The sequence below is a fragment of the Streptomyces sp. NPDC052109 genome (assembly GCF_040680195.1).
GTDB lineage: Bacteria > Actinomycetota > Actinomycetes > Streptomycetales > Streptomycetaceae > Streptomyces.
Window position 1 is genome coordinate 112,185 of sequence record NZ_JBFAWF010000010.1, and the last position, 113,396, is coordinate 225,580.

The window sequence follows — 113,396 nt, forward strand, 5'->3', positions numbered from 1 at the left end:
CGACCCGGACTCCGGAGACGTCCTGCTGGACGGCGTCCCCCTGCGCGACTTCCCGCTGGCCCGCCTCCGTGCGTACGTGACCCTCCTGCCGCAGGAGACCCTCGTCCTGCACGACACGGTCCGCGCCAACATCGCCTGCGGCCGGCCCGGCGCCGGCGACCAGGCGATCGAGGAGGCGGCGAGGGCGGCCGACGCGCACGAGTTCATCTCGCGGTTGCCCGACGGCTACGACACCAGGGTCGACCCCCACTCGGCCCGCCTGTCGGGCGGTCAGCTCCAGCGCCTGGCCATCGCCCGAGCCATCCTGCGCGACGCGCCCGTGCTGGTCCTGGACGAGCCGACGACCGGTCTGGACGCGATGGCGGCCCGGCGCGTGGTCAAGCCCCTGCGCCGCCTGATGACCGGCCGTACGACGATCATGATCACCCACGATCTCAACCTCGCCCCCGACGCCGACCGCATCCTCGTGGTCGACGGCGGCCGCATCGTCGAGACCGGTCGCCACGACGAACTCCTCGCCCGTGGCGGCGCCTACTCCCGTCTGCACCGCTCGCAGAACAACGCGGTGATGGACACCGGGGAGCTGCGGATGCCGCTGTGGGAGGAGCCACAGGCGCCGGCTCCCGCGTACGAGTACGGCCAGGTGCAGGAGACGTACGCGTCCGCGGCGACCTGGGGCCGGCCCGGCCACGAGGCGACCTGGGTCCGGCCCGGCCACGAGGCGACCTGGGTCCGGCCCGGCCACGAGGCGACCTGGGGCCGGCCCGGCCACGAGGCGACCTGGGTCCGGCCCGGCGACGAGGCGTACGGAGCCCAGCCCGGCCACGAGGCGTACGGAAGCGTGCCCTGGTACCTCCCCGACGGCCGTCCCCTCTTCCGTGACGAGGGGGTCTGGCCCGGCGTCTGACCGGCATCCGGCCTTCGCCGGTCCCAGCATCCGGGACAGTGCCGTAAAGGGTTCACGCTCCTGTCCAAGTCCATTACCCTGGACCTGGTAGTACATCGCGATGGACGAACCCGATCGAGCACCAGGACCGCCCGTGACCGCCACCTCCAGCACCGCCACGCCGACCCCGGTCGCCCCTGCCCACGGACCACGCCGCTTCGGCTCGCTCGGCCCGGTGGGCCTGGTGCTGGCCGGCGGCGTCTCGGTCCAGTTCGGCGGCGCCCTCGCGGTGACCCTGATGCCCCGGGCCGGCGCACCCGGCGTCGTCACCCTCCGCCTCCTCGCGGCGGCGGTGGTCCTCCTCCTGTTCTGCCGCCCCCGGCTGCGCGGCCACTCGCGCACCGACTGGGGCACGGTGATCGCGTTCGGCATCGCCATGGGCGCGATGAACGGCCTCTTCTACGAGGCGGTGGCCCGCATCCCGCTGGGCCCCGCGGTCACCCTGGAGGTCCTGGGCCCGCTCTCCCTCTCCGTCCTGACCTCCCGCCGCGCGATCAACGCGCTGTGGGCGGGCCTGGCCCTGCTCGGCGTCTTTCTGCTCGGCGGCGGCGGCTTCGGCCGTCTCGACCCCGTGGGTGTCGCCTTCGCCCTGGGCGCCGGAGCCATGTGGGCGACCTACATCCTCTTCAGCGCCCGTACGGGCCGCCGCTTCCCCCAGGCGGACGGCCTGGCCCTGGCCATGGCGGTGGCGGCACTCCTCTTCCTCCCCATAGGCGTCGCCTCGGCGGGCACGCGCCTCCTGAACCCCACGACCATCGCCCTCGGCTCGGCGGTGGCCCTGCTCTCCTCGGTCCTGCCCTACACCCTCGAACTCCTGGCCCTGCGCCGCCTGCCCGCCTCCACGTTCGCCATCCTGATGAGCCTGGAACCGGCGCTCGCGGCCACGGCGGGCTTCCTCGTCCTGGGCCAGTCCCTGTCGTTGACGGAGGCCGGAGCCATCGCCCTGGTCATCGCGGCGAGCATCGGCGCGGTACGCACCCAGGTGGGCCGGGGCGGGCCCGCCGCGACGGCGGCACCGGAGGCCTGACGCCCACCCTCCCGGAGGCGGGACGCCCGCCCTTTTCCCGCGGGAGGGACGGGCTCCGGTGACCGGCGCCGGTGCGGACGCCCCCCATGACCTGGCTGACCGCGGGCGCGCGGAACGGACCGCCGGCGGCCGGGGTGGTCCCGCATCGCTCCCGAGTCTTCGAACGGGCAGCGCGCAACGGGCGGCGCACCCGGCCCTCCCCGCGCCCCGGACCACCCGGTCCGCCTCGTCACCCAGTGGGCCGACAGCCCCGACGGCAGCCCCGCACACGAGACCGGAGTGTGTGGAAAAGTGGATGCCGTGACCGGCAACAGCGCCCCCAGCCCCCGCCCGCTGAAGATCACCGCCCGTGGCCGTGCCGTACTCGCCGACCCCCGGATCAATCGCGGAACGGCGTTCACGGAGGCCGAGCGCCGGGCCCTGGACCTGGTCGGCCTGGTCCCGCCCCATGTGCTCACCCAGGACGAGCAGGCCGCGCGTGCCTACGCCCAGTACCGGGCACAGCCGAGCGACCTGGCCAAGAGCGTCAACCTCACCAATCTGCACGACCGCAACGAGACGCTGTTCTACCGGCTCGTCGGCGACCACCTCGAAGAGATGCTGCCCATCGTCTACACCCCCACCGTGGGCACGGCCATCGAGCGCTACAGCTACGAGTACCGCCGGCCGCGCGGCATCTACCTCTCCGTGGACGCCCCGGACGACATCGAGCGCTCCCTGCGAGCCAGCGGCCTCGGCGCCGACGACGTCGACCTCATCGTCGCCACCGACGGCGAGGGCATCCTCGGCATCGGCGACTGGGGCGTGGGCGGGATCGACATCGCCGTCGGCAAGCTCGCCGTCTACACGGCAGCCGCCGGCATCGACCCGCGCCGCACCCTCCCGGTCATGCTCGACGCCGGCACCAACCGCAAGGAACTCCTCGACAACCCCCTCTACCTGGGCAACCGTCACCCGCGTGCCGACCGGGAGGCGTACGACGCCTTCATCGACGCCTACGTCAGCACCGCGAGCAAACTCTTCCCGAACGCCCTGCTGCACTGGGAGGACTTCGGCACCGCCAACGCCCGCCGCATCCTGGAGCGCTACCGCGACCGGGTGTGCACCTTCAACGACGACATCCAGGGCACGGGCGCCGTGAACCTCGCCGCCGTCCTGTCCGGCGTACGCGCCGCCGGTGTGCCCCTGCCCGAGCACCGGATCGTCGTCTTCGGCGCGGGCACGGCCGGTATCGGCGTCGCCGACCAGCTCAGGGACGCCCTCGTCGCCGAGGGGTTGTCCGAGGCCGAGGCCACGGCCCGCTTCTGGTGCGTCGACCGCTACGGCCTGCTCACCAGCGACCAGGGCGACGAACTCCGTGACTTTCAGCGGTCGTACGCCCGTCCCGCCGGCGAGGTCGACGGCTGGCGGCGGGACGACGGCCTGCCCGGCATCCCGCTGGACGAGGTGGTCCGGCAGGTCCGTCCGACCGTCCTGATCGGCACCTCCGGCCAGGGCGGCGCCTTCACCGAGGACATCGCCCGCGAGATGGCGCGGCACATCGAGCGGCCCATCATCCTGCCCATGTCCAACCCCACCGACCTCGCCGAGGCCACCCCCGCCGACCTGCTCGACTGGACGGACGGGAAGGCGCTGGTGGCCACCGGCAGCCCCTTCGCACCGGTCGAGCGGGAGGGGACGACGTACGAGATCGGCCAGGCCAACAACGCCCTGGTCTTCCCGGGGCTCGGCCTCGGCGCGATCGTCGCGCGCGCCTCCCGCGTCACCGACCGCATGCTCCGCGCGGCGGCCGACGCCGTGGCCCGCCGGACCGACGGTGGGGAGGACGTCGACCGGCTGAACGCGCCCCTCCTCCCGCCGATCCGCGACCTGCGTGCCACGTCCGAGGCGGTCGCCGTGGCCGTGGCCCGCACGGCGGTGGCGGAGGGGGTGGCCCGGGCCGGCCTGGACGACGTCGAGGCGGCGGTGCGGGCGGCGCGCTGGGAGCCGGTGTACCCGCCGGTGGAGGCGGTCTGACCGACGGCGAGGGGGACCCCTCAGGTCGGTACCCCTGATCGTCGCCCCTGAATTCATGCAAGCATGCTTGATTGTTTCCGACGTCACTGCCATGCTCCCCCTCATGGCCGACCCGACGCCCGTCATCGACGACCTGCGTGCCGAGAGCGAGGAACTCGACCTGCTCACGGCCGAGTTGAGCCCCGCGCAGTGGGCACTGCCCACCCCCGCGCCCGGCTGGACCGTCGCCCACCAGATCGCCCACCTCGCCTGGACCGACCGCTCGGCCCTGCTCGCCGTCACCGACGCGGACGCCTTCCACGCACTGGTCGAGAAGGCGCTCGCCGCCCCCGGTTCGTTCGTGGACGAGGGCGCGGAGGAGGGTGCCCGGCTCGCGCCCGCCGAGCTGCTGTCGACCTGGCGCGAGGGGCGCACCGCCCTCGACCAGGCCCTGCGCAACGCCTCACCCGGCGCCCGTTTCCCCTGGTACGGCCCACCCATGTCGGCCGCCTCCATGGCCACGGCCCGTCTGATGGAGACCTGGGCGCACGGCCTGGACATCGCCGACGCCCTCGGTGTGGTCCGCACCCACACCGCCCGGCTCAGGCATGTGGCCCGCCTCGGGGTCCGCACCCGCGACTTCGCCCACACCGCGCATGGGCTCACTCCGCCCGCCGAGGAGTTCCGCGTGGAACTGACCGCGCCGTCCGGCGATGTGTGGACCTACGGTCCCGAGGACGCCCCGCAGCGCGTCACCGGCCCCGCCCTCGACTTCTGCCTCCTCGTCACCCAGCGCGCCCACCGCGCCGACCTCGCCCTGACCGCCGTCGGCCCGGACGCCGACCGCTGGCTGGACATCGCCCAGGCCTTCGCGGGTCCGCCCGGCACCGGCCGCCCGGCGAAGGGGGCCTCGGCGTGACATCGCTCCGGATCGGGAACTTCTCCGGCTTCTACGGCGACCGTTTCGACGCCCTGCGCGAGATGCTCGCGGGCGGCGAGCTCGACGTCCTCACCGGCGACTACCTCGCCGAACTCACCATGCTGATCCTTGCCCGTGACCGCCTGAAGGACCCCGGTGCCGGTTACGCCCGCACCTTCCCGCGCCAGCTGGAGGACTGCCTCGGCCTCGCCCACGAGCGCGGGGTGAAGATCGTCACCAACGCGGGCGGCCTCAACCCGGCCGGACTGGCGGACGCCGTACGGAAGGTGGCCGACCGCCTCGGCATCCCGGCCCGCATCGCGCACGTCGAGGGCGACGACCTCACCGCCGCCCACCCCGGCGCCCTCGCCGCGCACGCCTACCTCGGCGGCTTCGGCATAGCCGAGTGCCTGCGGGCCGGCGCGGACATCGTCGTGACCGGGCGGGTGACCGACGCCGCCCTGGTCACCGGGCCCGCCGCCGCCCACTTCGGGTGGGGTCCCACCGACTACGACCGGCTCGCGGGCGCCGTCGTCGCCGGGCATGTGCTGGAGTGCGGGACACAGGCCACCGGCGGGAACTACGCGTTCTTCCAGGAGGGGGACGTACGCCGGCCGGGCTTCCCGCTCGCCGAGATCCACGCCGACGGCAGCAGCGTCCTCACCAAACACCCCGGCACCGGCGGTCTGGTCGACGTCGGCACGGTCACCGCGCAGCTGTTGTACGAGACCGGCGGCGGGCGGTACGCCGGGCCCGATGTCACCGCCCGGCTGGACACCGTACGGCTGAGCCAGGACGGGCCGGACCGGGTGCGGATCGAGGGGGCCCGGGGCGAGGCGCCGCCGCCGACCCTGAAGGTCGGCCGCAACCGGCTCGGCGGCTTCCGCAACGAGGTCGTCTTCGTGCTCACCGGCCTCGACATCGAGGCCAAGGCGGACCTCGTGCGGGCCCAGCTGACCGATGCGCTGGCCAAGTCGCCGCCCGAAGAGGTGCGTTGGGAACTGGTCCGCACCGACCGGGCCGACGCCGACACCGAGGAGACCGCGAGCGCCCTGCTGCGACTCGTCGTACGGGACGCGGACGAGCGGGTCGTCGGCCGGGCGCTGAGCGGGGCCGCCGTGGAACTGGCCCTGGCCAGCTACCCCGGCTTCCATGTGCTGTCCCCACCCGGAAAGGGCGCGCCTTATGGGGTCTTCGAGGATGTGTACGTCCCCCATGACACCGTGGACCACACGGCCGTCCTGCACGACGGGCGCCGTGTCCGGGTGGCGCCGCCCCAGGACACCCGGCCTCTGGAGCCGATACCGGAACCAGCCCTTCCGGAGCCCCTTCCACCCGGTCCGACGCGGTGCGCCCCGCTCGGCCTGGTCGCCGGGGCCCGCAGCGGGGACAAGGGCGGCAACGCCAACGTCGGCGTCTGGGCCCGTACCGACGAGGCCTGGCGGTGGCTCGCGCACGAGCTGACCGCCGAAAGGTTCCGGCACCTGATTCCCGAGAGCCGGGACCTGCCGGTCACCCGGTATCCGCTGCCGAACCTCCGCGCGGTCAACTTCGTCGTCGAGGGCATCCTCGGCGCGGGGGTCGCCGCGCAGGCCCGCTTCGACCCGCAGGCCAAGGCCCTCGGCGAATGGCTGCGCTCCCGCCACCTGGACATCCCGGAGGCCCTGCTGTGACCGTCCTGACCTCGGCCCTGGACCCGGCCGGCCCCGACTACCGCGCGAACCGCGAGGCCATGCTCGCCAAGCTGGCCGAACTCGACGCCGAGCACGCGAAGGCGCTCGCGGGCGGTGGCGAGAAGTACGTCCAACGGCATCGCGAACGGGGCAAGTTGCTCGCCCGCGAGCGGATCGAGCTGCTTCTCGACCCGGACACGCCGTTCCTGGAGCTGTCCCCGCTGGCGGCCTGGGGGAGTGACTACACGGTCGGTGCCTCGCTCGTCACCGGCATCGGTGTGGTCGAGGGCGTGGAGTGCCTGATCACCGCCAACGACCCGACCGTGCGCGGCGGCGCGAGCAACCCGTGGAGCCTGAAGAAGGCCCTGCGCGCCAACGACATCGCACTCGCCAACCGGCTGCCCTGCATCTCCCTGGTGGAGTCGGGAGGCGCCGACCTGCCCTCCCAGAAGGAGATCTTCATCCCGGGCGGCGCCATCTTCCGTGACCTCACCCGGCTCTCCGCCGCCGGCATCCCGACCATCGCCGTCGTCTTCGGCAACTCCACCGCCGGCGGTGCCTACATCCCCGGCATGTCCGACCACGTGATCATGGTCAAGGAGCGGGCCAAGGTGTTCCTCGGCGGGCCGCCGCTGGTGAAGATGGCGACCGGTGAGGAGAGCGACGACGAGTCCCTGGGCGGCGCCGAGATGCACGCGCGCGTGTCGGGCCTCGCCGACTACTTCGCCGTGGACGAGCCGGACGCGCTGCGGCAGGCACGGCGGGTGGTCGCCCGGCTCAACCACCGCAAGGCGTACCCGGATCCCGGTCCGGCGGCCCCGCCCAAGTACGCCGAGGAGGAGCTGCTGGGCATCGTCCCGGGCGACCTGAAGATCCCCTTCGACCCCCGCGAGGTCATCGCCCGGATCGTCGACGGCTCCGACTTCGACGAGTTCAAGCCGCTGTACGGGACCAGTCTGGTGACCGGCTGGGCCGCCCTGCACGGCTATCCGGTGGGTGTGCTGGCCAACGCGCAGGGCGTCTTGTTCAGCGAGGAGTCCCAGAAGGCCGCCCAGTTCATCCAGCTCGCCAACCAGCGCGACATCCCGCTGCTCTTCCTGCACAACACCACCGGCTACATGGTCGGCAAGGAGTACGAGCAGGGCGGGATCATCAAGCACGGCTCGATGATGATCAACGCGGTCAGCAACAGCCGGGTGCCCCATCTGTCGGTGCTCATGGGGGCGTCGTACGGCGCCGGGCACTACGGGATGTGCGGGCGGGCGTACGATCCCCGCTTCCTGTTCGCCTGGCCCAGCGCCAAGTCGGCCGTCATGGGCCCGCAGCAGCTCGCGGGCGTGCTGTCGATCGTCGCCCGGCAGTCGGCGGCGGCGAAGGGCCGGCCGTACGACGAGGACGCGGACGCCGCCCTGCGCACGATGGTGGAGCAGCAGATCGAGTCCGAGTCGCTGCCGATGTTCCTGTCCGGGCGGTTGTACGACGACGGCGTCATCGACCCGCGCGACACCCGCACCGTCCTCGGCCTGTGCCTGTCCGCCCTCCACACCGCGCCCTACGAGGGTGCGCGGGGCGGCTTCGGCGTCTTCCGGATGTGAGGGACCACGTGATTTCGACTCTGCTCGTCGCCAATCGGGGCGAGATCGCCTGCCGGATCTTCCGCACCTGCCGTGAGCTGGGGATCCGGACGGTCGCCGTGCACTCGGACGCCGACGAGAACGCGCTCCACGCGCGCGTGGCCGACACGGCGGTACGACTGCCGGGCGCGGCGCCCGCCGAGACGTATCTGCGCGGGGACCTGATCGTGAAGGCGGCCCTCGCGGCCGGCGCGGACGCCGTGCACCCCGGCTACGGCTTCCTCTCCGAGAACCCCGACTTCGCCCGCGCCGTCCTCGACGCCGGCCTGACCTGGATCGGCCCCTCCCCGGAGGCCATCGAGGCGATGGCGTCCAAGACCCGCGCGAAGGAGCTGATGGGGATCGCCTCCCTCGCCGCGGCCGGCATCGCCGAGTCCGACCTGCCGGTCCTGGTGAAGGCGGCCGCCGGCGGCGGAGGGCGCGGGATGCGGATCGTGCGCCGACTGGAAGAGCTGAGCGCCGCACTGGAGGGCGCGAGCGCCGAGGCAGCGAGCGCCTTCGGGGACGGCGAGGTCTTCGTCGAGCCGTACCTGGAGCACGGGCGCCATGTCGAGGTGCAGATCCTCGCCGACACCCACGGCACGATCTGGCCGCTCGGCACCCGAGACTGCTCCCTCCAGCGCCGCCATCAGAAGGTCGTCGAGGAGGCCCCCGCGCCCGGGCTCTCCGTGGGGCTCACGGAGGAACTGCACGCGCTGGCGGTACAGGCCGCGCGCGCCGTCGCCTACGTGGGCGCCGGCACCGTCGAGTTCCTGGTCGCCGACGGCCGCGCGCACTTCCTGGAGATGAACACCCGCCTCCAGGTCGAACACCCCGTGACGGAGGAGGTGTTCGGCATCGACCTGGTCGCGGAGCAGATCCGGATCGCGGAGGGCGGGGCCCTCGAAAAGGAGCCGCCACGCGCGCGTGGCCACGCCGTCGAGGCCCGCCTGTACGCCGAGGACCCCGCCCACGACTGGGCCCCGCAGACCGGCGCCCTGCACCACCTCGCCGTGCCGGCCGGCGTCCGCCTGGACACCGGCTACACCGACGGCGACACCATCGGCGTCCACTACGACCCGATGCTCGCCAAGGTCGTCGCCCACGCGCCCACCCGCGCGGAGGCGCTGCGCCGGCTCGCCGGTGCCCTGGAGCGCGCGGAGATCCACGGCCCGGTCACCAACCGGGAGCTGCTGGTCCGCTCCCTGCGCCACGAGGAGTTCGCGGCCGCCCGTATGGACACGGGCTTCTACGACCGCCACCTCGCCGCCCTGACCGAGCCCGCCCCCGACCCGTACGCCCCCCTGGCCGCAGCCCTCGCCGCCGCCCACGGCCGCTCCCGCTTCGGCGGCTGGCGCAACGTTCCCTCACAGCCACAGGTGAAGCGGTACGCGGTGGCGGGGGAGGAGCACGAGGTCCACTACCGGCACACGCGGGACGGGCTGGCGGCGGACGGGGTGCGGGTCGTGCACGCCGACGCGCGCGCGGTCGTCCTCGAAGTGGACGGCGTGGAGCGCCGGTTCGCCGTCGTCGCGTACGGCGACGAGGTGTACGTCGACTCCACCCGCCTCACCGCCCTGCCCCGCTTCCCCGACCCGACCACCCAGCTGGCCCCGGGTTCCCTGGTGGCTCCGATGCCGGGAACGGTCGTACGGGTCGCCGAGGGCCTGGAGGAGGGGGCGAGCGTCGAGGCGGGCCAGCCCCTGATCTGGCTGGAGGCGATGAAGATGCAGCACCAGATCTCGGCGCCGGCGGCCGGCACGCTGACGGCCCTGCACGCCGAGCCCGGGCAGCAGGTGGAGCCCGGCCTGCTGCTGGCGGTGGTGCAGCCCACCTGAGGGACGCGGGGAACCGCGCGCCCAGCCACGGATCATCTGCAGCCCGAAGGAGTCCGATGACCACCCACATCGAATCCGAAGAACACAAAGCGCTGCGAGCGGCCGTAGCCGCCCTCGGCAAACGCTACGGCCGCGACTACCTCGTCCGGACCGTCGCCGCAGGCAGGCCCCCCACCGAGCTCTGGACCGAAGCCGGAAAGCTCGGCTACCTCGGCGTCAACCTCCCGGAGGAGCACGGCGGCGGAGGCGGCGGGATCACCGAACTCTCGATCGTCCTCGAAGAGCTGGGCGCGGCAGGCTCCCCCCTCCTCATGCTCGTCGTGTCCCCCGCCATCTGCGGCACCGTGATCTCCCGCTTCGGCACGGAAGCCCAGAAGCGGCAGTGGCTCCCCGGCATCGCGGACGGAACCCGGCTCATGGCCTTCGGCATCACCGAACCCGACGCCGGCTCCAACAGCCATCGCATCACCACCACCGCCCGCAAGGACGGCGCCGACTGGCTCCTCACGGGCCGCAAGGTCTTCATCTCCGGTGTCGACATGGCCGACGCCGTCCTGATCGTCGGCCGCACCGAGGACGCCCGCACCGGACGCCTCAAGCCCTGCCTGTTCATCGTCCCGACGGACGCCGGGGGCTTCCAGAAGCGGCCCATCGAGATGGAACTCAACGCCGCGGAGAAGCAGTTCGAGCTGGTCCTGGACGACGTACGGCTGCCCTCCGACGCACTCGTCGGCGACGAGGACGCGGGTCTGCTGCAGCTGTTCGCCGGACTCAACCCCGAGCGCATCATGACCGCGGCCTTCGCCATCGGCATGGGCAGGTACGCGCTCTCCAGGGCGGTCGAGTACGCCCGCGACCGCACCGTCTGGAAGGCCCCGATCGGCGCCCACCAGGCCATCGCCCACCCCCTGGCGCAGGCGCACATCGACCTGGAGCTGGCCCGGCTGATGATGCAGAAGGCCGCCCACCTCTACGACGCCGGTGACGACATCGGCGCGGGCGAGGCGGCCAACATGGCCAAGTACGCGGCCGGGGAGGCCTGCGTGAAGGCCGTCGACCAGGCCGTGCACACCCTCGGCGGCAACGGGCTCACGCGCGAGTTCGGGCTCGCCTCGTTGATAACGGCCGCGCGCGTGGCTCGTATTGCTCCGGTGAGCCGGGAGATGATTCTCAACTACGTCTCCCACCAGACCCTGGGCCTGCCGAAGTCTTACTAGGCGACCGCGACCGCACTGGAGGAACCGTGTTCCGCAGCGAGTACGCAGACGTTCCGCCCGTAGAACTCCCCATCCACGAGGCCGTTCTGGGCCACGCCGCCGGCTTCGGCGCGCGCCCCGCCCTGATCGACGGCACGGACGGCACCACCCTCACGTACGAGCAGGTGAACCGGTTCCACCGGCGCGTCGCGGCCGGGTTCGCCGACGCGGGCGTCACCAAGGGTGACGTCCTCGCCCTGCACAGCCCCAACACCATCGCCTTCCCGGTCGCCTTCTACGCGGCCACGCGCGCGGGTGCCTCCGTCACCACGGTGCACCCGCTCGCCACCCCCGAGGAGTTCGCCAAACAGCTCGGCGACAGCGGGGCGCGCTGGATCGTCACCGTCTCACCCCTGCTGGCGGCGGCCCGCCGTGCCGCCGAACTCGCGGGCGGGATACGGGAGATATTCGTCTGCGACAGCGCGCCCGGACACCGCTCACTGACCGACATGCCGGCCGGCACCGCGCCCGAGCCCCGGCTCGTCTTCGACCCGGCCGAGGACATCGCCGCCCTGCCGTACTCCTCCGGCACCACCGGCGTCCCCAAGGGCGTGATGCTCACCCACCGGCAGATCGCCACCAACCTCGCCCAGCTGGAACCCGCCGTCCCCACCGGGCCGGACGAGCGCATCCTCGCCGTCCTGCCGTTCTTCCACATCTACGGCCTCACCGCCCTGATGAACGCGCCCCTGAGGAAGGGCGCGACCGTCGTCGTCCTGCCCCGTTTCGAGCTGGAGACCTTCCTCGCCGCGATCGAGAACCACCGCATCACCGGCCTGTACGTCGCTCCCCCGATCGTCCTCGCCCTCGCCAAGCACCCGGCGGTCGCCCGCTACGACCTCTCCTCCCTGCGGTACGTCATCAGCGCCGCCGCCCCGCTGGACGCGCACCTCGCCCGCGCCTGCGCCGAACGGCTCGGCCTGCCCCCGATCGGCCAGGCCTACGGCATGACCGAACTGTCGCCCGGAACCCATGTCGTCCCCCTCGACCGGCTGCACGACGCCCCCGCCGGCACGGTCGGCAGGCTCATCGCCGGCACCGAGATGCGAATCGTGTCCCTGGACGACCCCGACAAGGACCTCGGCACCGGCGAGCCGGGCGAGATCCTGATCCGCGGCCCCCAGGTGATGAAGGGCTACCTCGGCCGCCCCGACGCCACCACCGCCATGATCGACGCCGACGGCTGGCTGCACACCGGGGACGTGGGGCACGTCGACGAGGGCGGCTGGCTCTTCGTGGTGGACCGGGTGAAGGAACTCATCAAGTACAAGGGCTTCCAGGTGGCCCCCGCCGAACTGGAGGCCCTGCTGCTCACCCACCCCGGCATCACCGACGCCGCCGTCATCGGCGCGTACAACGACGACGGCAACGAGGTCCCGCACGCCTTCGTCGTCCGCCGCGCCGACGCCGCCGAACAGCTGACCGAGAACGAGGTCATGCTGTACGTCGCCGAGCGGGTCGCGCCCTACAAACGCGTCCGCCGGGTCACCTTCATCCACACCGTCCCGCGCGCCGCCTCCGGGAAGATCCTGCGCCGGGAACTCCGGGAGCTGACATGACACTGATCAGCCGCACGCGCGCGCGTGCCGTGGAAGCGCTCAGCCTCGACTCCACGGGCACCCGCAACGCGCTCTCCGCGGCCCTCGTGTCCGACCTCGCGAGCGCCCTCACCGAATGCGGCAAGGACCCGGACGTACGTGCCGTCGTCCTCACCCACACCGGCACCACCTTCAGCGCCGGCGCCGACCTGCGCGACCCGCCGCACCCGGATGCCCTGGTCGGCCTGCTCCGGCAGATCGTCGAGCTGCCCAAACCGGTCGTCGCCCGGGTCACCGGGCACGTCCGCGCGGGCGGCCTCGGCCTCCTCGCCGCCTGCGACATCGCCGCCGCCTCCACCGCGGCCACCTTCGCCTTCACGGAGGTCCGCATCGGCGTCGCACCCGCGGTGATCTCCCTGCCGGTGATCCCGCGCACCGACCCCCGCGCCCTGGCCCGCCACTACCTCACCGGCGAACGCTTCGACTCGGTGGAAGCCGTACGCCTCGGCCTGCTCACGACGACGGCCGACGACGTGGACGAGGCGCTGGCCCCGGTCCTCGACGGTCTGCGCCGCTCCTCCCCGCAGGCCCTGGCCGAGACGAAACGGCTGCTCACGGTTAGGGTGCTGGAGACATTCGACCGGGACGCGGCGGACCTGACCGCCCTCTCGGCCCGGCTGTTCGCCTCCGACCAGGCCCGGGAGGGGATGACGGCCTTCCTGGAACGACGCGATGCGGCATGGGTGGTGTGACCACATGAGCACGACGGTGGAACGCGACCGCGTACCCAAGCAGGACCGCAGCCGGGCCACCCGGCAGCGGCTCCTGGAGGCCGCCGTGGCCTGCCTGGCCGAACACGGCTGGGCGGGCTCCACCGTCGCCGTCGTCGCCGAGCGCGCCGGCGTCTCCCGCGGCGCCGCCCAGCACCACTTCCCGACCCGCGAGGACCTGTTCACGGCCGCGGTCGAGTACGTGGCCGAGGAACGCTCCACCGCGCTCCGGGAGCTCTTCCCGGCCGGCCCCGCCGACCGCCGCGCCGTCGTCGGCGCCCTCGTCGACCTCTACACAGGCCCCCTCTTCCGCGCAGCCCTGCACCTGTGGGTCGCCGCCTCCAACGAGGACCAGCTGCGCACGCGCGTGACCGAGCTGGAGGCCCGCGTCGGCCGCGAGACCCACCGCATCGCCGTCGAACTCCTCGGCGCCGACGAGTCCCGCCCCGGCGTCCGCGAGACCGTCCAGGGCTTCCTCGACATGGCCCGCGGCCTCGGCCTCGCCAACCTCCTCACCGACGACACCGCCCGCCGCGAACGGGTCGTCACCCAGTGGGCCGACCTGCTGGCCCGGTCCCTGCGCTGAGCCGCGGCCAGTGGGGCCGGTGACCGTTCCCGCGCCCGGGAGACCGTGAGGCGGGCCACACCCGTGTCCGGGACGGGGCAGTACTCTTGGCCCATGCTTCCGATGCTCGTTCGCCGTCGCCACGTGGACTACGTGCGCGTCACGAGCACGGGCTGTCGGCCTTCGGCCTGATTCAGCCCCTTTTATCTTCCTCTTCTTACGGCATCCTGGGCGGCGCCGCCTCCATCCCCGGCGGGCCTGCCCGTGGCCCACACACCCCTGTGGACGCATCCATGACGACGCACACCGCGACGACCCCGTCGTACGACCAGCTCCCCCTCATCGACCTGTCGGCCGCCGACCGCGGCCCCCAGGCCCGCGCGCTCCTCCACGCCCAGCTGCACAGCGCCGCCCACGACGTCGGCTTCTTCCAGCTCGTCGGGCACGGCGTGACCCCGGCCGAGACCGACGCGCTGCTCACCGCCGTGCGCGCCTTCTTCGCCCTCCCCGAGGCCGACCGGCTCGCCCTCGACAACGTGAACTCCCCGCACTTCCGCGGCTACACCCGTACCGGCGACGAGCGCACCGCAGGCGCCCGCGACTGGCGCGACCAGCTCGACATCGGCGCCGAACGCCCGGCCCGGGTCCCCGCCCCCGGAGAGCCCCCGTACTGGTGGCTCCAGGGCCCCAACCAGTGGCCCGCGGCCCTCCCCGAGCTGCGCACGGCGGCCCTGGGCTGGATCGACAGGCTGAGCAAGGTCGCGGACCGCCTGCTGCACGAACTCCTCACCGCCATCGGCGCCCCGGCCGACTTCTACGACCCGATCTTCGGCGCGGGCGCCCACCCGCACCTCAAGCTCGTCCGCTACCCCGGCAGCGCGGGTGACGGCACCGACCAGGGCGTGGGCGCGCACAAGGACTACGGGTTCCTGACCCTGCTCCTCCAGGACACGGTCGGCGGCCTCCAGGTCCACCGCGAGGACGGCCTCTTCCACGACGTGCCGCCCGTCGAGGGCGCCTTCGTCGTCAACCTCGGCGAACTCCTGGAGGTCGCCACCAACGGCTACCTCGTCGCCACCAACCACCGTGTGGTGAGCCCGCCGGGAGCGACGGAACGCCTCTCCGTGCCCTTCTTCTACAACCCCCGCCTGGACGCGAGGATCGAGCCCGTGCCCTTCCCGCACGCGGCGAAGGCCCCGGGTGTCACGGCGGACCCGTCGAACCCGCTGTACGCGGAGTACGGCTACAACGAGTTGAAGGGCAAGCTGAGGGCCCACCCGCTGGTGGCGGAGAGGCACCACGGGAAGCTGCACACCGCCGCGTGAGACTCGGGGCCCGCAGGGCCCGACCCTCTCAGGGGCGCGGGGAACCGCGCGGGCAACCACGACGCACGCCGCGGCCGCCCACGCGCCCCAACCGCCCTGTCAGTGGGCGATATCCGCGTACCCGACGATGTCCTCCGGCCGGCGCGCCCCCGGCCCCACGTAGCGAGCAGAAGGCCGCACCAGCCGCCCCGTGCGCTTCTGCTCCAGAATGTGAGCCGACCAACCGGCGGTCCTCGCGCACGTGAACATCGACGTGAACATGTGCGCCGGCACCTCGGCGAAGTCGAGCACGATCGCGGCCCAGAACTCCACGTTGGTGGCGAGCACCCGGTCGGGCCGGCGGTTGTGAAGCTCCTCCAGCGCGGCCTTCTCCAGAGCCTCGGCGACCTCGAACCGCGGCGCTCCGAGCTCCCGCGCCGTACGCCGCAGCACGCGCGCCCGCGGGTCCTCGGCCCGGTACACCCGGTGCCCGAAGCCCATCAGCCGCTCACCGCGGTCCAGGGCCTGACGGACGTACGCCTCCGCGTCCCCCGTCCGCTCGATCTCCTCGATCATCCCGAGGACCCGCGAGGGCGCGCCGCCGTGCAGCGGCCCGGACATGGCGCCCACCGCACCCGACAGCGCGGCGGCGACATCCGCACCGGTGGAGGCGATGACCCGCGCCGTGAACGTGGACGCGTTCATGCCGTGCTCGGCGGCGGACGTCCAGTACGCGTCCACGGCCGCCACGTGCCTCGGGTCCGGCTCACCCCGCCAGCGGATCATGAACCGCTCCACGACCGACTTCGCCTTGTCGATCTCCCGCTGCGGCACCATCGGCAGCCCCTGGCCCCGCGCGGACTGGGCGACGTACGACAGCGCCATGACGGCGGCCCGCGCGAGGTCCTCCCGCGCCCGCCCCTCGTCGATGTCGAGCAGCGGCCTGAGCCCCCACACCGGGGCCAGCATGGCGAGCGCCGACTGCACGTCCACGCGGATGTCACCGGAGTGCACCGGGATCGGGAACGGCTCGGCGGGCGGCAGGCCGGGGTTGAAGGCCCCGTCGACCAGCAGCCCCCACACGTTCCCGAACGAGACGTGCCCGACCAGGTCCTCGATGTCGACGCCCCGGTAGCGCAGGGCGCCGCCCTCCTTGTCGGGCTCGGCGATCTCCGTCTCGAACGCGACGACTCCCTCGAGTCCGGGTACGAAATCGGACATCAGGCGGCTCCTCGTGATGTGGTCGGCGGCGGTCACCCCGGTGATGCCCCGATCGTCCAATGGTCATCCGGTGATCCCTGAAACCGCGGGGGAACCAGCACGATAACCCCCAGTGTCATCCTTGGGGAGTCCGTACGACACTGAGTGCCAGCGGCGTTCGATACGGCAGGATGACCGCGTGACCGACCGCGAACCCCTTCTGGACCCCGCCCTCGACCCTGCCGCCATGCGCAAGCAGTACCGGGCGGCGGGCCTCGCCGAACAGGACCTCGCCGCCCACCCCATGGACCAGTTCGCCCGCTGGTTCGAGGACGCCGCCCGGGCAGTCCTGCACGGCACGGTCTACGAACCCAACGCGATGGTCGTCTCCACGGCGGACGCGGCGGGCCGCCCCACCTCGCGCACGGTCCTGATGAAGCAGTTCGACACCGAGGGCTTCGTCTTCTACACCAACTACGGCTCCCGCAAGTCCCGCGACCTCGCGGAGAACCCGCACATCTGCCTGCTCTTCCCCTGGCACCCGCTGGCCCGCCAGGTGATCGTCACCGGCACCGCCCGCCGCACCGGCCGCGACGAGACGGCCGCCTACTTCCGCACCCGGCCGCACGGCTCCCAGCTGGGCGCCTGGGCCAGCGCCCAGTCCTCGGTGATCGCCTCCCGCACCGAACTGGACACCGCCTACGCCGAACTGGAGACGCGCTACCCCGAGGACGAGCGGGTCCCCGTCCCCCCGCACTGGGGCGGCTTCCGTGTCACCCCGGAAACCGTCGAGTTCTGGCAGGGCCGCGAGAACCGCCTCCACGACCGTCTGCGGTACGTCGCCCGGTCCGAGGGCGGCTGGCAGGTCGAGCGCCTCAGCCCGTGACCGGCCCGGAAAACGCAGACGACCCGCGGGCTGGGTTCCTCCGTGGAGGAGCCGGCCGGACGTACCGGCAGCCCGCGGGTCGGGTGACTGCTTGGGAATGGGGCCGGCTGCACGCGTCTGTCACGTGCTGGTCCGGCGCCGCACTGGATGTGGTGGCGGACCGCTAGCCCGCAGCCACCTCACGCGTCCGGTTGTCATACATCTGCCGAACCACCTCCCTTCTCGTGTACCCCACACCTTAGGAAGCCGAGGAAAAGCGCTCAAGCTCTTTTTTTCTCGGGAACATGATGTGGGCTGAGTCACGTTCCAGTTGAATGAGGGCCAGTGAGCGAACCGCGTGCCGCTGGCGCGCCGACGCAGCCTCCAGGGGGTCCAGGTGAGTGCTTCCCGGCGGAGTGGGATCACCGATGAGCTGGGGCCGGACGAGCCCGGTGAGTCCGGCGGATCCGATCTGCTCGCCGCGCTGCTCGACGGCATGGACGCGGCCCTGTGCGCGTTCGACGCCGACGGGGTCGTCACGCACTGGAACCGGGAGGCCGAGCGGATCCTCGGCTGGACGGCCGCCGAGGCGGTCGGGCGGCACGGGTTCGCCGGCTGGGCGGTGCGCAGCGCCGACGCCGAGGAGGTGCAGGCCCGGCTGATGTCGGCGATGCGCGCTCCCGGGCGGCAGGTGCACGAGTTCGCGCTGGTCACGAAGGACGGCGGGCGGGTGCTGGTGCGCACGCAGTCCGCCGCCGTGCGCGGGCCCGAGGGGAAGCCGGCGGGGGTGTACTGCGCGTTCAGCGAGGTGCACGCGCAGATCGACCTGGAGCGGTCGATCGCCCTGAGCGAGGCGCTGTTCGAGGACGCCGCCTGGGGCGTCGTCCTCATCGACGCCGACCTGCGGCCCGCCGTCGTCAACGCGCACGCGGCCCGTGCCCTCGGGATCGGGCGGACGTCCGCGCTGGGCAGGCCGCTCGGCGAGCTGCTCGCGCAGGGCGTGGAGGAGCTGGAGGCCGCGCTCACCCATGTGCTGGCCGAGGGCGCGCCGCCCGCGCCTGCCGAGATGTGGGTGACCCTGCGCACCTCGGGGGGCGAGAAGCGGCGCTGCTGGCGGAGCGGGTTCGTGCGGCTCGCCTCGCCCCTCGCGGAGGAGCCGGTGCCGCTCGGCGTCGGCTGGCTCTTCCAGGACGTCACCGAGACCCGCCAGACCGAGCAGGAGGCGGCCCTGCTGCGGTTCCGGACCAACCAGTTGCACCGTGCCGCGCGTGCCGCCGCCGAGTGCGAGGACCCGGCCGAGGCGGCCATCGTCCACCTCGACTTCGCCCTCGCCGGCTTCGCCGACCACGCGCTGATCGACCGTTGCGCGTCGTCCCCGCGCGCGGAGGGCGAGCAGGCGGCCCCACGGCTGGTACGGCTGGCCGCCACGCCCGCCGGCGCGCCCGGACCGAGCCTGCTCACCGGAGCGGCCGGCCTTCCCGTGCGCTACGAGCCGGGGCATCCCGCGCTGCAGTGCGTGGAGCGGGCCGGGGCCGTGCGCGCGGACGCCGGGCCGGTCCCGGCGGACCAGGCACGGGAGTGGGCGCTGGCCCGGCAGTGGCCCGGCGACGCCGTGCACGCCCTGTGCGCGGTGCTGCGCAGCCGGGGGCGCACACTGGGCGTGGTGACCTTTCTGCGCGGTGCCGGCCGCAACCGCTTCGAACGGTCCGACACCGCCTACGCGGAGGACGTGGCGGTCCGTATCGCCGCGGCACTGGACCTGGCGGACGCGGTGCGCGGCGCATAGCGGCGCCCACGGGACTCAGTGCCGGTAGAAGATCCGGTCGCCGTACTCCTTCATCACCCGGCCGTTCCACTCGTGGCCGCCGTCGACGTTGCCCGAACGCAGCAGCGGGGGTTCGATGCCCCGGTCGGCGAGGGCGGCGGCGGTGGTCGCCATGACGGCCTGCATCAGGGCGGTGGTGACGACCGTGGAGGCGGGGGCGAAGGGCGCCGGGATGGTGTCGAGGGTGAGTTCCGCGTCACCGACGGCGATCTTCGAGTCCAGGACGAGGTCGCAGTGGTCCTTCAGGAAGGTGCCGGAGGCGTGCCGGGACGTGGTCTGGGCGGCGTACGCGACCGAGGTGACGCCGATGACCTTCACGCCGAGGGCGCGGGCGCCCCGGGCCATCTCCACGGGCAGGGCGTTGCGGCCGGAGAGGGAGATGATCACCAATGCGTCACCGGTGCGGACCGGGGAGGTGTCGAGGACGGCGCTCGCGAGTCCGTCGACGCGTTCGAGGGCGGAGCCGAGGGTGGCCGGGGTGACGTCGACGCCGACGACGCCGGGGACGGCGAGCAGGTTCATCAGGGCGAGGCCGCCGGCGCGGTAGACGACGTCCTGGGCGGCCAGGGAGGAGTGCCCGGCGCCGAAGGCGAACAGGCGGCCGCCGGCGGCGACGGTGTCGGCGAGCAGGGTGCCGGCCGCTGCGATCGCCTCGGCCTCCTCCTCGCGCACCCGTTGCAGCAGGGTGATGGCGGCGTCGAAGAACAGGTCGGCAGGCGTGCCGTCGCTCATGCGGTGCCCCTTCGCAGCGTCTGTGTCGCGGATCACGGTGCGGTCTGGACCAGTGCGGTGTCAATACGGCCGGGTGGAAGCGCCCCGAAGGGGCGCGGGGCGGTATGGGCATGTGGCTCCGCCGCGTGGGCGCGACCGGCCCACCACGACCTGCACCCCGGCGGCGGTCCGTACCCCTCCGGCGGTCACCCGTTGCGGCCCGTTCCGCCGGAGGCCCCCGCTTGTCAGTGGGATCCGGCAGAATTGGTGCCAGGGCCAGCGCACGCGCCGGGCTGCCGGCAGAGGTAATCGAGGGGCACGTATGTCCGGACTGATCGACACCACGGAGATGTATCTCCGCACCATCCTCGAACTCGAAGAGGAAGGCGTCGTCCCCATGCGCGCCCGCATCGCGGAGCGGCTGGACCAGAGCGGGCCGACGGTGAGCCAGACGGTGGCGCGCATGGAGCGCGACGGCCTGGTGTCCGTGGCCAGCGACCGCCACCTGGAGCTGACGGACGAGGGACGCAGGCTGGCCACGCGCGTGATGCGCAAGCACCGGCTGGCCGAGTGTCTCCTCGTCGATGTGATCGGCCTGGAGTGGGAGCAGGTGCACGCGGAGGCCTGCCGCTGGGAGCACGTGATGAGCGAGGCCGTGGAGCGCCGTGTCCTGGAGCTGCTGCGGCACCCCACCGAGTCGCCGTACGGCAACCCGATCCCGGGCCTGGAGGAGCTCGGCGAGAAGGACGGCGCCAACCCGTTCCTGGACGAGGGCATGGTCTCGCTGGCCGACCTGGACCCGGGCACGGACGGCAAGACCGTCGTCGTACGCCGCATCGGTGAGCCGATCCAGACCGACGCCCAGCTGATGTACACGCTGCGGCGCGCGGGTGTGCAGCCCGGCTCCGTGGTGAGCGTGACGGAGTCGGCCGGCGGTGTCCTGGTGGGCAGTGGCGGCGAGGCGGCGGAGCTGGAGGCGGACGTCGCCTCCCACGTGTTCGTCGCCAAGCGCTGAGGGCAGGAATGAGCCCCGGCGCCTTGCGGCGCCGGGGCCTGTCCTCCCCTGTGCTGACCCGGAGCCCCGAGCTCTCAGGGTCATCCCCTCGGACCGTTTTCCCCGAGCGGTCCGCCCTCCCGCCAGAAAAGATCCCCTCGGCGGCGGCGATCATGCCTCGAGGGGTGTCACTCGAATGAGGGGTGTTGTCCGCAGAGGCGGATTTTTCGAATGGGCATTCGATAGTCTGCGGCGGCAGGACGAGCAGGACGGCGACAGCAGCGAGTACGAGCGAGTACGGCAGTACACCGGTACGAGGCAGGCGGAGCTGGGGGGTGCCAGGCCCATGGCGCGGCGCATCGACGTGACGGGAGCGGACGGGGTACGCCTGGCCGCCTGGGAGTTCGCCGACCCGCCCAAGACGGGACTCGACCCGACGGACGATCAGGCGGACGGCCGAGTGGACGGCCGGGCGGAGGCGGTGCCCGGAGCCCCGGGTGTGCTGTTACTCCACGGCCTGATGGGCCGCGCCTCCCACTGGGCCTCCACGGCCCGCTGGCTCGCCGCACGGCACCGCGCCGTCGCCCTCGACCAGCGCGCTCACGGCCAGAGCGAGAAGCCTCCACAGGCCGCCTACACCCGTGAGGCCTACGTCGAGGACGCCGAGGCCGCCCTTGAACAGCTCGGCCTCGCCCCCGCGCTCCTCATCGGCCATGCCATGGGCGCGCTGACCGCCTGGCAGCTCGCCGCGAAGCGCCCCGATCTGGTGCGGGGCCTGATCATCTGCGACATGCGGGCCTCCGCGCTGGGCGCCGCCTCGCAGCGGGAGTGGGCCGAGTGGTTCAAGGCCTGGCCCGTCCCCTTCGCCACGCTGGCCGACGTACGCAAGTGGTTCGGCGAGGACGACCCGTGGGTGGAGCGGCCGAATCCGAAGCGCGGGGATTTCTACGCCGAGGTGATGCACGAGTCGGCCGACGGCTGGCGGCCCGCGTTCGAGCCGGAGCAGATGCTCAGGTCCCGTGAGACATGGGTGTACGACGCGCACTGGGAGGAGCTGGCCCAGGTGCGGTGCCCGGCGCTGGTGGTGCGAGGGGTGGACGGGGAACTGGGGCGGGCGGAGGCGCAGGAGATGGTGCGGGTGCTGCCGGCCGGGGAGTACGCGGAGGTTTCCGACGCCGGGCACCTGGCGCATTACGACATGCCGGGGGCCTGGCGGGAGGCTGTCTCGCCGTTCCTCGATCGGGTGCTCGGGGACTGAGGCCGCTTGCCCGCCCGCCGGGTCGGGCGGGTGCCGGCGCGTGCGGGTGCGCGGGGGGTCTCGCGCCGGTTCCCCCGCCCCTCAGGGCCGTGGTTACCCGCGCCCCTGGGGCGCGGCAGAGCTCTATCCCTTGCTCACCGCCGTCAGGATCTCCGGCAGCCGCGCCGCCGTCCTCGGAGCCGCCAGGCGCAACCCCGCGGCGGTCAGCCCCGCGCCGTACGCCGCCCCCACCGGCAGCAGCAGCCACCTCCAGTCCTCCCCGTCCGCGCTCACGTGGAGCCAGATGGTGAGGACGATGACGGGGGAGCAGAGCAGGGCCGCCGAGACCATGCCGCCGAAGATCGAGATCCAGGCGAGGCCCGCCTGGCCCGGGGCGACGTTCTTGTGACCCTCCTGGGGGATGGAGTAGGGGAAGCGGGCCGAGGTCCAGGCGCCGGTGGCGAGCATCGCGCCGAGCAGGGCGAAGGACAGGCCCAGTACCTCCGGCAGCCGTGACCAGGCGCCCAGCAGGGCCGTGGTCACCGTGGTGACGAGCGCCGCGTAGGGCAGGGTGATCAGCAGCAGGGCCAGGGCACGGCCGCGCAGTTCGGCGTACGCGTCCCGGGGCGAGGAGATGGTCGTGGCCACCATCCAGAACGCGGAGGTGTCCTGCCCGAACTGGTTGTACATCTGGATGCCGAGCATCCCGGCGGCGAAGCACGCGAAGTAGACCGACCCGGTGCCCTGCACCGCGTTGAACACCGGCACGATCAGCCCGATCGCCAGCGAGGTCACCCAGGCGGCCTTGGTCTTCGGATCCCGCCAGACGTAGCGCAGGCTGCGCTCCATGACCGTGCCCGTGCGGTCCTGCGGCAGCAGCCGTCCGAGTCCGGCGGCCGAGCGGTTGCGGTCCCCGGCGTCGACGGGCTGCAGCGTGGACTGGTCGGGCGCGGTCATCAGCCGGGTCAGGCTGCGCGCCCACAGGACGATCAGTGCCGCCAACCCGATCGCCGTGACCGCGAGTTGGGCGGCAGCGAGGCCGTACGAACCCGCGCTCGCCGCGTGCACCGCCGCCACCGACGACGCCGGTGGCACCCAGGACAGCACGTCCGCGACCGGTTGCAGTCGCCCGAGTCCGGCCGAACCCAGCTGCCGCGCTCCGAAGTTGACCAGCTGCGCCCCGATCGCGATCACCAGCCCGCTCAGCACGGCCAGATCGCGGCCCTTCCTGCTGCTCAGCAGCCGCGCGTTGGCGGTGGCGACGGCCCGCGCCAGGGCCACGCAGACCAGCAGGGCGAGGGCGACGGCGAGCACCGCCACGACGCAGGCCGTGGCCCCGTGCGCGAGGGACAGTGCGCAGCCCACCAGCACCAGCAGCGTGAACAGCGGGCCGACGCCGACCAGGGAGGCCGCGAGCAGCGCCCGGACCAGCGGGCGGGGGCGCAGCGGAAGCATCACGAGCCGGGTCGGGTCCAGCGTCTCGTCGCCGGTCGGGAAGAACAGCGGCAGCACCGCCCAGCCCAGCGCGAGCACAGCCGTAGCCGGCACGGCGACCGTGTCGGCGTGGGCGTGCCCGCGCAGCAGAAGCAGTCCGAGCAGCTGGGACAGCGCGAACAGTACCGCGACGACGGCCGAGGCGACGAACGCGGCCCGGCGGCCCCCGGACTGCCGCAGCCCGTTCCGCAGCAGTGACAGTTTCAGCCGTACGACGGTGGAGGTGAGGCTCGTCATCGGGCCGCTCCGCCGCCCAGCCAGTCCAGATCCGCTCCGGCGTCCCGGCCGCTCGCCCCGACCAGCTCCAGGAACGCCCCCTGCAGTGTGGGATGCGGCCCGCGCACCTCGGCCAGCGGGCCGGTGGCTCGGATCCGCCCGGCCGCCATCACCGCCACCCAGTCGCACAGCGACTCGACCAGTTCCATCACGTGGGAGGAGAAGACGACGGTGGCACCGGAGGCCGTGTACCGCTCCAGGACGCCCCGGATGCCCTGCGCGGAGACCGGGTCGACGCCCTCGAACGGCTCGTCCAGGAAGAGCACCTCGGGGTTGTGCAGGAGCGCGGCCGCGAGCCCGATCTTCTTGCGCATGCCGGTCGAGTAGTCGACGACGAGCTTGTGCTGGGCTCCGGCCAGGTCGAGGACGTCCAGCAGCTGCGTGGCCCGCTTGTCGACCTCGGCGCCCGGCAGCCCGCGCAGCCGCCCGGCGTACCCGAGCAGTTCCCGCCCCGACAGCCGTTCGAACATCCGCAGTCCCTCGGGGAGCACGCCGATCCGCGCCTTCACGGCCACCGGATCCCGCCACACGTCGTGACCGACGACCTCGACGGTGCCGTCGTCGGGCCGCAGCAACCCGGTCACCATGGAGAGGGTGGTGGTCTTCCCGGCCCCGTTGGGCCCGACCAGTCCGATGAACTTCCCTGCGGGCAGATCGAGATCGATCCCGCCGACGGCAACCTGCTGCCCGAACTGCTTCCAGAGCCCGCGCACGCGTACTGCGACTTCGGTCATGCATGAAGGCTACGGCCACCGCCGTGCCCTGTAGGGGTGCGGGGAACCGCGCGACGGGCCACGACCCGCCCCCACTCGCCGACGCACCGCGGCGACGCGGACGGGACGGCTACCGATCCCGACCACAGGCATACGCCAGCGGCGAGATCAGCTCCTCCGCATCCGGCAACCACCGGTTCGCCGGGGTGGGCCGGCAAGCCCACTGCACGGCCCCACGCGAGCCGAACCGCGTGGGAGGAGCGGCCACATACGCCCCCTCACCCAGCGCCACCAGGTCGAGCGAGGCCGGCGACCACCCGAGCTTGCGCACCAGCTCCGGGACCTTCGCGGACCCGCCCGGCAGCACGAAGAACTGCATCCGCCGGTCGGGAGCCAACGTCACCGGCCCCAGCGTGAGCTCCATCCGCTCCATCCGGGCGAGCGCCAGGAACCCCGCGCTCTCCGGGACGGACAACGCGTCGAAGGTCCGACCCGTCGGCAGCAGGATCGACGCCGTGGGCTGCTTCTGCCACATCCGGCGTGCGACGGTCGCGCTGCCGGTCGCCTGCGTGGCCCAGTCGGGGCGCGCGGGATGCGCACCCGGCGCAGGGCAGGAAGCGTCGCCGCACGAGCAGCGCTGCCTTCCGTCGACCGCTTCCAGCCAGGTGCCCGGGAACACGTCCCAGTGGCGCTCCTCGGCGTAGCGTACGGCGGTCTCCAGCAGCGATTCCCCGCGCTGCTGCGGAATCTGACCGGCAATCTGAGTCTTTTCGGCGCCCGCGATCGTCTCTTCCACGCCCCTCTCAACTCCCGCACCCACCTGGAGTTACGGCTGTAGCGCGCGCGGGGGTGGAGCATCGGTTCCGCAGTCGGGGCGCATGGGTGCACGAGTGGGGGCGCGCGGGAGGAAGCGGGGCGTGAGCTGGGTAGCCAGGGGTGGGGATGGCATGCGCCTTTACCCCGGCAAACCACGCATGTCGCGCATTGACGGTATGTCAGCTGGGCAGTGATCTTCCTGACCTGGTCGTCTGTTCCAGGGGATCGCAACGCAGGGGGTAGCACATGGCCGCAAGGCCTCTCGTGGCGAGGCAGCCGAACGAACGGCTGCAGGCACTCATCCAGGAAGCGGGGTGCTCGAACGCCGGGCTGGCCCGGCGGGTCAACATGTGCGGCGCCGAGCACGGGCTCGACCTGCGCTACGACAAGACGTCCGTGGCCCGCTGGCTGCGCGGCCAGCAGCCACGGGGCCGGGCCCCGGCGATCATCGCGGAGGCGCTCGGGCGCAAGCTCGGCCGCACGGTCACGATCGACGAGATCGGCATGGCCAACGGCAAGAACCTCGCCTCGGGGGTCGGTCTCCAGTTCTCGCCGACGGTACTGGGGGCCATCGAGCAGGTCTGCGAGCTGTGGCGCAGCGACGTGGGCCGGCGGGACTTCCTGTCCGGCTCCTCCGTCGCCGCCTCCGCGCTGGTCGAGCCCAGCCGCGACTGGCTGATCTCCGCGCCGGACGCCCAGGTGGCCCGGCAGGCCGGCCCGCGCGTGGGACAGGCCGACGTGGCGGCCGTACGGTCCATGACGCAGGCGCTGACCGACCTGGACCACCAGTTCGGCAGCGGCCATGTGCGTCCGGTCGTCGTGCACTACCTCAACAGCGTCGTCTCCGGGCTGCTCGCGGGCTCGTACCGGGAGACGGCCGGGCGGGAACTCTTCGCCGCGGTGGCCCGGTTGACCGAACTCGCCGGGTACATGGCCGTGGACACCGGTCAACCGGGACTGGCCCAGCGGTACTACATCCAGTCGCTGCGGCTCGCGCAGGCCGCCGGCGACCGCGGGTACGGCGGTTACGTCCTGGCCGCGTCCATGAGCCACCTCGCCGCGCAGCTCGGAAACCCGCGCGAGATCGCCCAGTTGGCGCGGGCGGCGCAGGAGGGGGCACGCGGGCAGGTGACCCCGCGCGTGGAGGCGATGTTCCACGCGGCCGAGGCGCGCGGGCACGCTCTGCTCGGCGACGTGCGCGCGGCACAGGCCTGCACCGGGCGGGCGGTGACGGCGATGGAGCGGGCCGACGACTCCTCCGGCGACGACCCGGTGTGGATCCGGCACTTCGACGGGGCGTACCTGGCCGACGAGTTGGCGCACTGCGCCCGCGACCTCGGGCAGCCCGAGCAGGCGGCCCGGTACGCCGAGGAGTCGCTGGCCGGGCATCCGGAGTCGCGGGTCCGCCGGCGTGCCATCGGCTATGTACTGCTCGCCACCGCGCAGGTGCAGCAGCGGGAGGTCGAACAGGCCTGCAGCACCGGCCTGAAGGCGGTGGAGCTGCTGGAGACGCTCCGTTCCAACCGGGGCGCCGAGTACCTGGAGGACCTGCAGCAACGCCTGGAACCGTTCCGGGAGGAGGCGGTGGTACGGGAGTTCGGGGCGCGCCTCGATCTCCAGCAGGCCGCGTGAACACCGTCCCCGCGGCCGCGTGAACGCGCGGCGAACGGCACGCGGGGGCGCGGGTGCGCGCACGGGTGCCTCGTGAACAGCGCATCGCGGGACGGTTTGTGACTGCCGTCACAGGGAGCAAGATCGCGCCCTGAGCTGCGTGGCACCCGGCTCGGGGGACCCGGTAGCGTGAGCCCGATTCACAAGGTCCCCCATTAGTAGGAGTCCCGGTGACGCAGAGTGGACGGGGTGAGGAGCCCTCGGCGCGGCCCGCGCGCGAAGGCATCGTGCTGCCCTCCGACGGAGGCGAGCCCTTGCTGCCCGGCATGACCGGCGCGCCCGCCCCCGCCGCCCCGGCCGGCGGACAGGCCTGGGGCGGCTCGTGGGGGCCCGAGCAGCCGCCGGCCCTGCCGGACCAGGGCTGGCCCCCGGCGGCCGCCCAGCAGTGGCACACCCCGGACGTCCCGAACCAGCAGCCGCCCGCCGCGAACCCCGGCCCGCTGCCCCCGGAGGGCGCCCCGGCACCGGCCTACGGCCAGCCGTCCGCGTACGGCGGGCAGGGCGGCGGCTACGGCGCCGATCAGCAGCCCGGATACGGCGCGGCACCCGAGCCCTACCACCAGCAGCCGCAGCAGTACCAGCAGCCGCAGCAGTACCCGCAGCCGCCGGGCGCCGGCGCCCCGCTGCCCCCGGCCGCCGACCACGCTGCCCCGTACCTGCCGCCGGCCCCGGCCGACGAGGGCGCGACGCAGTACATCCCGCCGGTGCAGACGGCCCCCGCCGACGGCGCCACCCAGTACATCCCGCCGGTGCCGGCCGCCCCCGCCGACGAGGGCGCGACCCAGTACATTCCGCCGGTGGCGCCCGGCGCGCTGCCGCCCGAGTCGAGCGGCGAGCAGACCCGGTACCTCGGCCAAGCGCCCCGGCAGCAGGCGGCGCCCGTGCCGTCCGACGCGGAGGCGACGCAGTACATCCCGCCCTACGCCGCGCAGGCGCAGGGCGCGGACCGGCAGCCGCCGGCCGAGTTCGACAACCTCTTCCGTGGCGGCCCGGCGGGCGGTGGCGGCCCGGCCGGCTCCACCCAGCAGCTGCCGCGGATCCAGCAGCCGGACGCCTACCCCGGCCCGGCGCAGCCGTCGTACGGCGCGCAGCAGCCCTCCTACGGCGCGCCGCAGCCGTCGTACGCGCCCGCGCACGACGACGACCGGCCCCGCACCCGCTCCCGGGTGCCGCTGATCGCGGCCATCGGTGTGGGCATCGTCGTCATCGGTGTCGGCGCCGGCGCGCTGCTCAGCGGCGGGAGCGGCCAGGACAAGGGCACCGACGGCAAGACGGTCGCGGCCGCGTCCCCCGCCCCGGGGTCCTCCTCGCCGGGTGCCGACCCGGCCCGGCAGCAGGCGGTCGAGCTGGACAAGCTGCTCGCCGACAGCGGCGGCAGCCGCGCCTCGGTGATCAATGCGGTGGCCGACGTCAAGCAGTGCGACAACCTCGACGGGGCCGGCTCCGACCTGCGCACCGCGGCCAAGCAGCGCGCCGACCTGGTCACCCGGCTCGGCCGGCTGTCCGTGGACAAGCTGCCGAACAGCGGCGACCTCACCGCCGCGCTGACCAAGGCCTGGCAGGCGTCCGCCGCGGCCGACAGCCACTACGCGGCCTGGGCCGACCAGGCCAAGGACCGCAAGGTCTGCCGCAAGGGCCACGCCCGCACCACGGGCGAGACCCAGGCCGGCAACCGGGCGAGCGGCACCGCCAGCGCGCAGAAGGCGAAGGCGGCGGGGCTGTGGAACGCGATCGCACAGAAGTACGGTCTGACCCAGCGCCAGCCCACCCAGCTGTGAGGGACGCGCCGGCGGGCGTCACTGCACGTCGGCGTTCTCCAGCGTCTGCGTCATGTCGGTGGTCCCGTCGAGGCCCCCGATGCCCTTGGCCGCCACCAGCCTGCCGTCCTGGACCACCTGGAGGGTGACGTCGGCGTTGACCATCCGCGGGAAGCCGACCGCGGCGAGCTTGCCCGCGTAGGTCCAGTGCAGGGTCGGGGTGAGGCCGCCGGTGGAGACCCGCAGGCCGCCGTCGAGGGTGCGGCGCACGCTGTCGGCGCTCACCTGGCCGTCCCCGATCTTGTCCAGGACGGCCTTCAGCACGGTGTAGGCGATCCAGGTGGTCTGCACTCCGGCGTCCGCGGCGTCGATGCGGTTGTCGCCGAAGGCCTCCTCGTCGATCACCTTCTTCATCGGGTCCCAGCGCGTGTCGGACGCCGGCGGATACCAGCCGGTGATGTACGCGCCCTCGTACGGACCGGACGCACCGCCCGTGGCGTTGATCACGGTCTGGTCGACACTGCCGAGCACGGTCCCGAGCCGTACCGCGGGGAACTTCGACCGGGCCCGCCGGAAGGAGTCCATGAAGGTGTCCGTGCGGTCCCCGAGCGCGGGCACCACACAGCCCTTCCTGAGCGCGTTCCCGGTGGCGTATCCGAGCGCCTTGTCGGCCTGGTCGCCGTACTCGGTGGAGTCCTCCTCGGCGAGCTGGTCGCCCGCCTTCTCGTGCTTGCCCGTCTGCAGACCCGAGTCGAGCAGGACGGGCAGCTCGTCGCCCGCGATGGTGTCGGGGCGGACCAGGGCGATGTTGCCGCAGTTGGCGGCGAGGGCCTTGCCGAGGCCGGCCAGCAGGGCGGGCTGGCCGCCGTTGACCGGGTACGACATCTGGCCGGTGAACTCGTCGTTGGTGACGCCGTAGCCGCCTATGTAGGGGATGCCGGCGCCTTCCAGCGGGGCGGAGTAGGAGTCGGTGAACTGGCTGTAGGAGCCGACGACCGCGACCACGTCCTCATCGGCCGCGTACCGGGCGCACTTGGCGGCGCCCACGCTGTCGTTGTGGTCGTTGCAGGTCAGGACCTTGAGCTTGCGTCCGTTGATGCCGCCGTTGGAGTTGATCCACTTGGCGTAGGCGAGGGCCATCGCGGGCATGCCGGGCTTGTTGGTGGCGTCGGTGTCCTGCGGGGCCCAGGTCATGACCTTGATCGGGTCGTCCCCGGCGCCCCCCGTGGCACCGGGGACGACCCCGCATCCGGCGGTGAGCGACGCACAGAGGGCCACGGCGCCCGCGGTCAGGGCGGCTGCTCTGCCGGGGCGGAGGGAGGAGTCGAGGAAAGTGCTCGTGGTGCGTCGCCTGCCGGTCATGGACACGCACGATTCCCTCACACGACTAACCGTCGAGTGACCCTGAGTCAATGAAGGGTGACGGCGAGGTGAATTACAGGGGCCGGTGAGGCTGGTGTGGCGAGGAACGTACGATCGATGACCGTGCAAGGTTCGGAGAACTCTTCCCGTCGCGGCCGTCGCTCCTCCACCATGGGCGGCATGCCCCTAAGCGACATGCCGTGGTGGCGCTGGCGCAGCAATGTGCGCTCGGCGCTGCACATGCTCTCCGACCCGGCGTTCCAGCGGAACGTCTGGCTGGCCGGCGTGGACGGGTACGGCGACGTCACCGACGCCGTCTACCGGCTGGTGGAGGACACCTGGCTGGACAACTGGTCCGCGGAGAAATACGTCGGCACGATATTCCGGGACTCGCAGGAGGCGGCGCTGGTCGACACCGCCGTGCTGCGGGTACTGCGGATCATGCACCAGGTCGGCCCGGACGCGCCGGTCGCCGCGTACCTCGACCACCAGGGGTGGCCGGACGCGGTACGGGCGGCGCGGGACGCGCACGTACGCCTCGCGGCGAGCGACGGCGACGATCCCGACTCGCCGCCGCGGAGTCTGGAAGTGCTGCGGATCATGACGAGGACCGCGTAGGCGGGACGGGCTCCCTCGCAGCGGCGCCCGGTGCCGCCGGGTGTACCCGCCGTCCCGACCCGCGGGACGACGGCCCGCCGCGGGCGGCCGGTGTGGGAACCTGTAGTGCATGAAGGAGCCCTCCGCGCCCGCCGCCGCGTCGTCCGACCAGTACGTCCTCACGCTCTCCTGCCCGGACAAGAAGGGCATCGTGCACGCCGTGTCGAGCTACCTCTTCATGACCGGCTGCAACATCGAGGACAGCCAGCAGTTCGGCGACCACGACACCGGTCTGTTCTTCATGCGCGTCCACTTCTCGGCGGAGGCGCCGGTGACGGTGGAGAAGCTGCGGGCGAGCTTCGCGGCGGTCGGTGACTCCTTCCACATGGACTGGCAGATCAACCGGGCCGACGAGAGGATGCGCATCCTTCTGATGGTCAGCAAGTTCGGGCACTGCCTGAACGACCTGCTGTTCCGGGCCCGGATCGGCGCGCTGCCGGTGGAGATCGTCGGCGTGGTCTCGAACCACACCGACTTCGAGGAGCTGGTGGGCTCCTACAACATTCCCTTCCACCACATCCCGGTGACGAAGGACACGAAGGCGGAGTCCGAGGCGAAGCTGCTGGAGATCGTGCGCGAGCAGGGCGTCGAACTGGTCATCCTCGCCCGTTACATGCAGGTCCTCTCCGACGACCTGTGCAAGCAGCTCAGCGGCCGGATCATCAACATCCACCACTCCTTCCTGCCGAGCTTCAAGGGCGCGAAGCCGTACCACCAGGCGCACGTCAGAGGCGTCAAGCTCATCGGGGCGACCGCGCACTACGTGACCGCCGACCTGGACGAGGGGCCGATCATCGAGCAGGAGGTCGAGCGTGTCCGCCACGACGTCACGCCCGACCAGCTGGTCGCGATCGGGCGCGACGTGGAGTGCCAGGCGCTGGCGCGGGCGGTGAAATGGCATGCGGAGCGCCGCATTCTGCTCAACGGCCGCCGCACGGTGGTGTTCGCCTGACTCGCCTGACGGCTCGGGGCGTTCGGCCGTCGATCGGCTGCGTGACAAGCCGCCGATGGCCCGCGGCGGTCCACGAGACCGCCGCGCCCCCTACATCCGGCTCAACCCCGCCGTGGCGAACAGCACGTCCCTGATCGCCTCCCGGTCGCCCACCTGTCCCACGGCGGCGTCCTCCGGTGAAACGTGGCCCGCGGCCAGACGGCAGAACTCCACGCCGTCCAGCGCCACATGGGCCACCTCGAGGTCCGCGGAGGCCACCGCCGCCGGTGAGTCCAGCGGGATCAGCCACTCGCCGCCCGCCACGCCCTCGATCTCCAGCCGCAGGCTGCGGCCGGGCTCGCCGGCCAGGCTGAGGTGGCGGCCGTGGGTCGATGAGATCAGCCCGGTCCGTCGGCGTCTGGCCAGCGCAGCGGGAAGCATGCGGGCCGCGAGGTCGATCATCTTGTTCAGGTGGCGCGGCGCGGGCGGCGGGTACGGATAGTCCACCGCGTCCGCGATGTCCTCGGCGTGGACCCAGCACTCGAAGGCGCGGTCCAGCAACGCGTCGTGCAGCGGCAGCTCGAAGTCGCCGTACGACACCGCGAGTCCGCCCGCGTGCCCGCCGGTGAAGGACACCGTCCGCACCAGGCTGTGGCTCTGCTCCCGCCAGGGCCCCCGCACCGAGCGGGTCGGCGGGAAGTGGGAGGTCCGCCAGAACGCCTCGGTGCGCCCGGACGGGCCCACCGCGTGCTGCTCCGCCGCCCCGATGACGTCGGTCAGCGGGTCCTCCAGGCCGAGTGCGACCGCGATCAGCCCGTCCACGGACAGCAGGTGCGCGATCACCCCGGCCACGGTCGTACGCCGACTCCGCGGTGTGTCGGCCTCGAACCACCGCAACCGCACCGGAGCATGCCACTCCGCGTCCCCGAAGTCCTGCAGCAGGGCGTCCAGTCGCGCGGTCTCCGCGTCGTACGCCGCCGCCCATTCCGGCACCGGGACGCGGGGTGGTCGGCGCTCCAGGCAGCTCTCCAGGACGCGGGTGCGCAGCCCCGGGTCCAGATCCAGGCTCTCCGGCTGGTGCAGCAGTCCGACCGCCTCGCGCAGCCGGCGCGCCTCGTCGGCGCAGCCTCCGCAGGAGCCCAGGTGGTCCTCGACGGCCGCCGTCTCCGCGGCCGAGCAGGCGGCCAGCGCCCAGGCGCCGAGGAGCGATTTCAGGACGTCGTGCGGCAGGTCGAGCGGCGCCGGCGCGAGGTCCCCCAGGTCGGCGAGGCGGGGCAGGGGAAGCCCGCTGTCCTCGACGGAGGCGCGGGGCGTGGGTATGCGAGGCGGACGGTCCGGCTCGGCGCCGTCGACTCCGCCGGGGCCCTGACCGGAGCCGCCGCCGGCGCCCCCGTACCCCTCGCGACCCTCGTCCCGCCGCCCCTCGCGGCCCTCTTCTCCCTCGTGCTCGTCCCCATACTGGTCCCCGTGCTCGTCGGGTGCCTCGAACCGTCCCGCTCCGCTCACAGCGCACCTCCGTGTCCCGGCGGTGTCCCGGCGTCGTGGGCGGTGGAGAGCAGTTGCAGGCCGAGGCGGAGCCGGCGGCGGGCCTCGTCCTCGGTGACGCCGAGGTCGACGGCGGTCTGGCGGTAGTCGCGGCGCTGGAAGTAGGCCAGGTCGAGGGCGGCGCGCAGCGGGGCGGGCATGGAGTGGACGATGTAGTCGGCGCGGGCGGCGACCGAGGCGCGGCGCACCTTGCGCTCCAGCTCCGCCACGGAGCCGCCGCCCCGCGGCAGCGCGGCGGTCTCGCTGTCCCGCAGCCGCTCCACGGCCAGCCGGTGCGTCACCCCGGCGACCCAGGTGCGCAGGGGACCCTTCTTCGGGTCGTAGGTCTCGGGGTGCTCCCAGAGGTGGGCGAAGACCTCGCGGGTGAGGGTGTCGGCGGCCTTCTCGTCACCGAGGACGCGGTGGGCCAGGCCGTGTACCAGCGAGGCGAAGCGGTCGTACAGCTCGCCCAGGGCGGCCGCCTCTCCGCGGGCGAGCCGCTGCTGCATCTTGCGGTCCCAGCGGGGCGGTACGTCCTTCCTGGCCATGCGGTCCCCTCCCCTCACCCGTGTCCGGCCCGTCCAGCGTGTCTGCTCCGTCATCTCGAATGTAGTCGGCACCTCTGACAGCGCACGCCCCTTTGTGTCAATGTGCGCCCCCGGAGGCGCCGCAGGTGATAGTGCCCTCTTCACATAACCTTCACACAAGTTGCGTGCGTCTCTGATCGAACAGGATCGATAGTGACCGAAACAACCCCCTTGTCGATCACGTCTAGTTTGTTGCTCCACGTTTCAGGGAACGGCCGCTGGGCAGCCGCGCGGAAGCAAGCGTAGGAACTGCTTCCGTTTCCGGGCGGTTCCGGGAGTTCCCGCGAACGGAGGGGCATGGCCGTGGCTTTCGATGTGACCGACGCCGAACAGGGCGAGTGGGCCGTGCTCCGGGTGGCCGGGGAGCTGGACCTGATGACATCACCGATATTGCGCCAACGTGTGCACGACGCCGTCGCCGAGGGGCATCACAGCCTCGTCGTGGACCTCTCCGAGGTGTTCTTCTGCGACTCCAGCGGGGTCGGCGTGCTCGTCGCCGCCCGTCGGCTGATCCGCTCCTGCCAGGGCCGGCTCCGGCTCATCCTGCCCGACCGGGGGGCCGACGACGGCTCGCACGTCAACCGGGTCCTCGGTGCGCTCGGCGTGCGCCGTCTCTTCGACGTGCGCCCCGACGTCGAGTCCGCGACGGCGGAAGAAGCGGGCCCGCTCTCCGCCTGAACGACGCCGCGCCTTCGCGACAAGGCCACACGGTTGTCGCAGAATTCCCCCGGTCTTGGCACAAACGCCGGATTTCCGTCACCCGACGGCCACCCGCGTCATACGCTCCCTGCCAGGTCAGTCACGCATGTACGACGCACAGGTAAGGCGGCACGAACAGACATGGTCAGCACCGAGTACGAGCGCAGGATCGCCGCCCGGTTCGCCGGCTTCGACCAGGACGGCAACGGCTGGATCGACCGCGCGGACTTCAACGCGGCGGCCCAGGCCCTCCTCGCCGAGTTCGCCGTGACGGCGCGCTCCGACAAGGGGCAGGCGCTGTACGCCGGCGCCGAGGCGTTCTGGCAGGGCATGGCCGGGATCGCCGACCGGGACGGCGACCAGCGGATCACCCGCGAGGAGTTCGTCACCGGCGCGGTCAAGCGACTGCGCGACAACCCCGAACGCTTCGCCGAGATCGCCCGCCCCTTCCTGCACGCGGCCCTCGCGGTGGCGGACCCGGACGCGGACGGCCGTGTCACGGTGACCGACGCCGCGCGCGCACTGCGCGTCCTGCACGTGCCGGCCGGCATCGCCGACGCCACCGCCGCGGCCCTCGACGCCGATGGCGACGGCACCGTCACCGAAACGGACGTCATCCAGGCCTTCGCCCGCTATTTCACGGTCGCGGAGTAGCGGGCGCGAGCGGCCGCGCGTACGGTGCCGCGGTCGCGGGGTCGTGAGCCCCGGTTCGCGGGGACCGGCGGCGAGCGGTGTCACACCGAGCCGAGCAGGCCGTCGAGGATGCCCTTTTCCGCGAGATAGAAGGCGAACCCGCCCACGGGGGCGAGCACGGCGCACAGCCAGTAGCGGTCCGCTCCGGCGCGCGCCAGGTAGCCGGTCAGGAGCGCGGTGATCAGCGCGCCGGCGGCCAGGAACGCGGCGGCCTCTCCCCAGTGGTGCAGCGCCAGGCCCATCCAGAGCGCCTCTCCCAGTACGACCGTCGCGATGACCGCCCCGGCCACCGCCCTCAGGTGCGTCCGCCCGCGCCGCACCGTCCACCCGGCCCACCCGAGCAGCGGCCCCCCGGCAAGCCCGGCCGCCGACCACACGGCGGCGGTGCCGAGACCTCCGGCTCCGAAGGTGTGCCCGAGCGCGGACGCCGTGTAGTAGCCGACGCAGGTGGCTAGCATCATCGACGCACCGCCCCACACGGCGAGCGGCCGGGCACGGATCAGCGCACCGGCCGCCGCGGTCCAGATGATCCAGGTGGACACCGAGTTGGTCACCCGGTCCAGCAGAGGTGTCGTCCCGTGCAGGCCGTACGTCGCCCACCCGAGCAGCAGCCCGAAGGCCGCGGTCGCGGTGAGGACGGTGACGGGCTCGTCGCGACGGGACGCGGTCACGGCAGCCATGGCGCCGACTATACACGCGATGTATACGCGTGGTGTATATGAGCCGGGGCCGGCTCCCCGGAGGGGAGGGCGATGGTGCTAAGGGCGCGGTCTCGAAAACCGCTCTCGGAGCTTGTACTTGAGGACCTTGCGCAGCGTGTCGTTCCGGGGCAGGGCCGCCACCACCTCCAGCCGCTCCGGCAGTTTGTGGACGGACAGGCCCGCCGAGCGCAGGTACGAGCGGGTCTCCGGCAAGGTCAACTCGGCGGCACCGGACAGCCGTTCGACGACCGCGCAGACCAGTTCCCCGCGTTCGGCGTCCGGCAGCCCGATCACCGCGACGTCCGCGACCGCGGGATGCGCGGCCAGCAGGTCCTCGATCTCCTTGGCCGAGACGTTCTCGCCCTTACGGATGATCACGTCCTTCAGGCGGCCGGTGATGACCAGGTGGCCGGAGTCCGTCACCCGGCCCAGGTCGCCGGTGCGCAGGAACCCGTCGGCGTCGAAGGCGACGGCCGTCTGGGCGGGGTCCAGGTATCCCCGGCAGACGGCCTCGCCGCGCAGCCGTATCTCGCCTTCCACGATCCGGATCTCCATGCCGGCCGGCGGGCGCCCCTCGGTCGCGGCCAGGTTCTCCGGGGTGTCCCGCGGATCGCCCATGGTGATCATCGGGACCTCGGTCATGCCGTAGCCGTGGGTGAGCTGGACCTTCATTTCGCGGACCACCGAGTGGTAGACCTCGGGCGGCTTGGGCGCGCCCCCGCCCGCGAGCAGGCGCAGGGACGGGATCACCTTCCCGCCCGGGTGCTTGCGCTGCTCGGCCAGGAACAGCGAGTAGAAGGCCGTGGAGCCGCCGGCCACCGTGACCTTGTGCCGCCGGTACTCCGCCAGTGCCTCCGGTAGCGCGAAGTGCTCGAACATCACCGCCGGGAAGCCGTACAGCAGGAGCATCACCATGTAGTCGGGGCCGCCTATGTGGGCGTACGGGAAGGCGATCGAGCCGACGTCGTCCGGGGTCAGGCGCAGGGCGTGGGCCAGGCAGGCGCCGCCGGCGATCAGGGAGCGGTCGGTGTGCAGCACGCCCTTGGGGTCCGAGGTGGTGCCCGAGGTCCAGTAGATCCAGCGGACCGAGGTGCCCTCGGCGGGCGGCGCGGGGAGGACGGACGGGTCGCCCTCGGGCAGATCGTCGTACGCCTCGAAGACGCCCCTCGCGCCGAGCCGTCGGGCCATCTCCGTGTGGTCGTGGCCGCGCCACACGCCCGGCACCGCGAAGAACTCCGCCTTCGACTCGCGCAGGGCGAAGCCGACCTCGCGGTCCCGGTAGAAGGGGATCACAGGGGACTGCACGGCGCCCAGGCGGGCCAGCGCGAAGGACAGCACGGCGGTCTCGATGCGGGTGGGCAGCTGCCAGGCGACCACCGTGCCGGGGCGCACGCCCCTGTCGTACAGGCCGGCCGCCACCCGCTCGGCACGCGCGCACAGGCCGCCGAAGGTGAGCGTGCGGTCCCCCTGGAGGAGGACCGGCCGGTCGGGGGTGAGGGCGGCGCGGCGGGCGGCCAGATCCCACAGCGTGCCGGCGGAGCCCAGGGAGTGCGGGGTCTCGTTCACGTATGCCCCCTGACTGGCTTGGCTGACGAACCGTCAGGTGCCATGCTATCTGACGATCCATCAGATAAGCACTGTCCCGGTGGAGGGGAACGCGGAGGGGAACCATGACCGAACTGCCCCGCATCATCAGCGTCGACGACCATGTGATCGAGCCCGCCCACCTCTTCGAGACCTGGCTGCCCGCCAGGTACCGGGACCGGGGGCCCAAGCCGCTGACCGCCGGGATCGGCGAACTGGCGTACGTCGGCGGCAAGTACCAGATCACCATGGACCCGGCGGGCCAGCCCACGGACTGGTGGATCTACGAGGACCTGAAGTTCCCGTACAAGCGCAACATCGCCGCCGTCGGCTTCGACCGCGACGAGATGACGCTGGAGGGGATCACACGGGAGCAGATGCGCCCGGGGTGCTGGGACCCCGCCGAGCGCCTGAAGGACATGGACCTCAACCACGTCGAGGCCAGCCTCTGCTTCCCGACCTTCCCCCGTTTCTGCGGGCAGACCTTCGCCGAGGCGCACGACAAGGAGGTCGCCCTCGCCTGCGTGCGGGCCTACAACGACTGGATGGTGGAGGAGTGGTGCGGGGACAGCGGGGGCCGGCTCATCCCGCTGTGCCTGATCCCGCTGTGGGACGTCGAGCTGGCCGTCGCGGAGATCCGGCGCAACGCCGGGCGCGGGGTACGGGCGGTGACGTTCTCCGAGATCCCCACCCATCTCGGCCTGCCCTCCATCCACTCCGGCTACTGGGACCCGTTCTTCGCGGTCTGCCAGGAGACGGGCACGGTCGTCAACATGCACATCGGCAGCAGCTCGCAGATGCCCGCCGCCTCCCCGGACGCCCCGCCCGCCGTCCAGGCCTCGCTCAGTTTCAACAACGCGATGGCCTCGATGATGGACTACCTCTTCAGCGGCGTCCTGGTGAAGTTCCCGCGGCTCAGACTCGCCTACTCCGAGGGCCAGATGGGCTGGGTGCCGTACGCCCTGGAACGCGCCGACGACGTCTGGGAGGAGCACCGCGCCTGGGGCGGGGTCCGGGACCTGATCCCGGAGCCGCCGTCGACGTACTACTACCGGCAGATCTTCTGCTGCTTCTTCCGCGACAAGCACGGCGTCGCGTCGATCGACGTCGTCGGCCGCGACAACGCCACCTTCGAGACCGACTACCCGCACGTCGACTCGACCTTCCCGCACACCAAGGAGGTCGCCCTCGACCATGTGAAGGGCCTGGACGACGAGACCGTCCACAAGCTGATGCGGGGCAACGCCATCCGCATGCTCGGCCTGGACCTGGACCGCTAGTGGACCTGTCGTACACGCCGGCAGAGGACGAGTTCCGGGCCCGCCTGCGCGAGTGGCTCGCCAAGGTGCTGCCCACGCTGCCCCCGAAGCCGTCCGCCGACGACTGGCCCGGGCGCCGGGCGTACGACCTCGGCTGGCAGCAGATGCTGTACGACGCCGGGTACGCCGACGTCCACTGGGACGCCTCGCCGACGACCCGGCTGATCTTCCTGGAGGAGACCGAGCGCGCGGGGGCGCCCTATGTGGGGGCGAACTTCGTGGGCCTGCTGCACGCCGGCCCGACCGTCGCCGCCGAGGGCACTGCCGAACAGCGGGTGCGCTGGCTGCCGCCGATCCTGCGCGGGGAGGAGGTGTGGTGCCAGGGGTTCAGCGAACCGGGCGCCGGGTCCGACCTCGCCGCGCTGCGCACGCGTGCGTGGCGCGACGGCGACGACTACGTGGTCACCGGGTCCAAGATCTGGACCTCGCACGCCGAGGTCGCCGACTGGTGCGAACTGCTCGTCCGCACCGACCCGGAAGCGCCGAAGCACCGGGGCATCACCTGGCTCGCGATGCCCATGGACGCCGACGGCATCACCGTACGGCCCCTGCGCACGCTCGCCGGGTCGGCGGAGTTCGCCGAGGTGTTCCTGGACGAGGTCCGGGTGCCGGCCGCCCACCGGGTCGGGGCGGAGAACGACGGCTGGCGCGTGACCATGGTGACCCTGTCCTTCGAGCGTGGCACGGCGTTCGCCGGCGAGGTGGTGGCCTGCCGCCGGGTGCTCGGCGAACTGGCCCGCGCCGCACGGGAGAACGGCCGCTGGGACGATCCGGCGCTACGACGCCGGCTCGGCCGCCTGGAGGCGGAGCTCCGGGCCCTGTGGCGGCTGACCCAGTGGAACGTGAGCGAGGCGGAGGCGAGCGGCGGGGTGCCGGGCGTCGGCGGCTCGGTCTTCAAACTCCGCTACTCGCACGTCCGTCAGCAGCTGTACGACACCGCGGCCGACGTACTCGGCCCGGACAGCCTCGACCTGGACCGGCCGTGGGTCCTCGACCGACTGTCCTCCCTGTCGTACACGATCGCCGCCGGCACCTCGCAGATCCAGCGCAACATCGTGGCCGAACGCATCCTGGGCCTGCCGAAGGGGAGATGATCGTGCGTTTTCGACTCACCGACGACCAGCGGGCGTTGAAGGCGGGCGTACGCGAGCTGCTGGGCCGGCGGTTCGGACGGCAGGCGTTGCGGGCGGCCGTCGACGCGCCCGGCCGGCTGGACCGGGAGCTGTGGCGGGCGCTCGGGGACGCCGGGTTCTTCGCCCTGCGGCTGCCCGAGGCGCACGGCGGGGTCGGGCTGGGGCTGCCGGAGGCGGTGCTGGTCTTCGAGGAGGCGGGCCGGGCCCTGCTGCCCGGTCCGCTCGTCGCCTCCCACCTGGCGGCCGGGACCGTACCGGGCGCGGCCACCGGGGAGACGGTGGTGGCGGCCGTCGACGGGGATCTCGTGGAGTGGCTGGACGCGGCGGACGTGGTGCTCGGGGACGTATCGGGCGCCGCCCCCCTGCGCTCGCTGGACCCGCTCACGCCCCTGCACCGAGTGCCTGGTCCCGCCCCCATGGATGCCGAAGCCGCCCTCCTGACCGCCGCCGAACAGCTCGGCACCGCCCTACGGGTGCGGGAGCTGGCCGTGCAACACGCCCGGGCCCGGGAGCAGTTCGGGCAGCCCATCGGTGCCTTCCAGGCCGTCAAGCATCTGTGCGCGGACCTGCTGGTGCGGGCCGAGACCGCGCGCGTCGCCGTCTACGCGGCCGCCGTCACCGGTGACCCGTCCGACATCGCCGCCGCCCGGCTGCTCGCCGACGAGGCCGCCGTACACGGGGCCCGTGACTGTCTCCAGGTGCACGGCGGCATGGGGTTCACCTGGGAGGCGGATGTGCATCTGCACGTGAAACGGGCCTGGGTACGGGCCCGGCGGGGTGGCGGGCGCACGGAGAGTGAGGAACTGCTCGCCGCAGGACTGGCGGCCTGAACCACCGGCGGTGCTCTGGGCTGCGTCGGCGGAAAAGCATTGGCCCAGGATGTTGCGGATCGTGGCGCGCCGGTGTCACGGAGCGTCGATATCTGGTTGTGTCCTTCGCGGGACTCGTCACGGCCCGGAGTCGGGTGTCCCCTCCGGTACCTTGTGTGGGATGCGAGTGGCTGCGAGCACGAGCCGGGCCGGCGATGCCCCTGGGGCGGTGCCGGGCCGTGCGGTGCGCGTCGCTGCTCGCCAGGCGGTAAAGGCTTTGGCCGTCGCCTGTTCGACTCCCCGGCATGAGCGTCGCACAGTATGCCTTACGCGTACTCCTTCGCGCTGGAATATGCCCGAAGCGCTTGTTGGGGTGACTGTACGTCAACCATGCTGTCTCCCAAGGGAATCACGTTCCGTGACCCTTGCTCTGGCCGTTGTTCTGGCCATGCAGAAAATGGCTACGATCGTGGCCCTCGTGATCGTCGCCGCGGCCTCGGCAGCCGTGGTGGCCGGGTGGCGTGGGGTCATGTGTCCGCCGGTTCGGATGGTGTGAGCGGTGCAGGTGCTTCAAGTGCAGCTGGAGATCCGGCCCGATCCCACGGAGGTGGGGCGGGCGAGGAGGTGGGCCCGCTCGCGGCTCGCCGGTCTCGGGATAGCGGCCGACGAGCCGCTCGCCGAGACCCTGATCCTGCTCGTCTCCGAGCTCGTGACCAACGCGGTGGTGCACACCGGCCACGCGGCCGTGCTGCGGCTCTCCCTGCCGGGTGCGGCGGACGGCGTGGCCGAGGTGGCGGAGGCGCCCACGGCGGCCACGGTGCGCGTCGAGGTGGCCGACAGCAGTTCCCGCGCCCCCGTGCCGCGTTGCGCCGGTGGCGACGCCACGGGCGGCCGCGGCCTCGCTCTCGTGGACTGCCTGGCCGATCGCTGGGGCTGGAGCCCGGAAGGGGCCGGCAAGAGCATCTGGTGCGAACTGGACCGCTGTTCACAGCCCGGCCAGAGCGCGGCGATGGCGTACGGGAGCGGTCTGTCCGCGTACGAGGGCCTCGCCTTCGAGGCGGTGTAGCGCCCGGCGCGGTGGTGCGCCGGGGGTGCATCCGTGCGCGGGTGCCGCGAACAGGGCGTACGTAACAAATGCCCGTACCGGCGTTGACGACCCGTGACGTTCTGAACACGCTTGTGGGCGACGATTCGCCGCGAGGGGACGGCGAGGGCCCGGGTGACGGCGGCCCTCGCCGAGTGTGGGTCGCACAGGGCGGGCGGCGCGTGCGCGCGACGGTGGGGAGGCGCGCCGCCTGCCGGTCCGGTGCGGGCGTTCTCAGAGAACGGCCACGGGTGCCACGGGTGTCCCCGTCGCGCCGACGAAGGGCTCGGGCATCGCCGACAGCAGGAAGGCGTACCGCCCCTCTTGTCCACAGGCTGTGGACAACTCTTCGAGATTCCAGTTCTGGCCCTGCAGCATCCCCATCTCCACCAGGTCCAGGGCGTGCACGGGCAGCCACAGATCCTCCAACTCGGGCGGAAAGATCTCAAAAGTGAGCGTGTCGTTCGCGACCGCCGCCACATCGCGCGCGTGGAACCACTCCGGGGTACGGATGGACAGCCCCGGCGACGGATAGCCGTACCCGTGCTTGTCCCCCGCCAGATACACCTGCACCTGCCCGGTCCGCACCAGCACGATGTCGCCGGACCGGACCCGCACACCGCCGAACTCCTCGGCCCGCTCCAGGTCCTCCGGCGTCACCGCGTGGCCCCCCTCCAGCCGGTCGACGCCACGCGCGCGTGCCACGTCCAGCAGCACCCCGCGCGTGACGACGTGCCGCACCGTGTCGATCCCGCTGAACTCGGCACCGCCGTGCGCGGTGACCGTGTGCGCGGGGCGGCCGTTGTAGAGCTTCCCGGAGTGCGAGACATGGGTGAGCGCGTCCCAGTGCGTGCCCGCCTGCAGGCCCATGGTCACCGCGTCGTCGCTGCACGCCACCGCGCCCGGCCCGAACAGCTCCTGGTTGATCTGCACCATCGTGTGCAGCGGATTGACCCGGCCCGGGATCATCCCGGTCTGCACCCCGTCCTGGCGGAGCGGGAGGGCGAGCGGGACGCGGCGGCCGGTGCGGACCTCGGCGGCGGCCCGGCGCACGACATCGTCGGTGATCAGGTTCAGCGTGCCGATCTCGTCGTCGGCCCCCCAGCGCCCCCAGTTGTTCACGCGCTTGGCGATCTCGTGGAACTCCTCCGGCAGTGTCATCCGGTGCCTCCCCGGGGCTTGTGTCCGCGCGTCCGGCGCGCCATAAAATCTAACGGTCCGTCAGAAACCGCGGGAAGGGGCCGGGCGTGGGGAACTTCTTGGCAGGAAAGGTCGTCGCCGTGACGGGCGCCGGACGCGGTATCGGCCGTGCGGTCGCGCGGGCGGCCGCCGCCGAGGGGGCGAAGGTCGTCGTCAACGACTACGGCGTCGCCGTGGACGGCGCCTCGCCCACGAGCGAGGTCGCCGAGGCGGTGGTCAAGGAGATCGAGGCGGCGGGCGGGGAGGCGGTCGCGGTCGCCGACGACATCTCCACGATGGCGGGGGGCCGGCGGGTCGTCGACGTGGCGCTGTCGGCGTACGGCCGGCTCGACGGGGTCGTGTGCGTGGCCGGGATCCTGCGCGAACGCATGCTCTTCAACATGACCGAGGAGGAGTGGGACCCCGTGGTCGCCACCCACCTCAAGGGCACGTTCACCGTCTTCCGGGCGGCGTCCGCGGTGATGCGGGCCCAGCGCTCCGGCACCCTCATCGGCTTCACCAGCGGCAACCACCAGGGGTCGGTGTCCCAGGCCAACTACAGCGCCGCGAAGGGCGGGATCATCTCGCTCGTCCGCAGCGCGGCGCTCGGTCTGCACAAGTACGGCGTGACCGCCAACGCGGTGGCGCCGGTGGCACGCACGCGGATGTCGGCGAACGTCCCGATGGAGCTGACCGGGATCGGCGAGCCGGAGGACGTGGCCGCGCTGGTGGTGTACCTGCTGTCCGACGGGGCCGCGGAGCAGGGGATCACCGGGCAGGTGTACACCATCGCCGGGCCGAAGATCGCGGTGTGGGCGCAGCCGCGTGAGCTGCGCGCCGCGTTCGCCGAGTGCTCTTCCTGGACGCCGGAGCGGATCGCGGAGTTTCTGCCGGGGTCGGTGGGGGTCGATCCGATGCCGATGCTCGAGCAGTTGGCGGCGTCGGAGAAGGCGGCGCGAAGTGGGGCCAGGCCGAACGCCCGGTAGTCCGGGACGCGTCGGGGTCAGGCGACGGCGGGTGTCCGGTGGCTTGTCGCGCAGTTCCCCGCGCCCCTTTCGGGGCGCTCCAGTCGAGGGGGCTTCATGGATTTCGGGTTCAGTCAAGAGGACGAGGACTTCCGTGCCGAGGCCCGTGTCTGGCTGGATGCCAACGCCCGGCCGGGGACGCCCAGGCGTACGTGGGAGCGAGCACTCGGCCGGGCCGGCTGGATAGGGCTCGGCTGGCCGGCGTCGGGGTACGGCAATCGGACCGCCACCCTCACCCAGCAGGTCGTCTGGGCCGAGGAGTACGCGCGTTCGTCCGCCCCCCCGCGCTCCGGACACATCGGGGAGAACCTGCTCGCCCCCACCCTCGTCGCCCACGGCACCGAAGAGCAGAAGTCCCGCTTCCTGCCCCCGGTCGCGGCCGGTGAGGAACTGTGGTGCCAGGGCTACAGCGAGCCCGGTGCCGGGTCGGACCTGGCGGGAGTGCGGACGGCGGCCGTGCGGGACGGGAACGGCTACCGGATCAGCGGGCAGAAGATCTGGACCTCGCTCGCCCACGAGGCCGACTGGTGCTTCGTCCTGGCCCGCACCGACCCGGACTCCCGGCGCCACCACGGGCTCAGCTTCCTGCTCGTCCCCATGGACCAGCCCGGCCGCATCGAGGTGCGTCCCATCCGGCAGATGACCGGCACCAGCGACTTCAACGAGGTCTTCTTCGACGGCGCGCACGCGCGCGTGGAGCACGTCGTGGGCGGCGAGGGGCGGGGATGGCCGGTTGCCATGAGCCTGCTCGGCTTCGAGCGCGGGGTGTCGACCCTCGCCCAGCAGATCGGGTTCGTGGAGGAGCTGGCCGGCATCGTGCGGGTCGCCGTGAACACGGGGGCCGTGCGGGACCCCGTGGTGCGGGAACGGCTCGTACGGCAGTGGGCCGAGCTGCGGACCATGCGCCGGCACGCCCTGCGCACCCTCGGCGGCTCGGCCGGCCCCGGCGCGCCCAGCGTGGCCAAACTGCTCTGGGCCGGCTGGCACCAGCGGCTGGGCGAACTGGCGATGCAGGTCAGAGGCGCGGCGGCCACGGTGGGGCCGGAGGACTGGTCACCGGTGGCGCCGTACCGGCTCGACGCGGACCAGCACCTGTTCCTCTTCTCCCGGGCCGACACCGTCTACGGCGGCTCGGACCAGGTCCAGCGCACGATCATCGCCGAGCGCGTGCTCGGCCTGCCCAGAGAGCCCAAGGGGGCCGTGTGATGCGTGGAGTGGTGTTCGACGGCAAGCGGGTCGAGGTCGTGGACGACCTGGCGGTGCGCGAGCCGGGGCCCGGTGAGGTGCTGGTCGCGACCGCGGCGGCGGGACTGTGCCACAGCGACCTGTCCGTGGTGGACGGCACCATCCCCTTCCCGGTGCCGGTGGTGCTGGGACACGAGGGTGCCGGGGTCGTGGAGGCGGTCGGCGCGGGCGTCACCCATGTCGCGCCCGGCGACCACGTGGCGCTGTCCACGCTCGCCAACTGCGGCACCTGCGCCCAGTGCGACCGGGGCCGGCCGACCATGTGCCGGCAGGCGATCGGGCGCCCGGGAAAGCCGTTCACGCGGGGCGCGGAACCGGTCCACCAGTTCGCCTCCAACTCCGCCTTCGCGGAACGTACGGTCGTCAAGGCCGTCCAGGCGGTGCCGATCCCCAAGGACATCCCGCTCGAGTCCGCCGCGCTGATCGGGTGCGGCGTGCTCACGGGAGTGGGTGCCGTGCTGAACCGGGCCCGGGTGGACCGCGGGGACAGCGTCGTCGTCATCGGCACCGGCGGGGTCGGGCTGAACGTGCTGCAGGGCGCGCGGCTCGCGGGTGCGCTCAGGATCGTCGCCGTGGACGCCAATCCGGCCAAGGAGGACGCGGCCCGGCAGTTCGGCGCCACCGACTTCCTGACCTCGGCGGAGGGGGTGCAGGACATCCTGCCCACGGGCGCCGACCACGTCTTCGAGTGCGTCGGCCGGGTGGAGCTGATCCGCCAGGCGATCGACCTCCTCGACCGGCACGGCCAGGCGGTCCTCCTCGGTGTCCCCCCGGCCACGGCCGAGGCGTCCTTCCTCGTCTCCTCCCTCTACCTGGACAAGTCCATCCTGGGTTGCCGCTACGGCTCCTCGCGCCCCCAGCGGGACATCGCCCTGTACGCCGAGCTGTACCGCCAGCGCCGCCTGCTGCTGGACGAGTTGGTGACGGCCGTCCACCCGGTGGAGGACTTCGACAAGGCCCGCGCGGACGCGGAGGCGGGGCGGGTGGCGCGGGCGGTCCTCACCTTCTGAGTCTCCGAGGGGAGTTGTCCACAGGCCGCGGGAAATGCGGGCCCGAGTGTCGGCGGTGCCCCGTACCGTCGTCGCATGAGCTATCGCGATGTCGCCTCGAAGCAGGTGCTGACCTGGGCCTTCGTGGCCGTGGCCGCCCGCATGCCGGTGGCCATGGCCCCCTTGGCCCTCGTCTTCCTGGTGCGCGAGCGCCCCGGCGGCTACACCCTGGGCGCCGTGCTGGCCGCGGTCTACGTCATCGGCGAGATCCTCGGCGCCCCGGTGCTCGGCATGCGCCTGGACGCCCGCCGGGCGCGCCCCCATCTGGCGACGGGACTCGCGGCCGGCGCCGTGGGCTTCGCCGGCCTGGGCGTGCTCCCGGGCGCGCACCCCCTGCTCCTCGGGGCGTTCGCGTTCCTCGCCGGTGCCGCTCCCGCGGCGGCCTCGGGCGGTCTGCGCGCCCTGCTCACCTCACTGGTCCCCGGGCACGCGGCGGCGCAGGCCCTGTCGGTGGAGTCGATGCTGACGTCCGGCATCTGGGCGGTGTCCCCGGCGGCGGTGACCGGCCTCGCGCTGGGCGTCGCGCCCGCCGTGCCGCTGCTGCTCGCGGCCGCGCTCATGGGCCTGTCGGTGGCGGGCCTGTGGCTGCTCCCGGAGGGCTGGCAGGCGGAGCAGCGGACGGAGCGGGCCCACCGAGCCGTGCGGGTGCTGACGGCGGCCTGGCCGGCGTATGTCACGGGCGCGGCGGGCCTGTCCCTGCTCGCCCTCGCCGAACTGGTCCTGCCCGCCCTGCTGGAACAGCGCGGCATCGCGGTCGGCTGGGCCGGCCCCCTGCTCCTCGGCATGTCGGCGGCCGCGGGCGTGGGCGCGTTCTGCTACGGCCTGCGGGCCTGGCCGGGCCGGCTGCCCATGCGCGCCGTGCTGCTGCTGTGCGGGATGTCGGCCGCCGTCGTCCTGGTCGCGCTGCTGCCGGCCCTGCCGGGCATCGCCGCCGGACTCGCCGTGGCGGGCCTGTGCCAGTCGGGCGTCTCGCTCACCCGCAACCTGTCCCTGCGGGAGACGCTGCCGCCGAGCGCGCTGGCCGCGGGCTACTCCGTCATGTACGCGGCGGTGGGGGCCGGTTACGCGGCCACGGGTTCCCTCGCCGGGGCCCTGCTGCGGCTGGCGCCGCCCTCCACGGCGATCCTCGCGGGCGTCGGCCTGACCCTGACCCTCACCGGGATCGCCTGGTGGGGAGAGACGCGCAGAGATCGCCGCCCGACGGACGCCACGGCGGGGGAGGGCCGACGGGACGTGGTCAGGGGGCGCCCACCGGGCGTGGGTGCGGACAGCTGACGGGACGTGGCCGAGCGCAGGCTCACGAGTGCGGTTCCGGGGGACGGCGGACGACGCCCGAAGCCGGCCCCTCACCGGCCTACACCGACTGGCCGACCCCGGTCCGGAAGGTCCGCCGGTATGCCGTCGGCGTTACCCCGAGGGCCTGCTGGAGATGCTGGCGCATCGACTGGGCCGTGCCGAAGCCCGCCTCGCGGGCCACCTGGTCCATGGCCAGGTCGGTGGTCTCCAGCAGATGGCGGGCCCGCTCGACGCGCTGCTGGGTGAGCCACTGGCCGGGGCTGACCCCGACCTCCTCGCGGAACCGGCGGGTGAAGGTGCGCACCGACATGGCCTCCTGTTCGGCCATGTCCCGGAGCTGGATGGGCTCATGGAGACGGCCCAGCGCCCAGGCGCGGGCGGCGGTCGTCGTGGCCAGCTGCGGATCCGGGACCGGGCGGTGGATGTACTGTGCCTGGCCGCCGTCGCGGTGCGGCGGTACGACCGTGCGCCGGGCGACGTCGTTGGCGACCGCCGTACCGAAGTCGCGGCGCACCATGTGCAGGCACAGGTCGATCCCGGCGGCGACGCCGGCCGAGGTCAGCACGTCCCCGTCGTCGATGAACAGCACGTCCGCGTCCAGCTCGATCTGCGGGAACAGTTGCTGGAAGCGCTCGGCGTCGGCCCAGTGGGTGGTCGCGGGGCGGCCGTCGAGATATCCGGCGGCGGCGAGGACGTAGACGCCGGTGCAGATGGAGGCGAGCCGGGTGCCGGGGCGGATGCGGGCGAGGGCGGCGGCGAGTTCGTCGGTCAGCCGGCCCTCCTCGAAGACCGGGCCGAGCTCGTACGACGCCGGGACGATCACCGTGTCGGCCTCGGCCAGCGCCTCCGGGCCGTTGGGGACGTGCACGGCGAAGTCGGCGTCGGTCTCCACGGGGCCGGGCGGCCGTACGGAGCAGGTCACGACCTCGTACAGAGGCCGGCCGTGCTCGTCCTTCGGGCGGCCGAAGATGCGGTGCGGAATGCCCAACTCGAAGGGCAGCAGGCCGTCGAGGGCGAGGACGACGACCCGGTGCGGACGCGCACCCGGGGATCCCCCGGCGGCGGACATGGCCCGATCGACACGCATGGCCCGATCCTAGCGAATGCTGTCCTCCGGGCCACTCGATGCGCGGTAAAGAAAAGCGGATGCTCGGTGACGTGACTCAGACAAGCCCAGCCGCCGCCCCCGTCCAGGCCCCGCCCGCCCGGCGCCGCCGTGTGCACCGGGCGTGGTTCGTCGCCGCCGTCACCTTCGTCACGATCATCGGCGCGGCCGCCTTCCGTTCCCTGCCCGGTCTGCTCATCGATCCCCTGCACCAGGAGTTCGGCTGGTCGCGCGGCACGATCGGCGCGGCCGTCTCCATCAACCTCGCGCTGTACGGCCTCACCGCCCCCTTCGCCGCCGCGCTGATGGACCGCTTCGGCATCCGCCGGGTGGTCGCCGTCGCGCTGACCGTGATCGCGATCGGCTCCGGGCTGACCGTGTGGATGACGGCGGCCTGGCAGCTGTGGCTGTGCTGGGGCCTGCTGGTCGGCCTCGGCACGGGCTCGATGGCCCTGGCCTTCGCGGCGACGGTCACCAACCGCTGGTTCACCGAACGGCGCGGACTGGTCAGCGGCATCCTCACCGCCGCGTCCGCGTCCGGGCAGCTGATCTTCCTGCCGCTGCTGTCCTGGCTGGCCGAGCACCACGGCTGGCGCCCGGCGGCCGTGACGGTCGCCCTGTCCGCCCTCGCCGTGGTCCCCTTCGTCTGGATCCTGCTGCGCGACCACCCGGCCGACGTCGGACAGAAGCCGTACGGCGCCGCCGAGTTCGTTCCCAAGCCGCCCCCGATGACCGGGGCGGCCCGCCGCACCCTCTCGGTCCTGTCGACCTCCGTCCGCACGGGCACCTTCTGGCTGCTCGCCGGCACGTTCGCGATCTGCGGCGCCTCCACCAACGGCCTGATCCAGACCCACTTCGTGCCGGCCGAGCACGACCACGGCATGCCCGTCACGACGGCGGCCTCGCTGCTCGCGGTCATCGGCGTGTTCGACGTGGTCGGCACGATCGCCTCCGGCTGGTTCACCGACCGTCTCGAACCGCGCCGCCTGCTCGCGGTGTACTACGCCCTGCGCGGCATCTCCCTGGTCTTCCTGCCGATGCTGCTCGGCCCCGCCGTACACCCCCCGATGCTCTTCTTCATCGTCTTCTACGGCCTGGACTGGGTGGCCACCGTCCCGCCGACACTGGCGCTGTGCCGGGAGCAGTTCGGCGAGGACAGCGCCATCGTCTTCGGCTGGGTGCTCGCCTCCCACCAGGTCGGCGCGGCCCTCGTCGCCTACCTCGGCGGCCTCGCCCGGGACGTGTTCGGCTCCTACGACCTCGTCTGGTACGCCTCCGGCACGCTGTGCGCGGCGGCGGCCCTGATGTCCCTGGTGATCCGCCGCCCGGCGGCCCTCGTGCCCGCCGTGTCCTGAACTCACCGCTTCGGAGAGGGAGATCGATGACACTCGGCATGGTCCTCGGCGACGCGTTCCTCGTGCCCGCCCACGCAGGAAACCCCTCCCGAGGAGCATGCCGTGTCCCTGGTCCGCTGGACCGAGAGCGAACCCCGTTCCGCCCGCCGGCACTCTGAGAGCCGGCTCCCGCCGCCCCGGCGGCTGATCGTCGCCGACGACCGCGGCCCCGCCGCCACCGCGCACCGCCTCGCCGGCGAGGGCACCGGCCTGCTGTGGCGGGGCGACTGTCACGGCGCCCGCCAGTCGCCGGCCGCACTGTCCCGCCGTATCGACCGCAGGGCACCGGCCCCCGCGCCCTCCGCGGCCGAGACCTTTCACGGCCTGCGCCGCTTCCGCGCCCACCGGGCCCGGGTGCCGGGCACGGGCCGGCCCCACCGTCGTACCGCTCCGGGAGCTGCTGGGCGTGTTGGGCGCCCGCCAGTGGCGCGAGAAGGGCGTCGCCGTCCCGGACCTCGGAGACGCCCGCGTCCACCCCCACTACGGCGTCTTCGTCCCCGTACGCGGCGAGTACGTCGACCTCGTCGCCGGGGCCCCGCTGCCGACAGCCACTACGGCATCCGGCCCGGACGGGCCGCCCGCAGGCGGTGGGGCGTCCGACTCCGGCACCGGCCGGGGAGCGCTGCCCGCAGGCCGCACCGGACGAGGTGGCGGTACCGCCTTCGACCTGGGCGCCGGTACCGGTGTGCTGTCGGCCGTCCTGGCCCGGCGGGGAGTGCGGCGGGTCGTCGCGACCGACCTCGGCCCGAGGGCCCGTGCCCGCGACAACATCACCCGCCTCGGTCTCGCGGACCGGGTCACGGTCACCGGCCTGGAGCCGTACCCGCCCGGCCGGGCGGCGCTGGTCGTCTGCAACCCGCCCTGGCTCCCGGGCCGCCCCGCATCCCCCGTCGACCAGGGCGTGTACGACCCGGGCGGCGCCATGCTGCGGGCCTTCCTGGCGCGCCTGCCCGCGCATCCCGAACCCGGCGGCGAGGGCCGGCTGATCCTCTCCGACCTGGCCGAACACCTGGGCCTGCGCACGCGCGCGGAGCTGCTCGGGGCGATCGGGGGCGCCGGGCTCGAGGTGCCGGGCCGCACGGACACCCGCCCCCGCCACCCGCGCGCCGGCGATCCGCCCGATCCCCTCCACGCGGCCCGCGCGGCCGAGGTGACCTCACTGTGGCGGCTGGCACCCGGGTGAGCCGTGAAGGCCGCCGCTCAGGACCCGAGCCGGGCGAACCGCCCCCGGTGGAAGAGCAGCGGCTCGCCCGGTTCCGCCGCGCCGAGGGCGTCCACCCGGCCCACGACGATGAGGTGGTCGCCCCCGGTGTGCACGGCGTGGACGGTGCAGTCGATCCAGGCGGCGGCACCGGCCAGCCGCGGTGAGCCGGACACCGGCGCCGGGTCGTGGGCCACCCCCGCGAACTTGTCCGCGCCGCTGACCGCGAAGGCCCGGCACAGCGCGTCCTGGCCGGCACTGAGCACGTTGACGCAGAAGACGCCGGCGCGGGCGATGCGCGGCCAGGTGGTGGACGTACGGCCCACCATGAAGCAGACCAGGGGCGGTTGGAGGGAGAGGGAGGCGAAGGACTGGCAGGCGAAACCGGCGGGGCCGTGCTCCCCCTCGGCGGCCGGGGCCGTGATCACGGTGACGCCGCTCGCGAAGTTCCCCAGCACCCGCCGGAACTCGCCCGGGTCCAACGGAGCCCGCTCGTCCTCCCGCACACACCGCAACTCCGGCCGCGGCGACGGCTCCACGGCCCTCGGCCCCAGATACCGTACGGCGGCGGCCGCGGCCCCTGCGTGTCCCATCACGTCGTCCATTGAAGCTGACGGTATGTCAGATGGGAAGTCTGTCGACGGGCCGCCCTGCGCGGGCTTCGTAGACTGCGGCCATGGGGTGGGAAAAGAGACGGGAAAGACCGCGTGACGCGGAGGCGCGCAGGTCCTTGTGGCGGGACCTGGCCGCCGCGATCCCCGTCAACGCGGCGCAGCTGCCGGCGGCCGGGCTGCTGTGGTGGGTCTGGGCCACCGGCCAGGACCAGTACGGCACCGGCTACATCGGCGCCCTGGGGATCCTCTGTCTGCTGGTCTTCGCGCCGCTGCTGCTGCCGGTCCTGGGCCTGCTGCTCTCCGCCGTGCTGACGCTGCCCGCGCTCCTGCTGGCCCGGCCGCTGCTCAGGCGGTTCGGCGGGCCGGAGTGGGTCTGCCGCACGGCCGCGGCGGCGGTCACGGCCGTCGGATGGGCCGTGGTGGTGGCGGCTCTCCTCGGCCGGCCGTTCGCCACCACGGCCTCGGTCCTCACCGCCCTGGGCCTGCTGCCCGCGCTCGGCCTCGCCCGCGTCCGCGCGCGTTCCTGGTCGGTGTGGGGCGTGTGGTGGCGCTCGGCTCTGGCCTGCGCCGGCCTCTTCGTGCTGGCCTTCGGTGGCGCGCTCGCGGCCTCCGCGACCGGCCTGGTCCCGCAGTACGAGCCGCCCGAGCTGACCACCGCCCAGTTCGCCGGAGTCTGGCGCGGCGGGAACGGCGCCGAGCTGCGCCTCACGCCCGACGGCCGCGCCGAGGCCCGCAGACTCCCCACCGAACCCACCGACCAGGACTGGACGGCCCAGGACTACGAGGACTACGTGGTCTGCACGGGCTCCGGCACCTGGGACCCCGACAAGGACGACGCCGACCGCCCCGCCGTCCTCCTGCGCCTCGACGGCGGCTGCGGCCTCGACACCTACTGGTCCGTCAGCGGCACCGAGTCCGCCCCTCAGCTCTTCGTCCTCTTCGGCGACCCGGACGCGGGCACCCTGCGGACCCTGGACCGCGCCGGGGACTGAACCCCGGGCCCCGTCGCCGGCCGATCACCCCGCGACCCACCCCTTCCTCGGCGGCCCGGCGCCCTCACCGCCCGCGGAACTCGGGCGTCGCGCGCTCCGTGAAGGCCCGCAGGCCCTCCTGGGCGTCCTCGGTCGTCATGTTGAGCTCCTGCGCCCAGGCCTCCGCCGCGAACGCGGTGGCGCGGTCGGCGTCCAGGGAGGTGTTCACCAGGTGCTTGGTCAGGGCCAGGGACCGGGTGGGGCCCGCGGCCAGGCGGGCCGCCCACGCGCGGGCCGTCTTCTCCAGCTCGGCGTCGGGGACGACCCTGTTGACCAGGCCCAGACGTTCGGCGTCCGCCGCCGGGAGGGCGTCGCCGAAGAACATCAGCTCCTTCGCCCGCTGCGGGCCCAGCAGGCGGGGCAGGAGGTACGCCCCGCCGGCGTCCGGTACGAGCCCCCGCCGTACGAACACCTCGATGAAACGGGCCGACTCGGCGGCCAGGACCAGGTCGCAGGCGAGCGCCAGATGTGCGCCCAGCCCGGCCGCCGTGCCGTTCACGGCGGCGATCACCGGTTTCTCGCAGTCCAGGACGGCCGCGATCAGGCGTTGGGCGCCCCGGCGCAGCATCCGGGCCACGTCCCCGGTGATCCGGTCACCGCCGGCTCCGCCGCGCAGTTCGGCGCCCGCGCAGAAGCCCCGGCCGGTGCCGGTCAGGACCACCGCCCGGACGTCCGGGTCGGCCGACGCCTGCGCGAGCAGGTCGATCAGCCGGTCCCTCAGGGCCGGAGTGAGGGCGTTGAGGGACCCGGGGCGGTTCAGGGTGAGGTGGACGACCTGCTCGCTCCGCTCGGTCTCCAGCTCGCTCATCGGCACACCACCAGCGCGTCCAGCGCGACCGCGCCCTGCCCCCGCGGCAGCACCATCAACGGGTTGATGTCCAACTCGGCTATGTGCTCCCCGAGTTCCAGGGCCATGCGCTGCACCCGCAGGACCACCTCCACCAACGCCTCCCGGTCGGCCGGCGGGCGGCCCCTGACCCCGTCCAGCAGGGCCCGGCCGCGCAGTTCGGCGAGCATGGCCCGGGCCTGGTCCTCGCCGAACGGGGGGACGCGTACGGCGGCGTCGTGCAGGACCTCGACCAGGACCCCGCCGAGCCCCACCGTCACCGTCGGACCGAACAGGTCGTCGTGCGTGACCCCGACGACCATCTCCACGCCCTGCTCGACCATCTGGCACACCAGGATCCCGTCCAGCGCGACGCCCTCGTAGCGGGCGATGTCCATCAGCTCGCGGTAGGCGTCACGGACCTGGCTGGCGGAGGTCAACCCGATCTTCACCAGGCCCAGTTCGGTCTTGTGGGCGATCTGGGCGCCGGAGGCCTTCATGACCACCGGGTAGCCGACCTGGGCCGCCGCCCGTACGGCCGCCGCCGCGCTGGTCACCAGCTGCTCGCGCGGCACCCGGATGCCGTAGGCGCGCAGCAGCTGCTTGGCCGCGTGCTCGCTGAGCTGCCGGCCGGGGTGCATCAAGGCCTCGGCCTTGCGGAAGGAGGGGGACGGGACGCGCGGGGCCTCGTCGAACGGAGAGCGGTAGTCACCGACGAAGCGGTGGTGGTCCAGCCAGGCGCGGACGGCCGTCAGGCAGTTGCCCACCGTGCGGAAGGTGGCCACGCGGGAGGAGCCGAGCAGGACCTCGCGGTACGCCGCCTCCGTGCCGACCGGCGACCCCCACACCACGCACACCAGCTTGTCCGTCTCCTCGGCCGCCTCGACCAGGTCCGCGACCAGCTTGTCGCTCAGCGGCGGGAACGGGCCGGTGATCGGGCAGATCAGCACCCCGATCGACGGGTCGGCGAGGATCGCGTCGATGATCTTCCGGCCGCGCCGGTCGCCCACCGGGTGCCCGCCGTTGTCCACCGGGTTGGCCACGCTCAGGTACTCCGGTATCCACTGGTGCAGCTCGGCCTGCCTGGCCTCGGACAGGCGGGGGAGACGGAGGCCGGCCGCGGTGGCGAGGTCGGCGGCGTGGGCGCCGGTGCCCCCGGAGATCGAGTACACCGCGACCCCGTCCGCCAGCGGGGCCCGCGCCCGCGCCAGCAGGGCGGCGGTGTCCTGGAGTTCGTCGAGCCCGTCGACGCGTACGACCCCGAACTGGCGCATCGCCGCGTCCACCACGTCGTCGGCGCCGGTCAGCTTGCCGGTGTGGGAGGCGGCCGTACGGGCGCCGGTCTCGGTGCGGCCCACCTTCACCGCGATCACCGGCACCTTGCGGCGGGCGGCGCGGTCGGCGGCCAGCAGGAAGGCGCGGCCGTCCTTCAGGCCCTCCACGTAACAGGCGATGGCGCCGACCTCGGGCTGCTCGGCGAACCAGGAGAGGAAGTCGGCCGTCTCCAGGTCGGCCTCGTTGCCGGTGGGCGCCCAGTGGGAGAGCCGGATGCCCAGCTCCTGGAGGGCGAAGACGGGACGGCCCTGGTGTCCCGACTGGGTGATCAGGGCGATCGCCGGGCCGCTCAGGTCCTCCCGGAAGTGCTCGAAGGCGTTGAGGTTGGTGTTGGGGCCGAGGAGCCGGATCCCCTGGCGGCGTACGGCCTGCGTCAGCCGCTCCTGGGCCGCGGCGCCGGCCTCGCCCGTCTCGGCGAACCCGGAGGCGAAGGCGACCGCGAACCTCACCTTGGCGTCGCCCAGTTCCTCGATCACCGGCAGGGGATCCGCGACCAGCAGCACCGCGAGGTCGACCTGTTCGGGGAGGTCGGCGACCGAGGCGACACAGGGGGTGCCGAAGACGGACGGGCGGGTCGGATGCACCGGGTGCACCCGCGCGCCGACCCGCCCGGCCCAGCCCAGCAGCTGCCGGGTGATCCCGGTGTTCGGCCGCCCCTCCGTGTCCGAGGCGCCGATCACGGCGACCGACTGGGGCCGGAAGAAGCGGGTCAGGTCCGGCACGTCCGTGTACAGCGGCCGCCCGCTGACGTCGAGGTCGTCGACCTGGTCGCGGACGACCGGTCCGGGCCGCTGCTCGCCGCAGGCGATGACCCGGGCCCGGCGGGAGTCGGTGGTGAGGGTGCCGTGGGTTGATCCAAGCATCGGTCCGCCCGCTCCTGTGAGACAGCACAAGTAAACTGACGCACTGTCAGATTACTGAACTGACGCTATGTCAGGAACTGGTCGGCAGCGCAAAGTTACCGACGGGTGCCGAGGTGTCCGGCTGTCGCCTTCGCGATCCTTCCCGCGTCCAGCGCCAGCTCCCGCAGCATCCCGCTGATCGGGTTGGTGAACCCGGTGAAGTACAGGCCGGGCGCCCCGGCGGGCGTGCGGCCGCCGCGCACCACCGGCCTTCCGTTCCCGTCCAGCACCCCGAGATGCCCGACCAGGCCCTCCAGCGCCCGCGTGTACCCGGTGGCCGCGATCACCGCGTCCGGCTCGATGCGACCGCCGTCGGCGAGGACCACCTTGCCGCCCTCGAAGGACTCGACGGCGGCCACGATCTCCACCTCCCCCTTGCGCACGGCGTCGATCAGGCCGACGTCCTGCACCGGGATGGCCCCCTCCCTGACCCTGCTGTACAGCCCGGTGTCCGGGCGGGGCAGGCCCTGGGCGGACAGGTCCGGCACGGCGGCCTTCGCCTGGAGCCGGCACAGCAGGTCCACGAGCCCCACCGGCAGCCGCCGCACCAGGACGCCCGAGTACTGCGCGGGCCAGCCCAGCGTCGTACGGCGCACGAGGTGCGGGACGGTGCGGACGGCCAGCCGCACCCGCGACGCCCCGCCCGCCACCAGGTCCACGGCGATCTCGGCACCGGTGTTGCCGACGCCGACGACCAGGACGTCCCGGCCGGCGTACGGCCCGGCGTCGCGGTAGGCGCCGGCGTGCAGCAGCTCCCCGGCGTACCCCTCGCGGCCCGGCCAGTCGGGCAGGTGCGGGGTGTGGTTGTAGCCGGTGGCGACCACCACCGCGCTGCCGGTCAGCTCGCGCCCGCCGGAGGCGTGCAGCAGCCAGCCGGTGCCGTCCCCGGCCGGCTCGACGCGGGAGACCTCCACGCCGGTGACGATCTCCAGCTCGTGGTGTTCGGCGTACTTCTCCAGGTAGCGCACCACGTCGTCCCGGGAGACCCAACGCCCGTACTTACGGGGGATCTTCAGGCCCGGCAGCGCGGACAGCCGCCGCGTGGTGTGCAGCCGGAGGCGGTCGTAGTGGCCGCGCCAGGAGGCGCCCACGTGGTCGGCCTTCTCCAGCACCACGGCCCGTATGCCCCGTGCCCGCAGCGCGTGAGCGGCGGCCAGACCGCCCGGACCGGCGCCGATGACGTAGACGGGGCGGTCGGCGGGGGTGGACGAGAGCTGCACGGAAGCGGAACGGGAGTCGGCCATGCTCGGGAGCGTAATCACGCACCAGGTTGATGGGTCTCGGTCAAGACCGGAATTGGTTGCGGATTGATCACGCGTGTACGGAAAGCGGGCGCGACCAGTGAAGAAAAGCGCCGCCGGGTCCGGGTGCGCTCGGGCCCGACGGCGCTCGCTCCGCCGGGTCACCGCTGCTCGGCGCGGCGGCCGGTGACCTTGGCGATCCAGGTGACGAAGTCGCCCGCGCTTGACTGCCCTGTGCTTCACCTGTGCTGCCTCTCGTCCGGCGGGCCACTGACCTTGCGCCGGCGAACGTATTTGGGTGCCAACCAAATCGTCAACAATTCCTGTCCGATTCACCGGGGACCCACAGGCGCCGGGCGCCTGCGCGGCCGGTGCACAGCGAGCCGCTGTCGCACCTCTCGGCAGGAAAGCTCATCTGACGTACCGTCAGATCCATGGACTCGATATGGCTCGACGGCGCTCAGTGGCTGGCGGTGCTGCGGATCGGCCTCGGTCTGTGGTGGCTGGAGAGCTGGCGGCACAAGGACAAGAAGGCCTGGTTCGAGCGCGGCAGCGGCATCGCCTGGGCGGCGGACGTGGCGGCGAAGCACCGCTGGACGCCGGTGCGTACGGGATTCGACGCGCTCGTCACACCGCACCCACGGCTCATGGCGTACGTCGTCGCCTACGCAGAACTCTCCCTCGGCCTCGGCCTGGTCCTCGGCTTTCTGACCCCGGTGGCCCTGGTCGGCGGCCTGCTGCTGAACGCGCTCTACTTCGTCCTGATGATCCACGACTGGGCGGAACAGGGCCAGAACTCGATGATGGCGCTCATCTGCGTCGTCGGCTTCTTCGGCATGTCCTGGCAGACGTGGTCGCTGGACGCGTGGCTGGGGTGGTTCCGATGAGCGCGGTGCGCCACGACCTTCCCGAGCCCGACGCCTTCACGCGCTCCTACTGGGAGGCGGCCGCGGCGGGCCGGCTGCTGATCCGCCGCTGCGCGGCCTGCGGCCGGGCCCACCACTACCCCCGCGAGTTCTGCCCGCACTGCTGGAGCGAGGAGGTGACCTGGGAGGAGGCGAGCGGCCGGGCCACCCTCTACACCTGGTCCACGGTGCACCGCAACGACCTCCCACCCTTCGGCGAGCGCACCCCGTACGTGGCCGCGGTGGTCGATCTGGCGGAGGGTCCGCGCATGATGACGCAGGTGGTGGAGTGCGCGGCGGCGCAGCTGCGGGCCGGGCTGCCGCTGCGGGTGACGTTCGCGCAGGGCCTGCCGGTGTTCCGCCCGGAGGGCTGAGCCCGGGCGGAGAACCGGGGTTGCGCCCCGTGGGCCGAGCGGGAGCGAAAACCGGTGTGCCGCCCGGAAGTTCGTCCCGATCATGGGCCGTATGCGACCTGAGAACTGGCATCTCACCGAGGACCTGGACGAGTTCCTCTCCCGCGCCGGCGACTTCCTGCGCTCCCGGCCGGCCCTGCACACCGTGCCGTTGACGGTGGCGGACGCGCTGCGCCGCCGCGGACCGCATTTCTACAGCTCCGAGGCCCCGCTCTACGGCGTCCTGGACGACGGCACCGTCCGCGCGGCCCTGGTCCACACACCGCCGTTCCCCCCGCACGTCACCCGGCTCACCGCACCGGAGGCCGACGCCCTGGCCGCCCGGTTCGCCGGCCTGGACCGCCCGGTGCCTGGGGTCTCCGGCCCGCTGGAGACGGCAGCGGCCTTCGCGGCGGCCTGGCAGCGGCACACCGGCACGGCGGCCACCGTCCGCCTGCGTCAACGGCTCTACCGGCTGGCCGAGTTGACCGTACCGGAGCCGAGGCCGCAGGGGCGGGCGCGGATCGCCGGCCTCACGGACCGCGAACTGCTGCGCCGCTGGAAGACCGAGTTCGACGCGGACACCGGCCACGGCGTCGGCACGGACAGCGCCGCGTGGGCCGACGCCCGGATCGCCGAGGGGGGCCTGACCCTCTGGGAGGCGGCCGACGGCACTCCGGTCTCCCTGGCCGGAGCCACCCCGCAGACCGCCGGCCAGGTCCGCGTCGCCCCGGTCTACACCCCTGTCGCCCTGCGCGGACACGGATATGCGGGCGCGGTCACCGCGGAGGTCAGCCGGGCCGCGCGGGAGAAGGGGGCTGCGGAGATCGTCCTCTTCACCGACCTCGCCAATCCGACGAGCAACGGGCTGTACCAGCGGATCGGGTACCGGCCGGTGGCGGACTTCGCGGTGTACGAGTTCCGGGGCAGGGGGCTCCAGAAACAGAGTGCTCCAGAACCAAGGTGAGGGGTCATACGGCCGGCCTCGTGCCGGGGCGCGTGCGCGCTACGTGCAGGCGGAATTCCGGTTCGGGCGGGTTACGGCGGCGGTGCCGCGGCCCGTCGCTACGGCCACAGCAGCCCCCTGCTCCAGCCGAACTCGGTGCTCCGGTACTCGAGCCGTACGTGCCGTCGGTCCGGGTCGCCCTGGAAGAACTCCACGGTCTCCGGGCGCAGTCGGTAGAGCGTCCAGGTGGGGGACGGTTCCGTCGGGTTCTCGCGGGCCCGTTCCCAGGCGGCTTCCGACGCGCGCCGCAGCTCGTCCAGCGAGGACAGATCCTCGCTCTGGCGGCCGGTGAGGGCCGCCGCCAGCGCGCCCGTCGAGCGGGCGTGCAGATCGGCCTGGCTGTCCTGGGCCGGAGCGGCCGTCACCGGGCCGCGCATCCGCACCTGGCGGCCCAGCACCGGCCAGTAGAAGGCCAGGGCCGCGTACGGGTGGGTGGCGAGGGCGCGGCCCTTGCGGCTGGTGGCGTGGCTCGCGAACGACCAGCCCTCCGCGTCGGCCCCGTGCAGCATCACGATCCGCACGTCGGGCCTGCCCTCCTCGTCGGCCGTCGCGAGGGACATCGTGTGCGGCTCGGGCTGCCCGGCCGCCACCGCCTCCGCGAACCAGTTCGTGAACAGCAGCAGGGGCGTCGGCGGGGCGGTGCCCGGGTCGAAGGCGGGCAGGACCGTCGTCCCCGCGTCCCACACCCGCAGCGACCTCAGCAGCGCCGGCAGATCAATTCCCATGCCCCCATGCTCACACCTGGCCGAGATCCGACGACACCCACCGCTCCGGACGCATGTGGATCACCATCTGTTCCCCGTGGTTCTTCCAGGCGAAGTCCACGTAACCGTCGACCTTCTCGGCCGGCAGATAGCGCGCCGAGATCTCCCGCAGCGCCTCGATCGTCGCCGGAGCCGTCCTCACCACCGGGCCCTCCACCGACACGTACCTGATCGTCGGCTCCAGCCGGTCGATCATCAACGTGAACCGGCCGGCCGCGCTGATCAGGGAGTTCTTACGGGACTCCCGCCCTGTCATGATCCAGACGTCCCCGCCGGGCTCGTACCAGTACCAGATCGGCACGGTCAGCGGCGCCCGCCCCGTTCCCGCGTCCACCGCCAGCGCGGCGACGTGCGGCTCGGCCAGGAACGCCTCTCGCTCTTCGCGGGTCAACGCCATCTCGGCTCCTCCTGCGGCTCCTCCGGGGCCGGCGACAACACCGGCCGGCACGAGCCGTCTTCCCGCTCGGCCACCCGACCGATCAGTTCCGGCCGAGCACCACCGTCCCGGACGAACAGAACCACCCGCCGGTCCCGGACACCACACCCAGGCGCGGCAGGTCCCCGTCGCGTCGGCGCACCTGCCGCTCCCCGGCCTCCCCGCGCAGCTGCCGCACCGCCTCCACCAGCAGGAACAGCCCCCGCATACCCGGATGTTGGGCCGACAGCCCGCCACCGTCGGTGTTCACCGGCAGGTCGCCGCCCCGCACCAGCAGCCGCCCCTTCTCCACGAACGCCCCGCCCTCGCCCTTGGCGCAGAAGCCCAGGTCCTCCAGGGTCACCAGGGTCATGTAGGTGAAGGCGTCGTAGAGCTCCGCGAAGTCCATCTCCGACGGGCCCACCCCGGCCCGCCCGAAGGCCAGCCGGCCGCTCACCGCCGCCGGGGACACCGTGAAGTCCGGCCACTCGGACATCGCCGCGTGCGAGACGTGCTCCCCGGTGCCGAGGACCCAGACGGGGGCCGTACGGCAGTCCCGTACGTACTCCTCGGCCGCCAGCAGGACCGCCGCCCCGCCGTCCGAGCGCAGACAGCAGTGCAGCTTGGTGAAGGGGTCGGCGATCATCGGGCCCGCGAGGACGTCGTCGACCGTGATCGGGGCGCGGAACATCGCCTCCGGGTTCAGCGCCGCGTTGGCCCTGGCCTGGACCGCGATCCCGGCCAACTGCTCGACGGCCGTGCCGTGTTCGATCATGTGGCGGCGGGCCGCCATCGCGTACTTGGCGATCAGGGTGTGGCCGTAGGGGACCTCGAACTGCAGGGGGCCGCGGCTGCCGAAGGAGAGGTCGCCCGTCCTGCGGCCCGCCTTGATGTCCGCACGTGCCGTCGAGCCGTAGACGAGGAGGACGGCGTTCGCATGGCCCGCCGCTATCGCGTCCGCGGCGTGCGCCGCCATCACCTCCCAGGTCGAACCGCCGACCGAGGTGGAATCCACCCAGGTGGGGCGCAGGCCCAGATACTCGGCCACCTCCACCGGGGCCAGTGTGCCGAGGCCCGCCGAAGCGAGGCCGTCGACCCGGGTGCGGTCGAGCCCCGCGTCCGCGAGCGCGCGGCGGGCCGCCTGCGCGTGCAGGGTGTACGGGGTTGCGTCGTCCACGCGCCCGCAGTCGGAGAGGGCCACCCCGACCACGGCTGCCTTCCTGCTCCCAGCCGTCATGAATCTGACGGTACATCAGATGAGGCGACCCGCGGCAGGTGTCGTGACCCTGGGCATCCCCACACCGGCGGCCTAATATGACGCAGCGTCAGATCGGCTCGGGAGGATGAGGGACCCGCCATGGACACGCGCCTGACCGCCGAGCAGGACGAGATCCGCCGCACCTTGCGCGAGCTGCTGCACAAGCGGTGCGGTCCGCCGGAACTGCGGACCGCTGTCGACAGCCCGGCCGGTCACGACCCCCTCCTGTGGTCCGCCCTCGCCGACCAGCTCGGCCTGCCCGGGCTCGCCCTGCCCGAGCGGTACGGCGGCGTCGGCTGCTCGGTCACCGAGCTGGCCCTCGCCTGCGAGGAGACCGGCCGGGCGCTCGCCCCCTCCCCGCTGCTCGCCACCGCCGTGCTCACCGCCCCGCTGGTCCTCGCCCTCGGTACGGAGGCCCAGCGCGCCGCCCTGCTGCCCCGCCTGGCCGCCGGCACCCTCACCGCCGCCCTCGCCGTCCCCGGCCCCGACCTCACCACGGCCCTGGCCCTGACCGCCGACCCGGCGGGCTTCTCCGCCGGCGGTGGCCGGGCCGGCGGGGTCCAGGCCCGGCGCGCCGACGGCGACTGGCTGCTGTACGGGCAGGTCGACCAGGTGCTGGACGGGCACAGTGCCGCGCTGCTGCTCGTCGCCGCGCACACCGGCGGCTTCGCCCGGTCCCGGACCCGTCTGTTCGTGGTGGCGGGGGACGCGCCCGGAGTCGTACGGGCCCGGCAGACCGCGCTCGACGCCACCCGGCCGCAGGCGCGCGTGCAACTGCGTGACGTGCGGGCCGAGTTGCTCGGCGAGGAGGAGGCGGGGGACACGGCGGTGCTGGCCGCCCTCGCGGCCCTCGGGGACGGGGCCGCCGCGGTGCTCGCCTGTGAGGCGGTCGGGGCGGCGGACCGGGTGCTGGAGCGGACGGTGGAGTACGTCGGGCAGCGCGAGCAGTTCGGGCGGCCCGTGGGATCGTTCCAGGCGGTGAAGCACCGGCTGGCGGACGTGTACGTGGCGGTGCAGGCGGCACGGTCGGCGGCGTACCACGGGGCCTGGGCGGCGTCCGCACCCCTCTCGGCTTCGCCTTCGGCGGGAATGCCGGCCGCACCCGCGCGGCTCCCGTCGCCGGGGGCGGGCCGCCCTCGCGGGGCCGCCCCGCGGTCGGCGGCCGACGGCTCCTCCGTCGGCGGCCAGGGCGAACCGGGTGCGGGGCTCGCGCTCGCTCAGGCGCTGGAGGCCCTGCGGGCGGCCGCTGCCGAGGGGATCCAGTTGCACGGGGGGATCGGGTTCACCTGGGAGCACGACGCCCATCTGTACTTCAAGCGCGCCGCCGGGGACGAGCTGCTGTTCGGGCCCGTGCACCGGCTGCGGGACCGCGCCGCCGAGGTCGCCGGTCTCTTCGCGGGCGGAGAGGTGGCCGTCTGATGGCCGGGCCCGGCGTGCGGTTCGTGCAGCGGGTGTCGTCCACCCGGACCTTCGCCAAGGTCGCCCCCCATGTCGTCCCGGCGCTCGACCGGGCCGTGCACCGGCTCACCCGGGGCCGGTACCTGCTCAGCGCCCGGATGCTGCCCGGGGTGATCCTCACCTCCACCGGCGCCCGCAGCGGACGGCCGCGCAGGACGCCGCTGGCCTGCATGCCGGAGGAAGGCGGCAGGAGCTGGCTGCTCGTCGGCTCCAACTTCGGCCGCACCGGGCATCCCGCCTGGACCCACAATCTCCTGGCCCGTCCGGCGGCGTCGATCAGCTGGAAGGGGCGGGACATCCCGGTCACCGCTCGACTGCTGGCGGGGGAGGAGCGGGCCGAGGCCTGGGCGGCACTGCTGGAGTTCTGGCCGCCGTATGCCACCTATCAGGCCCGGGTGACGCGGCAGATCCGCCTGTTCCGGCTCACCGAAACCTCCTGAGGGGCGCGGGGCCGCAGGGATCCGCGGCTCCGCCGCGTGAGCGCGACCAGCCACCACGGACCCGAGGACGACCGACGGCAGAACTAGATCGTGGCGAGCCGCTCCACCAGAAGAAACGCGCCGATCCCCACCATCGCCGCCCCCGACGTCCGCGTGACCGCCCGGGCCGCGGCCGGCCTGGCGGACAGCAGCGCACGCGCCAGCGTGCCGACGGTGAGGTAGACCGCCGCACAGCAGGCCATGTGGAGCAGTCCGAGCGTGGCCGTCTGGACCGGGACGGGCAGGCGGGTACCGCGCAGGGTGAGGAACTGGGGGAGGACGGAGAGGTAGAGCAGCAGGCCCTTGGGGTTCAGGCCGCTGATCGTGGCGCCGCGCAGGAAGAGCCGTGGGCCGTCGTGGACCTCGTCCCCCGCGCCCGGTACCGCCGGCCGGCGCAGCACGCCCCACCCCAGCCACAGCAGGTACCCCGCGCCCACGACCGTCAGGGCCGTCAGCAGCTTCGGCGAGCCCGCCACCAGGACCGCCAGGCCCGCCGTCGCCAGAACCGTGTGCAGGGCGTACCCGCAGACCAGGCCCGCCACCGCGCGCGGCACCGGCCGGCCGCCCAGGGCGGTCGCGATGACGTACGCCCAGTCGGCGCCCGGTACACACACCAGCAGCAGGTCCACGGCGAGGAAGGAGAAGAGCAGTCCCGAGTCCATGCCGGTGACATTAGGCGTGGCTGGCCCGAAAGTGTTCCCGAAGTTTTCCCTTGACCAGGCCCTTTGAGGGAAGATCTGCCTCATGGACGACGTAGATCGGAAGATCCTTGCTGAGCTGCAGCAGGACGGGCGGTTGACCGTGACCGAGCTGGCCGGGCGGGTGCGCCTCAGCGTCTCGCCGTGCCACCGGCGGCTGCGCGAGCTGGAGCGCTCCGGTGCCATCCAGGGCTACCGGGCGCAGGTGGATCCGGCCGCGCTCGGACTGAACTTCGAGGCGCTGGTCTTCGTGTCCATGCGACAGGAGGACCGGGACACGGTCGCCGAGTTCGAGCGGGCGGTCGGCGAGCTGGAGCACGTGCTCGACGCCCAGCGGCTGTTCGGCGAGCCCGACTATCTCCTCCGGGTCGCCACCGCCGACCTCGCGGCCTTCCAGCGGCTGTACGACGAGCGGCTCGCGACCCTGCCGGGTGTGCAGCGGCTGACCTCGACCCTGGTGATGAAGCATGTCGTACGGGACCGTCCGCTGCCCGCATGACACGGCGGGCGGTGGCCCACCGCGCACGAGGCGCGAGTGAACCACCGCCCGCCAGACAGGACTTGGAACCGGAAAAAGGTGTCTTTCGAGGCCGTGTGTTACTTGCTGGGCTTCTTGCCCGTCACGCCCAGGTGTACCAACAACGCAAGATTCGGCTTCAGTTCGGTCTGTTTCACACCCCAGGAAGAGAATCCCTTCTGGTGGGCCGCCACCGCCGCGAGCATCGCGACCAGGGAGCCGGCCACCGCGGCAGGGTTCACGTCCTTGTCGACCCTGCCCTTGGACTGCAATTCGGTGATGGAGTCGGCGAGGGAGTTGTTCACCGAGTTGAGGATCTTCATTCGGATCTTGTAGAACCGTTTGTCCCCCTCGGCCGCGCCGAGGTCGACGACCCTGAGGATCGCGTCGTTCCTGCGCCAGAACTCCAGGAAGCCTTCGACGAGTTCCTGCGCCGTCTGCCATCCCGACTTACCGGCCCAGGACCGACCTTCGAGCAGCTCGGTCAACCCGGCGCCCTCGGTCGCCATTTGCTCGGCGATCTCCAGGACGGCGCCCTCGACGTCCGGGAAGTACTGGTAAAAGGTCGCGGGTGAAGTACCCGCCTTCCGGGCGACATCGATGACCTTGACGTCCCGGTAGGGGGAGGAGCTGAGCATCTCGCTGAGGCAGTCGAGCAGTTTCTGCCGGGTCGCCTGCCCACGCCGGCCGGCCACGCGGCCGTCGACGGTACGCACTTGTCCTGTCATGCCGTCAGCTTACCGAGGGGTGATCGGAGCGCGATTCGGCCGACTGCAAATGGGGTGCACGGGTGCTCTGGGGGTGGTGTGCCTGGTCTGCGGGGTGCGCGCGGCCCGGTTACTTTGACGACATGGCCGAAAACAGGGCATCCGCGAATGAAGAGGCGGAAGAGGCAGAAGAGGTCGTAGAGGGGGAGGTGGTGGAGGCGGAAGAGGTGTACGGGGAGGGCGTGCCCTGCTGGGTGGACGCCCAGCTCGCCGACGTCGAGGCGGGCAAGCGGTTCTACGGCGAGCTCTTCGGGTGGACCTTCGAGGACGCGTACGGCTCCTCGGTGTGGGCCCGGCTGGAGGGGGACCTCGTCGCCTCGCTGGCCCCCAAGATGGACGGCCGTATGCCCACCGTCTGGACGGTGTCCTTCGCCACCCCGGACGCCGAAGCCCTCGGCCGGCGGATCACCGCGGCCGGCGGGCAGGTGGTCATGGCCCCGTTCCCGGTGGGTGACCTCGGGGTCGCCGCGCTCGCCGCCGACTCCGAGGGGGCGGTGTTCGGGCTGTGGCAGCCGGGACGCCACCGCGGCTTCGGCCGGCGGCACGCACCCGGCACGTTCGTCTGGGCCCAGCTGTACACCCGGGACACCGCCGCCGCCAACACCTTCTACGGCGGCCTCTTCCACGACGCCCTCTTCGGCGCCGGCGCCGAGCCCGACTTCGGCCGGGCCGACGTCACCGAGCTCTTCCCGGCCGAGATGCCCCCGCACTTCCTCACCCACTTCCGGGTCGCCGGTCTGGACGACGCCCTCGGCGCCGTACAGCGGCTCGGCGGCCGGGTGCAGGCACCACCCTTTGAGACGTCGTACGGACGAGTGGCCGTCGTCACCGACAATCAAGGGGCGTCGTTCGCACTACTGCAGCGGTGATCCGCCCCCCTTTGGGAGTATTGGGCGTGAGACACCCCGAATGTCACCGGGTTCGCAACCAGCCGCCCGGCCAGGAAGAATCAGGGTGCGTGCCGCCACGGCGGTGCGGTGGTGAGACGCTGCACTTCGGTCGCGTACATATGTGGGTGGCGCGGCTCGTACGGGGAGGTGGCAGGCAAGTGGTGGATCAGCTGACACAGCACGATCCGCGGCGGATCGGGCCGTTCGAGGTGCTGGGCCGGCTGGGCGCCGGCGGCATGGGGCTGGTCTATCTCGCGCGTTCGGCGTCCGGCCGGCGCGTGGCGATCAAGACGGTGCGCACCGAGCTGGCCGAGGACCAGCTGTTCCGGGTCCGCTTCACCCGCGAGGTGGAGGCGGCCCGCGCGGTCTCCGGCTTCTACACGGCGGCCGTGGTCGACGCCGACCCGCGCGCCGCCGTGCCGTGGCTCGCGACCGCGTACGTCCCCGCGCCCTCCCTCGAGGAGATAGTGAACGACTGCGGGCCGCTCCCGGCCCAGGCCGTGCGCTGGCTCGCCGCGGGCGTGGCGGAGGCGCTCCAGTCCATCCACGGCGCGGGGCTGGTCCACCGCGACCTCAAGCCGTCCAACGTGCTCGTGGTCGAGGACGGCCCCCGGGTGATCGACTTCGGTATCGCCTCCGGCGTCTCCAACACCCGTCTGACCATGACGAACGTCGCCGTCGGCACCCCCGCCTACATGTCCCCCGAGCAGGCCAAGGACTCCCGCAGCGTCACCGGCGCCAGTGACGTGTTCTCCCTCGGCTCCATGCTGGTCTTCGCGGCCACCGGGCACCCGCCCTTCCACGGCGCCAACCCGGTCGAGACCGTCTTCATGCTGCTGCGCGAGGGCCCGGACCTCACCGGCCTGCCCGACGAGCTGCGCCCGCTCATCGAGGTCTGCATGCAGATGGAGGCCTCCGCCCGGCCCAGCCCGGCCGACCTCCAGGCCCAGTTGGCGCCGCACCTCTTCGGCTCCGGCACCGACGACAGCGGCACCGCCTCCGCCTGGCTGCCCGAGAAGGCGGTCGCCCTCATCGAGGCCCGCCGCGGCGGCCGTCCCGCCGCCAAGCCCTCCCCGGCCCCGACGGGCGGTCCCCGGAGCGGCGGCCGCGCGGCCGTACCGCCGCCGCCCCCGTACGACCCGCCGGTGCCCGTCGGCGCCCCCACCGGCGCCCCCGACGCCGGCCCGGTCCGGCTGGCCGGCGCGGCGGTGCCCATCGGCCCCGGCCCGCGCGTCGCCGACGCCCGCGCCGCCGCCGTCAAGGCGCCCTCGCCGGAGGCCGGCCTGGTCGCCAGCTGGTCCCGCCCGCGCCCCGGTGTCGCCGGCGCCGACCCCGCCGTACCGCCGGTGCCGGCCCAGCCCCCGGAGACGGCGAGCGGCTGGCGGCCCTGGCGGTTCCGCATGTCCAACGAGGTCTGGGGCACGCCGGCCGTCGACGGCGACCTGGTCTACGTCACCTCCTTCGAGGTGCACGCCCTGGACGTGGCCACCGGCCGGCGCCGTTTCAAGACGCGTGACGTCGCCTGGTCCATGGCGGTCGCGGACGGCCGTGTGTACGCCTCCGACGGACCGACCCTGTTCGCCCTGGACGCCCGCGAGGGCACCGACCTGTGGCGGCTGTCCACGGACGCCTGGGTGTACTCCCTGAAGGCCGACCACGGCACGGTCGTCACCGGCACCCGCGGCGGCGGCGTCCAGGCCTGGGAGGCGTCGAACGGGCAGAAGCTGTGGGAGATCGCCGGCTGCCAGACCGACTTCGAGTCCCCCGAGGCCGGGCCCCTCGTCCACGACGGCACGGTCTACGTCTGGCAGGACGCCCGGCTGCGCGCCCTGGAGGCCCGCACCGGTGAGGAGCGCTGGTCGTACCCGGTCGGGGACGCGGCCTCCTGCGGCGGCGTGCCCGTCCGCCTCGCGCCGGCCCCCGACGGCTACGTCTACATCTCCGCCGGCACCCGCGTCCTCGCCGTCGAGGCGGCGAGCGGCATGGTCCGCTGGCACTTCGAGGCACCGGCGGTCTTCCTGTGCCCGCCGACCTTCGCCCCGGGCCCGGCGGTGACGGGCGGCGGAATCTACCTCGCCGACTACCTGGGCACGGTCTACGCCCTGGACGCCGCCGACGGCCGCGACCGCTGGCGCATCGCCACCGAGGCCCGATCCTCCATCGAGCCGGTCCTCGTGGCGGCCGGCCACGTCCACGTCGGCAGCGGCAAGGGCCTGTACACCCTGGACGCGGTCACCGGAACCCCCAAGTGGCGCTTCCAGGCGGGTGGCGACGTCGTCGGCGCCCCGGCCGTGGCGGAGGGCCGCATCCACTTCGGCTCCACCGACCATCTCCTCTACACCCTGAAGTCCGACGACGGCCGCCTGCGCTGGAAGCTGGCGACCGGCGGCGAGATCACCGGGTCCCCGGTCGTCAAGGACGGTGTGGTGTACGCGTGCAGCAAGGACCGGTGTGTGTACGCACTGGACGCCGAGAAGGGGACGGGAACGGCCCGCACGGCATGAGGGAGTGCGACGGCCGTCGTACCGGTGAGTGTCACGGAAGGGCTCCAGACGGCGGCCGTCCCAGGGCTGACGCTACCCCCGGCGCCGGACACCCGCCACGCAGGTGACCCGGCCGGACGCACCCCGGGACGGCCGCCGCACGGACTACGAGACGCAGGCCGACGGATCAGCGCCGGTGCTCGCCCCGGTGATCGTGGTCACCGCGGCGGTGGTCGCCACCGCGGTAACCGCCGTCCCGGTCATGCCGACGGTCGCCGTCACGCCAGTGGTAGCCGTGGCGCCGGTGGTCGTCACGACGCCAGTGGTCGCCGTCACGCCAGTGGTCGCCGTCACGACGGTGGTCGTGACGCCATCCGTCCCTGCCGTGCCACCTGTCGTCGTCGCGCCGGTGGTCTCCCCGGAAGTGGCCGCCCGGCCACGGCGAGCCGTGCCGCTCGCCGCTGATGTTCACCGCCTCGTGCGGGCGGCCAGGGTAGTGGTCGGCTGCCGCAGCCGGCAGTGCTGCGACGCCCACGACTGCGGCGGCCACCCCAACGGTGGCGATCACCCGACGGACACAAGCAACTACGGACACGAGGTCCCCCTTCGCAAGGGTGTGGGGGTGCGACCGGTCGGCCGCACCCGCACACCCTGCAACCCGGCGCCCCGGCTCGAGGAATGACACACGAAGGGCATTACGGATCAAAGAGATAGCTGTGACACTCGGATGTATCAACCATGTATGTGGTGAAAGTGGAGATTTCGTGGACTATCGGGCGATGAGCGACCCCGTCCACACCCGAAAGTGAGTAACAGGCCCTACGCCGATCGGGGGACCGGTGGCACGTCCTAGCGCAACCGGAAGCCCCCACGCCGCCCCGCGAACAGCTCCGCCTGCCGCGCGGCCGGGAGGTTGCCCAGCGCGATGAGGGCCGGCGCCTGCGCGAAGGCCTGGGTGCACGCCGCCTCCCTGGCCGCCCAGAGGGCCCGCACCGTCCCCTGGACACCCTCGGGCGGGTACTCGGCGATGACGGAGGCGCAGCGCACGGCGGCCGCCAGCGCCCCGCCCGCCTCCGTGACTTCGGAGACGAGCCCGATCTCGTGGGCCCGCCGGGCGGAGAGACGCTCGGCGGTGCCCATGAGGGCCATCCGCGCCACCTCCCCGTACGGCATCCGCGCGGCCATCAGCATGGACTCGTAGGCGCTGACCATGCCGTACGTGGTGTGCGGATCGAAGAACTCGGCGGTCGGGTCGGCTACAACGAACTCGCACTCGCCCAGCAGGTAGAAGGCGCCCCCGCAGGCCATCCCGCGCACGGCGGCCACGACGGGCTTCCACAGACCGTTCGCCTTGGGCCCGATAGTCAGCAGCGGGTCGTCCTGCATGTACGGCGACGAGGGCTGCGGTACGACGACGTCCCGGTCGATCCCGGTACAGAACGCCCGCTCCCCGCTGCCGGTGAGCACGACGGCCCGCACGGTGTCGTCGAACCGCAACTCCCGCCAGGCGCCGGACAGTTCGCGGACCATGTCCATGTCGATGGCGTTGAGCCGGTGCGGCCGGTCCAGGGTGACGACGGCGACCCCGCCGCCCTTGTCGGCCTCGACCCGTACCGTGCTCACCCGAGCACCCACTGCGGCAGCCCCCCGTCGCCGAAGACGACGTGCACCCGGGCGCCGACCCTGAGGCGCTGCGGATCGAGGGAGCCGAGGGGCGCGCCGGCGTGGCTGACCACATGGCCGACCAGCCGGATCCGCGGGTAGTCCTCCAGCTCCACCACGACCACGTTGTACGGCGCCTGTTCGGCGTACTCGGGCAGCAGCGGCGGATGCGGCACCACGTACGACCAGATCCGCCCCCGCCCGTTGGTGAGCCGCCACTCCTGCGAGAAGGACTGGCAGTGCGGGCAGCAGGGGCGGGGCGGGAAGCGGAGTTCGTGGCAGTCGCCGCAGGCCTGGACGCGCAGTTCACCGCGGGCCGCGTACTCCCAGAAGGGCGCGCCGTCGGTGTCGGTGACGGGAGTCAGCATGGTCGGCTCCTCAGTTGCGCAGCAGCAGGGCGGAGGTGGGCACGCCCTCGCCGGCCGTGACCAGGCAGGTGGCGGCGCCGGGCACCTGGGCGGTGCTGGTCCCGCGCAGCTGCTTCACCCCTTCGTTGATGAGGTTGAAGCCGTGGACGTAGGCCTCGGACAGCCCGCCCCCGCCGGTGTTGAGGGGCAGCCGTCCCCCGATCTCCAGGGCCCCGCCCTCGGTGAAGGCGCCCCCTTCCCCTCGGCCGCAGAAGCCGTAGCCCTCCAGTGAGAGCGGGATGAGCGGGGTGAACGCGTCGTAGATCTGCGCCACGTCCACGTCGTCCGGGGTGAGGTCGGCGTGCTTCCACAGATGCCGGGCGGCGGTCCAGGCGGGACCCGTGAGGGGGTCGTCGTTCCAGTAGTTGACCATGCCGTGGTGCTGGGCGGGCAGCCCCTGGGCGGCGGAGTGGACGTACACGGGCTTGGTGCGGCAGTCCCGGGCACGCTCCTTGGACACCAGGACGCAGGCGAGGGCGCCGTCCGTCTCCAGACAGTTGTCGAAGAGGCACAGCGGCTCGCTGATCCAGCGCGAGGTCATGTACATCTCGCGGGTCAGCGGCCGTTCGTACATCACGGCGGCGGGGTTCTGGTTCGCGCGGTTGCGGCAGGCGAGGGCGACGTTGAAGAGGTGATCCCGGGTCGCGCCGTACTCGTGCATGTACCGCCGCGCCAGCATGGCTATCTCGTCGGCGGGCCGGAGCAGCCCGAAGGGCCGGGTCCACTGGGCGGGCGTGGGCAGTTGGACGGCGGTATTGGCCCATGGCCGAGCCCCGCTGCCCCGCTTCCGCGACCGCCAGGCGACCCCGACGCCGGCCTGCCCGGAGGCGATGGCGGCGGCGAGGTGCGCGACGGTGGCACAGGAACCACCGCCGCCGTACGGGGCTTTGCTGAAGAAGGTGAGATCCCCGAACCCGACGGCCTTGGCGAGCTCGACCTCGTCGGTCTCCTCCATCGTGTAGGAGGCGAGGCCGTCGACCTCGCCGGGCGCGATCCCCGCGTCGTCGAGCGCGGCGAGCACGGCCCGGCAGGCAAGCGTCTTCTCGTCCTCCGGAAGGTGCTTGGCGAACGCGGTCTGCCCGATCCCGACGATGGCGGTGGCGTCCTTGAGCCCGGTTACTGCCATGGCGTCCCCCCTCAACCTGCGTCCTGACAGGGCGTCAGGTTACAGCTAATCTGACGGTCAGTCAGCTATGCGGTGCAGGGGGCCTGTGATGAGCGACTGGGACACCATCCCTGATCTGGTCCGGTGGTCGGCCGAGCGGTACGCGGAGACGGAGGCGGTGGTCGAGGGCCGTACCAGGATCACGTACGCCGAACTGGGCGCCCGCGTCGAGCGCGCGGCTGCGGCCTGCCTGGCCGGCGGGGTGCGGGCGGGCGACCGGGTTGCGGTCTGGGCCCCCAACTCCCTGGACTGGATCGTGTCGGCCCTGGGCGCGGTGACGGCGGGCGCGGTCCTCGTCCCGCTCAACACTCGCTTCAAGGGCACGGAAGCGGCGGACGTACTGCGCCGCAGCGGCACCCGCCTGCTCTTCGTGACGGGCACCTTCCTGGGCGCGTCGTACGTGGCGTCCCTGCGCCGGGCGGCGGGCGAGGGCGTACCGGACGCCGGCGGGGGCCCGCTGCCGGGCCTGCCGGAACTGCGGGAAGTGGTGGTCCTGTCGGAGGACGCGCCGGCGGACTTCCGCACGTGGAAGGACTTCCTGGCGGCGGGGGAGGGGGTGGGCGCGGCGGAAGTGCGCGCACGAGCAGCCAAGTTGGAGGGCGACTCCGTCTCGGACATCATCTACACCTCGGGTACGACGGGCCGCCCCAAGGGTGCGGTGATCACGCACACCCAGACCCTGCGGGCGTACGAGATCTGGTCGGACCTGGCGGGACTGCGCTCAGGCGACCGCTACCTGATCATCAACCCCTTCTTCCACACCTTCGGCTACAAGGCCGGGGTGATCGCCTGCCTGATGCGCGGGGCGACGGTGATCCCGCAGCCGGTGTTCAACGTGGAGACGGCACTGGCGAACATCGCGGCGGAGCGCATCTCGGTGCTGCCCGGCCCACCCACCCTCCTGCAGTCATTGCTGGACCACCCGTCCCGGGAGGCCTACGACCTGTCGGCGCTGCGCCTGATGGTGACGGGAGCGGCGGTCGTGCCACTCCGTCTGGTGGAACGCCTGCGCGCCGAACTGGGCGTGGCCACGGTCCTCACGGCGTACGGCCTCTCGGAGGCGAGCGGCATCGTCACGATGTGCCGGCGCGGCGACGCCCCGTCGGTGATCGCATCGACCTCCGGCCGGGTGATCCCCGGTACGGAGGTGAAGACGGTCGACGCGACGGGCGCACCCGTGGATGCGGGCACACCGGGAGAGGTCCTGGTCCGCGGCTTCAACGTGATGCGCGGGTACTACCAGGACGCCGAGGCCACCTCCGAGGCGATCTCCCCGGACGGCTGGCTGCACACGGGCGACGTCGGTGTCCTGGACGAGGCGGGCAACCTGCGCATCACGGACCGCATCAAGGACATGTTCATCGTCGGCGGCTTCAACGCGTACCCGGCGGAGATAGAGCAACTGCTGGGCGTCCACCCGGACGTGCGCGAGGTGGCGGTGATCGGCGTACCGGACCCCCGCCTCGGCGAGGTGGCCAAGGCGTTCGTGGTCCGCCGACCGGGCGCGCTCCTCACCTCCGACGACCTGATCGCCTGGGGCCGCCGCGAGATGGCGAACTACAAGGTGCCGAGGGCGGTCGAGTTCGTGCCGGAACTCCCGCGGAACGCAAGCGGCAAGGTGGTGAAGGGGGTTCTGCGGGGGAGGGGGTGAGGCGGGGGGATGCGGGGAGAGGTGGGGAGAGGCTGGGAGGCCGGCCCGGCGTTGATCGGTTGCCGTGGGGGCCGCCCGCTTCTCGGCGATTGTCGTGCCTCCGCGAGGTGAGTCAAGGGCGCTGCGTTCCGCTGCGCTCCACTCCGCGTCGGCTCCGCCGATGACCCTCCGGGCCACCCTTGACACACCTCACCCCAGCACGGGGAAGAAGCGAGCGGACGGCCCGGGAAAAGTGGCCACCTCACCGGCGCCAACCCCCGGGTCGGCTGCGTCCGCACCCTGGGTTCCGGGGCGCGGCCGCGTCTCGCACGGACGCCGGGCGGCGTCGGCGGCGAAACGGCCGGCGGATGGGGGTTGCCCGTAGTGGAACGCAGGGAGGGGAGCACCGGGAGGGGAGCACAGGGGGGCCACGGCCAGCCCCTCATGCACCTCACTGGTCCCACCCGACACAGAGGCAGGGGCGATTGGAAGAAATGGGCGCACTGAGGATGGGGACTGTCGGTGCCCTCGAGCATGAGAGTGGCCCAACTCCTCCAATCAGTCCCCCGATCGTAGCCGCCCCTCCCACTCCCGGGAGTTCCCCCACCTGCCCGTAAGCCGCCGTCCCGACCCGGCGTGCATGCGAGTCGCGGCTGCTCGCCCGCCCTACCCACTGCCCGCAAGCCGCCACCCCCACCCGGCGTGCCCCCGCTCAGCGGTCGCGCCCCTCTGTGCCGGTCCGGGGTCCAGCCGACGGTGGAGGGCAACGCCGGTCGGGCCCCGTCTTTCCGGGCCGTCCGCTCGCTTCTTCCCCGTGCTGGAGTGAGGTGTGTCAAGGGTGGCCCGGAGGGCCATCGGCGGAGCCGACGCGGAGTGGAGCGCAGCGGAACGCAGCGCCCTTGGCTCACCTCGCGGAGGCACGACAATCGCCGAGAAGCGGGCGGCCCCCACGGTCACTTGGAATCACCAGCCAGTTCAGCGAAGGTGGCCCTGATCTCCTCCACCATGTACGCAGCCCGGTGGAAAACGTCCTCGGCGCTGAAGCGGAGGAGGCTGCGGATCTCCGGGCACCGGAGGAGCTGGTTGAAGCGGTTGATGTCCTGGCGGTGGGCGGCACGGGTGCCGTGGTAGGCGTAGCCCTCGATCTCCACGCCCAGCCCGGCCGCCCTGAAGAGGAAGTCGACGATGCGCCGCCGGCCGTCCGGGGTACGCAGTTCGGCCTGGCTCTCGGGGTGGAGACCGGCGTCGTACATGCGGAGCCGGGCCACGGTCTCGGCGGGTGAACCGGCACGCGGATCGCACAGGCGCAGCCAGCTCAGGGCCCGGACCGATCCCTGAGCCCGCTCCGCCGACCGCAGCGCGCCGGTGATCTCGTCCAGCCGGGTGAGCGGTGCGCGGCGGACGTGTCCGACCCTGCGGTGGGTAAGCGCCGAGTCCACGGCGACGACCGCCTCGTCCCTCGGACCGCGCCGGAGGAGATCGGTGAGCGTGCGGGTGGGGGTGGTGAGCCGAAGCCCCTGCCGTTCCAGCACGTCTCCCGTGCTCAGCGGCAACCGGTGTACGCGTACGTCGCTGCTCGGGCGGCGGACGGTGAGCCGGGGGTCGATGAACTCCAGCGGCGCCGCACGGCCGTTCCCGGGCAACTCGATCCGCCAGAGAGCGGCCGCTGAACCGTGGCTCACGATCAGCCGGGGTTCGCGGAGCAGCACGGCCCGGAGGTGAGTGACCAGGTCCGGCTCCCGGCCCGGCTCGGCCCAGGCGCCCTGCCGCAGCCGGGTCCAGCCCTCTCCCCGCAGCGCACGCGTGAGCCTGCGCCGGGGCCAGCCGGCCTCGACGGCACGTGAGGTGAGGAGGACGCCGCTGTCCGCCAACGCCCTCAAGTCCCTTTGCTCCACGTGGGCAAGATCGCAGAATCGGTGATCTGCCGCTTGTGCTGTGGATAACTGGGACGGTCAGCCATCCGGCATGGGGGGAGTGGACCCTGGTCCGCGTGCGTGTGGCCCGGGCGGACGGCCATCGCATCCGTGTCGAGGTGGCGGACCCGGCCAGGCAGGCCCTACCCGTGTCCCTGCCCGGGGCGCTCGACGCCGAGAACGGGCGTGGCCTCGCCCTGCTGGACGCAGCCCCTTGAAAACACGACGGCCGCGACGGCTCCCCCTCGGCGCCGTCGCGGCCGGTCCCCCGTCGGTCTTTGGCTCAGGCGGGCTCGGACGTGATGTGGGTGTTGTCCGGAGACACGGTGTCGTCGGCGGCCACCGCCTCGGTGTCCGTGATGTGGGTGTTGAGCGGTGTGACGTCGGAGCCGGCCGCGGCGTCGGTGATGTGCGTGTTGAGCGGCTTGACCTCGGTGCCGGCCTTGGCGTCGGTGATGTGCGTGTTGTCCGGCGTGACGACCGGCTCGTCCTTGGTGATGTCGCTCATCAGGTGCTCCCCTTGGAGATTGCGTTGCAGCTGTGGCGGGCCCATCCGGACACTCCCCCGAGTGTGGCCGGATGGGCCGCTGGAGCCGCCCACTCTAGAACGCGAGTGCGGCGGTCTCACCGGCTGGTCCGTCTGCCCCCCGACACGACGGCCCGGTATCCATGAGACTGCCGTGGGGCGATAAACGATCGATGAACGCCGCGACAGCGCCCAGGTCAGGCGGCGGCGGCCGGTTCCAGGAGGGCTTGGACCTCCGCCGCCTCCGGGGAGTTCAGCCGTTCGTAGATCTCCAGGGCCTCGCGCCAGCAGACCTGGGCCCGGCCCGTGTGTCCGATCCCCTCCAACGCCTTCCCGAGTACGGTCAGCACGTTGCCGCGCCGCCATTCACCGCCGATCTCCCTGAGCGGTGTCAGGGCCATCTCGGCGTTGGCGGCGGCCTGGGCCGGTTGCTGGGCGAGCAGGTCCACCTCGGCGAGCCGGAAGAGGGTCATTCCTTCCCACAGGCGCTGCCTGCTGGCACGGAAGACGAGCAGGGCCTGACTCAGATGGGCGCTGGCATCGGCCAGTTGCCCGCTCTTGCCGAGAGCCAGCCCCAGGGCGTAGTGGCCGTTGGCCGACTTCAGGGAGTGCCCCAGCTCCTCGTACGTCTCGGTGCCCTCCCGTGCGAGATGGACCGCACTGTCTGCCCGGCCCGTCTGGAGATGCAGACGCGAGAGGTTGCACAGCGCCGCCGCCGCGCCGGAGAGGTCGCCACAGGCGCGGAAGTCCGCGATGGCACGCTCCAGGAATTCCTCTCCCTCGGCGTAACGACTCTGGTAGTACGCGAAGATCCCGAGGATGTTCGAGGCCCAGCAGCACGGCAGGGGATCGCCGGCGGCCTCCGACAGGGCGAGTGCCTGTCGTGCCTCCTCGTAGGCCTGGGTGAACTGCCCTGACCAGTTGCGTGCGTTGGCCAGTACCAGAATGGCCCGGCCTTCGGCCCGTGTGTCGGACGCGGCGTGCGAGGCGTCGCGCAGTGCTGTGCCGGCTGCCTCGTACTCCTTGAAGTTCGCGCCCGACTCCGCGAGGTCCACCGCCGCCCACAGCAGGTCGACGGCGCGCCGGAGCGTGGCCCCGCTGGAGGACTGCCGTACACAGGCCAGAAGCGGTACGGCCTCGGAGTAGAGCCAGTCCTGTGCCGCCCGGCGGTCGGTGAAGACCAGCCCGGACACGCCGGTCTTCTCCAGGTGATCCACCAGCCGATCCCCCGGCCGCTCCATCGCATACACCTGAGCCGCCGTAGCCAGATAGAAGTCCAGCAACCGCGACATCGCAGCCTCCCGCTCACTGGGCGGCTGTTCGTCCCGCTCCGCGCAGGCACGCGCGTAGAGCCGGACCAGATCATGGAACCGATACCGCCCAGGCGCCGCCGACTCCAGCAGCGACGTGTCCACCAGGGACTCCAGGAGGTCCTCGGTCTCCTCGACAGGCAGGTCCAGGACCGCAGCCGCAGCGGCCAGGGAGATGTCCGGGCCGTCCGCCAGGCCCAGCAACCGGAACGCCCGGGCCTGCGCCGACTCCAACTGCCCATAGCCCAGTTCGAAGGTCGCCTTCACCGCCAGGTCTCCGGCCTGCAGCTCGTCCAGCCGGCGGCGTTCGTCCGCCAGCTTCGCGGCCAGGACCGAGACCGTCCACGTTCGCCGGGCGGCGAGCCGGGACGCCGCGATGCGGATCGCCAACGGCAGGAAGCCGCAGGCCGCCACCACGTCCAGCGCCGCCTCCCGCTCCGCCGCCACCCGCTCCTCGCCGACGATCTTCGTGAAGAGGGCGAGGGCCTCCTCCGGGGACATCACGTCCAGGTCCACCAGGTGGGCGCCCGCCAGGTCGACCATGCGGACCCGGGACGTCACCAGGGCCGCGCAGCCCTCCGTGCCCGGCAGCAGCGGCCGCACCTGGGCCGCGTCCTTGGCGTTGTCCAACAACACGAGCACACGCCGTCCGTCGAGCACCGAGCGGTACAGCGCCGCCCGTTCGTCCAGGGAGTCCGGGATCGCCGAGTCCGCCGTGCCCAGGGCGCGCAGGAACGAACCCAGTACCGTCTCCGGCTCCGCCGGGCGGGGCCCCGCGCCCTGCAGGTCGACGTACAGCTGGCCGTCCGGGAAGGCGCCCCGCGCCCGGTGGGCCACGTGCACCGCCAGGGTCGTCTTGCCCACCCCGCCGATGCCGGCCAGCGCCGACACCGCCATCACCCGGCCCCCGGCGTCCGGGGACTCCGAGGCCGAGGACAGTACCTCGCTCAGTTCGGTCACGAAGGTCGCGCGGCCGGTGAAGTCCGGCACGGAGGCGGGGAGTTGGGCGGGGCGGACGGGGACCACCGCCGGCTCCGCCGCCGGGGACGACGGTTCCGCGAGCGCCGGGTCCGCCTGCAGGATGCGCTGCTGGAGCTCCCGGAGCCCCGGCCGCGGATCGACGCCCAGTTCCTCGGCCAGCAGGCGGCGGGTGTCGGCGTAGACCGCGAGAGCCTCCGCCTGCCTGCCGCTGCGGTACAGGGCCAGCATCAGCAGCTCGCGCAGCCGCTCACGCAGGGGATACGCGGCCGTCAGCGCCGTCAGTTCCGACACGGCCTCCGCGTGGCAGCCCTGCTCCAGGTCCATGTCCAGGCGGGACTCCAGCAGGCCCAGGCGCCACTCCTCCAGGCGGGCCCGCTGGGTCTCGGCGTACGGGCCGGGGACGCCGGCCAGCGCCTCGCCGTCCCATCTGCCGAGGGCCTGGTTCAGCAGCTCGCGAGCGCGGCACAGATCGCCGGCCGCCCGTGACTTCTCCGCCTCCGCCGCCAGCTCCTGGGCAGCGGTCAGATCCAGGGCACCCCCGGCCGGCACCCGCACCGCGTAACCGCCGGACTCGCTGACCAGCACGCCGGACGGCAGGATCTTGCGCAGGCGGGAGGCGTACGTGCGGACGGCGGCCAGGGCCTGCGACGGGGGCTCGGGGCCCCAGAGGGCGTCGATCAGCTCCGCGGCCGTCGCCGTACGGCCCTCGCGCAGCAGCAGGGCGGCCAGCAGGGCGCGCTGCTGGGGCGAGCCCGTGCCGATCTGCTCCGCGCCGCGCCAGGCCCGCACCGGACCGAGCACGCCGAACCGCAGCGCCTCCGGCTCCGTGACGGTCTCGGAGCCGGGACGCCGCTGCTCAGGCACTCGCGGCCCACCGTCCATGCGTTCGTCCCCCTCGGCATCACGAACAACCCCGTCAGTTTGCCTTGTTCCGGGCGGTTCCGTCAGCCGTGGGAGACGCCGATCACAGGGCGGCGCGTCTGAGTACACAAACCCCTCACACCTCACTCCACAAAGCCCTCACACCCTCTTCGCGGACAGCGGTGCGGGCATGCGGCCGGACACAGTAGCTGACGATCCGTCAGATCGGCGCTACCGTGAGGCCCATGGAGACCACACAGTTCCCGCTGATCATCTCCGTCGACGACCACACCGTGGAGCCCGCCGCCGTCTGGCAGGACCGGCTGCCGAGGAAGTACCTGGACGTCGGGCCCCGGATCGTGCGCGCCCCCGTGAAGGAGATGACCTTCCTGGGCGGGCGCTTCCGGCCCGTCATGGGCGAGCCCGGCGGTACGGACGGGCCGCTCGGCGACTGGTGGGTGTACGAGGATCTGCGCCGGCCCCTCACCCGCCTCGACACCGCCGTCGGCTACGACCGGGACGAGGTCAGGCTGGAGGTGATCACGTACGAGCAGATGCGGCCGGGGTCGTACGACGTGGCCGCCCGGCTCGCCGACATGGACGTCAACCACGTCCAGTCCGCCGTCTGCTTCCCGACCTTCCCCCGCTTCTGCGGACAGACCTTCTCCGAAGCCGCCGACAAGGAACTCGCCCTGCTGTGCGTGCGCGCCTACAACGACTGGATGGTGGAGGAGTGGTGCGGGCCGAAGGCGCGGGGCCGGCTGATACCGCTCACCCTCGTACCCCTGTGGGACGCCGAGCTGGCCGCGGCTGAGGTGCGGCGGAACGCCGCGCGCGGCGTGCGGGCCGTCGCCTTCTCCGAGATACCCCCGCACCTCGGGCTGCCGTCCGTCCACTCCGACGACTGGGACCCGTTCCTCGCGGCCTGCGACGAGACCGGCACGGTCGTCGCCATGCACATCGGCTCCAGCAGCCGGATGCCCTCCACCTCCGCCGACGCCCCGCCCGCCGTCGGCTCCACCATCACCTTCGCCAACTGCTGCTTCTCGATGGTGGACTGGCTGATGAGCGGCAAGTTCGAGCGGTTCCCGAACCTGAAGGTCATGTACGCCGAGGGCCAGATCGGGTGGATCCCGTACATCCTCGAGCGCGCCGACGTGGTGTGGGAGGAGAACCGGGGCTGGGGCGGGGTCGCCGACAAGGTCACCCGGCCGCCGTCCGAGACCTTCGCCGGGCACGTCCACGGCTGCTTCTTCGACGACGCTTTCGGGCTCAGGAACCTGGACGCCATCGGGCTCGGCAACGTCCTGTACGAGACGGACTACCCGCACTCCGACTCCACCTGGCCCAAGTCCCGCGAGGTCGGCGAGGCGCAGATGGGACACCTGCCGGCGGAGGTGGTCGAGCGGATCGTACGCGGCAACGCCATCGACCTGCTCGGGCTCACCCCCGAAGGGCTGTGGCGGTGAGTGCGCTGGCCTACGGCGTCCAGCTGCCCGTCCAGGCGCAGAGCCCCCTGTTCGCCGAGGGCTGGGAGGCCGGGGCCGGACCGGAGGACCTGGTGGCCGTAGCCCGGGCGGTGGATCGTGCCGGCTTCGCCTACCTCGCCGCCTGCGACCACGTGGCCGTCCCGCGCCGCCTCGCCACGGCCATGAGCACGGTCTGGTACGACCCGGTCGCCACCCTCGCCCACCTCGCCGCCGTGACCGAGCGGGTGCGCCTGCTCAGTCATGTGGCGGTCGTGGGGCTCCGCCACCCCCTCCTCACCGCGAAGCAGTACGCCACCCTGGACCGCCTCTCCGGCGGCCGGCTGATCCTCGGGGTCGGCGCCGGGCACGTACCGGAGGAGTTCGAGGCGCTCGGCGCGGACTTCGAGCGGCGGGGGGCCGTGCTGGACGAGACGATCGACGCGCTCCGGGCCGCCCTCGGGCCGGAGGAGTTCCCCGAGCACCACGGGAAGTTCTACGACTTCGGCGGGCTGGGGCAGCGGCCGCGGCCCGTGCAGGCGGACGTCCCGCTGTGGGTCGGCGGCTCCTCGCCCGCCGCCGTACGCCGGGCCGCGCTGAAGGGCGACGGCTGGCTGCCGCAGGGGGACCCGCGCGAGCGGCTGCCCGCACAGATCGCCCGGCTGCGGCGGTTGCGCGAGGAGGCGGGCGCCGCGGGCCCGTTCACCGTCGGCGCGATCGCCGAGCCGCTGTACGTCGGGCGGGCCGGCTGGGACGTCGGTCGGCGCACCCGTACCGGGACGCCGGAGGAGATCGCCGAGTCGCTTCGGGCCTACCGGGCGATGGGCGTGGACCAGATCCAGGTGCGGTTCCGCAGCCGGAGCCGGGCCGAACTCATCGACCAGATCGAGCTGTTCGGGGCGGAGGTCGCACCCCGGCTGGCATGAGGAGGCAGGACTTCCATGGGCAAACTGGACGGGCGGGTCGTCATCGTCACCGGGGCGGCGCGCGGGCAGGGCGAGCAGGAGGCGCGGCTCTTCAGGGCGGAGGGCGCGCGGGTGGCCGTCGCCGACGTGCTGGACGACCAGGGGGAGGCCCTGGCCAAGGAGATAGGCGCGTTGTACGTCCATCTCGACGTCGGCACCGAGGAGGGCTGGCGGGAGGCCGTGGCGGCGACCAAGGCGTCGTACGGGCACATCGACGGGCTGGTGAACAACGCGGGGATCCTGCGCTTCAACGCGCTCGTGGACACCCCGCTGGACGAGTTCATGCAGGTCGTGCAGGTCAACCAGGTCGGCTGCTTCCTCGGCATGAAGGCGGTGGCGCCCGAGATGGCCGACGGCGGGACCATCGTCAACACCGCCTCCTACACGGCCATGACCGGCATGGCGGCCGTGGGCACGTACGCCGCGACCAAGCACGCCGTGCTGGGGCTGACCCGGGTGGCCGCGCTGGAGCTGGCGGGCCGGGGCATCCGGGTCAACGCGATCTGCCCGGGCGCCATAGACACCCCGATGTCCAACCCGGCGCGACTCGACCCGGACGCCGACCCGGAGGAGATGAGCCGGGCCCTGCACGAGCTGTACCGCAAGCTCGTGCCGCTCGGGCGGGTCGGGCAGCCGGAGGAGGTGGCGCGGCTGGCGCTGTTCCTCACCTCGGCGGACTCGTCGTACATCACCGGGCAGCCGTTCGTGATCGACGGCGGGTGGCTGGCGGGGGTCACCGTCGTCTGACGCGGTTACCTGACAGTCCATCAGGTATTGACCCGTCGGGCGGGCGGTGCGACAGTCGAGCAAAACTGACGATGTGTCAGAAACTCAATGACCGGGGACGGTGAACGGCCTTGGAATTCGGGCTCTTTGTACAGGGATACGTGGGCAAGCGCGCCGAGACCGACCCGCTGGCCGAGCACAAGGCACTGATGGAGGAGACCGAGTACGTCATCCAGGCGGACAAGTCCGGCTTCAAGTACGCCTGGGCCTCCGAGCACCACTTCCTGGAGGAGTACTCGCACCTGTCGGCCAACGACGTCTTCCTCGGCTACCTGGCCCACGCGACCGAACGCATCCACCTGGGATCCGGGATCTTCAACCCGCTCGCCCAGGTCAACCACCCGGTGAAGGTCGCCGAGAAGGTCGCCATGCTGGACCACCTCAGCGAGGGCCGTTTCGAGTTCGGCAGCGGGCGGGGGGCCGGCAGCCACGAGATCCTCGGCTTCCTGCCCGGCATCACCGACATGAACTACACGAAGGAGATCTGGGAGGAGACCATCGCCGAGTTCCCGAAGATGTGGCTCCAGGACGAGTACGCCGGCTTCCAGGGCAAGCACTGGCAGCTGCCACCGCGCAAGGTCCTGCCGAAGCCGTACGGGAAGTCGCACCCGGCGATGTGGTACGCGGCCGGCTCCCCGCCGTCGTACGCCATGGCCGCGAAGAAGGGGCTCGGCGTGCTCGGCTTCAGCATCCAGAAGGTCTCCGACATGGAGTGGGTGCTGGAGCAGTACAAGACGGCGGTCGTGAACGCCGAGCCGGTCGGGGACTTCGTCAACGACAACGTGATGGTGACGACGACCGCGATCTGCGCGCCGACGCACGCGGAGGCCATAGAGATCGCGGTGAACGGCGGGCTGCACTACCTCCCGTCGCTCGTCTTCCGGTACCACGACACCTTCCCCCGGCCCGAGGGTTTCCCCGTGTGGCCGGAGACGCTGCCCGCGTACACGCCGGAGTTCGTGGAGCTGCTCATCGAGGAGGAGCTGCTGATCTGCGGGGACCCGGACGAGGTGCTGCGCCAGTGCGAGCGGTGGGAGCAGGCCGGGGCGGACCAGCTGAGCTTCGGGCTGCCGGTGGGGGTGCCGAAGGAGGAGACGCTGCAGACGATCCGGCTGATCGGGGAGCACGTGATTCCCAAGATCGACACGGATCCCGTGCACCGGACTTCGCGGTTCCGGGCCGCGGCCGCCTCGTAGGCGCCGTCGCGGGGTGCGGGTCGTCTGTGGCTGGTCGCGCAGTTCCCCGCGCCCCTTTTTCCCTTCCGGAGTTGAAAAAGGGGGCCCCATGCTCGATCACGTCATCAAGGGTGCGACCGTCGTCGACGGCACCGGCGCGCCCGCCTTCACCGCCGACGTCGGCCTGCGCGACGGCCGGATCGCCGTCGTCGGCGCTGTCACCGAGGAATCCCGTACCACCGAGGACGCCACCGGTCTCGTCCTCTCCCCCGGCTTCGTCGACCCCCACACCCACTACGACGCCCAGCTCTTCTGGGACCCCTACGCCACGCCCTCCCTCAACCACGGGGTGACGACGGTCGCCGCCGGGAACTGCGGATTCACCCTCGCGCCCCTCAATCCCGCCCGCCCCGAGGACGCCGACTACACGCGCCGGATGATGTCCAAGGTGGAGGGGATGTCCCTGGTGGCGCTGGAGGAGGGGGCGCCCTGGAGCTGGCATTCCTTCGGGGAGTACCTGGACGCCCTCGACGGCCGGATCGCCGTCAACGCCGGTTTCATGGTGGGGCACTGCGCGGTGCGGCGGCACGTCATGGGGCCCGGGGCCACCGGCGGACAGCCCACCGAGGAGCAACTGGGCGCGATGCTGCGGCTGGTGCACGAGGCCATGGACGCCGGGGCCTGGGGGCTGTCCACCACGCAGTCCCGAACCCACTCGGACGGCGACGGGCAGCCGGTGGCCTCCCGGCACGCGCGGCCGGCGGAGCTGCTGGCGCTGTCGAAGGCCGTCGGAGAGCACGAGGGCACACAGATCGAGGCGATCGTCGCCGGGTGCCTGGACCAGTTCAGCGACGACGAGATCGATCTGCTGGTGGAGATGAGCGCGGCGGCCGGGCGGCCGTTGAACTGGAACGTGCTCACCGTCGACGCGGCCGTGCCCGAACGGGTGCCCCGGCAGCTCGGCGCGAGCGAGCGGGCCCGGAAGGCCGGCGGGCGGGTGGTGGCGCTCACCATGCCGATCCTCACGCCGATGAACATGTCCCTCGGCACGTTCTGCGCCCTCAACCTGATCCCCGGCTGGGGGCCCGTCCTCGGGCTGCCGGTGCCGGAGCGGATCGCCAGGCTCCGGGACCCGGCCGTCCGGGCGGACATGCTGCGCCGGGCCCAGTCCAAGGAGGCGGGCGTCTTCCGGCGGCTGGCGAACCTCGGGCGGTACGTCATCGGCGACACCTACAGCGAGGCCAACCGGGGCCTGACCGGCCGGGTCGTGCGGGACATCGCCGAGGAGCGGGGCCTCGACCCCTTCGCCTGCCTGGTGGAGATCTGCGCCCGGGACGATCTGCGGACGGTCCTGTGGCCGATGCCCACCGACAACGACCCGGCGTCCTGGGCCCTGCGCGCCGAGACCTGGCAGCACGAGGACGTGCTGCTCGGCGGCTCGGACGCGGGCGCGCACCTGGACCGGATGTGCGGGGCGCCGTACACCACCCGGTTCCTGGGGGACTGCCTGCGCGGCCGGAAGCTGGTCGGGCTGGAGCAGGCCGTGAAGATGCTGACCGACGACCCGGCCCGGCTCTTCGGGCTGCGGGAACGGGGCCGGGTGCGGGAGGGCTGGCATGCGGACCTCGTCCTCTTCGACCCGGAGCGCATCGACGCCGGCCAGGCCCGGCTGGTGCACGACCTGCCGGGTGACAGTCCCCGCCTGGACTCCAGGGCGATCGGGGTGCGGGCCGTGTGGGTCAACGGGGTCGAGGCGATCCGGGACGACGTGGTGAGCGGGGCCGTACCGGGAAGGGTGCTGCGGTCCGGGCGGGACACGCGGACGGTGAGCACACGGTGAGGGGCGAGCGGCTGTTCGTCGGCGGGGAGTGGGTCGAGCCGGACGGCGGGCACTACCCGGTGACCGACCCGGCCACCGAGGAGCCCGTCGGCCGGGCGCCGGAGGCCTCGCCGGAACAGGTGCGGGCGGCCTGCGCGGCGGCGCGGGAGGCGTTCGGGGCGTGGTCGCGGACCCGGCCCGAGGAGCGGGCGGCGGTGCTGGGCCGGGCGGCCGACATCATCCGGGAGCGGATGGGGCCGTACACCGAACTGGCCCGCGCCGAGACCGGGGCGACGACCGGGACCGCCCGGGCGATGCAGGTGGGGGTGGCCGCCGCCCGGTTCCGCCGGTACGCGAGCGTGGAGCCGGCCGAGTGGGCCGTCGCGCCGCAGATCAACGAGGCCGGCCCGATGGGGAGGGCGGCCGTGATGGGAGCCCTGGCGATACGGCAGCCCGTCGGGGTCGTCACCTGCATCACCTCCTACAACAACCCGTGGGCCAACCCGGCCGGCAAGGTCGCGCCGGCCCTGGCCATGGGCAACACGGTGGTCGTGAAACCCGCCCCGCAGGATCCGCTGTCCGTCTACCGGATGGCGGAGGCGCTGGAGGCGGCCGGGGCGCCGTCCGGGGTGGTGAACGTCGTCTCGGGCCGGGAGGTGGCGGTGGGCGAGGCGGCGGTCGCCTCCGCCGATGTCGACATGGTCAGCTTCACCGGGTCCACGGCCGTCGGGCGGCGGATCGCCGAGGTGTGCGGACGGGACATGAAACGCCAGCTGATGGAGCTCGGCGGGAAGGGCGCGGCGGTCGTGTTCGACGACGCCGACCTCGGCTCGGCCGTCCTGGGCATCGGCACCACCTTCTCCTTCTACAGCGGGCAGATCTGCACGGCACCGACACGGGTGCTCGCGCAGCGCGGGGTGTACGAGCGGCTCGTGGACCAACTGTCCGCCTATGCGAGGAGGGTGAAGGTCGGCGACCCGCGGGCCGCGGACACGGTCGTCGGGCCGGTGATCTCGGCGGAACACCGGGAGCGGATCGAGTCGTACGTCGAACTGGGTCGCAAGGAGGGTGCGTCGGTGATCGCGGGCGGGGAACGCCCCCCAATGGAGCGGGGGTTCTATGTGGCGCCCACGCTGCTGGCCGACTGCACGAACGACATGCGGGTGGCCCGGGAGGAGATCTTCGGGCCGGTGGTCGCGGTGATCCCCTTCGACGAGGAGGACGAGGCGGTGGCCCTCGCCAACGACTCCGACTACGGCCTCATCGACTACGTCTGGTCCGGCGACGTCGCCAGAGCCTTCCGCGTGGCCCGCCGGATGCGCGCCGGGGGCGTGGGGGTGAACACCGTGGGCCGCAACATGGAGGCCCCGTTCGGCGGCTTCAAGAAGAGCGGGGTGGGCCGCGACGTCGGCTCGTACGCCCTGCACGCCTACAGCGAGGTGCAGGCGATCGTGTGGCCGGGTTAGCGGGCCACCCGGCTCGCCGGTCGCCGCGGGCCGGGGGTTCCGGCAGGCCGGTGGCGCACCGGTTCAGGAAGCCGCCGAGCCCGTCGCCGGGGACGCTCGTGAGGTCGCCGGCCGGGTTCCGGTCCTCCAGCCGGGGCCTCGTGGCGTTCGGCGAGTGGGGGGACGGCGGAGGGGGCGGTGGTGAGCCGCACGCCCGCAGTGTTCCCGCGCTCACTTCTCCAGGTCCACCCGGATCGTCAGCAGGTCCGTGCCGAACGCCCGTACCGCCGTGCTGTTCAGGCGGGGCAGGGAGCGCAGGCGGGCCACGGGGTCGTCGTCGGGCAGGAGGTGGGCGGTGCCGTGGTGCCAGCGGCCGGCGATGCGGACGCGGACGCGTGGGTCGGCCTGGATGTTGCGGACGTACTGCGACTTGTGGCCGAACTCGGAGACCAGCCAGAAGGAGTCACCGACCTTGCGGCCGCCCACCGGGGTCCGCCGGGGCAGGCCGGAGCTGCGGCCGGTGGTCTCCAGAAGGGTCTGGAACGGCAGGCGCCGGTTGAGCGGGTTGGCGACGTGCCGTTGGAAGGCGGTCACCACGCGGTGCTTGCGGTCTGTGGGGGCTGACATGCCGGTCGCTCTCCTTGTCCGACGGCACGGCGTCGTGGCGGGATGGTGTGCCGTCTTGGTGCAGGGCGTGTGATCCCTGGACCGTCCAACGGCTGTCGCGTGTTAGCCTCCCCCGCGGTCGTGATCATTTCAACGGGGGAGCCTGATGGGCGCGTCTTCGGACGGCTACACGGTCAAGTCCGGGATGTCCGGACAGGCGAAGGAACTGGACGCCGCGGGCGACGACGCGGGCAAGATCCGCGAGGCGATCCAGCCCGGCATGTGCTACATGGACGACGCCCTCGGCGGCCCCGACGCCGCCGCGGCGTTCAACGCGTACGCCGCCGCCTGGGAGGCGGAGGCCAGGGCCCTGGAATCGGCGCTGCACGAACTGGCGGACAAGGTACGGCTGTCGAAGGGGGCGTACCACGGCAGCGACAGCCTCGTCGGCACGAGCGCCCACGGCGTGGCCGTCGGGGAGAGCCACCTCACCAGCACCATGCCCGCCCACGCCGGCCGCCCGTCGGCGCTGGCCGGTTACTGAGGGGCGGCCCATGACGGAGTCCACGGGCGACCGCAGCAGGCGGCTGGGCGAGCTGTGCAAGACCATTGCCTCCGCCGACAGCAAGAACGACCTGATCGACGCCATCAACGACGCGCTCGCCGTCTCCGCCCCGGCCGGCGACACGGCGACGCTGGAGTCCCTGGGCAAGCTGTACCAGAAACAGGACATCCACGACCTCTACCAGCGCATCGACAGGGTGGCCAAGAAGGGCCTGCCGGACGTCTGGGCCGGGAACACGAGTGTCCTCGCCTCGGACGCGGTGGCCGCCGCCGGGCGGGCCGCCGGGACGCTGGGCCGGGCCTGCTACGGCGGCGGAATGGCGCTGCTCACGTTCGCCGACGCCCTCAAGGACGCCCAGAGCCAGGACAGCGACGGGCGGGAGACGCTGCACGAGGCGCTCCGGACGCTCGGCGGCAAGGACGGCTGGTTCGACGAGCTCATCGAGTCCGACGCCGACAAGGCCGTCCGGCTGAACGCCCGTTCCCTCGCCTCCCTGGGCGCCGAGGACATGCACAAGGCCGCGATCGCCGCCGACGACGCCGCCCACGAGGTCGCCAGGGACCTGAACAGGTGGGTCTCCGAGGCACGCATGCGCAGGCTGGGCACGGGCAACCTGACCGCCGTCGACAAGCTGGTGCTGGCCGAGACCAGCGCCGTCGACGGCGACCCCGTGCTGAACGAGATCCTCACCGCGCACGACCTGGAGCGCGCCGGCCGGCGCATGGACCGGCTGAGCGCCGCCGACCGGGCCGCCATGGACCAGATGCTGGCCGGGTCCGGCAGCCCGCAGGAGCGGGCCTATCTGATGAAGGCCCTGGCCGCCGGGCACAGCGTGGCGGAGATCGAGCAGTTCCAGGGCAAGATCCGGGGCCACGACCCGGAGTGGCTGCGCAGGCACCTCACGCCCATCGTCACCGAGGTGGACAGCATGGACGACGAGGGCCTGGCCTCCGACGGCTCCAACAACAACAAGGACTACGTCACCTTCGACGGGCAGCGGTGGATCCAGGGCGGCGACGGCTCGGAGGGCACCTGCGTGGCCTCGTCCACCGTCACCGCCCGCGCCATGGTCGACCCCCTCTACGCCCTCGACCTCACGGGCGGCCGCAGCGGACAGGAGGACGACCCCGAGGCCTTCAAGCGGCGTCTGGTGGCCGAGCAGCACCGGCTGCACACGGAGGGGCACGGTGGTGACCACTGGGAGGGCATGGGCCCCGACGGGCAGGAGCACGTCGACGACACCACCATCGGTGCCGCCACCGGCGACGACTACCAGCGCCACGACCTGGACAGCGCCGCCGACCGCAAGGCGGTCCTGACCGATGTCGAGAAGGCGGTCGCGGACGGCCGGCCGGTCCCCGTCGACGTCCAGGGCAAGGACGGCGCCCACGCGATGACCGTCATCGGCCAGGAGGGCGACAAGCTGCAGATCTACAACCCCTGGGGCACGACGACCTGGGTCAGTGAGAACGACTTCATCAACGGACACATGGGCAAGGCAGCGGACAGTGGACTCAACGACGCGTACAGCGTGTACCTCCCGACGGCGAAGTAGGCGGAGCCCTCGGGGCGGGGCGGCGGGCGGCGCCGTCGCGGCGGGCGCGCTGCTCGTGCTCGTCGCCGGCTGCGGGTCGGGCACCGACGAGCCCGCCCCCGTCGCGCACCCCACCGACGAACCCCGCGTCACCGCGAAGGTCGGGGACCGCTTCACGCTCACCGTCCACGAGAACGCCTCCACCCGCGAGCACTGGTACCTGTCCGACCCCCGGCCCGACGCCGAGGTGGTCCGAGAGCGCGGGCGGCACAGCACCCCGGACTCCGGCGGCACGCACCCGGCCGGCGCCGGCAGCAGCCTCACCTTCACCTTCGAGGCCACCGGCAAGGGCAGCACCCGGATCGTGCTGACCCACTGCACGTTCGCCACCACCTGCGACGAGGACGGCGGCGGCAGCCCGGCCCCGGCGTCGACCGCACCGTACCGGCAGTCCGCGCCGAAGCGCGTCACCTACACCGTCACCGTCCGCTGAGCCGGCCGACACCACCGACACCGGAACATGAACCCCGTACCGAACCCCGCCCCGCAGCCCCCGGACCGCACCGACGACGAGCTGGCCCGGCTCGACATCTCCGTCCTGCTCCGCTACGGCCTCACAGCACCGCCCGGCCCCCGGCGCACCGCCCTGTTCGGCGACGGTGTCGCGGGCGCGGCCGTGCTGCTCGACCGCCTCGGCACCCAGCCGCGCTCGGTGGCCTTCCTCGCCGACACCGTCCGGGCCGGTGGCCTCGCCTACGCGGCCGGGCTCGCCGAGCCGCTGCCGCGCCCGGAGGCGACGGCCGTCGTACGCGACTGGCTGGCTGCCGCCACCGAGCTCGCGGCCGGTGTCGCCGCCGACGACACCGCCGCCCGCTGGCTGCGTGCCGTCGCGACGGTCATCGAAGTGCGGCAGCTGACGAGGGCCGCACGGAGCTGACCGTCCGCATGGGTCACGCTCCGCCGTGTGTGTGCCGCGTCCGCCCAGGCCCTGTCGTCGCACTCCCGCCTGTCCCGCGACGCCGTGCACGCACTCCCGTCGGCAGGGCCTGGCCGGCGCGGTCCGCCAGCCAGTTGCCGTGGAAGCCGAACGGCACCCGCGTGGGCAGGTGGATCGTGGCGACCGGCGGTGCGGCGAGGTCGTCGGCGTCCAGGACGACCAGGTCGCTGCGGTCGGCGGCGGCGTCGTACACGTAGGTGACGAGCCAGCCGCGGCCGCCGGGGGTGTCGTCGGCGGGGGCGAAGGCGGCCTCGCCGGGGGTGCGGCCGGGGCCGAAGTCGTGTGCGGTGGCGGCGCCGGAGGCCAGGTCGTAGCGGACCAGTGAGGTGCCGCTCGTCACGTGCCCGTGTCCGGCGGCGAGACCGGTCAGCCTGTCGTCGACGCGCGGGAACTCGCCCGCCCGGTCGTCGCACTGCTCCTCGTGGACCGCGCCGGTGGCCGGGTCGACCGTCCACTTCCACAGCACCGCCCGCTGTTCCCGCGTGCTGCCGTCCGCGTCGCGCCGCCACAGCTCCGGATAGCGCATCACGTGCAGCACGATGGTGCCGTCCGGCGCGTCGTGGGCGTTGAGGACGTGGAAGACGTAGCAGGGATCGACGGCGAACCAGCGGACCTCGCCGTAAGGGTCGTCGCGGCGCAGCACGCCGAGCCGGGCGCCGTACCCGTCGTCCCAGCCGTACGGCATCGTGCCGCCGGTCAGGGCGAGTTCGACGTCGAAGACCACCGGCAGATCCATGAAGACGACGTGCCCGGCGGTGAGCGCGAAGTCGTGCAGCATGGTCGGGCCGGGCACCTCGATGGGCCTGCTGAGCACCAGCTCGCCGGTGGCGTCGGCCCGGTGGTAGGTGAGGCGGGTGGGCTCCAGCATGCCGTAGCCGAAGAAGTGCAGTTCGCCGGTGGCGGGGCAGGTCTTGGGGTGGGCCGTCATCGCGGTGGTGAGGCGGCCGCCGAAGTCGTACGGGCCCTTGGTGTCCAGGTCGCAGGTGAGCTCGTAGGGCAGGGCGGTCTCGACCAGGGCGAGGGTGCGGCCGGCGTGCCGGACGACGTGGGTGTTGGCCGGTCCCGCGGTGAGGTCGCGGCGGCCCTGGGCGTCGTACGGCCGCGCCCCGTCGGTGAGCTGCGTGGTGCGGACCCACCGGTTGCGGTAGGAGACGGCCCGTCCGCCCTCCAGGCGGACACCGTGGACCATGCCGTCGCCGAAGAACCAGTGCCCGGAGGCGGCGTCGGCCGGGTTCGGGCCGTTGCGCAGGTACCAGCCGTTCAGTTCGGGCGGGATCGTGCCGGTCACCGGCAGGTCGTGCGCGGTGCGTTCCTCGGTGACCGGGGCGTAGTTGCCGGAGAGGTGCCTCGGAGCGGTGTTCACCGGGCCACCTGCCCGGCGGCCCGGGCCTTCGCCTGGACGTGGGCGACGTAGCGGACGGTGAAGACCATCGGGACGACGAAGCCGGCGATCTGGACGGCGGTCGCGGGCGTGGAGTGGGCGTTCCCGGCGTGGGCCAGCACGGCGAGGACGACGGCGGTCATGACGAAGGCGGCGGTCCACACGGACGTGATGACGACGTTGACCCGGACGAAGGGCTTCAGGTCCCAGAACTCGCGGGGCGTGGTGCGCTTGGCGATGCCCAGGGTGAAGGGTCGGCCGACGGCGAGCGAGAGCCCGGCGATGACGGCGAGGGTGCCGGAGGAGAGGGCCGCGGAGTAGGCGTGGACGCCCGAGTGCGGGTCGGCGAAGGCGATGCCCGCGAGGACCGCGAAGAAGACCGCCGAGCCGGCCTCGATGACGAGGGCGTCGAAGCCGGCTCCGGCCCGCCTCTGCTGGGCGATGATCGCCGCGGCCACCACCAGGGCGGCCAGGGCGCCCCACTGCCAGTCCCCGGAGGGGACGACGGCGAAGACGATCCACGGCAAGAACGTGCGCAGGTACGACATGGGAGTCCCCCGGTCGAGTCATGGTTCCTGTTTCGACATGTCGAAACTAGAAGGTCGCCACTCGACATGTCAACAGTGGAAGGTAGGGTGGGGGTCATGAGCCTCAGACACGCACTGCTCGGTCTGCTCTCGGACCGTCGCGCGAGCGGCTACGACCTGCTGAAGACGTTCGAGACCTCGCTGGCCAACGTCTGGCCGGCGACGCAGAGCCAGATCTACACCGAGCTGACCAAGCTGGCCGGCTCCGGGCTGATCGCGGTGGCCGCCGAGGGCCCGCGCGGCCGCAAGGAGTACGAGATCACCGACGAGGGCATGGCGGAGCTGCGCCACTGGCTCACCGAGGTGGCGCCCCAGCCCGTCATGCGCAGCGACGTCCTGCTGCGGGTGTTCTTCCTCGGCGTGCTCCGGCCCGAGCAGGCGCGCGACTACCTGGCCGTCCTGGCCGAGATGTCCGAGGAGGGACACGAGAGGCTGCGGCGGCTCGCCGGCTCCATCGACTGGGACGACGGCAACCTCTCGGTCTACGGCCGCATCGCGCTGGAGTACGGCCTGCGCTTCAACGCGATGCGGCGGGAGTGGGCCGAGTGGGCGGCCGGGCAGCTCAGGTAGCGCCGAGGAAGACCGGGTTGGTGAAGGCGGCCAGTGCGCCCGGCACCGGCCCGGCCGCCGTCTCGTGCCGCAACTCGGCGCGTACGTACGCCGCGTAGGCGGGCGTCGTGCGCCATTCGACCGTGCCCGTGCCCGACACCGGCAGCGGATCGCTGGTGAACAGCACGCCCTGGTCGGTGACGAACCGCACCGAGCAGCGCGGGGCACCCGAGACCTCCAGCCGGACGGTCACCGGGGCGTCGGCGGCCACGGCCAGCCGCTCGCCGATGCCCGCCTGCTGCCCGCGCCCGCCCGTCACCGTGAAGGCGAGGGTCACGTTCTTGGACTCGGCCACGTAGGAGCGTCCCGCTCGGATGCCCTCCTGGATCGCCTCCCGGGTCAGGTCGTCGGCGAGGACGACCGTCTGGGACATGCCGACGGCGTCCGGGTCGCGGTGGGCGTCGCTGTTGCCCATCGCCGGGAGCCAGGGCCGCCCCTGCCGCACCGAGGCGACGAGCTGGTTGTCCCACTCGGCCAGCGTCACCTCGTCGTCCGGCGTGTAGGGGCCGTTCCACACCTCCACGGCGTCCGCCTCGGCGAAGCCGAACTTCCAGCCGCAGCCGACACAGGTGGCGTGCGGGTGGGCGGGCACGACCAGGCCGCCGGCGCGGCGGATGTCGCGCGCGAAGCGGCCCCAGCGGTTGTCCCGCGCCCGGTAGCGCCAGTCCACGAAGGTGCCGGGCTCGGTGCCGAGCGCCACCACGTGCCCGTTCCGGGTCGTGATCTCCTCGCCGAGCATGATCAGCAGGTCGTCGCCCGCCTGGTCCGCCCAGTGGGGGTGGGCGGAGTGGGTGTTGTGGTCCGAGGAGTTGATGAAGTCCAGGCCCGCCGCCCGCGCGAGGGCCGCGATCTCGGCCGGGGTCCGGCGGCCGTCGGAGTACCAGGAGTGCAGATGGCAGTCGCCCCGGTACCAGGCCCGGCCCCGCCCCTTGGCCCGGGAGGGCGGGTACACCGGCCGCGGGGTCTCGCCCGCCTCGCCGTAGGCCAGCGTGATGGTCAGCTCGTACGTCAGCCCCTGGGGCGCCACCGTGTAGGGGCCCAGCGCGACGTACCAGGTGCCCTGCCGCACCGGGCCGGGGATGTATCCGGGAGTCGCGTCGTCGGCGCGGACGAAGAACTCCGTGCGCGCCCCGCCCGACCAGCCGCGGAATCCCCGTCCGCCCAGCTCGGTGCCGCGTTCGTCGAAGAGACCGATGTCCAGTGCGTTGCCCTGGGTGCCGGCCGGGACCGAGGGCTTGTCGTAGGTGTAGGAGACCTTGATCTCCCGTACGCCGGTGGGGACTTCGACCGGTACGTACACGAAGTCGGGGGAGCCGGGCGGCAGGGTTCCGCGTACCGTCCGCGTCTGAAGGCCCTGCCCGTCCGCCGCTGCGAAGCTCACGCTTCCCAACGTAAGGGCAGCGGCGGCGCCCGTCACGAACAGCGCGCGTCTGCCGATGCCGTGAGCCTGATCGTGCGTGTCTTCAGCCATGGTGGTCACTGTCCCGTCCGGGTGTGAACTCCCGTGAAAGAGCGGGCGATTGGTGTACGACCAGGCGTCGTGCGACCGACGTCCACGGGGGGTCGCGGGACAATGCCGACCAGTCGGTATGGACAAGGGAGGTCCGGCCCGGTACAGATGGGCCATGCGTATCGCCGTCACCATCTTCCTCACCGACGAGACCGTCACGCCGGTGCGACTCGCCCGCGAGCTCGAGCAGCGCGGCTACGCCGGCCTCTACCTTCCCGAACACACCCACATCCCGGTGGAACGGGCGACGCCGTACCCCGCCGGCGGTGACCTCCCCCGGGAGTACGGCCGCACCCTCGACCCCTTCGTCGCCCTGGGCCAGGCCGCTGCCGTGACCGAGCGGCTGACGCTCGGCACCGGCATCACCCTCCCCGCCCAGCACGACCCCATCGCCCTGGCCAAGCAGATCGCCACCCTGGACCACCTCTCCGGCGGCCGCTTCACCCTCGGCCTCGGCTACGGCTGGAACGTCGAGGAGGCCGCCGACCACGGGGTGAAGTGGCGCGACCGCCGGGACCTGGTCCGGGACCGGGTGCGGCTGATGCAGGCCCTGTGGTCCGAGGAACCGACCGCCTACGACGGCGCGTTCGGGAGCGTGCGGGCCAGCCACGCCCACCCCAAGCCGGTGCGAGAACCGCGCGGCCGGGTCGTCGGCCCGCGCACCCTGGTCGGCGGTGCCGCGGGGCCGAAGCTGTTCGCGCACATCGCCGAGTACGCCGACGGCTGGCTGCCGATCGGCGGCCGGGGGCTCACCGAGTCCCTCCCGGTGCTGCGCTCGGCCTGGACGGACGCGGGCCGCGACCCGGCCGCACTCCAGGTCGTCCCGTACGCGGTCCTTCCCACACCCGGCAAGCTCGCCCACTACGCCGAGCTGGGCATCGAGGAGGTCGTCCTGCAGCTGCCCCCGGCGGGGGAGACGGAGGTGCTGGGAGTGCTGGACGCATACGCCGAGTACCTGTAGGCGGGGGCGGCGCAGCGCACTTGAGGGACGCGGGACGGCGCCGGCACGCGCCTCCGCCCCGTGGGCGCGACCAGCCCGAACGGACTCGCAGCCACCCGCGATCCGAAGGCCCCGGCCTCGCGGGACCGCCGGAACTCAAACGTATGGTTGAAGGATGACGACTTCCGCGACCCCCGGAACCGGCCCGACCGAGAACTCCATGCGTCGCGCCCTCAAACGCGCCCGGGACGGCGTCGCCCTCGACGTCGCCGAGGCGGCGGTGCTGCTCCAGGCCCGCGGTGAGGCCCTGACCGATCTGGCCGCGTCCGCCGCCCGGGTGCGCGACGCGGGACTGGAACAGGCGGGCCGGCCCGGGGTCATCACGTACTCGAAGAGCGTCTTCATCCCCCTCACCCGGCTGTGCCGGGACAAGTGCCACTACTGCACGTTCGTGACCGTGCCGGGCAAGCTGCGCCGGGCCGGGCACGGAATGTTCATGTCCCCGGACGAGGTGCTGGACATCGCCCGCAAGGGCGCCGCCCTCGGCTGCAAGGAAGCCCTCATCACCCTCGGCGACAAGCCGGAGGACCGCTGGCCGGAAGCGCGCGAGTGGCTGGACGCGCACGGCTACGACGACACCATCGCCTACGTCCGCGCCGTCTCCGTGCGCATCCTGGAGGAGACGGGCCTGCTGCCCCACCTCAACCCGGGCGTGCTGTCCTGGACGGACTTCCAGCGGCTCAAGCCGGTCGCGCCGTCCATGGGCATGATGCTGGAGACGACCGCGACCCGGCTGTGGTCCGAGCCCGGCGGCCCGCACCACGGCTCCCCGGACAAGGAACCGGCCGTACGCCTGCGGGTCCTGGAGGACGCGGGCCGCTCCTCGGTCCCCTTCACCTCGGGCCTGCTCATCGGCATCGGCGAGTCGTACCAGGAGCGGGCCGAGTCGCTCTTCGCGCTCCGCAAGATCTCCCGGGCCTACCACGGCATCCAGGAACTGATCATCCAGAACTTCCGCGCCAAGCCGGACACGGCGATGCGCGGCATGCCGGACGCCGAACTGGACGACCTGGTCGCCACGGTGGCCGTGGCCCGGCACATCATGGGCCCCTCCGCCTGCCTGCAGGCCCCGCCGAACCTGGTCGACTCCGAGTACGAGCGGCTGATCGGCGCCGGCATCGACGACTGGGGCGGGGTGTCGCCCCTGACCATCGACCACGTCAATCCCGAGCGCCCCTGGCCGCAGATCGAGGAGCTCAGCGAACGCTCCCGGGCGGCGGGCTTCGACCTGCGCGAACGCCTCTGTGTCTACCCGGAGTTCGTGCGCCGCGGCGAGCCCTGGCTGGACCCGCGGCTGCGCCCGCACGTCGCCGCGCTGGCCGACCCGGAGACGGGCCTGGCCCTCCCGGACGCCATCGTCGAGGGCCGCCCGTGGCAGGAACCGGAGGAGGCCTTCGTCCCGACCGGCCGCACCGACCTGCACCGCACGATCGACACCGAGGGCCGCGGCGCCGACCGGCGCGACGACTTCGACGAGGTGTACGGCGACTGGGAGGCGCTGCGTGAGGCCGCCGCGCCCGGTATGGCGCCGGAGCGCATCGACACGGACGTACGGCAGGCGCTGGCGACCGCGGCCGACGACCCGACGAGGCTGACCGACGCCGAGGCCCTGGCCCTGCTGCACGCGGACGGGCCGGCGCTGGACGCGCTGTGCCGGGTGGCCGACGACGTGCGCAGGGCGGCGGTCGGTGACGACGTGACGTACATCGTCACCCGCAACATCAACTTCACGAACGTCTGCTACACCGGCTGCCGCTTCTGCGCCTTCGCCCAGCGGCGCACGGACGCCGACGCGTACACCCTCTCCCTGGAGCAGGTCGCCGACCGGGCGCAGCAGGCCTGGGACGTGGGCGCGGTCGAGGTGTGCATGCAGGGCGGCATCCACCCCGACCTGCCCGGCACGGCGTACTTCGACATCGCCGAGGCGGTGAAGTCCCGCGTCCCCGGCATGCACGTGCACGCCTTCTCCCCGATGGAGGTGGTGAACGGCGCGACACGCACCGGCATGTCCGTCCGGGAGTGGCTGACGGCCGCCAAGGAGGCGGGCCTGGACACCATCCCGGGGACGGCGGCGGAGATCCTGGACGACGAGGTCCGCTGGGTGCTGACCAAGGGCAAGCTGCCGGCGGCCACCTGGATCGAGGTCATCACGACGGCCCACGAGCTGGGCATCCGCTCGTCTTCGACGATGATGTACGGCCATGTCGACCAGCCCCGTCACTGGCTGGGCCACCTGCGCACACTGGCCGGGATCCAGCGCGAGACGGGCGGCTTCACGGAGTTCGTGACGCTGCCGTTCATCCACACGAACGCGCCGGTCTACCTGGCGGGTATCGCGCGTCCCGGCCCCACCACGCGGGACAACCGGGCGGTGACGGCCATGGCCCGCCTCCTCCTCCACCCCTGGATCCCCAACATCCAGACAAGCTGGGTCAAACTGGGCACGGAGGGTGCGGCGGAGATGCTCCGCTCGGGAGCGAACGACCTGGGCGGAACCCTGATGGAGGAGACGATCTCCAGGATGGCCGGCTCCTCCTACGGCTCGTACAAGTCGGTCCGCGACCTGGTGGCCGTGGCCGAGGCGGCCGGGCGCCCGGCGAAGCCCCGCACCACGCTCTACGGCGAGGTCTCCGCGGAGCGGCAGCGGGCGGCCGAGGCGTCCGACGGGCACCTGCCGGAACTGCTGCCGGTCCTGGACTGAGTACGATGATCCGACCCCGTACCTGAGACGGGGCCCCGTAGCGGAGGAGATGCGTACCCGTGGCTGCCCGACTGCCCTCGTGGGCCTGGGTCACCGGCCTGACGGCGGGGGCGACCGCCGCCGTCGTCGCCCTCGCCGTACAGGCGGACCACGGGCCGCACCCCACGGCCGCCGTGGCGAGCCCCGGCGCCTCGGCCTCCGCGGGCGCCCACGCGTCCACGGCCCCGAAGCCCTCGGCCCCGGCGGCCCTGCCGGCCGCGTCGGGTCAGGGCCGCCGGATCGTCTACTCGGTCGGCGGGAAGCGGGTGTGGATGGTGGACGCGACCGGGAAGGCGACCCGTTCGTTCACGGTGTGGCCGGGCACCGTGAGTCCGGAGCCCGGCCGCTACTCGATCACCGATCGCGGCCAGTCCCCCCTCAAGGGGTCGGACGGCGTCGAGATCGAGCACATCATGTACTTCGCCAGGGTGTCGGGTGTGTCCATAGCCTTCTCCAACGCCCTCGACGGCTCCTCGCCGCCGCCCGTGAACGGCCGGAAACTGGGCGGCATCCGCCTCCACAAGGAGGACGGAGCCGCGCTGTGGTCCTTCGGCGTCAAGGGGACGACCGTGACGGTCGTCAGATAGCCGTCTCCCTGCGGGCGGGCAGCTGGTTGACGATCAGGGCGACCCCGCTGAGCGTGAAGATCCGGGTGGCGGCGTCCAGCCCGTTCCAGGTCTTGGACTGCCACATCGAGAACCACTCACCGCCGATCGCGATGAACCCGGCCCCGAACAGCAGCAACAGCATCAGCAGCCCGTAGGTGGAAACCCGCCGGGCGAGGTCGTCGTCCTTGCGCCGCGCCCACAGGTACGTGCCCCAGATCAGCACCAGGGCGGCCACCGTCTCCCACACGATGATCAGGACGTAGGCGGTGTCCTGCAGCGCGGTACTGGTGACGGCCCGCCACATCAGGTTGTCGTCCTTGAAGGTCGTGTCCATCGCCAGCACATGCCGTACGAACTGCTGGTTCGTCCCGAAGTCGGTGATGTTCCCGAGGGAGACCAGGGCGATGTAGAGGGCGAGTATGCCGGTGAGCACACCGGCGGCGAGGCCGAGGCCGGTGTGACGCGTGGGGGTGGTGGTCATGGCTGAATTCTCCCCTGCCCAGGGCCCGGTTATCGCGTGGGCATTGCGCCAGAATGAGAACACGGGCTGCGGGAGGGGCACACGGATGGCGCAGGCACGGCCGTCGATGCAGGAGCTGATCGGACGCCGAAGGCGGGCGGGTTTCGTCGGCCGCGGCGACGAACGGGCGGCGTTCCGGGCCAACTTGGACGTGCCGCCCGAGGACGAACGCCACCGCTTCCTCTTCCACGTCCGCGGCAACGCCGGCGTCGGAAAGACCTTCCTGATCAGGGAGTTGGAGCAGGTCGCGCGGGAACGCGGGGCGCTGACCGCGTATGTGGACGAGGGCGCCGGGAGCGTGCCGGAGGCGATGGCGGCGATCGCCCGCCAGCTCGGTCAGCAGGGCCACAGATGCAAGGAGCTGGAGCGGCTGCTGGCCGCCTACCGGGAGCGGCGGCACGAGGCCGAGGCCGCCCTCGCCCTCGACCCGGAGGCGGCACCGCGTCCGTCGGCGGCCTCGCTGGCCGCGGCGCGGGCCGGGCTCGTCGGACTCGGCATGGTGCCGGTGGTCGGCCCGTTCGCGGGAGCCCTGGACGCGGACCGACTCGCCCAGGGCGCCGACCGCTTGCGCGCGGGCCTCAGCGCACGGCTGCGCAACCAGGAGGACGTGCACCTGGTGCTGTCGCCGGAGCGGGCGCTGACGCCGGCCCTGCTGGACGAACTCGCCGCCACCGCCTCCGCCGCACCGTGGGTCGTCCTGTTCTTCGACACCTACGAGCGCACGGGCCGGTTTTTGGACGGCTGGCTGCACGAGATCATGACGACGGACCGGTACGGCACCCTGCCGGCCAACGTCGTCCTGGTGACCGCCGGACAGCTCCCGCTCGCCCCGGCCCGCTGGGCCGGATTCGCGGACTTCGTGGCGGACGTGCCGCTCGGTCCGTTCACGGAGGCGGAGGCGCGCGGACTCCTCGCGGACAGGGGCGTCCGGGACGAGCCGGTCGTCGCCGAGGTGCTGCGGCTGACCGGGGGCCTGCCGGTGCTCGTCTCGACGCTGGCCGAGACCCGCCCCGCCGACCCGCGGGACGTGGGCGATCCCAGCGGCACGGCCGTGGAGCGGTTCCTGAAGTGGGAGCAGGATCCCGTGCGCCGGGCCACCGCGCTGGCCTGCGCGCTGCCTCGCACCCTGGACGCGGACGTGTTCCGGGCCGTGGTCGAGTGCCCGGAGGAGGAGTTCGACGCGCTGTACGCGTGGTTGCAGGGCATGCCGTTCGTCAGCGGGCGCGGGGACCGGATGCGGTACCACGATCTCGTCCGGGCGCCGATGCTGCGCCTGCAGCGCCGGCAGTCCCCGAGGGGCTGGGCCGAGCGGCACCGGCGGCTCGCGCGGACCTTCACGCGGTGGCTCGGGGAGACCGAGGCGGCGCTGGAGCCGGGGGAGTCCTGGAAGGAGGAGGACTGGCGGGAGCTGCGCCTGGCCGCGTCCTACCACTTCCTGTGCGCCGATCCCCGGAGCGCCCTGCCCACCGTCCTGGCGGACCTCGTCACCGCCTGCGACCACGGGGACGAGGTCCTGTGGCGCTGGGTGCGGCTGCTGGTCGAGGCGGGCGAGGACGCGGGCGCGCGGAACCTGGAGAGCTGGGGCAGCGCGCTGGCGGAGGCCTTCGCGGCGGACGCGGTCGCCGGGGTGGCGGCCGTGCTGCTGGACCGGGCGCGGAGCGAGGAGCCGTGGCGGGCGACGGCGTGCGCGGTGCGGGGTGACGCCCTGGCACGGGCCGGCGACCAGCAGGGTGCCCTGGACGAGTACGACCGTGCCCTCGCACTCGACGCCTCCCTGGTGCGGGCCCTGCGGGGCAAGGTCCTGGCGCGCAGCGCGCTCGGCGACTACCGGGCGGCCCTGGAGGACCTGCGCCGGGTGCTGGAGCTGGAGCCGGACAACCCGTACAACCTGTTCCTGCGCGGCGAGCACCTGCGGATCCTGGGCCGGTACGAGGAGGCGCTGGCCGACCTCGACCGCGGGATCCGGCTCGACCCCGGCCAGTCCTTCGCCTGGGCCTCCCGGGGCGCCGCCCGCCTCGCCCGCGGGGAACTGGACGAGGCGCAGGCCGATCTGAACCGGGCGCTCGAGCTCAATCCCGACTACGCGTGGGCGCTCGCCCGGCGGGCCCGGCTGTGGCGCGCCCGCCGGGACCGGAACCGGCAGCTCGCCGACCTGGAACGGGCCCTCGCCCTGCAGCCGGACTGGGCCTGGGGCCGCTGCGAACGCGGTGACGCGCTCCGGGCGGCCGGCCGGGACGAGGAGGCCCTCCTCGACTACGACCGGGCGCTCGCCCTGGACCCCGACTACGCGTCGGCGTACGCGAGCCGCGGGGCCTCGCAGGCCAACCTCGGCCGTCTCCAGCAGGCCCTCGCCGACCTCGGACACGCCCTGCGGCTCAACCCGGTGTACGTGTGGGCGCTGGAACGGCGGGCGGAGGTGCACCGCAGGCTCGGTGCGGACGACCTGGCCGAGGCGGACGAGACCCATGCCGCCCGGCTGTCGGCCCCGGTCCCTCCACCCCCGCGCCACCACCCCTCCTCCGTCAACTGACCGACTCCCCGACCACGACGGGCCGCACCTTGGCCAGCATCAGGTCCAGGAACCGGTCCGGGTGGCGGTAGGACGCGAAGTGGCTCGCTCCCTGGATGAGGGCGAAGTCCTTCACCGGGGCGGTGACCGACTCGTAGAAGCGGCGGGCCGGTTCCGGCGGGGTGAGGACGTCGCTGTCGCCCTGGAAGAGGAAGAAGGGGAGGCGGAAGGCGGTGCCCTCGGCGTACTCGTCGACCGTCATGGCCTGGGGGCCCAGCGGCTCGGAGAAGGTCTGGCTCTTGAGGTAGGTGCGCAGGTCGCGGAGGGTGTGGAGGGGTGAGAACCACAGGGAGCGGATCACGACCGTCTTCATGGTGTCGTAGGTCAGCGGGTCGGTCGTGACCACCGTCTTCGCGTACTGCGCCCACTCGTGGGGCGACCAGGCCGACCGGTCCGGGCCGAGGGCGGCCGTCTTCGCCAGCTGCTTCCTCCTGCCCGTCTTCTCCAGCCGGGCCAGCAGCGCCTCGTAGGCGGCCGTGTCCCGGCCGCCTCCGATGATGTTCTGGTCGGTGCCGACGTACGCCGAGTACAGCTCGGGGTGGCTGCGGGCCAGGCGGAGGCCGGTGACGGTGCCGAAGCTGTTGGCCAGGAGCAGCACCTTGTCCACGTTCAGGCGGGTGCGGATGTGGTCCGTCACCTCCAGGGCGTCCTCGTGGAGGCGGTCGAGGGTCAGCTCGCCCTGGCCCTCCGGACCGCCCGCCGCGAAGGTCCGGCCGGCGCCCCGCATGTCCCAGCGGACGATCGTGAAGTGCCGCTCCCAGGCGCGGGTGCGCGGGGTGAAGATCAGGTTGGAGGAGCCGGGGCCGCCGTGGATCTCCAGGATCACGGGGTTGGTCCGGTCGTCGCCGCGGATCGAGATCCACTGGTCGATGCCGCCGATGGGGACGTACGAGGACTCGTCGACGCCGTTCGGGGTGCTGATCACGAGCTTCTTGGCGAGGGCGCGGCGCTTGAGCGCGCGGTAGGTCAGCAGCATGGTGTTCCCCCTAAACAGTTTATGCCGTCAGCTGTTTTCTGGTGTTTACGGTATATACAGTTGGCGGGCGGGGTCAACAGGCTTCCGCGCACACGTCGGCGGAAGGGGACTCGTGACCGGACGCGGCAAGGAGCAGCAGGACGGGCCGCGCGACCCGCGGGCGACCCTCGCGCTGCTGTGGGGCGAGCAGGAGAAGCCCACCCGCGGGCCCAAGCCGAGGCTGACCCCGCAGCGCATCGCCGCGGCCGCCGCCGAACTCGCCGACGCGGAGGGTCTGGACGCCGTCTCCATGAGCAGGGTGGCGGCCGCCTTCGGGGTCTCGGCGATGGCCCTGTACCGGTACGTCCCCGGCAAGACCGAACTCGTCGAGCTGATGGTGGAGGCGGTGCTGGGCGAGGGCCCGGATCTGTCGGCGGTTCCGGAGGGGGACTGGCGGGCGGCCGTGAGGGAGTGGACCCGGCAGTGCGCGCGGGTCTACGCGGCCCACCCCTGGATGCTCACCGCGCTCGCGATGCGCCGCCAGATCATGGGTCCCTGCCAGCTGCACTGGCTGGACGCGGCCCTCGCCGCCCTGGAGCCCGCCGGTCTCGGCGCCGCCCAGCGCCACCGGATCTTCCTGCTGCTGATCGGGCTCGTCCGCAACGTCACCCAGCAGCGGCGCGACGCGGAGCAGGAGCGGGACGCGGAGTGGGACCGGCTCGCCGGCGAACTCCTCGCCCGGCACGCCGACCGCTTCCCGGCCCTCACCAAGGCCGTCGCCGAGGGGGCCTTCGCACCGGACGGCATCGATCCGCTGGAGTTCGGGCTCGACCGGATTCTCGACGGGGTCGATGCGCTCGTAGCTGGACGGGAATGACCCCTCGGGGGCGGTTTGCCCCCGTGAACGGACCGTTCGCCGTCGATTACAGTGCTGAGCGTCGTACGGACGGTGCCGTGGGGAGGTCTGGGTGAGTGCGACATCCGGCGCCGTATGGGGCCGAGCCGAGCAGCAGGACTACCGCAGCAGGGTGCGCGGCACCCTGCTCGGGGCAGCCGTGGGCGACGCGCTCGGCGGGCCCGCCGATCCGCTGTCCCTGGAGGAGATCCGGGTCACGTACGGCCCCGAGGGGCTGCTCGACCTGGCCTTCGGGCACGGCCGGCGCGGCACGGTCACCCACCACACCCAGCTCACCCTCTTCACGGTGGACGGACTGATACGCGCCCAGGTGCGCCGGGACACCGGCGCCTGGCATCCGCCGACCGATCTGCACCGGGCCTATCTGCGGTGGGCGGCCACCCAGCGGGACTGGGGGCCCGACGAGCGCCGCAAGGACGACGGCTGGCTGGCGCGCGAGGAGTGGCTGTACGCCCGCCGGGATCCGACCCGGGCGCTGCTCGTCGGGTTCGGCGACGAGACCATGGGCACGCTGGAGTCGCCGAAGAACCCCGGCGAGCTGGGCCCGGAGGCGGTGGCCCGCTCCGCGCCCTTCGGGCTGCTGGTCGGCTGGGAGCCGCAGCTCGTCGCCCAACTCGCGGTGGAATGCGCGGCGCAGAGCCACGGGCATCCCATCGCCTACCTGTCGGCGGGCGCGTACGCCGTGATCGTGCACGCGCTGGCCCGGGGCGAGAGCCTGGACGGCGCCGTGCAGCGGGCCCTCGCGATGCTCGCCGCCCGGCCCGGCCACCAGCCCGTCGCGGACGCCCTGCAGCACGCGCTCGGGGCGGTACGGCAGGGGATCCCGAGCCCGACGCGCGTGGAGGAACTGGCCGGCGACGGTACGGCGGACGGGTTGCTGGCGGCTTCGGTGTACTGCGCGCTGGTGGGCGAGGACGTCCGGCACGGACTGTGCCTCGCGGTGAACCAGAGCGGCCCCTCGGCGGCGGCGGGCGCCCTGACCGGCGGTCTCCTCGGTGCCCTCCACGGCGAAACGGCCCTCCCGCCGGCCTGGCTGGCCGAACTGGAGGGCCGTCCCACGGTGCTGGAAATCGCGGACGACTTTGCGATGGAGATGACCCAGGGACCGGCTCTGCACGGTCCGGCCGGGTCGTCGCCGGGGTGGCTGGCGAGGTATCCGCGGGCCTGAGCGGGAGCGCCCCGAAGGGGCGCGGGACCGTGGTGACATGCGGCTTTGCCGCGGGGGCGCGACCGGCCACGCCGGCCCGGCACCCGGCGGGCACCCCTACGGCGCCCCCACCACGTCGTCCCCCGCACCCGCCGGGACCGGCACGACCGCCACCGCGTCCCCGTCGGTGTTGACCTTCTCGATGACGGCAAGCCGTTCGGGCGTGTCCTCAGGCTTCACGTACCCGATGACGATGTACAGCACCAGCGACACCGCCAGCGGCACGGACACCTGGTACTGGAGCGGCACCCCGCCGGACACGTGCCAGTTGATGGGGTAGTTCACCAGCCAGAAGGCCAGCAGGCCCGCCGCCCAGCTGGTCAGCGCCGCCGTGGGACCGGAGCGGCGGAACGGACGGAGCAGACCCAGCATCATCGGGATCGCGATCGGGCCCATCAGGCCGGCCACCCACTTGATGACGACCGTGATGATGTCCTTGAACGTGGGGGAGTTGACCTGGGTGGCCACCGCCATGGACAGGGCCAGGAAGACGACCGTCGTGACACGGGCGGCGACCAGCCCCGACCGCTGTCCCCACGCCCGTGCGCGAGCGGACAGCACCGGCGCCACGTCCCGCGTGAACACCGCCGCGATCGCGTTCGCGTCGGAGGAGCACATGGCCATCGTGTGGGAGAAGAAACCGACGACCACCAGGCCCAACAGGCCGTGCGGCAGCAGCTGTTCGGTCATCAGGCCGTAGGAGTCGGAGCCGTCCGGCTTCTGGGCGTGGACCAGGAGCGGGGACATCCACATGGGGAAGAAGAGGACGACCGGCCACACCAGCCACAGGATCGCCGACAGCCGGGCTCCGCGCTCGGCCTCGTGCGCGCTGCCCGTCGCCATGTAGCGCTGGGCCTGGTTGAGCATGCCGCCGTTGTACTCGAAGAGCTTGATGAAGAGGAAGGCGAGCAGGAAGACCGTGCCGTAGGGGCCGACCAGCGGCTTGCCGTGGCCGTGCAGGGCGGGCTGGTTCCAGGCGTCGAAGAAGCCGATGTGCTTGTCGTCCAGCTTCAGGACGACGGCGACGAACATCGAGATCCCGGCGAGCAACTGGATGACGAACTGGCCCAGTTCGGTCAGCGCGTCCGCCCACAGGCCGCCGATCGTGCAGTACACGGCCGTGATCGCGCCGGTGATGAGGATGCCCTGGTTCAGCGTGACCCCGGTGAACACCGACAACAGGGTGGCGATCGCTGCCCACTTGGCGCCCACGTCCACGATCTTCAGCAGCATGCCCGACCAGGCGAGCGCCTGCTGGGTGGACAGGTTGTAACGGTTCTTCAGGTACTCCAGCGGGGAGGCCACATGGAGCCGGGAGCGCAGCCGGTTGATGCGGGGCGCGAACAGCTTCGACCCGATGGCGATGCCGAGCGCGATGGGGAAGGACCAGGTGACGAAGGAGGTGACGCCGTAGGTGTAGGCGATGCCCGCGTACCCGGTGAACATGACCGCGCTGTAGCCCGACATGTGGTGCGAGATGCCGGACAGCCACCAGGGCATCTTGCCGCCGGCCGTGAAGAAGTCGGAAACGTTGTCCACGCGCTTGTGCGACCAGACGCCGATCGCGACCATCACACCGAAGTAGCCGATGAGTACGGCCCAGTCGAGACTGTTCATGTGCTCGATCGTGGGTGCGGCCACGTGAACACGACAAGCAAGCGTAAGGTCAAGTAAAAGTAAAAATGTTCGACTTGATGACTCCTGTTCACTTACATGAACGGGCGGCGTGCGTCCCCGAACGCCCCCGCCGGCCGGGGCGAGTTGCTCAGCGCATCAGTTCCCCCGCGTTGACCAGCAGCGACTGCCCGGTGATGGCCCGCGCTCGGTCCGAGGACAGGAACACGGCCGCGTCCGCCACGTCCCCGTCCGTCGCCAGCTCCGGCAACGCCATCCGCTCCGCCAGCCGGCCCAGCACCTTCGCCTCCGGCACCCCTTCCGTCTGCGCGGTGAACGTCACGTACGCCTGCACCGGCGGCCCCCACATCCAGCCCGGCAGTACGGTGTTGACCCGTATGCGGTGCGGCCCGAGCTCCCGCGCCAGCGAGTACATCGCGCTGGTCAGCGCCCCCTTCGACGCGGCGTACGCGGCCTGCCGCACCTGCGAGGGCGCGGCGACCGCCGACTGCGTCCCGATGAAGACCACGGAACCGCCCCCGCCCGCCTTCAGCGCGGGCAGGCAGGCCCGGGTCATCCGCAAGGTGCCCAGCAGGTTCACGTCGATGACCGACTGCCAGGTCGCGAAGTCCGCGTCCTGAAGCCCGCCGAAGCAGGAGTCCCAGGCGGCGACATGGACCACCGCGTCCACGCCGCCGAACCGCTCCCGCGCCAGCTCCGCCAGCGCCTCGCACCGGCCCTCGTCGGTGATGTCCGTCGCCCGGTACGCCGTCCGCGCGCCCTCCGGATCGATCTCGGCGGCGCTCTTGGCGAGGTTCGCTTCCGTGCGCGCCCCGAGCACCGCGTTCCCGCCGTCCCGTACGACCGCCGCGGCGACCTGGTGGCCCAGCCCGGCGCCGACTCCCGAGACGACGACGGTCTTGCCGGTGAGCAGTGACATGGAGCCTCCCGGGCTCTGGCGATTTATCTGACGGAGCGTCAGAGTATGGGCGACCGCAGGAGGACGGAAGGGGACGGAAGGGGAACCGCATGAGCGAGGACACCCGCAGCGAGACGTACGGCGAACTGGCCGCCGTCGGCCCGTACGGCGTCCGCCCGGGCCACGCCCTGATCACCATGGTCGAGCCGCACCCCGGCCACGAGTACGCCTACAACCGCTGGTACGAGGACGACCACTACTACGCCGGCGCGATGGCGATGCCCTGGATGTACGCGGGCCGCCGCTGGGTGGCGACCCGGGACCTGCAGCTCCTGCGGTACCCGGAGAAGTCGGCCGTCGCCCAGCCGGTCAGCGCCGGCTGCTACCTCTCCACCTACTGGATCACCGCCGGCCGCTACGACGACCACATGAAGTGGACCGTCGCCATCAACAAGCGCCTCAACCGCGACGGCCGCGTCCACCACGACCGCACCCACGTCTTCACGGCCTTCCAGGACCACGAGATCACGGTGTACCGCGACGGCGCGGCGGGCCCGCGCGACTTCCACGCCCTGGACCACCCGTACGCCGGGCTCGTGCTGCAGGTGATCGACAGCGAGTCGGCCGGGCAGCGGGCGGAGCTGCTCCGGTGGCTGCGCGACCGCCATCTGCCGAAGCGGCTGTCCGGCTCCCCGGCCGCGATGGTCACCGTCTTCCGGCCCACCCCGCTGCCCGGCGACCGCATGACCTACGTGAAGCAGGTCGAGGGCGTGGACACCCGGTCGACCCTGCTGTGGTTCCTGGAGGCCGACCCACGGGAGTGCTGGGAGGAGCGCTTCACCGGCCTGGAGGAGCAGGTGACCGACGCCGGGCTGGGGCGGGTGGAGCTGGTGGCGCCGTTCATCCCGACGATTCCCGGCACGGACACCTACGTCGGGGACCTGCGCGGCTGACCGACGGGCGGGCCGGAAAACTCACTTCAGCTCGTCCGGGCACGGCGTACCGCGCGGCAGCTGGTACGGCGCGGCCAGCCGGTACGTCCCGGAGTGCGGCGCGAGCAGCACGGTCCACTTGTCCCCGTTCGCGTCCTGCGGCGACTCCATCAGGCACCCGTTGACGTTCCGGTACGTCTTCGGCGGACCGGAGGAGACCACCTGCGGAGCCTTCAGGCTCTTGCCGTGCTGGTCGACGACACTCAGCCACGGCGAGTAGGGGATCCTGATCAGGATCCGCCCGGCCTTGCGCACCTGCAGCGTCATCTCGCCCTGCCCGGCGTGGTCCACCACCGCGTGGGGCTCGGCGAGCGGCGTCGGGTCGGTCACCCGGAACAGCTGCCAGTTGGCGTCGCCCCAGACCTGCTTCAGATACGGCATCCCGCGCCGCAGCAGCTCCCGCTCCCGCTCGCCGCCGTCGCCGTCCGGGTTGTCCTTCGGCAGGACGACGAAGTGCACGGCCCAGCGCTGTAGCCACTCGTGGTAGTTCGCCGAGTTGAGGGTGTCGTCGTAGAAGAGCGGGTTGCGCTCCATGTCCGCCTGCCGGTTCCAGCCGCGCGCCAGGTTGACGTACGGCGCGAGCGCGGACGCCTCCCGGTGCGAGCGCGCCGGGACGACCTCGACGCGGCCCCTCTCGGCGCCGGCCTTCTGCAGCTGGTGGACGAGCGGGGCGAGCTCACGGGCCCAGGACGCGGCCGGGGTCGTGTGGATGATGTCGTCCACCGACTTGAAGCCGACCCACCCGGCGAAGCCGAGGAGTGCCAGCACGGTCGCGTACCACTTGCGCGACTTCGGCACCGTGAACGGCAGCGCGGCCACCAGCGCCGCCCCCGCGAACAGCATGGGCAGCCGGGAGATGTTCGACCCGATCTGCGAGCTGATCAGCCACACCAGGACCACGCCGGCGCTGTAGACGGCGGCCGTCAGCCGGACCGTCACCCACTCCCGGGGCGCCAGGAACAGACACAGCAGGCCGTACAGCAGCGGCAGGATCACCGAGCCGATCGTCATCGGCTGGGTGCCGGAGAACGGGAACAGGAAGTACGAGGCGGCGACCACCACCGTCGGCGCGAGCCCCAGCGCCCAGGCACCCGGCCGCCGCTTCTGCAGGAACAGCGCGACCGCGACCAGGCCCACGAACAGCCCCGAGACGGGCGACGCCATGGTGGACAGGCCGGCCAGCGGGGCGGCCACCGCCGCCTTCGCCCAGCGTTTGTGCCGCCACCGGTACGGCCAGCAGAACACGGCCGCGACGGCACCGAGCGCGAACATCGTGCCGAGCCCGAAGGTCACCCGGCCCGACACCGCGTTGCACAGCAGTGCGACGACCCCGGCGAGCGACGCCCACAGCGGGTTCCGCACCGCCCGGCTGCGGATCAGGATCATGGTCAGCAGACCCGCCGACACGGTCCCGGCGATCATCATCGTCGTACGGACGCCGAGGACGGCCATCAGATACGGCGACACCGCGCTGTAGGACACCGGGTGCATGCCGCCGTACCAGGCGAGGTTGTACGCCGAGTCCGGGTGCCGGCCGACGAACTCCGCCCAGGCGTCCTGCGCCGCGAGATCTCCACCACTGTTCGCGAACGTGAAGAACCAGATGATGTGCAGGACACCTGCGAGGGCCGTGACGGACAGCACGGGGTGCCGCAGCAGCCGCTGCCGGAGGGGTTCGGCGGCGGTGAGGAGGCGCGCGAGTCTCGTCCCGCGTCCCTCGGGGCGGTCGGGACGATCACTCGGGGTACGGCTGTCCGGGTCGTCGCCGCGACCGGTGGCGCCGGTGCGGCCGGTACCGTCGGCGTGGCCCTCCGGGTCAGCTTCGGGCAGGGGTATTCGCGAGCCGGATACCGGCCCCGGATCGGCGTTGTCGGCGCGTGTCGGCTCCGCTGTGGCCACCTGAAGGCACTCCCCGTGTCCCGTCTTCTGTTCTCGGCCGTGTTCCACGGAGTTCGCGGCCGTTTCCCGTCCAGTTCGCCGCCGTGTCCCGTGACCGGCGACCTGCCCCGTTTCGTGACGCTAGCACGCACCCCGCCGCGGGGCCCCTGGGTGGGGGCTCCCTCGACGGGGTGCGCGGGCGGTCGAACGGTGCCGCGATCGGCCCGGGCGTCAGCCCAGGCGGGTCAGCTTGGCGCCGAAACCGGGCTCGGCCAGGTCCTTCTGCAGGGCCACCGGGACCTTGACCGCACCGGTCGTGCCGTCACCCACGGTGAGCGACCCGACCTCGGTGCCGGCCTTCGCGGTGTGCGGCACCTTGCCGGCGGTGAAGGACAGCTCGACCTTCAGGCCCGCCCAGCCGGCCGCCGTGACGTCCTTCGTGACCACGACCGGGGTACGGCCGCCGAGCCCGTCGTCGACGTACCCGACGACCGTGCCCTTCTTCAGGATCGTCGCCGGCTTCAGCGCGCCCTGCGCGGTGCGGATCAGCTTGTCCGCGGCGTTCACCGCCCCGGTGAGGATGGAGTGCTCGACGGGGTCGGCGGGCTGGCGGATCACGGCGCCGACGATGGTCCGGGTCTCGCCGCCGATCTCCTGCTTCGCCGCGAAGACCAGGTTGCCGAGGGCGGAGGTGGTGGTACCGGTCTTGATGCCGACGACGTTGTCGTGCCCGACCAGGCGGTTCCAGTTGGAGTGGTTGACGCCCTTGTAGTCGGTGTACGACATCATCGCCGCGACCTCGCGGAAGGCGGGCTCGGCCATCGCGGCCTTCGCCAGCTTCACCTGGTCCACGGCGGTGCTGACGGTGGAGTTCGTCAGGCCCGAGGGGTCGGTGTACGTCGTGTTCGTCATGCCCAGCTTCTTGGCGGTGGCGTTCATCTTCGCCACGAACGCCTTCTCCGAGCCGGCGTCCCAGCGGGCGAGCAGACGGGCGATGTTGTTGGCGGAGGCGATGAGGATGCTCTCCAGGGCCTCGCGCTGGGTGATGCTGTCACCGGCCGTGACGCTGACCGTGGACTCCTGGCCCGCGTTCGACTGCTGCTCGGCGGGCTTGTCGATCTTGATCTTGGGGCCGTCGGCGCCGCTCCTGAGCGGCCGGTCGTGCAGGACGATGTACGCGGTCATCACCTTGGCGACGCTCGCTATCGGGACGGGCTTCTGGTCGCCGGAGGAGCCGAACGTGCCGATGCCCTGGACGTCCAGCGCGGCCTGGCCGCTGGCCGGCCACGGGATGTCCGGCTTGCTGCCGTCGAAGGTGTAGGCGTCCTTCGCGGTGAGGGCGAGCGTCGGGTCGGGGAGCGGGCGGAGGGTCTGTACGACTGCGAAGATGATCGCCAGGAGCAGGACCAGGGGAGTCCAGATCTTGACCCTCCGCACGATCGTGCGGACCGGGGTCTCCGGGGGCGGGGGCGTGTTCGTCAGCTCCGCCAGGAGGTCCAGCGGGGGCTTCGGCGGGAGAGGCTGCTGGGTGGTGCGCTCGGGGCCGACCTGGGGGACGGGGGTGGTGGCGTCCGGCCGGGCGGCCGGCTTGGCCTCCGGCTCGGCGGTCGGGGCCATGTCGTTCTTGAGCGCGACGAACTTGCTGGTGCGCTCGGGGTCGGGCTCGGGAGTGGCCTTGGGCTCCGCCCCGAGCTTGAGCATGGTGGTCGGCTGGTCGACCTGGGGGGCCGGCTTGGGCTTGAGCGCCTTGAAGACGGTGGTGGGCTGATCGACCTCCGCGGGGCCCTGCGGGCCGTCGGCCGCCTCCGCTTCGGCTTCGCGTTCGGTGTCGTTCTCGTCCGCAGTGCCCGTGCGGCTGTCGTCGTCGGCCGTGGGTGCCGCCTGTGGGGCGTCCTGGCCGTGGGCGTCCGCCGGGCCGTCCTCGGCCGCCTCCGCTTCGGCTTCGCGTTCGGTGTCGTTCTCGTCCGCAGTGCCCGTGCGGCTGTCGTCGTCGGCCGTGGGTGCCGCCTGTGGGGCG

At 72.7% G+C, this 113,396-nt stretch carries 99 protein-coding genes and 1 pseudogene (1 of these 100 only partly in view); 63 read left to right on the forward strand and 37 right to left on the reverse strand.

Annotated features, from left to right (window positions below; all coding sequences use genetic code 11):
• The 12 genes from AB0L59_RS21560 to AB0L59_RS21615 all read left to right on the forward strand — a co-directional run.
• Positions 1–907, forward strand: partial view of an ABC transporter ATP-binding protein gene (locus AB0L59_RS21560; RefSeq protein WP_365585974.1) — the 3' portion only. 1,217 nt of this gene lie to the left of the window's left edge; only the last 907 of its 2,124 coding nucleotides appear in the window; the start codon falls outside the window, past its left edge; the stop codon is at positions 905–907.
• 133 nt (positions 908–1,040) lie between these two features.
• The gene (locus tag AB0L59_RS21565; protein ID WP_365585977.1) at positions 1,041–1,973 is read left to right on the forward strand and encodes an EamA family transporter; all 933 of its coding nucleotides are present in this window, start codon (positions 1,041–1,043) and stop codon (positions 1,971–1,973) included.
• Positions 1,974–2,273: 300 nt separating this feature from the next.
• Positions 2,274–3,989, forward strand: a complete 1,716-nt coding sequence (locus AB0L59_RS21570; RefSeq protein WP_365585979.1) for an NAD-dependent malic enzyme — start codon at positions 2,274–2,276, stop codon at positions 3,987–3,989.
• Between the two features lie 103 nt (positions 3,990–4,092).
• The gene (locus tag AB0L59_RS21575) at positions 4,093–4,887 is read left to right on the forward strand and encodes a TIGR03084 family metal-binding protein (protein WP_365585981.1); all 795 of its coding nucleotides are present in this window, start codon (positions 4,093–4,095) and stop codon (positions 4,885–4,887) included.
• Positions 4,884–6,560 carry an acyclic terpene utilization AtuA family protein gene (locus AB0L59_RS21580; protein WP_365585984.1) on the forward strand — a complete coding sequence of 559 codons (1,677 nt, stop codon included), beginning with the start codon at positions 4,884–4,886 and terminating at the stop codon, positions 6,558–6,560. The genes AB0L59_RS21575 and AB0L59_RS21580 overlap by 4 nt, the downstream gene beginning before the upstream one ends.
• Positions 6,557–8,155, forward strand: a complete 1,599-nt coding sequence (locus AB0L59_RS21585) for a carboxyl transferase domain-containing protein (protein ID WP_365585986.1) — start codon at positions 6,557–6,559, stop codon at positions 8,153–8,155. The genes AB0L59_RS21580 and AB0L59_RS21585 overlap by 4 nt, the downstream gene beginning before the upstream one ends.
• A gap of 8 nt (positions 8,156–8,163) precedes the next feature.
• Positions 8,164–10,011, forward strand: coding sequence for a biotin carboxylase N-terminal domain-containing protein (locus AB0L59_RS21590; protein WP_365585990.1), 1,848 nt, complete (start codon positions 8,164–8,166; stop codon positions 10,009–10,011).
• A 56-nt stretch (positions 10,012–10,067) separates the two neighbouring features.
• Complete coding sequence (locus AB0L59_RS21595) at positions 10,068–11,228, forward strand: acyl-CoA dehydrogenase family protein (RefSeq protein WP_365585991.1); 1,161 nt, start codon at positions 10,068–10,070, stop codon at positions 11,226–11,228.
• Positions 11,229–11,254: 26 nt separating this feature from the next.
• Positions 11,255–12,826 carry a 4-coumarate--CoA ligase family protein gene (locus AB0L59_RS21600; protein ID WP_365585994.1) on the forward strand — a complete coding sequence of 524 codons (1,572 nt, stop codon included), beginning with the start codon at positions 11,255–11,257 and terminating at the stop codon, positions 12,824–12,826.
• Positions 12,823–13,557, forward strand: a complete 735-nt coding sequence (locus AB0L59_RS21605) for an enoyl-CoA hydratase family protein (RefSeq protein WP_365585997.1) — start codon at positions 12,823–12,825, stop codon at positions 13,555–13,557. Before AB0L59_RS21600 ends, AB0L59_RS21605 begins: the two co-directional genes overlap by 4 nt.
• 4 nt (positions 13,558–13,561) lie before the next feature.
• Positions 13,562–14,161 (forward strand): TetR/AcrR family transcriptional regulator, encoded by a 600-nt coding sequence (locus tag AB0L59_RS21610; protein ID WP_365585999.1) that lies wholly within the window; start codon positions 13,562–13,564, stop codon positions 14,159–14,161.
• A 272-nt stretch (positions 14,162–14,433) separates the two neighbouring features.
• Positions 14,434–15,465: a 2-oxoglutarate and iron-dependent oxygenase domain-containing protein gene (locus tag AB0L59_RS21615; RefSeq protein ID WP_365586002.1), complete on the forward strand. Its 1,032-nt coding sequence runs from the start codon at positions 14,434–14,436 to the stop codon at positions 15,463–15,465.
• Between the two features lie 99 nt (positions 15,466–15,564).
• Here the strand turns inward: AB0L59_RS21615 and AB0L59_RS21620 are convergent, their stop codons facing one another.
• On the reverse strand, positions 15,565–16,665 hold the full coding sequence (locus tag AB0L59_RS21620; protein ID WP_365586005.1) for a citrate synthase 2: 1,101 nt from the start codon (positions 16,663–16,665) through the stop codon (positions 15,565–15,567).
• A gap of 178 nt (positions 16,666–16,843) precedes the next feature.
• On the opposite strand from AB0L59_RS21620, the gene pdxH reads away from it, so the two are divergent.
• Both pdxH and AB0L59_RS21630 read left to right on the forward strand, forming a co-directional pair.
• The gene (pdxH, locus tag AB0L59_RS21625; RefSeq protein WP_365586008.1) at positions 16,844–17,530 is read left to right on the forward strand and encodes a pyridoxamine 5'-phosphate oxidase; all 687 of its coding nucleotides are present in this window, start codon (positions 16,844–16,846) and stop codon (positions 17,528–17,530) included.
• Between the two features lie 376 nt (positions 17,531–17,906).
• A complete protein-coding gene (locus AB0L59_RS21630; protein WP_365586010.1) occupies positions 17,907–19,295 on the forward strand; it encodes a PAS domain-containing protein in 1,389 nt (462 codons plus the stop codon).
• Positions 19,296–19,310: 15 nt separating this feature from the next.
• On the opposite strand, the gene AB0L59_RS21635 is transcribed toward AB0L59_RS21630, so the two are convergent.
• Positions 19,311–20,066, reverse strand: coding sequence for an SIS domain-containing protein (locus AB0L59_RS21635; RefSeq protein WP_365586013.1), 756 nt, complete (start codon positions 20,064–20,066; stop codon positions 19,311–19,313).
• Positions 20,067–20,367: 301 nt separating this feature from the next.
• Here AB0L59_RS21635 and AB0L59_RS21640 point away from each other — a divergent pair, with 301 nt between their 5' ends.
• Positions 20,368–21,060: a metal-dependent transcriptional regulator gene (locus tag AB0L59_RS21640; RefSeq protein ID WP_362114470.1), complete on the forward strand. Its 693-nt coding sequence runs from the start codon at positions 20,368–20,370 to the stop codon at positions 21,058–21,060.
• 325 nt (positions 21,061–21,385) lie between these two features.
• Positions 21,386–22,297, forward strand: coding sequence for an alpha/beta hydrolase (locus AB0L59_RS21645; protein ID WP_365586015.1), 912 nt, complete (start codon positions 21,386–21,388; stop codon positions 22,295–22,297).
• A gap of 123 nt (positions 22,298–22,420) precedes the next feature.
• On the opposite strand, the gene AB0L59_RS21650 is transcribed toward AB0L59_RS21645, so the two are convergent.
• The 3 genes from AB0L59_RS21650 to AB0L59_RS21660 all read right to left on the reverse strand — a co-directional run bounded on the left by AB0L59_RS21650 (position 22,421) and on the right by AB0L59_RS21660 (position 25,555).
• The gene (locus tag AB0L59_RS21650; RefSeq protein ID WP_365586017.1) at positions 22,421–24,007 is read right to left on the reverse strand and encodes a transporter; all 1,587 of its coding nucleotides are present in this window, start codon (positions 24,005–24,007) and stop codon (positions 22,421–22,423) included.
• Entirely contained in the window at positions 24,004–24,780 is a 777-nt protein-coding gene (locus tag AB0L59_RS21655; RefSeq protein ID WP_365586019.1) for an ABC transporter ATP-binding protein, read from the reverse strand. Before AB0L59_RS21655 ends, AB0L59_RS21650 begins: the two co-directional genes overlap by 4 nt.
• 109 nt (positions 24,781–24,889) lie before the next feature.
• Positions 24,890–25,555: a bifunctional DNA primase/polymerase gene (locus tag AB0L59_RS21660; protein WP_365586022.1), complete on the reverse strand. Its 666-nt coding sequence runs from the start codon at positions 25,553–25,555 to the stop codon at positions 24,890–24,892.
• A gap of 266 nt (positions 25,556–25,821) precedes the next feature.
• Between AB0L59_RS21660 and AB0L59_RS21665 the strand changes: the two genes are divergently transcribed.
• Together AB0L59_RS21665 and AB0L59_RS21670 are read left to right on the forward strand one after the other, a co-directional pair.
• Positions 25,822–27,207, forward strand: coding sequence for a transcriptional regulator (locus AB0L59_RS21665; RefSeq protein ID WP_365586025.1), 1,386 nt, complete (start codon positions 25,822–25,824; stop codon positions 27,205–27,207).
• Positions 27,208–27,416: 209 nt separating this feature from the next.
• Positions 27,417–29,024 carry a hypothetical protein gene (locus AB0L59_RS21670; RefSeq protein ID WP_365586028.1) on the forward strand — a complete coding sequence of 536 codons (1,608 nt, stop codon included), beginning with the start codon at positions 27,417–27,419 and terminating at the stop codon, positions 29,022–29,024.
• 18 nt (positions 29,025–29,042) lie between these two features.
• Here the strand turns inward: AB0L59_RS21670 and AB0L59_RS21675 are convergent, their stop codons facing one another.
• A complete protein-coding gene (locus AB0L59_RS21675; RefSeq protein ID WP_365586030.1) occupies positions 29,043–30,365 on the reverse strand; it encodes an ABC transporter substrate-binding protein in 1,323 nt (440 codons plus the stop codon).
• A gap of 117 nt (positions 30,366–30,482) precedes the next feature.
• Between AB0L59_RS21675 and AB0L59_RS21680 the strand changes: the two genes are divergently transcribed.
• Complete coding sequence (locus AB0L59_RS21680) at positions 30,483–30,983, forward strand: hypothetical protein (protein ID WP_365586032.1); 501 nt, start codon at positions 30,483–30,485, stop codon at positions 30,981–30,983.
• A gap of 109 nt (positions 30,984–31,092) precedes the next feature.
• A complete protein-coding gene (purU, locus tag AB0L59_RS21685; RefSeq protein WP_365586033.1) occupies positions 31,093–31,974 on the forward strand; it encodes a formyltetrahydrofolate deformylase in 882 nt (293 codons plus the stop codon).
• A gap of 90 nt (positions 31,975–32,064) precedes the next feature.
• Here the strand turns inward: purU and AB0L59_RS21690 are convergent, their stop codons facing one another.
• Both AB0L59_RS21690 and AB0L59_RS21695 read right to left on the reverse strand, forming a co-directional pair.
• Positions 32,065–33,459: an MDMPI N domain containing protein gene (locus AB0L59_RS21690; RefSeq protein ID WP_365586036.1), complete on the reverse strand. Its 1,395-nt coding sequence runs from the start codon at positions 33,457–33,459 to the stop codon at positions 32,065–32,067.
• Entirely contained in the window at positions 33,456–34,025 is a 570-nt protein-coding gene (locus AB0L59_RS21695) for a sigma-70 family RNA polymerase sigma factor (RefSeq protein WP_365586038.1), read from the reverse strand. The genes AB0L59_RS21690 and AB0L59_RS21695 overlap by 4 nt, the downstream gene beginning before the upstream one ends.
• A gap of 336 nt (positions 34,026–34,361) precedes the next feature.
• Between AB0L59_RS21695 and AB0L59_RS21700 the strand changes: the two genes are divergently transcribed.
• Positions 34,362–34,742 (forward strand): STAS domain-containing protein, encoded by a 381-nt coding sequence (locus AB0L59_RS21700; RefSeq protein ID WP_365586041.1) that lies wholly within the window; start codon positions 34,362–34,364, stop codon positions 34,740–34,742.
• Between the two features lie 162 nt (positions 34,743–34,904).
• Entirely contained in the window at positions 34,905–35,417 is a 513-nt protein-coding gene (locus AB0L59_RS21705) for a dockerin type I domain-containing protein (RefSeq protein WP_365586043.1), read from the forward strand.
• A gap of 80 nt (positions 35,418–35,497) precedes the next feature.
• Here AB0L59_RS21705 and AB0L59_RS21710 read toward each other — a convergent pair whose 3' ends face one another.
• The gene (locus tag AB0L59_RS21710; protein ID WP_365586045.1) at positions 35,498–36,136 is read right to left on the reverse strand and encodes a DUF6518 family protein; all 639 of its coding nucleotides are present in this window, start codon (positions 36,134–36,136) and stop codon (positions 35,498–35,500) included.
• A gap of 78 nt (positions 36,137–36,214) precedes the next feature.
• Complete coding sequence (locus AB0L59_RS21715) at positions 36,215–37,723, reverse strand: AMP-binding protein (protein WP_365586047.1); 1,509 nt, start codon at positions 37,721–37,723, stop codon at positions 36,215–36,217.
• 104 nt (positions 37,724–37,827) lie between these two features.
• Here AB0L59_RS21715 and AB0L59_RS21720 point away from each other — a divergent pair, with 104 nt between their 5' ends.
• The 5 genes from AB0L59_RS21720 (at position 37,828) to AB0L59_RS21740 (ending at position 42,068) form a co-directional block, all read left to right on the forward strand.
• Complete coding sequence (locus AB0L59_RS21720) at positions 37,828–39,021, forward strand: amidohydrolase family protein (protein WP_365586050.1); 1,194 nt, start codon at positions 37,828–37,830, stop codon at positions 39,019–39,021.
• The gene (locus tag AB0L59_RS21725; protein ID WP_365586052.1) at positions 39,021–40,154 is read left to right on the forward strand and encodes an acyl-CoA dehydrogenase family protein; all 1,134 of its coding nucleotides are present in this window, start codon (positions 39,021–39,023) and stop codon (positions 40,152–40,154) included. The genes AB0L59_RS21720 and AB0L59_RS21725 overlap by 1 nt, the downstream gene beginning before the upstream one ends.
• Positions 40,155–40,156: 2 nt before the next feature.
• Positions 40,157–41,023, forward strand: a complete 867-nt coding sequence (locus AB0L59_RS21730; protein WP_365586055.1) for an acyl-CoA dehydrogenase family protein — start codon at positions 40,157–40,159, stop codon at positions 41,021–41,023.
• 397 nt (positions 41,024–41,420) lie between these two features.
• Positions 41,421–41,558 (forward strand): hypothetical protein, encoded by a 138-nt coding sequence (locus tag AB0L59_RS21735; RefSeq protein WP_365586056.1) that lies wholly within the window; start codon positions 41,421–41,423, stop codon positions 41,556–41,558.
• Positions 41,559–41,561: 3 nt separating this feature from the next.
• The gene (locus AB0L59_RS21740; RefSeq protein ID WP_365586059.1) at positions 41,562–42,068 is read left to right on the forward strand and encodes an ATP-binding protein; all 507 of its coding nucleotides are present in this window, start codon (positions 41,562–41,564) and stop codon (positions 42,066–42,068) included.
• 252 nt (positions 42,069–42,320) lie between these two features.
• Here AB0L59_RS21740 and AB0L59_RS21745 read toward each other — a convergent pair whose 3' ends face one another.
• On the reverse strand, positions 42,321–43,247 hold the full coding sequence (locus AB0L59_RS21745) for a cyclase family protein (protein WP_365586061.1): 927 nt from the start codon (positions 43,245–43,247) through the stop codon (positions 42,321–42,323).
• Positions 43,248–43,333: 86 nt separating this feature from the next.
• On the opposite strand from AB0L59_RS21745, the gene AB0L59_RS21750 reads away from it, so the two are divergent.
• The 4 genes from AB0L59_RS21750 to AB0L59_RS21765 all read left to right on the forward strand — a co-directional run bounded on the left by AB0L59_RS21750 (position 43,334) and on the right by AB0L59_RS21765 (position 47,859).
• Entirely contained in the window at positions 43,334–44,251 is a 918-nt protein-coding gene (locus tag AB0L59_RS21750) for an SDR family NAD(P)-dependent oxidoreductase (protein ID WP_365586063.1), read from the forward strand.
• A gap of 96 nt (positions 44,252–44,347) precedes the next feature.
• A complete protein-coding gene (locus AB0L59_RS21755; protein ID WP_365586066.1) occupies positions 44,348–45,496 on the forward strand; it encodes an acyl-CoA dehydrogenase family protein in 1,149 nt (382 codons plus the stop codon).
• Complete coding sequence (locus AB0L59_RS21760; protein ID WP_365586068.1) at positions 45,496–46,545, forward strand: Zn-dependent alcohol dehydrogenase; 1,050 nt, start codon at positions 45,496–45,498, stop codon at positions 46,543–46,545. The genes AB0L59_RS21755 and AB0L59_RS21760 overlap by 1 nt, the downstream gene beginning before the upstream one ends.
• 75 nt (positions 46,546–46,620) lie before the next feature.
• Positions 46,621–47,859, forward strand: a complete 1,239-nt coding sequence (locus AB0L59_RS21765; RefSeq protein ID WP_365586071.1) for an MFS transporter — start codon at positions 46,621–46,623, stop codon at positions 47,857–47,859.
• Between the two features lie 79 nt (positions 47,860–47,938).
• Here AB0L59_RS21765 and AB0L59_RS21770 read toward each other — a convergent pair whose 3' ends face one another.
• Complete coding sequence (locus tag AB0L59_RS21770) at positions 47,939–48,967, reverse strand: helix-turn-helix domain-containing protein (RefSeq protein WP_365586072.1); 1,029 nt, start codon at positions 48,965–48,967, stop codon at positions 47,939–47,941.
• Between the two features lie 59 nt (positions 48,968–49,026).
• Between AB0L59_RS21770 and AB0L59_RS21775 the strand changes: the two genes are divergently transcribed.
• A complete protein-coding gene (locus tag AB0L59_RS21775) occupies positions 49,027–50,340 on the forward strand; it encodes an MFS transporter (protein ID WP_365586075.1) in 1,314 nt (437 codons plus the stop codon).
• A gap of 102 nt (positions 50,341–50,442) precedes the next feature.
• Positions 50,443–51,562: pseudogene (locus AB0L59_RS21780) on the forward strand (methyltransferase).
• A 17-nt stretch (positions 51,563–51,579) separates the two neighbouring features.
• Here AB0L59_RS21780 and AB0L59_RS21785 read toward each other — a convergent pair.
• Entirely contained in the window at positions 51,580–52,185 is a 606-nt protein-coding gene (locus tag AB0L59_RS21785) for a flavin reductase family protein (protein WP_365586078.1), read from the reverse strand.
• A 71-nt stretch (positions 52,186–52,256) separates the two neighbouring features.
• Here AB0L59_RS21785 and AB0L59_RS21790 point away from each other — a divergent pair, with 71 nt between their 5' ends.
• Positions 52,257–53,186, forward strand: coding sequence for a hypothetical protein (locus AB0L59_RS21790; RefSeq protein WP_365586080.1), 930 nt, complete (start codon positions 52,257–52,259; stop codon positions 53,184–53,186).
• A 64-nt stretch (positions 53,187–53,250) separates the two neighbouring features.
• Here the strand turns inward: AB0L59_RS21790 and AB0L59_RS21795 are convergent, their stop codons facing one another.
• The 3 genes from AB0L59_RS21795 to AB0L59_RS21805 all read right to left on the reverse strand — a co-directional run bounded on the left by AB0L59_RS21795 (position 53,251) and on the right by AB0L59_RS21805 (position 57,532).
• Entirely contained in the window at positions 53,251–54,033 is a 783-nt protein-coding gene (locus AB0L59_RS21795; RefSeq protein ID WP_365586082.1) for an enoyl-CoA hydratase-related protein, read from the reverse strand.
• Positions 54,030–56,249 carry an acetate--CoA ligase family protein gene (locus AB0L59_RS21800; protein WP_365586085.1) on the reverse strand — a complete coding sequence of 740 codons (2,220 nt, stop codon included), beginning with the start codon at positions 56,247–56,249 and terminating at the stop codon, positions 54,030–54,032. The genes AB0L59_RS21795 and AB0L59_RS21800 overlap by 4 nt, the downstream gene beginning before the upstream one ends.
• Before the next feature lie 95 nt (positions 56,250–56,344).
• The gene (locus AB0L59_RS21805; protein WP_365586086.1) at positions 56,345–57,532 is read right to left on the reverse strand and encodes an NAD(P)/FAD-dependent oxidoreductase; all 1,188 of its coding nucleotides are present in this window, start codon (positions 57,530–57,532) and stop codon (positions 56,345–56,347) included.
• A 431-nt stretch (positions 57,533–57,963) separates the two neighbouring features.
• Between AB0L59_RS21805 and AB0L59_RS21810 the strand changes: the two genes are divergently transcribed.
• The 3 genes from AB0L59_RS21810 to AB0L59_RS21820 all read left to right on the forward strand — a co-directional run bounded on the left by AB0L59_RS21810 (position 57,964) and on the right by AB0L59_RS21820 (position 59,793).
• Positions 57,964–58,416, forward strand: coding sequence for a DoxX family membrane protein (locus tag AB0L59_RS21810; protein WP_365586088.1), 453 nt, complete (start codon positions 57,964–57,966; stop codon positions 58,414–58,416).
• Positions 58,413–58,808 (forward strand): Zn-ribbon domain-containing OB-fold protein, encoded by a 396-nt coding sequence (locus tag AB0L59_RS21815; protein WP_365586089.1) that lies wholly within the window; start codon positions 58,413–58,415, stop codon positions 58,806–58,808. Before AB0L59_RS21810 ends, AB0L59_RS21815 begins: the two co-directional genes overlap by 4 nt.
• Positions 58,809–58,899: 91 nt before the next feature.
• Positions 58,900–59,793, forward strand: coding sequence for a GNAT family N-acetyltransferase (locus AB0L59_RS21820; protein WP_365586091.1), 894 nt, complete (start codon positions 58,900–58,902; stop codon positions 59,791–59,793).
• 98 nt (positions 59,794–59,891) lie between these two features.
• On the opposite strand, the gene AB0L59_RS21825 is transcribed toward AB0L59_RS21820, so the two are convergent.
• The 3 genes from AB0L59_RS21825 to AB0L59_RS21835 all read right to left on the reverse strand — a co-directional run bounded on the left by AB0L59_RS21825 (position 59,892) and on the right by AB0L59_RS21835 (position 62,248).
• On the reverse strand, positions 59,892–60,557 hold the full coding sequence (locus tag AB0L59_RS21825) for a pyridoxal 5'-phosphate synthase (RefSeq protein ID WP_365586093.1): 666 nt from the start codon (positions 60,555–60,557) through the stop codon (positions 59,892–59,894).
• Between the two features lie 10 nt (positions 60,558–60,567).
• The gene (locus AB0L59_RS21830) at positions 60,568–60,993 is read right to left on the reverse strand and encodes a pyridoxamine 5'-phosphate oxidase family protein (protein WP_365586096.1); all 426 of its coding nucleotides are present in this window, start codon (positions 60,991–60,993) and stop codon (positions 60,568–60,570) included.
• A gap of 82 nt (positions 60,994–61,075) precedes the next feature.
• A complete protein-coding gene (locus tag AB0L59_RS21835) occupies positions 61,076–62,248 on the reverse strand; it encodes an acetyl-CoA acetyltransferase (protein WP_365586098.1) in 1,173 nt (390 codons plus the stop codon).
• Between the two features lie 120 nt (positions 62,249–62,368).
• On the opposite strand from AB0L59_RS21835, the gene AB0L59_RS21840 reads away from it, so the two are divergent.
• Positions 62,369–63,688 carry an acyl-CoA dehydrogenase family protein gene (locus AB0L59_RS21840; RefSeq protein ID WP_365586099.1) on the forward strand — a complete coding sequence of 440 codons (1,320 nt, stop codon included), beginning with the start codon at positions 62,369–62,371 and terminating at the stop codon, positions 63,686–63,688.
• Positions 63,688–64,167, forward strand: coding sequence for a nitroreductase family deazaflavin-dependent oxidoreductase (locus tag AB0L59_RS21845; protein ID WP_365586102.1), 480 nt, complete (start codon positions 63,688–63,690; stop codon positions 64,165–64,167). Before AB0L59_RS21840 ends, AB0L59_RS21845 begins: the two co-directional genes overlap by 1 nt.
• 83 nt (positions 64,168–64,250) lie before the next feature.
• Here the strand turns inward: AB0L59_RS21845 and AB0L59_RS21850 are convergent, their stop codons facing one another.
• Positions 64,251–64,868 (reverse strand): LysE family translocator, encoded by a 618-nt coding sequence (locus tag AB0L59_RS21850; RefSeq protein ID WP_365586104.1) that lies wholly within the window; start codon positions 64,866–64,868, stop codon positions 64,251–64,253.
• An 82-nt stretch (positions 64,869–64,950) separates the two neighbouring features.
• On the opposite strand from AB0L59_RS21850, the gene AB0L59_RS21855 reads away from it, so the two are divergent.
• Positions 64,951–65,403, forward strand: a complete 453-nt coding sequence (locus AB0L59_RS21855; protein ID WP_365586106.1) for an Lrp/AsnC family transcriptional regulator — start codon at positions 64,951–64,953, stop codon at positions 65,401–65,403.
• 98 nt (positions 65,404–65,501) lie between these two features.
• Here the strand turns inward: AB0L59_RS21855 and AB0L59_RS21860 are convergent, their stop codons facing one another.
• Positions 65,502–66,137 (reverse strand): TetR family transcriptional regulator, encoded by a 636-nt coding sequence (locus tag AB0L59_RS21860; RefSeq protein ID WP_365586298.1) that lies wholly within the window; start codon positions 66,135–66,137, stop codon positions 65,502–65,504.
• 245 nt (positions 66,138–66,382) lie between these two features.
• Here AB0L59_RS21860 and AB0L59_RS21865 point away from each other — a divergent pair, with 245 nt between their 5' ends.
• The 3 genes from AB0L59_RS21865 (at position 66,383) to AB0L59_RS21875 (ending at position 70,243) form a co-directional block, all read left to right on the forward strand.
• Positions 66,383–67,057: a VOC family protein gene (locus AB0L59_RS21865; protein WP_365586301.1), complete on the forward strand. Its 675-nt coding sequence runs from the start codon at positions 66,383–66,385 to the stop codon at positions 67,055–67,057.
• A 179-nt stretch (positions 67,058–67,236) separates the two neighbouring features.
• A complete protein-coding gene (locus tag AB0L59_RS21870) occupies positions 67,237–69,582 on the forward strand; it encodes a PQQ-binding-like beta-propeller repeat protein (RefSeq protein ID WP_365586108.1) in 2,346 nt (781 codons plus the stop codon).
• Positions 69,583–69,757: 175 nt separating this feature from the next.
• Positions 69,758–70,243, forward strand: a complete 486-nt coding sequence (locus AB0L59_RS21875; protein WP_365586110.1) for a hypothetical protein — start codon at positions 69,758–69,760, stop codon at positions 70,241–70,243.
• 167 nt (positions 70,244–70,410) lie between these two features.
• On the opposite strand, the gene AB0L59_RS21880 is transcribed toward AB0L59_RS21875, so the two are convergent.
• The 3 genes from AB0L59_RS21880 to AB0L59_RS21890 are packed head-to-tail and all read right to left on the reverse strand — an operon-like array spanning position 70,411 to position 72,756.
• On the reverse strand, positions 70,411–71,184 hold the full coding sequence (locus AB0L59_RS21880; protein ID WP_365586113.1) for an enoyl-CoA hydratase/isomerase family protein: 774 nt from the start codon (positions 71,182–71,184) through the stop codon (positions 70,411–70,413).
• Complete coding sequence (locus tag AB0L59_RS21885; RefSeq protein ID WP_365586115.1) at positions 71,181–71,591, reverse strand: OB-fold domain-containing protein; 411 nt, start codon at positions 71,589–71,591, stop codon at positions 71,181–71,183. Before AB0L59_RS21885 ends, AB0L59_RS21880 begins: the two co-directional genes overlap by 4 nt.
• Positions 71,592–71,601: 10 nt before the next feature.
• On the reverse strand, positions 71,602–72,756 hold the full coding sequence (locus AB0L59_RS21890; RefSeq protein ID WP_365586118.1) for a lipid-transfer protein: 1,155 nt from the start codon (positions 72,754–72,756) through the stop codon (positions 71,602–71,604).
• Positions 72,757–72,844: 88 nt separating this feature from the next.
• On the opposite strand from AB0L59_RS21890, the gene AB0L59_RS21895 reads away from it, so the two are divergent.
• Positions 72,845–74,446 (forward strand): FadD3 family acyl-CoA ligase, encoded by a 1,602-nt coding sequence (locus tag AB0L59_RS21895; protein ID WP_365586120.1) that lies wholly within the window; start codon positions 72,845–72,847, stop codon positions 74,444–74,446.
• Between the two features lie 932 nt (positions 74,447–75,378).
• Here the strand turns inward: AB0L59_RS21895 and AB0L59_RS21900 are convergent.
• On the reverse strand, positions 75,379–76,320 hold the full coding sequence (locus tag AB0L59_RS21900) for a hypothetical protein (RefSeq protein ID WP_365586122.1): 942 nt from the start codon (positions 76,318–76,320) through the stop codon (positions 75,379–75,381).
• Positions 76,321–76,415: 95 nt separating this feature from the next.
• On the opposite strand from AB0L59_RS21900, the gene AB0L59_RS21905 reads away from it, so the two are divergent.
• Positions 76,416–76,556, forward strand: coding sequence for a hypothetical protein (locus AB0L59_RS21905; protein ID WP_365586124.1), 141 nt, complete (start codon positions 76,416–76,418; stop codon positions 76,554–76,556).
• A gap of 65 nt (positions 76,557–76,621) precedes the next feature.
• Here the strand turns inward: AB0L59_RS21905 and AB0L59_RS21910 are convergent, their stop codons facing one another.
• Positions 76,622–76,846 carry a hypothetical protein gene (locus AB0L59_RS21910; protein WP_365586127.1) on the reverse strand — a complete coding sequence of 75 codons (225 nt, stop codon included), beginning with the start codon at positions 76,844–76,846 and terminating at the stop codon, positions 76,622–76,624.
• Between the two features lie 215 nt (positions 76,847–77,061).
• Complete coding sequence (locus AB0L59_RS21915) at positions 77,062–80,037, reverse strand: BTAD domain-containing putative transcriptional regulator (RefSeq protein WP_365586129.1); 2,976 nt, start codon at positions 80,035–80,037, stop codon at positions 77,062–77,064.
• Between the two features lie 224 nt (positions 80,038–80,261).
• Here AB0L59_RS21915 and AB0L59_RS21920 point away from each other — a divergent pair, with 224 nt between their 5' ends.
• The 6 genes from AB0L59_RS21920 (at position 80,262) to AB0L59_RS21945 (ending at position 87,693) form a co-directional block, all read left to right on the forward strand.
• Positions 80,262–81,485, forward strand: coding sequence for an amidohydrolase family protein (locus AB0L59_RS21920; protein ID WP_365586132.1), 1,224 nt, complete (start codon positions 80,262–80,264; stop codon positions 81,483–81,485).
• A complete protein-coding gene (locus AB0L59_RS21925; RefSeq protein ID WP_365586133.1) occupies positions 81,482–82,408 on the forward strand; it encodes an LLM class F420-dependent oxidoreductase in 927 nt (308 codons plus the stop codon). Before AB0L59_RS21920 ends, AB0L59_RS21925 begins: the two co-directional genes overlap by 4 nt.
• A gap of 15 nt (positions 82,409–82,423) precedes the next feature.
• Positions 82,424–83,194 carry an SDR family oxidoreductase gene (locus AB0L59_RS21930; protein WP_365586136.1) on the forward strand — a complete coding sequence of 257 codons (771 nt, stop codon included), beginning with the start codon at positions 82,424–82,426 and terminating at the stop codon, positions 83,192–83,194.
• Between the two features lie 110 nt (positions 83,195–83,304).
• Entirely contained in the window at positions 83,305–84,429 is a 1,125-nt protein-coding gene (locus AB0L59_RS21935) for an LLM class flavin-dependent oxidoreductase (protein ID WP_365586138.1), read from the forward strand.
• Between the two features lie 88 nt (positions 84,430–84,517).
• On the forward strand, positions 84,518–86,248 hold the full coding sequence (locus AB0L59_RS21940) for a D-aminoacylase (protein ID WP_365586140.1): 1,731 nt from the start codon (positions 84,518–84,520) through the stop codon (positions 86,246–86,248).
• Positions 86,245–87,693, forward strand: a complete 1,449-nt coding sequence (locus tag AB0L59_RS21945; protein ID WP_365586143.1) for an aldehyde dehydrogenase family protein — start codon at positions 86,245–86,247, stop codon at positions 87,691–87,693. The genes AB0L59_RS21940 and AB0L59_RS21945 overlap by 4 nt, the downstream gene beginning before the upstream one ends.
• A 210-nt stretch (positions 87,694–87,903) precedes the next feature.
• Here AB0L59_RS21945 and AB0L59_RS21950 read toward each other — a convergent pair whose 3' ends face one another.
• A complete protein-coding gene (locus AB0L59_RS21950) occupies positions 87,904–88,299 on the reverse strand; it encodes a nitroreductase family deazaflavin-dependent oxidoreductase (protein WP_365586145.1) in 396 nt (131 codons plus the stop codon).
• Positions 88,300–88,444: 145 nt separating this feature from the next.
• Between AB0L59_RS21950 and AB0L59_RS21955 the strand changes: the two genes are divergently transcribed.
• The 4 genes from AB0L59_RS21955 to AB0L59_RS21970 are packed head-to-tail and all read left to right on the forward strand — an operon-like array spanning position 88,445 to position 91,314.
• Positions 88,445–88,822: a hypothetical protein gene (locus tag AB0L59_RS21955; protein ID WP_365586146.1), complete on the forward strand. Its 378-nt coding sequence runs from the start codon at positions 88,445–88,447 to the stop codon at positions 88,820–88,822.
• Between the two features lie 10 nt (positions 88,823–88,832).
• Positions 88,833–90,398: a peptidoglycan-binding protein gene (locus AB0L59_RS21960; protein ID WP_365586148.1), complete on the forward strand. Its 1,566-nt coding sequence runs from the start codon at positions 88,833–88,835 to the stop codon at positions 90,396–90,398.
• Between the two features lie 55 nt (positions 90,399–90,453).
• Positions 90,454–90,870 carry a protease inhibitor I42 family protein gene (locus AB0L59_RS21965; RefSeq protein WP_365586151.1) on the forward strand — a complete coding sequence of 139 codons (417 nt, stop codon included), beginning with the start codon at positions 90,454–90,456 and terminating at the stop codon, positions 90,868–90,870.
• A gap of 27 nt (positions 90,871–90,897) precedes the next feature.
• Entirely contained in the window at positions 90,898–91,314 is a 417-nt protein-coding gene (locus AB0L59_RS21970; protein WP_365586154.1) for a hypothetical protein, read from the forward strand.
• 13 nt (positions 91,315–91,327) lie between these two features.
• Here the strand turns inward: AB0L59_RS21970 and AB0L59_RS21975 are convergent, their stop codons facing one another.
• A complete protein-coding gene (locus AB0L59_RS21975; protein ID WP_365586156.1) occupies positions 91,328–92,737 on the reverse strand; it encodes a carotenoid oxygenase family protein in 1,410 nt (469 codons plus the stop codon).
• Positions 92,734–93,303 (reverse strand): hypothetical protein, encoded by a 570-nt coding sequence (locus AB0L59_RS21980; RefSeq protein ID WP_365586158.1) that lies wholly within the window; start codon positions 93,301–93,303, stop codon positions 92,734–92,736. The genes AB0L59_RS21975 and AB0L59_RS21980 overlap by 4 nt, the downstream gene beginning before the upstream one ends.
• 96 nt (positions 93,304–93,399) lie before the next feature.
• Here AB0L59_RS21980 and AB0L59_RS21985 point away from each other — a divergent pair, with 96 nt between their 5' ends.
• Positions 93,400–93,912 (forward strand): PadR family transcriptional regulator, encoded by a 513-nt coding sequence (locus AB0L59_RS21985; protein WP_365586160.1) that lies wholly within the window; start codon positions 93,400–93,402, stop codon positions 93,910–93,912.
• Here the strand turns inward: AB0L59_RS21985 and AB0L59_RS21990 are convergent.
• Complete coding sequence (locus tag AB0L59_RS21990) at positions 93,905–95,422, reverse strand: CehA/McbA family metallohydrolase (RefSeq protein WP_365586162.1); 1,518 nt, start codon at positions 95,420–95,422, stop codon at positions 93,905–93,907. The two genes, AB0L59_RS21985 and AB0L59_RS21990, sit on opposite strands and share 8 nt — an antisense overlap.
• A 154-nt stretch (positions 95,423–95,576) precedes the next feature.
• Between AB0L59_RS21990 and AB0L59_RS21995 the strand changes: the two genes are divergently transcribed.
• The 3 genes from AB0L59_RS21995 to AB0L59_RS22005 all read left to right on the forward strand — a co-directional run bounded on the left by AB0L59_RS21995 (position 95,577) and on the right by AB0L59_RS22005 (position 99,788).
• A complete protein-coding gene (locus AB0L59_RS21995; protein WP_365586165.1) occupies positions 95,577–96,422 on the forward strand; it encodes a TIGR03619 family F420-dependent LLM class oxidoreductase in 846 nt (281 codons plus the stop codon).
• 154 nt (positions 96,423–96,576) lie between these two features.
• On the forward strand, positions 96,577–99,162 hold the full coding sequence (locus tag AB0L59_RS22000; protein ID WP_365586167.1) for a bifunctional FO biosynthesis protein CofGH: 2,586 nt from the start codon (positions 96,577–96,579) through the stop codon (positions 99,160–99,162).
• A gap of 59 nt (positions 99,163–99,221) precedes the next feature.
• On the forward strand, positions 99,222–99,788 hold the full coding sequence (locus AB0L59_RS22005; RefSeq protein WP_365586169.1) for a hypothetical protein: 567 nt from the start codon (positions 99,222–99,224) through the stop codon (positions 99,786–99,788).
• Here AB0L59_RS22005 and AB0L59_RS22010 read toward each other — a convergent pair.
• Positions 99,781–100,290 (reverse strand): DUF2165 domain-containing protein, encoded by a 510-nt coding sequence (locus AB0L59_RS22010; RefSeq protein WP_365586171.1) that lies wholly within the window; start codon positions 100,288–100,290, stop codon positions 99,781–99,783. The genes AB0L59_RS22005 and AB0L59_RS22010 overlap by 8 nt on opposite strands.
• An 85-nt stretch (positions 100,291–100,375) precedes the next feature.
• On the opposite strand from AB0L59_RS22010, the gene AB0L59_RS22015 reads away from it, so the two are divergent.
• Entirely contained in the window at positions 100,376–102,859 is a 2,484-nt protein-coding gene (locus AB0L59_RS22015; RefSeq protein ID WP_365586174.1) for a tetratricopeptide repeat protein, read from the forward strand.
• On the opposite strand, the gene AB0L59_RS22020 is transcribed toward AB0L59_RS22015, so the two are convergent.
• A complete protein-coding gene (locus AB0L59_RS22020) occupies positions 102,852–103,874 on the reverse strand; it encodes an alpha/beta hydrolase (protein WP_365586176.1) in 1,023 nt (340 codons plus the stop codon). The two genes, AB0L59_RS22015 and AB0L59_RS22020, sit on opposite strands and share 8 nt — an antisense overlap.
• Positions 103,875–103,986: 112 nt before the next feature.
• On the opposite strand from AB0L59_RS22020, the gene AB0L59_RS22025 reads away from it, so the two are divergent.
• Both AB0L59_RS22025 and AB0L59_RS22030 read left to right on the forward strand, forming a co-directional pair.
• Positions 103,987–104,730, forward strand: coding sequence for a TetR/AcrR family transcriptional regulator (locus AB0L59_RS22025; protein ID WP_365586178.1), 744 nt, complete (start codon positions 103,987–103,989; stop codon positions 104,728–104,730).
• Between the two features lie 91 nt (positions 104,731–104,821).
• Positions 104,822–105,937 carry an ADP-ribosylglycohydrolase family protein gene (locus tag AB0L59_RS22030; protein WP_365586180.1) on the forward strand — a complete coding sequence of 372 codons (1,116 nt, stop codon included), beginning with the start codon at positions 104,822–104,824 and terminating at the stop codon, positions 105,935–105,937.
• Positions 105,938–106,033: 96 nt separating this feature from the next.
• On the opposite strand, the gene AB0L59_RS22035 is transcribed toward AB0L59_RS22030, so the two are convergent.
• Entirely contained in the window at positions 106,034–107,593 is a 1,560-nt protein-coding gene (locus tag AB0L59_RS22035; RefSeq protein WP_365586182.1) for a sodium:solute symporter family protein, read from the reverse strand.
• Positions 107,594–107,741: 148 nt separating this feature from the next.
• Positions 107,742–108,530, reverse strand: coding sequence for an SDR family oxidoreductase (locus tag AB0L59_RS22040; protein ID WP_365586184.1), 789 nt, complete (start codon positions 108,528–108,530; stop codon positions 107,742–107,744).
• Positions 108,531–108,619: 89 nt separating this feature from the next.
• Here AB0L59_RS22040 and AB0L59_RS22045 point away from each other — a divergent pair, with 89 nt between their 5' ends.
• Positions 108,620–109,462: a hypothetical protein gene (locus AB0L59_RS22045; RefSeq protein ID WP_365586186.1), complete on the forward strand. Its 843-nt coding sequence runs from the start codon at positions 108,620–108,622 to the stop codon at positions 109,460–109,462.
• A gap of 21 nt (positions 109,463–109,483) precedes the next feature.
• Here AB0L59_RS22045 and AB0L59_RS22050 read toward each other — a convergent pair whose 3' ends face one another.
• Positions 109,484–111,400, reverse strand: coding sequence for an MFS transporter (locus AB0L59_RS22050; protein WP_365586189.1), 1,917 nt, complete (start codon positions 111,398–111,400; stop codon positions 109,484–109,486).
• Positions 111,401–111,610: 210 nt separating this feature from the next.
• The coding region (locus AB0L59_RS22055; protein WP_365586191.1) for a D-alanyl-D-alanine carboxypeptidase at positions 111,611–113,396 on the reverse strand (1,786 nt) is incomplete at its 5' end.

Coding starts and splice junctions, on each gene's coding strand:
- AB0L59_RS21575 (WP_365585981.1), top strand. CDS start 4,093: ATGGCCGACCCGACGCCCGTCATCGACGACCTGCGTGCCGAGAGCGAG.
- AB0L59_RS21595 (WP_365585991.1), top strand. CDS start 10,068: ATGACCACCCACATCGAATCCGAAGAACACAAAGCGCTGCGAGCGGCC.
- AB0L59_RS21605 (WP_365585997.1), top strand. CDS start 12,823: ATGACACTGATCAGCCGCACGCGCGCGCGTGCCGTGGAAGCGCTCAGC.
- AB0L59_RS21610 (WP_365585999.1), top strand. CDS start 13,562: ATGAGCACGACGGTGGAACGCGACCGCGTACCCAAGCAGGACCGCAGC.
- AB0L59_RS21615 (WP_365586002.1), top strand. CDS start 14,434: ATGACGACGCACACCGCGACGACCCCGTCGTACGACCAGCTCCCCCTC.
- AB0L59_RS21620 (WP_365586005.1), bottom strand. CDS start 16,665: ATGTCCGATTTCGTACCCGGACTCGAGGGAGTCGTCGCGTTCGAGACG.
- AB0L59_RS21635 (WP_365586013.1), bottom strand. CDS start 20,066: ATGAGCGACGGCACGCCTGCCGACCTGTTCTTCGACGCCGCCATCACC.
- AB0L59_RS21640 (WP_362114470.1), top strand. CDS start 20,368: ATGTCCGGACTGATCGACACCACGGAGATGTATCTCCGCACCATCCTC.
- AB0L59_RS21645 (WP_365586015.1), top strand. CDS start 21,386: ATGGCGCGGCGCATCGACGTGACGGGAGCGGACGGGGTACGCCTGGCC.
- AB0L59_RS21650 (WP_365586017.1), bottom strand. CDS start 24,007: ATGACGAGCCTCACCTCCACCGTCGTACGGCTGAAACTGTCACTGCTG.
- AB0L59_RS21655 (WP_365586019.1), bottom strand. CDS start 24,780: ATGACCGAAGTCGCAGTACGCGTGCGCGGGCTCTGGAAGCAGTTCGGG.
- AB0L59_RS21665 (WP_365586025.1), top strand. CDS start 25,822: ATGGCCGCAAGGCCTCTCGTGGCGAGGCAGCCGAACGAACGGCTGCAG.
- AB0L59_RS21675 (WP_365586030.1), bottom strand. CDS start 30,365: ATGACCGGCAGGCGACGCACCACGAGCACTTTCCTCGACTCCTCCCTC.
- AB0L59_RS21680 (WP_365586032.1), top strand. CDS start 30,483: ATGACCGTGCAAGGTTCGGAGAACTCTTCCCGTCGCGGCCGTCGCTCC.
- purU (WP_365586033.1), top strand. CDS start 31,093: ATGAAGGAGCCCTCCGCGCCCGCCGCCGCGTCGTCCGACCAGTACGTC.
- AB0L59_RS21695 (WP_365586038.1), bottom strand. CDS start 34,025: ATGGCCAGGAAGGACGTACCGCCCCGCTGGGACCGCAAGATGCAGCAG.
- AB0L59_RS21700 (WP_365586041.1), top strand. CDS start 34,362: ATGGCCGTGGCTTTCGATGTGACCGACGCCGAACAGGGCGAGTGGGCC.
- AB0L59_RS21705 (WP_365586043.1), top strand. CDS start 34,905: ATGGTCAGCACCGAGTACGAGCGCAGGATCGCCGCCCGGTTCGCCGGC.
- AB0L59_RS21710 (WP_365586045.1), bottom strand. CDS start 36,136: ATGGCTGCCGTGACCGCGTCCCGTCGCGACGAGCCCGTCACCGTCCTC.
- AB0L59_RS21720 (WP_365586050.1), top strand. CDS start 37,828: ATGACCGAACTGCCCCGCATCATCAGCGTCGACGACCATGTGATCGAG.
- AB0L59_RS21745 (WP_365586061.1), bottom strand. CDS start 43,247: ATGACACTGCCGGAGGAGTTCCACGAGATCGCCAAGCGCGTGAACAAC.
- AB0L59_RS21755 (WP_365586066.1), top strand. CDS start 44,348: ATGGATTTCGGGTTCAGTCAAGAGGACGAGGACTTCCGTGCCGAGGCC.
- AB0L59_RS21760 (WP_365586068.1), top strand. CDS start 45,496: ATGCGTGGAGTGGTGTTCGACGGCAAGCGGGTCGAGGTCGTGGACGAC.
- AB0L59_RS21765 (WP_365586071.1), top strand. CDS start 46,621: ATGAGCTATCGCGATGTCGCCTCGAAGCAGGTGCTGACCTGGGCCTTC.
- AB0L59_RS21770 (WP_365586072.1), bottom strand. CDS start 48,967: ATGCGTGTCGATCGGGCCATGTCCGCCGCCGGGGGATCCCCGGGTGCG.
- AB0L59_RS21775 (WP_365586075.1), top strand. CDS start 49,027: ATGCTCGGTGACGTGACTCAGACAAGCCCAGCCGCCGCCCCCGTCCAG.
- AB0L59_RS21785 (WP_365586078.1), bottom strand. CDS start 52,185: ATGGACGACGTGATGGGACACGCAGGGGCCGCGGCCGCCGCCGTACGG.
- AB0L59_RS21790 (WP_365586080.1), top strand. CDS start 52,257: ATGGGGTGGGAAAAGAGACGGGAAAGACCGCGTGACGCGGAGGCGCGC.
- AB0L59_RS21795 (WP_365586082.1), bottom strand. CDS start 54,033: ATGAGCGAGCTGGAGACCGAGCGGAGCGAGCAGGTCGTCCACCTCACC.
- AB0L59_RS21800 (WP_365586085.1), bottom strand. CDS start 56,249: ATGCTTGGATCAACCCACGGCACCCTCACCACCGACTCCCGCCGGGCC.
- AB0L59_RS21805 (WP_365586086.1), bottom strand. CDS start 57,532: ATGGCCGACTCCCGTTCCGCTTCCGTGCAGCTCTCGTCCACCCCCGCC.
- AB0L59_RS21810 (WP_365586088.1), top strand. CDS start 57,964: ATGGACTCGATATGGCTCGACGGCGCTCAGTGGCTGGCGGTGCTGCGG.
- AB0L59_RS21815 (WP_365586089.1), top strand. CDS start 58,413: ATGAGCGCGGTGCGCCACGACCTTCCCGAGCCCGACGCCTTCACGCGC.
- AB0L59_RS21820 (WP_365586091.1), top strand. CDS start 58,900: ATGCGACCTGAGAACTGGCATCTCACCGAGGACCTGGACGAGTTCCTC.
- AB0L59_RS21825 (WP_365586093.1), bottom strand. CDS start 60,557: ATGGGAATTGATCTGCCGGCGCTGCTGAGGTCGCTGCGGGTGTGGGAC.
- AB0L59_RS21830 (WP_365586096.1), bottom strand. CDS start 60,993: ATGGCGTTGACCCGCGAAGAGCGAGAGGCGTTCCTGGCCGAGCCGCAC.
- AB0L59_RS21835 (WP_365586098.1), bottom strand. CDS start 62,248: ATGACGGCTGGGAGCAGGAAGGCAGCCGTGGTCGGGGTGGCCCTCTCC.
- AB0L59_RS21840 (WP_365586099.1), top strand. CDS start 62,369: ATGGACACGCGCCTGACCGCCGAGCAGGACGAGATCCGCCGCACCTTG.
- AB0L59_RS21845 (WP_365586102.1), top strand. CDS start 63,688: ATGGCCGGGCCCGGCGTGCGGTTCGTGCAGCGGGTGTCGTCCACCCGG.
- AB0L59_RS21850 (WP_365586104.1), bottom strand. CDS start 64,868: ATGGACTCGGGACTGCTCTTCTCCTTCCTCGCCGTGGACCTGCTGCTG.
- AB0L59_RS21855 (WP_365586106.1), top strand. CDS start 64,951: ATGGACGACGTAGATCGGAAGATCCTTGCTGAGCTGCAGCAGGACGGG.
- AB0L59_RS21885 (WP_365586115.1), bottom strand. CDS start 71,591: ATGCTGACTCCCGTCACCGACACCGACGGCGCGCCCTTCTGGGAGTAC.
- AB0L59_RS21890 (WP_365586118.1), bottom strand. CDS start 72,756: ATGGCAGTAACCGGGCTCAAGGACGCCACCGCCATCGTCGGGATCGGG.
- AB0L59_RS21895 (WP_365586120.1), top strand. CDS start 72,845: ATGAGCGACTGGGACACCATCCCTGATCTGGTCCGGTGGTCGGCCGAG.
- AB0L59_RS21910 (WP_365586127.1), bottom strand. CDS start 76,846: ATGAGCGACATCACCAAGGACGAGCCGGTCGTCACGCCGGACAACACG.
- AB0L59_RS21915 (WP_365586129.1), bottom strand. CDS start 80,037: ATGGACGGTGGGCCGCGAGTGCCTGAGCAGCGGCGTCCCGGCTCCGAG.
- AB0L59_RS21920 (WP_365586132.1), top strand. CDS start 80,262: ATGGAGACCACACAGTTCCCGCTGATCATCTCCGTCGACGACCACACC.
- AB0L59_RS21930 (WP_365586136.1), top strand. CDS start 82,424: ATGGGCAAACTGGACGGGCGGGTCGTCATCGTCACCGGGGCGGCGCGC.
- AB0L59_RS21940 (WP_365586140.1), top strand. CDS start 84,518: ATGCTCGATCACGTCATCAAGGGTGCGACCGTCGTCGACGGCACCGGC.
- AB0L59_RS21950 (WP_365586145.1), bottom strand. CDS start 88,299: ATGTCAGCCCCCACAGACCGCAAGCACCGCGTGGTGACCGCCTTCCAA.
- AB0L59_RS21955 (WP_365586146.1), top strand. CDS start 88,445: ATGGGCGCGTCTTCGGACGGCTACACGGTCAAGTCCGGGATGTCCGGA.
- AB0L59_RS21960 (WP_365586148.1), top strand. CDS start 88,833: ATGACGGAGTCCACGGGCGACCGCAGCAGGCGGCTGGGCGAGCTGTGC.
- AB0L59_RS21970 (WP_365586154.1), top strand. CDS start 90,898: ATGAACCCCGTACCGAACCCCGCCCCGCAGCCCCCGGACCGCACCGAC.
- AB0L59_RS21980 (WP_365586158.1), bottom strand. CDS start 93,303: ATGTCGTACCTGCGCACGTTCTTGCCGTGGATCGTCTTCGCCGTCGTC.
- AB0L59_RS21985 (WP_365586160.1), top strand. CDS start 93,400: ATGAGCCTCAGACACGCACTGCTCGGTCTGCTCTCGGACCGTCGCGCG.
- AB0L59_RS21990 (WP_365586162.1), bottom strand. CDS start 95,422: ATGGCTGAAGACACGCACGATCAGGCTCACGGCATCGGCAGACGCGCG.
- AB0L59_RS21995 (WP_365586165.1), top strand. CDS start 95,577: ATGCGTATCGCCGTCACCATCTTCCTCACCGACGAGACCGTCACGCCG.
- AB0L59_RS22000 (WP_365586167.1), top strand. CDS start 96,577: ATGACGACTTCCGCGACCCCCGGAACCGGCCCGACCGAGAACTCCATG.
- AB0L59_RS22010 (WP_365586171.1), bottom strand. CDS start 100,290: ATGACCACCACCCCCACGCGTCACACCGGCCTCGGCCTCGCCGCCGGT.
- AB0L59_RS22015 (WP_365586174.1), top strand. CDS start 100,376: ATGGCGCAGGCACGGCCGTCGATGCAGGAGCTGATCGGACGCCGAAGG.
- AB0L59_RS22020 (WP_365586176.1), bottom strand. CDS start 103,874: ATGCTGCTGACCTACCGCGCGCTCAAGCGCCGCGCCCTCGCCAAGAAG.
- AB0L59_RS22035 (WP_365586182.1), bottom strand. CDS start 107,593: ATGAACAGTCTCGACTGGGCCGTACTCATCGGCTACTTCGGTGTGATG.
- AB0L59_RS22040 (WP_365586184.1), bottom strand. CDS start 108,530: ATGTCACTGCTCACCGGCAAGACCGTCGTCGTCTCGGGAGTCGGCGCC.
- AB0L59_RS22045 (WP_365586186.1), top strand. CDS start 108,620: ATGAGCGAGGACACCCGCAGCGAGACGTACGGCGAACTGGCCGCCGTC.